This is a genomic window from Paenalcaligenes sp. GW821-LYS-B07-1 (assembly GCF_058803365.1).
Window position 1 is genome coordinate 1,654,770 of record NZ_CM179516.1, and the last position, 115,343, is coordinate 1,770,112.

Annotated in this window: 105 protein-coding genes, 1 tRNA gene, 1 pseudogene and 2 riboswitches (2 of these 109 cut by a window edge); of the genes and pseudogenes, 53 read left to right on the top strand and 54 right to left on the bottom strand. The window is 47.3% G+C overall.

The window, feature by feature from the left end; genetic code table 11:
- On the top strand, positions 1-128 hold the end of the coding sequence (locus AC3QL0_RS07835) for a PepSY domain-containing protein (RefSeq protein WP_493010838.1). 1,399 nt of this gene lie to the left of the window's left edge; only the last 128 of its 1,527 coding nucleotides appear in the window; the start codon falls outside the window, past its left edge; its stop codon occupies positions 126-128.
- 296 nt (positions 129-424) lie between these two features.
- Here AC3QL0_RS07835 and AC3QL0_RS07840 read toward each other — a convergent pair whose 3' ends face one another.
- Positions 425-844, bottom strand: coding sequence for a glycosyltransferase family 2 protein (locus AC3QL0_RS07840; protein WP_493010839.1), 420 nt, complete (start codon positions 842-844; stop codon positions 425-427).
- Between the two features lie 406 nt (positions 845-1,250).
- On the opposite strand from AC3QL0_RS07840, the gene AC3QL0_RS07845 reads away from it, so the two are divergent.
- Positions 1,251-1,664: a hypothetical protein gene (locus tag AC3QL0_RS07845; RefSeq protein WP_493010840.1), complete on the top strand. Its 414-nt coding sequence runs from the start codon at positions 1,251-1,253 to the stop codon at positions 1,662-1,664.
- 184 nt (positions 1,665-1,848) lie between these two features.
- Here AC3QL0_RS07845 and AC3QL0_RS07850 read toward each other — a convergent pair whose 3' ends face one another.
- Together AC3QL0_RS07850 and AC3QL0_RS07855 are read right to left on the bottom strand one after the other, a co-directional pair.
- Positions 1,849-2,067 (bottom strand): hypothetical protein, encoded by a 219-nt coding sequence (locus AC3QL0_RS07850; RefSeq protein ID WP_493010841.1) that lies wholly within the window; start codon positions 2,065-2,067, stop codon positions 1,849-1,851.
- Positions 2,068-2,505: 438 nt separating this feature from the next.
- Positions 2,506-3,321, bottom strand: a complete 816-nt coding sequence (locus AC3QL0_RS07855; RefSeq protein WP_493010842.1) for an AraC family ligand binding domain-containing protein — start codon at positions 3,319-3,321, stop codon at positions 2,506-2,508.
- Positions 3,322-3,403: 82 nt separating this feature from the next.
- Here AC3QL0_RS07855 and AC3QL0_RS07860 point away from each other — a divergent pair, with 82 nt between their 5' ends.
- Complete coding sequence (locus AC3QL0_RS07860; RefSeq protein WP_493010843.1) at positions 3,404-4,612, top strand: MFS transporter; 1,209 nt, start codon at positions 3,404-3,406, stop codon at positions 4,610-4,612.
- 295 nt (positions 4,613-4,907) lie between these two features.
- Here AC3QL0_RS07860 and mdlC read toward each other — a convergent pair whose 3' ends face one another.
- Both mdlC and AC3QL0_RS07870 read right to left on the bottom strand, forming a co-directional pair.
- Complete coding sequence (gene mdlC / locus AC3QL0_RS07865; RefSeq protein ID WP_493010844.1) at positions 4,908-6,539, bottom strand: benzoylformate decarboxylase; 1,632 nt, start codon at positions 6,537-6,539, stop codon at positions 4,908-4,910.
- 431 nt (positions 6,540-6,970) lie between these two features.
- Positions 6,971-7,423 carry a MarR family winged helix-turn-helix transcriptional regulator gene (locus AC3QL0_RS07870; protein WP_493010845.1) on the bottom strand — a complete coding sequence of 151 codons (453 nt, stop codon included), beginning with the start codon at positions 7,421-7,423 and terminating at the stop codon, positions 6,971-6,973.
- A gap of 71 nt (positions 7,424-7,494) precedes the next feature.
- On the opposite strand from AC3QL0_RS07870, the gene AC3QL0_RS07875 reads away from it, so the two are divergent.
- The gene (locus AC3QL0_RS07875) at positions 7,495-7,785 is read left to right on the top strand and encodes a DUF1330 domain-containing protein (RefSeq protein WP_493010846.1); all 291 of its coding nucleotides are present in this window, start codon (positions 7,495-7,497) and stop codon (positions 7,783-7,785) included.
- Positions 7,786-7,870: 85 nt separating this feature from the next.
- On the top strand, positions 7,871-9,310 hold the full coding sequence (locus tag AC3QL0_RS07880) for a DUF6985 domain-containing protein (protein WP_493010847.1): 1,440 nt from the start codon (positions 7,871-7,873) through the stop codon (positions 9,308-9,310).
- A gap of 150 nt (positions 9,311-9,460) precedes the next feature.
- Here AC3QL0_RS07880 and AC3QL0_RS07885 read toward each other — a convergent pair whose 3' ends face one another.
- The gene (locus AC3QL0_RS07885) at positions 9,461-10,354 is read right to left on the bottom strand and encodes a LysR family transcriptional regulator (RefSeq protein ID WP_493010848.1); all 894 of its coding nucleotides are present in this window, start codon (positions 10,352-10,354) and stop codon (positions 9,461-9,463) included.
- Between the two features lie 97 nt (positions 10,355-10,451).
- On the opposite strand from AC3QL0_RS07885, the gene AC3QL0_RS07890 reads away from it, so the two are divergent.
- The 4 genes from AC3QL0_RS07890 (at position 10,452) to AC3QL0_RS07905 (ending at position 12,802) form a co-directional block, all read left to right on the top strand.
- On the top strand, positions 10,452-11,435 hold the full coding sequence (locus tag AC3QL0_RS07890) for an aldo/keto reductase (RefSeq protein WP_493010849.1): 984 nt from the start codon (positions 10,452-10,454) through the stop codon (positions 11,433-11,435).
- Entirely contained in the window at positions 11,432-11,821 is a 390-nt protein-coding gene (locus AC3QL0_RS07895; RefSeq protein WP_493010850.1) for a carboxymuconolactone decarboxylase family protein, read from the top strand. The genes AC3QL0_RS07890 and AC3QL0_RS07895 overlap by 4 nt, the downstream gene beginning before the upstream one ends.
- A 50-nt stretch (positions 11,822-11,871) precedes the next feature.
- Positions 11,872-12,006 (top strand): hypothetical protein, encoded by a 135-nt coding sequence (locus AC3QL0_RS07900; RefSeq protein WP_493010851.1) that lies wholly within the window; start codon positions 11,872-11,874, stop codon positions 12,004-12,006.
- Between the two features lie 481 nt (positions 12,007-12,487).
- Positions 12,488-12,802: a DUF5713 family protein gene (locus tag AC3QL0_RS07905; RefSeq protein ID WP_493010852.1), complete on the top strand. Its 315-nt coding sequence runs from the start codon at positions 12,488-12,490 to the stop codon at positions 12,800-12,802.
- A 385-nt stretch (positions 12,803-13,187) separates the two neighbouring features.
- Here the strand turns inward: AC3QL0_RS07905 and AC3QL0_RS07910 are convergent, their stop codons facing one another.
- The 7 genes and pseudogenes from AC3QL0_RS07910 to AC3QL0_RS07940 all read right to left on the bottom strand — a co-directional run bounded on the left by AC3QL0_RS07910 (position 13,188) and on the right by AC3QL0_RS07940 (position 23,022).
- On the bottom strand, positions 13,188-13,460 hold the full coding sequence (locus tag AC3QL0_RS07910) for an FHA domain-containing protein (protein WP_493010853.1): 273 nt from the start codon (positions 13,458-13,460) through the stop codon (positions 13,188-13,190).
- Complete coding sequence (locus AC3QL0_RS07915; protein WP_493010957.1) at positions 13,444-13,656, bottom strand: helix-turn-helix domain-containing protein; 213 nt, start codon at positions 13,654-13,656, stop codon at positions 13,444-13,446. Before AC3QL0_RS07915 ends, AC3QL0_RS07910 begins: the two co-directional genes overlap by 17 nt.
- Positions 13,645-13,944, bottom strand: a pseudogene (locus AC3QL0_RS07920) (recombinase family protein); the annotation flags it as partial. The gene AC3QL0_RS07915 and the pseudogene AC3QL0_RS07920, both read right to left, overlap by 12 nt.
- A 130-nt stretch (positions 13,945-14,074) precedes the next feature.
- Positions 14,075-21,553, bottom strand: a complete 7,479-nt coding sequence (locus AC3QL0_RS07925) for a CHC2 zinc finger domain-containing protein (protein ID WP_493010854.1) — start codon at positions 21,551-21,553, stop codon at positions 14,075-14,077.
- A 215-nt stretch (positions 21,554-21,768) separates the two neighbouring features.
- Positions 21,769-21,999 carry a transcriptional regulator gene (locus tag AC3QL0_RS07930; RefSeq protein WP_493010855.1) on the bottom strand — a complete coding sequence of 77 codons (231 nt, stop codon included), beginning with the start codon at positions 21,997-21,999 and terminating at the stop codon, positions 21,769-21,771.
- A gap of 635 nt (positions 22,000-22,634) precedes the next feature.
- Positions 22,635-22,711 (bottom strand) — tRNA-Pro (locus tag AC3QL0_RS07935).
- A 68-nt stretch (positions 22,712-22,779) separates the two neighbouring features.
- On the bottom strand, positions 22,780-23,022 hold the full coding sequence (locus tag AC3QL0_RS07940) for a hypothetical protein (RefSeq protein ID WP_135867088.1): 243 nt from the start codon (positions 23,020-23,022) through the stop codon (positions 22,780-22,782).
- Between the two features lie 210 nt (positions 23,023-23,232).
- Here AC3QL0_RS07940 and AC3QL0_RS07945 point away from each other — a divergent pair, with 210 nt between their 5' ends.
- A complete protein-coding gene (locus AC3QL0_RS07945) occupies positions 23,233-23,427 on the top strand; it encodes a YqaE/Pmp3 family membrane protein (protein WP_430219779.1) in 195 nt (64 codons plus the stop codon).
- The gene (locus tag AC3QL0_RS07950; RefSeq protein ID WP_493010856.1) at positions 23,424-23,624 is read left to right on the top strand and encodes a YodC family protein; all 201 of its coding nucleotides are present in this window, start codon (positions 23,424-23,426) and stop codon (positions 23,622-23,624) included. The genes AC3QL0_RS07945 and AC3QL0_RS07950 overlap by 4 nt, the downstream gene beginning before the upstream one ends.
- 39 nt (positions 23,625-23,663) lie before the next feature.
- Here the strand turns inward: AC3QL0_RS07950 and AC3QL0_RS07955 are convergent, their stop codons facing one another.
- The 3 genes from AC3QL0_RS07955 to AC3QL0_RS07965 all read right to left on the bottom strand — a co-directional run bounded on the left by AC3QL0_RS07955 (position 23,664) and on the right by AC3QL0_RS07965 (position 26,448).
- The gene (locus tag AC3QL0_RS07955) at positions 23,664-24,329 is read right to left on the bottom strand and encodes a putative quorum-sensing-regulated virulence factor (RefSeq protein ID WP_493010857.1); all 666 of its coding nucleotides are present in this window, start codon (positions 24,327-24,329) and stop codon (positions 23,664-23,666) included.
- A 104-nt stretch (positions 24,330-24,433) separates the two neighbouring features.
- Positions 24,434-25,798, bottom strand: a complete 1,365-nt coding sequence (locus tag AC3QL0_RS07960) for a TrkH family potassium uptake protein (RefSeq protein ID WP_493010858.1) — start codon at positions 25,796-25,798, stop codon at positions 24,434-24,436.
- Positions 25,798-26,448, bottom strand: coding sequence for a potassium channel family protein (locus AC3QL0_RS07965; RefSeq protein ID WP_135863139.1), 651 nt, complete (start codon positions 26,446-26,448; stop codon positions 25,798-25,800). The genes AC3QL0_RS07960 and AC3QL0_RS07965 overlap by 1 nt, the downstream gene beginning before the upstream one ends.
- A gap of 148 nt (positions 26,449-26,596) precedes the next feature.
- Between AC3QL0_RS07965 and AC3QL0_RS07970 the strand changes: the two genes are divergently transcribed.
- Positions 26,597-27,652 carry an alkene reductase gene (locus tag AC3QL0_RS07970; protein WP_493010859.1) on the top strand — a complete coding sequence of 352 codons (1,056 nt, stop codon included), beginning with the start codon at positions 26,597-26,599 and terminating at the stop codon, positions 27,650-27,652.
- 43 nt (positions 27,653-27,695) lie between these two features.
- Here AC3QL0_RS07970 and AC3QL0_RS07975 read toward each other — a convergent pair whose 3' ends face one another.
- The 4 genes from AC3QL0_RS07975 to pbpG all read right to left on the bottom strand — a co-directional run bounded on the left by AC3QL0_RS07975 (position 27,696) and on the right by pbpG (position 30,111).
- Positions 27,696-28,127: a PaaI family thioesterase gene (locus AC3QL0_RS07975; RefSeq protein WP_493010860.1), complete on the bottom strand. Its 432-nt coding sequence runs from the start codon at positions 28,125-28,127 to the stop codon at positions 27,696-27,698.
- A complete protein-coding gene (locus AC3QL0_RS07980; protein WP_493010861.1) occupies positions 28,124-28,585 on the bottom strand; it encodes a GatB/YqeY domain-containing protein in 462 nt (153 codons plus the stop codon). The genes AC3QL0_RS07975 and AC3QL0_RS07980 overlap by 4 nt, the downstream gene beginning before the upstream one ends.
- Before the next feature lie 37 nt (positions 28,586-28,622).
- Positions 28,623-29,066, bottom strand: a complete 444-nt coding sequence (locus AC3QL0_RS07985) for a carboxypeptidase-like regulatory domain-containing protein (protein WP_493010862.1) — start codon at positions 29,064-29,066, stop codon at positions 28,623-28,625.
- Positions 29,067-29,130: 64 nt separating this feature from the next.
- Positions 29,131-30,111: a D-alanyl-D-alanine endopeptidase gene (gene pbpG / locus AC3QL0_RS07990; protein WP_493010863.1), complete on the bottom strand. Its 981-nt coding sequence runs from the start codon at positions 30,109-30,111 to the stop codon at positions 29,131-29,133.
- A 190-nt stretch (positions 30,112-30,301) separates the two neighbouring features.
- Here pbpG and AC3QL0_RS07995 point away from each other — a divergent pair, with 190 nt between their 5' ends.
- The 3 genes from AC3QL0_RS07995 (at position 30,302) to AC3QL0_RS08005 (ending at position 32,477) form a co-directional block, all read left to right on the top strand.
- Positions 30,302-30,676, top strand: a complete 375-nt coding sequence (locus AC3QL0_RS07995; protein ID WP_493010864.1) for a hypothetical protein — start codon at positions 30,302-30,304, stop codon at positions 30,674-30,676.
- Between the two features lie 127 nt (positions 30,677-30,803).
- Positions 30,804-31,601 carry a motility protein A gene (locus tag AC3QL0_RS08000; protein WP_493010865.1) on the top strand — a complete coding sequence of 266 codons (798 nt, stop codon included), beginning with the start codon at positions 30,804-30,806 and terminating at the stop codon, positions 31,599-31,601.
- A gap of 36 nt (positions 31,602-31,637) precedes the next feature.
- Complete coding sequence (locus AC3QL0_RS08005; protein ID WP_493010866.1) at positions 31,638-32,477, top strand: OmpA/MotB family protein; 840 nt, start codon at positions 31,638-31,640, stop codon at positions 32,475-32,477.
- A 123-nt stretch (positions 32,478-32,600) separates the two neighbouring features.
- Here AC3QL0_RS08005 and AC3QL0_RS08010 read toward each other — a convergent pair whose 3' ends face one another.
- Entirely contained in the window at positions 32,601-34,058 is a 1,458-nt protein-coding gene (locus tag AC3QL0_RS08010) for a sodium:solute symporter family transporter (protein ID WP_493010958.1), read from the bottom strand.
- A gap of 82 nt (positions 34,059-34,140) precedes the next feature.
- Positions 34,141-34,245, bottom strand: a riboswitch (TPP riboswitch).
- A gap of 80 nt (positions 34,246-34,325) precedes the next feature.
- Positions 34,326-34,424: riboswitch (TPP riboswitch) on the top strand.
- A 42-nt stretch (positions 34,425-34,466) separates the two neighbouring features.
- On the opposite strand from AC3QL0_RS08010, the gene AC3QL0_RS08015 reads away from it, so the two are divergent.
- From AC3QL0_RS08015 to AC3QL0_RS08025, 3 genes are all read left to right on the top strand, one after another.
- On the top strand, positions 34,467-35,246 hold the full coding sequence (locus AC3QL0_RS08015; protein WP_493010867.1) for a 3-oxoacyl-ACP reductase: 780 nt from the start codon (positions 34,467-34,469) through the stop codon (positions 35,244-35,246).
- Entirely contained in the window at positions 35,246-36,541 is a 1,296-nt protein-coding gene (locus AC3QL0_RS08020; RefSeq protein WP_493010868.1) for an LLM class flavin-dependent oxidoreductase, read from the top strand. The genes AC3QL0_RS08015 and AC3QL0_RS08020 overlap by 1 nt, the downstream gene beginning before the upstream one ends.
- A gap of 417 nt (positions 36,542-36,958) precedes the next feature.
- Positions 36,959-38,206: an aromatic amino acid transport family protein gene (locus AC3QL0_RS08025; protein ID WP_493010869.1), complete on the top strand. Its 1,248-nt coding sequence runs from the start codon at positions 36,959-36,961 to the stop codon at positions 38,204-38,206.
- A gap of 64 nt (positions 38,207-38,270) precedes the next feature.
- Here AC3QL0_RS08025 and AC3QL0_RS08030 read toward each other — a convergent pair whose 3' ends face one another.
- From AC3QL0_RS08030 to speB, 4 genes are read right to left on the bottom strand one after another with little or no spacing between them, the layout of a single operon-like run.
- Positions 38,271-39,719 carry an aldehyde dehydrogenase family protein gene (locus AC3QL0_RS08030; protein WP_493010870.1) on the bottom strand — a complete coding sequence of 483 codons (1,449 nt, stop codon included), beginning with the start codon at positions 39,717-39,719 and terminating at the stop codon, positions 38,271-38,273.
- A 9-nt stretch (positions 39,720-39,728) separates the two neighbouring features.
- Positions 39,729-41,336 carry a 5-guanidino-2-oxopentanoate decarboxylase gene (locus tag AC3QL0_RS08035; RefSeq protein WP_493010871.1) on the bottom strand — a complete coding sequence of 536 codons (1,608 nt, stop codon included), beginning with the start codon at positions 41,334-41,336 and terminating at the stop codon, positions 39,729-39,731.
- Between the two features lie 5 nt (positions 41,337-41,341).
- On the bottom strand, positions 41,342-42,760 hold the full coding sequence (locus AC3QL0_RS08040) for a sodium:solute symporter family protein (protein WP_493010872.1): 1,419 nt from the start codon (positions 42,758-42,760) through the stop codon (positions 41,342-41,344).
- 42 nt (positions 42,761-42,802) lie between these two features.
- Positions 42,803-43,756, bottom strand: a complete 954-nt coding sequence (gene speB / locus AC3QL0_RS08045; RefSeq protein WP_493010873.1) for an agmatinase — start codon at positions 43,754-43,756, stop codon at positions 42,803-42,805.
- A 137-nt stretch (positions 43,757-43,893) separates the two neighbouring features.
- On the opposite strand from speB, the gene AC3QL0_RS08050 reads away from it, so the two are divergent.
- Complete coding sequence (locus tag AC3QL0_RS08050) at positions 43,894-44,820, top strand: LysR family transcriptional regulator (protein ID WP_493010874.1); 927 nt, start codon at positions 43,894-43,896, stop codon at positions 44,818-44,820.
- 46 nt (positions 44,821-44,866) lie between these two features.
- Here AC3QL0_RS08050 and cynS read toward each other — a convergent pair whose 3' ends face one another.
- From cynS to AC3QL0_RS08065, 3 genes are all read right to left on the bottom strand, one after another.
- Complete coding sequence (gene cynS, locus AC3QL0_RS08055) at positions 44,867-45,310, bottom strand: cyanase (protein ID WP_493010875.1); 444 nt, start codon at positions 45,308-45,310, stop codon at positions 44,867-44,869.
- Between the two features lie 123 nt (positions 45,311-45,433).
- The gene (locus tag AC3QL0_RS08060; protein WP_493010876.1) at positions 45,434-49,117 is read right to left on the bottom strand and encodes an AAA family ATPase; all 3,684 of its coding nucleotides are present in this window, start codon (positions 49,115-49,117) and stop codon (positions 45,434-45,436) included.
- A gap of 9 nt (positions 49,118-49,126) precedes the next feature.
- A complete protein-coding gene (locus AC3QL0_RS08065) occupies positions 49,127-50,371 on the bottom strand; it encodes an exonuclease SbcCD subunit D C-terminal domain-containing protein (protein WP_493010877.1) in 1,245 nt (414 codons plus the stop codon).
- A 139-nt stretch (positions 50,372-50,510) separates the two neighbouring features.
- On the opposite strand from AC3QL0_RS08065, the gene AC3QL0_RS08070 reads away from it, so the two are divergent.
- Both AC3QL0_RS08070 and AC3QL0_RS08075 read left to right on the top strand, forming a co-directional pair.
- Positions 50,511-51,203, top strand: coding sequence for an aspartate/glutamate racemase family protein (locus tag AC3QL0_RS08070; protein WP_493010878.1), 693 nt, complete (start codon positions 50,511-50,513; stop codon positions 51,201-51,203).
- A gap of 65 nt (positions 51,204-51,268) precedes the next feature.
- The gene (locus AC3QL0_RS08075) at positions 51,269-51,505 is read left to right on the top strand and encodes a putative signal transducing protein (RefSeq protein WP_135861916.1); all 237 of its coding nucleotides are present in this window, start codon (positions 51,269-51,271) and stop codon (positions 51,503-51,505) included.
- Positions 51,506-51,953: 448 nt separating this feature from the next.
- On the opposite strand, the gene AC3QL0_RS08080 is transcribed toward AC3QL0_RS08075, so the two are convergent.
- The 4 genes from AC3QL0_RS08080 to AC3QL0_RS08095 all read right to left on the bottom strand — a co-directional run bounded on the left by AC3QL0_RS08080 (position 51,954) and on the right by AC3QL0_RS08095 (position 57,877).
- On the bottom strand, positions 51,954-53,246 hold the full coding sequence (locus tag AC3QL0_RS08080; RefSeq protein ID WP_493010879.1) for a cytochrome c: 1,293 nt from the start codon (positions 53,244-53,246) through the stop codon (positions 51,954-51,956).
- 9 nt (positions 53,247-53,255) lie between these two features.
- Positions 53,256-53,801, bottom strand: coding sequence for a (2Fe-2S)-binding protein (locus AC3QL0_RS08085; RefSeq protein WP_493010880.1), 546 nt, complete (start codon positions 53,799-53,801; stop codon positions 53,256-53,258).
- On the bottom strand, positions 53,798-56,719 hold the full coding sequence (locus tag AC3QL0_RS08090) for a xanthine dehydrogenase family protein molybdopterin-binding subunit (RefSeq protein WP_493010881.1): 2,922 nt from the start codon (positions 56,717-56,719) through the stop codon (positions 53,798-53,800). The genes AC3QL0_RS08085 and AC3QL0_RS08090 overlap by 4 nt, the downstream gene beginning before the upstream one ends.
- Before the next feature lie 75 nt (positions 56,720-56,794).
- Positions 56,795-57,877 (bottom strand): porin, encoded by a 1,083-nt coding sequence (locus AC3QL0_RS08095; protein WP_493010882.1) that lies wholly within the window; start codon positions 57,875-57,877, stop codon positions 56,795-56,797.
- A 482-nt stretch (positions 57,878-58,359) separates the two neighbouring features.
- Here AC3QL0_RS08095 and AC3QL0_RS08100 point away from each other — a divergent pair, with 482 nt between their 5' ends.
- On the top strand, positions 58,360-59,418 hold the full coding sequence (locus tag AC3QL0_RS08100; protein WP_493010883.1) for a DUF1176 domain-containing protein: 1,059 nt from the start codon (positions 58,360-58,362) through the stop codon (positions 59,416-59,418).
- Between the two features lie 159 nt (positions 59,419-59,577).
- Here AC3QL0_RS08100 and AC3QL0_RS08105 read toward each other — a convergent pair whose 3' ends face one another.
- From AC3QL0_RS08105 to AC3QL0_RS08135, 7 genes are all read right to left on the bottom strand, one after another.
- Complete coding sequence (locus tag AC3QL0_RS08105; RefSeq protein WP_493010884.1) at positions 59,578-60,018, bottom strand: nuclear transport factor 2 family protein; 441 nt, start codon at positions 60,016-60,018, stop codon at positions 59,578-59,580.
- A 394-nt stretch (positions 60,019-60,412) separates the two neighbouring features.
- Positions 60,413-61,300, bottom strand: coding sequence for a YDG/SRA domain-containing protein (locus AC3QL0_RS08110; RefSeq protein WP_493010885.1), 888 nt, complete (start codon positions 61,298-61,300; stop codon positions 60,413-60,415).
- A 259-nt stretch (positions 61,301-61,559) separates the two neighbouring features.
- Positions 61,560-62,729, bottom strand: a complete 1,170-nt coding sequence (locus AC3QL0_RS08115; RefSeq protein ID WP_493010886.1) for a hypothetical protein — start codon at positions 62,727-62,729, stop codon at positions 61,560-61,562.
- A 388-nt stretch (positions 62,730-63,117) separates the two neighbouring features.
- Positions 63,118-63,609: a hypothetical protein gene (locus AC3QL0_RS08120; protein WP_493010887.1), complete on the bottom strand. Its 492-nt coding sequence runs from the start codon at positions 63,607-63,609 to the stop codon at positions 63,118-63,120.
- A gap of 888 nt (positions 63,610-64,497) precedes the next feature.
- Positions 64,498-64,767, bottom strand: coding sequence for a hypothetical protein (locus AC3QL0_RS08125; protein WP_493010888.1), 270 nt, complete (start codon positions 64,765-64,767; stop codon positions 64,498-64,500).
- Between the two features lie 141 nt (positions 64,768-64,908).
- Positions 64,909-66,138 (bottom strand): hypothetical protein, encoded by a 1,230-nt coding sequence (locus AC3QL0_RS08130; RefSeq protein WP_493010889.1) that lies wholly within the window; start codon positions 66,136-66,138, stop codon positions 64,909-64,911.
- A 610-nt stretch (positions 66,139-66,748) separates the two neighbouring features.
- On the bottom strand, positions 66,749-67,048 hold the full coding sequence (locus AC3QL0_RS08135) for a helix-turn-helix domain-containing protein (RefSeq protein ID WP_493010890.1): 300 nt from the start codon (positions 67,046-67,048) through the stop codon (positions 66,749-66,751).
- A gap of 279 nt (positions 67,049-67,327) precedes the next feature.
- Here AC3QL0_RS08135 and AC3QL0_RS08140 point away from each other — a divergent pair, with 279 nt between their 5' ends.
- From AC3QL0_RS08140 to radC, 5 genes are all read left to right on the top strand, one after another.
- The gene (locus AC3QL0_RS08140) at positions 67,328-68,080 is read left to right on the top strand and encodes a factor H binding protein domain-containing protein (protein WP_493010891.1); all 753 of its coding nucleotides are present in this window, start codon (positions 67,328-67,330) and stop codon (positions 68,078-68,080) included.
- Between the two features lie 122 nt (positions 68,081-68,202).
- A complete protein-coding gene (locus AC3QL0_RS08145; protein ID WP_493010892.1) occupies positions 68,203-69,627 on the top strand; it encodes a surface lipoprotein assembly modifier in 1,425 nt (474 codons plus the stop codon).
- A 331-nt stretch (positions 69,628-69,958) separates the two neighbouring features.
- Positions 69,959-70,165, top strand: a complete 207-nt coding sequence (locus tag AC3QL0_RS08150) for a hypothetical protein (RefSeq protein WP_493010893.1) — start codon at positions 69,959-69,961, stop codon at positions 70,163-70,165.
- Between the two features lie 60 nt (positions 70,166-70,225).
- A complete protein-coding gene (locus AC3QL0_RS08155; protein WP_493010894.1) occupies positions 70,226-70,663 on the top strand; it encodes a JAB domain-containing protein in 438 nt (145 codons plus the stop codon).
- Positions 70,664-70,800: 137 nt separating this feature from the next.
- Entirely contained in the window at positions 70,801-71,256 is a 456-nt protein-coding gene (gene radC / locus AC3QL0_RS08160) for a RadC family protein (RefSeq protein WP_493010959.1), read from the top strand.
- A gap of 22 nt (positions 71,257-71,278) precedes the next feature.
- Here the strand turns inward: radC and AC3QL0_RS08165 are convergent, their stop codons facing one another.
- Entirely contained in the window at positions 71,279-71,545 is a 267-nt protein-coding gene (locus tag AC3QL0_RS08165) for a helix-turn-helix transcriptional regulator (protein ID WP_493010895.1), read from the bottom strand.
- A gap of 93 nt (positions 71,546-71,638) precedes the next feature.
- Positions 71,639-72,238, bottom strand: a complete 600-nt coding sequence (locus AC3QL0_RS08170; RefSeq protein ID WP_493010896.1) for an inovirus Gp2 family protein — start codon at positions 72,236-72,238, stop codon at positions 71,639-71,641.
- Positions 72,239-72,739: 501 nt separating this feature from the next.
- Here AC3QL0_RS08170 and AC3QL0_RS08175 point away from each other — a divergent pair.
- Positions 72,740-73,735, top strand: coding sequence for a hypothetical protein (locus tag AC3QL0_RS08175; protein WP_493010897.1), 996 nt, complete (start codon positions 72,740-72,742; stop codon positions 73,733-73,735).
- A gap of 103 nt (positions 73,736-73,838) precedes the next feature.
- On the opposite strand, the gene AC3QL0_RS08180 is transcribed toward AC3QL0_RS08175, so the two are convergent.
- The 5 genes from AC3QL0_RS08180 to AC3QL0_RS08200 all read right to left on the bottom strand — a co-directional run bounded on the left by AC3QL0_RS08180 (position 73,839) and on the right by AC3QL0_RS08200 (position 82,812).
- Positions 73,839-75,743: a DUF4365 domain-containing protein gene (locus AC3QL0_RS08180; RefSeq protein ID WP_493010898.1), complete on the bottom strand. Its 1,905-nt coding sequence runs from the start codon at positions 75,741-75,743 to the stop codon at positions 73,839-73,841.
- A 1,034-nt stretch (positions 75,744-76,777) separates the two neighbouring features.
- Positions 76,778-77,716, bottom strand: coding sequence for a DUF4435 domain-containing protein (locus tag AC3QL0_RS08185; RefSeq protein ID WP_493010899.1), 939 nt, complete (start codon positions 77,714-77,716; stop codon positions 76,778-76,780).
- Positions 77,713-79,158, bottom strand: coding sequence for an AAA family ATPase (locus AC3QL0_RS08190; RefSeq protein ID WP_493010900.1), 1,446 nt, complete (start codon positions 79,156-79,158; stop codon positions 77,713-77,715). The genes AC3QL0_RS08185 and AC3QL0_RS08190 overlap by 4 nt, the downstream gene beginning before the upstream one ends.
- A 1,345-nt stretch (positions 79,159-80,503) precedes the next feature.
- Positions 80,504-81,712 carry a tyrosine-type recombinase/integrase gene (locus AC3QL0_RS08195; protein WP_493010901.1) on the bottom strand — a complete coding sequence of 403 codons (1,209 nt, stop codon included), beginning with the start codon at positions 81,710-81,712 and terminating at the stop codon, positions 80,504-80,506.
- Positions 81,713-81,888: 176 nt separating this feature from the next.
- Positions 81,889-82,812 carry a YicC/YloC family endoribonuclease gene (locus AC3QL0_RS08200; RefSeq protein ID WP_493010902.1) on the bottom strand — a complete coding sequence of 308 codons (924 nt, stop codon included), beginning with the start codon at positions 82,810-82,812 and terminating at the stop codon, positions 81,889-81,891.
- Positions 82,813-82,908: 96 nt separating this feature from the next.
- On the opposite strand from AC3QL0_RS08200, the gene rph reads away from it, so the two are divergent.
- The 5 genes from rph (at position 82,909) to AC3QL0_RS08225 (ending at position 87,993) form a co-directional block, all read left to right on the top strand.
- On the top strand, positions 82,909-83,634 hold the full coding sequence (rph, locus tag AC3QL0_RS08205) for a ribonuclease PH (protein ID WP_493010903.1): 726 nt from the start codon (positions 82,909-82,911) through the stop codon (positions 83,632-83,634).
- A gap of 15 nt (positions 83,635-83,649) precedes the next feature.
- Entirely contained in the window at positions 83,650-84,264 is a 615-nt protein-coding gene (gene rdgB, locus AC3QL0_RS08210; RefSeq protein WP_493010904.1) for an RdgB/HAM1 family non-canonical purine NTP pyrophosphatase, read from the top strand.
- Positions 84,264-85,472 carry a radical SAM family heme chaperone HemW gene (hemW, locus tag AC3QL0_RS08215; RefSeq protein ID WP_493010960.1) on the top strand — a complete coding sequence of 403 codons (1,209 nt, stop codon included), beginning with the start codon at positions 84,264-84,266 and terminating at the stop codon, positions 85,470-85,472. Before rdgB ends, hemW begins: the two co-directional genes overlap by 1 nt.
- A gap of 137 nt (positions 85,473-85,609) precedes the next feature.
- Positions 85,610-87,022 carry a type I glutamate--ammonia ligase gene (gene glnA, locus AC3QL0_RS08220; RefSeq protein WP_493010905.1) on the top strand — a complete coding sequence of 471 codons (1,413 nt, stop codon included), beginning with the start codon at positions 85,610-85,612 and terminating at the stop codon, positions 87,020-87,022.
- Between the two features lie 71 nt (positions 87,023-87,093).
- Entirely contained in the window at positions 87,094-87,993 is a 900-nt protein-coding gene (locus tag AC3QL0_RS08225; RefSeq protein WP_493010906.1) for a dihydrodipicolinate synthase family protein, read from the top strand.
- Between the two features lie 13 nt (positions 87,994-88,006).
- Here AC3QL0_RS08225 and AC3QL0_RS08230 read toward each other — a convergent pair whose 3' ends face one another.
- From AC3QL0_RS08230 to AC3QL0_RS08240, 3 genes are all read right to left on the bottom strand, one after another.
- A complete protein-coding gene (locus tag AC3QL0_RS08230) occupies positions 88,007-88,795 on the bottom strand; it encodes an ABC transporter ATP-binding protein (protein ID WP_493010907.1) in 789 nt (262 codons plus the stop codon).
- 6 nt (positions 88,796-88,801) lie between these two features.
- The gene (locus tag AC3QL0_RS08235; protein WP_493010961.1) at positions 88,802-90,448 is read right to left on the bottom strand and encodes an ABC transporter permease; all 1,647 of its coding nucleotides are present in this window, start codon (positions 90,446-90,448) and stop codon (positions 88,802-88,804) included.
- A gap of 73 nt (positions 90,449-90,521) precedes the next feature.
- Positions 90,522-91,559 (bottom strand): Fe(3+) ABC transporter substrate-binding protein, encoded by a 1,038-nt coding sequence (locus AC3QL0_RS08240; RefSeq protein ID WP_493010908.1) that lies wholly within the window; start codon positions 91,557-91,559, stop codon positions 90,522-90,524.
- 341 nt (positions 91,560-91,900) lie between these two features.
- Between AC3QL0_RS08240 and AC3QL0_RS08245 the strand changes: the two genes are divergently transcribed.
- The 14 genes from AC3QL0_RS08245 (at position 91,901) to AC3QL0_RS08310 (ending at position 105,816) form a co-directional block, all read left to right on the top strand.
- Positions 91,901-92,677 carry a ferredoxin--NADP reductase gene (locus AC3QL0_RS08245; RefSeq protein ID WP_493010909.1) on the top strand — a complete coding sequence of 259 codons (777 nt, stop codon included), beginning with the start codon at positions 91,901-91,903 and terminating at the stop codon, positions 92,675-92,677.
- A gap of 87 nt (positions 92,678-92,764) precedes the next feature.
- Entirely contained in the window at positions 92,765-93,151 is a 387-nt protein-coding gene (locus AC3QL0_RS08250; protein WP_493010910.1) for a Rid family detoxifying hydrolase, read from the top strand.
- Positions 93,152-93,156: 5 nt separating this feature from the next.
- Positions 93,157-95,235, top strand: a complete 2,079-nt coding sequence (gene recG, locus AC3QL0_RS08255; RefSeq protein WP_493010911.1) for an ATP-dependent DNA helicase RecG — start codon at positions 93,157-93,159, stop codon at positions 95,233-95,235.
- Positions 95,236-95,270: 35 nt separating this feature from the next.
- Positions 95,271-96,236, top strand: coding sequence for a LysR substrate-binding domain-containing protein (locus tag AC3QL0_RS08260; protein ID WP_493010912.1), 966 nt, complete (start codon positions 95,271-95,273; stop codon positions 96,234-96,236).
- Between the two features lie 62 nt (positions 96,237-96,298).
- Positions 96,299-96,877, top strand: a complete 579-nt coding sequence (locus AC3QL0_RS08265) for a Dps family protein (protein WP_493010913.1) — start codon at positions 96,299-96,301, stop codon at positions 96,875-96,877.
- A 103-nt stretch (positions 96,878-96,980) separates the two neighbouring features.
- Complete coding sequence (locus AC3QL0_RS08270; protein WP_493010914.1) at positions 96,981-98,105, top strand: high-affinity branched-chain amino acid ABC transporter substrate-binding protein; 1,125 nt, start codon at positions 96,981-96,983, stop codon at positions 98,103-98,105.
- A 136-nt stretch (positions 98,106-98,241) separates the two neighbouring features.
- Positions 98,242-99,078 carry a pyrroline-5-carboxylate reductase gene (gene proC / locus AC3QL0_RS08275; RefSeq protein WP_493010915.1) on the top strand — a complete coding sequence of 279 codons (837 nt, stop codon included), beginning with the start codon at positions 98,242-98,244 and terminating at the stop codon, positions 99,076-99,078.
- 68 nt (positions 99,079-99,146) lie between these two features.
- Entirely contained in the window at positions 99,147-99,635 is a 489-nt protein-coding gene (locus AC3QL0_RS08280; RefSeq protein WP_493010962.1) for a VUT family protein, read from the top strand.
- 161 nt (positions 99,636-99,796) lie between these two features.
- Positions 99,797-100,912 (top strand): high-affinity branched-chain amino acid ABC transporter substrate-binding protein, encoded by a 1,116-nt coding sequence (locus tag AC3QL0_RS08285; protein ID WP_493010916.1) that lies wholly within the window; start codon positions 99,797-99,799, stop codon positions 100,910-100,912.
- A 106-nt stretch (positions 100,913-101,018) separates the two neighbouring features.
- Positions 101,019-101,945, top strand: coding sequence for a high-affinity branched-chain amino acid ABC transporter permease LivH (livH, locus tag AC3QL0_RS08290; RefSeq protein WP_135861610.1), 927 nt, complete (start codon positions 101,019-101,021; stop codon positions 101,943-101,945).
- Positions 101,945-103,171: a high-affinity branched-chain amino acid ABC transporter permease LivM gene (gene livM, locus AC3QL0_RS08295; RefSeq protein WP_493010917.1), complete on the top strand. Its 1,227-nt coding sequence runs from the start codon at positions 101,945-101,947 to the stop codon at positions 103,169-103,171. The genes livH and livM overlap by 1 nt, the downstream gene beginning before the upstream one ends.
- The gene (livG, locus tag AC3QL0_RS08300; protein ID WP_493010918.1) at positions 103,168-103,941 is read left to right on the top strand and encodes a high-affinity branched-chain amino acid ABC transporter ATP-binding protein LivG; all 774 of its coding nucleotides are present in this window, start codon (positions 103,168-103,170) and stop codon (positions 103,939-103,941) included. Before livM ends, livG begins: the two co-directional genes overlap by 4 nt.
- 1 nt (position 103,942) lies before the next feature.
- The gene (locus AC3QL0_RS08305) at positions 103,943-104,644 is read left to right on the top strand and encodes an ABC transporter ATP-binding protein (protein ID WP_493010919.1); all 702 of its coding nucleotides are present in this window, start codon (positions 103,943-103,945) and stop codon (positions 104,642-104,644) included.
- Between the two features lie 113 nt (positions 104,645-104,757).
- Entirely contained in the window at positions 104,758-105,816 is a 1,059-nt protein-coding gene (locus AC3QL0_RS08310; RefSeq protein WP_493010920.1) for a tyrosine-type recombinase/integrase, read from the top strand.
- A 1-nt stretch (position 105,817) separates the two neighbouring features.
- On the opposite strand, the gene AC3QL0_RS08315 is transcribed toward AC3QL0_RS08310, so the two are convergent.
- Complete coding sequence (locus AC3QL0_RS08315; RefSeq protein ID WP_493010921.1) at positions 105,818-106,426, bottom strand: glutathione S-transferase family protein; 609 nt, start codon at positions 106,424-106,426, stop codon at positions 105,818-105,820.
- 171 nt (positions 106,427-106,597) lie between these two features.
- On the opposite strand from AC3QL0_RS08315, the gene AC3QL0_RS08320 reads away from it, so the two are divergent.
- From AC3QL0_RS08320 to fumC, 4 genes are read left to right on the top strand one after another with little or no spacing between them, the layout of a single operon-like run.
- Positions 106,598-107,566, top strand: coding sequence for a D-2-hydroxyacid dehydrogenase (locus tag AC3QL0_RS08320; RefSeq protein WP_493010922.1), 969 nt, complete (start codon positions 106,598-106,600; stop codon positions 107,564-107,566).
- Between the two features lie 13 nt (positions 107,567-107,579).
- Complete coding sequence (locus AC3QL0_RS08325) at positions 107,580-108,353, top strand: SDR family oxidoreductase (RefSeq protein WP_493010923.1); 774 nt, start codon at positions 107,580-107,582, stop codon at positions 108,351-108,353.
- Between the two features lie 24 nt (positions 108,354-108,377).
- Positions 108,378-109,427 (top strand): type I glyceraldehyde-3-phosphate dehydrogenase, encoded by a 1,050-nt coding sequence (locus tag AC3QL0_RS08330; RefSeq protein WP_493010924.1) that lies wholly within the window; start codon positions 108,378-108,380, stop codon positions 109,425-109,427.
- A 22-nt stretch (positions 109,428-109,449) separates the two neighbouring features.
- Positions 109,450-110,850: a class II fumarate hydratase gene (gene fumC, locus AC3QL0_RS08335; protein ID WP_430219861.1), complete on the top strand. Its 1,401-nt coding sequence runs from the start codon at positions 109,450-109,452 to the stop codon at positions 110,848-110,850.
- A 47-nt stretch (positions 110,851-110,897) separates the two neighbouring features.
- Here fumC and AC3QL0_RS08340 read toward each other — a convergent pair whose 3' ends face one another.
- Positions 110,898-111,323 carry a universal stress protein gene (locus AC3QL0_RS08340; protein ID WP_493010925.1) on the bottom strand — a complete coding sequence of 142 codons (426 nt, stop codon included), beginning with the start codon at positions 111,321-111,323 and terminating at the stop codon, positions 110,898-110,900.
- Between the two features lie 59 nt (positions 111,324-111,382).
- On the opposite strand from AC3QL0_RS08340, the gene AC3QL0_RS08345 reads away from it, so the two are divergent.
- A complete protein-coding gene (locus tag AC3QL0_RS08345) occupies positions 111,383-111,721 on the top strand; it encodes a c-type cytochrome (protein WP_493010926.1) in 339 nt (112 codons plus the stop codon).
- A gap of 2 nt (positions 111,722-111,723) precedes the next feature.
- Here the strand turns inward: AC3QL0_RS08345 and nadA are convergent, their stop codons facing one another.
- On the bottom strand, positions 111,724-112,827 hold the full coding sequence (gene nadA / locus AC3QL0_RS08350) for a quinolinate synthase NadA (protein ID WP_493010927.1): 1,104 nt from the start codon (positions 112,825-112,827) through the stop codon (positions 111,724-111,726).
- 222 nt (positions 112,828-113,049) lie between these two features.
- Between nadA and purT the strand changes: the two genes are divergently transcribed.
- The gene (gene purT / locus AC3QL0_RS08355) at positions 113,050-114,255 is read left to right on the top strand and encodes a formate-dependent phosphoribosylglycinamide formyltransferase (protein ID WP_493010928.1); all 1,206 of its coding nucleotides are present in this window, start codon (positions 113,050-113,052) and stop codon (positions 114,253-114,255) included.
- Between the two features lie 71 nt (positions 114,256-114,326).
- Here the strand turns inward: purT and AC3QL0_RS08360 are convergent, their stop codons facing one another.
- Positions 114,327-115,238: a c-type cytochrome gene (locus AC3QL0_RS08360; protein WP_493010929.1), complete on the bottom strand. Its 912-nt coding sequence runs from the start codon at positions 115,236-115,238 to the stop codon at positions 114,327-114,329.
- Positions 115,231-115,343 carry the final stretch of a c-type cytochrome gene (locus AC3QL0_RS08365; protein WP_493010930.1) on the bottom strand. It continues 1,246 nt past the right edge of the window, so 113 of the gene's 1,359 nt are visible here — the last part of the coding sequence; the start codon falls outside the window, past its right edge; the stop codon is at positions 115,231-115,233. Before AC3QL0_RS08365 ends, AC3QL0_RS08360 begins: the two co-directional genes overlap by 8 nt.

Here is a 115,343-nt window from a genome sequence, read left to right on the forward strand (position 1 = left end):
ATGTGGTGCTGATCGTGCTGAGCGTGGGTGGATTGCTAGCCAGTGCAACGGGGGTGTTGATTGGGTATAGGCGCGTGCGTAACACGATGGTTGCTAGGCGTGCGCGGAGGAGAAGGGGTAGGCTGTAAAGTGAACGCCAGTCACCGAGGCAAGCTACTGGATTATCACTATGAATGTGATTAATGTCAGTATAAGGAGTAAAAGCAGCAGGCAAAAAAACAGCGAAATGTTAACCAGAATGCACCGAGCCCTGAGCCTTCTTTCAGTATTTTTGAAGGAAGGCCTAAAGCGATAAATTTTTTAGCCAGCTCTTTTCTTATCTTTAGGTCTGGCATTTTTTTTTCGTATCAGAGCAAAAAGATGGCCGCATTCACGATAAGATCGCGTTTGATGAGTTGCAGCCAGGCAAAGTGTGGCCACTCCTTCAGATCAACGGATCTAATAATCCATTGCTTACCATCGAGGACTTCTCCCACGGTTGTTTGTTGAGTAGTGGTTTTCTTTCTGCTTGCTCTTCTGCTTGGGACAACAGTTTCTGCAATGAGTCAGGTGCGATCCAGTCATCAGAGTCTATAAAACAAATCCATGTACCTATGGCATTTTTTATGCCAGTGTTTCTAGCGCTTGATAAACCACCATTTTCTTTATTAATAATTCTAAATCTTGGATCATTACGACATGCTTCTTTTATAATGGATGGGCTTGAGTCTGTTGAGCCATCATTGATAAATAGAAATTCAAAATTTGGATTGGATTGTTTTTTTATTGAATCTATTAAATCAGGAAGATATTTTTCCACATTATAAACAGGTATTATAACGCTGACTTCAATATTGTTTTTCATATAATAAATCTCAATGTGTATAATTTTTTTTAAGGTGAGAAATGATGTGGTTTTGTTTGGGTGGTTAATTTTTGGTGTTTATAATTTTTTTCTGGAGAAATATTAAACTATAGATTCTGAATTTCAACTAAAGGTAAGCAGGTGAGGGTAATTGCTATGATTGTAGTTGAACATGATGCGGTAGAAAAATAAAAGGTGGGTAGAGGAGTGGTTGTCGTAATGGTGCTGCCAGTGGTGTGCTGGATGCGGGATTGTTCTGAAGGTACAGTCATGGCTGGCAAACTCCCTGGGATGATGCCAGTCATGATCTACGTGCGCGTACTTTAGTGCAAAAAACTAAGGATTAGGAGATTAGGGCATAAAGGCTGTCTACCAAATAGTTGCGGATGAAACCCCCATTGCTAGAATGATTACATCCACAGTAGGAAAATTAAAAAACTCGCTTGTGATTCCTACTGGATACAATCTGGCTGTTGCTGAAATTGAGTATGTAGAGGGGAGAAAAAGTAGTAGAGATATAAATGGAATTTTTTCCCCATTTACTAAAAAATCTTATGTATACAAATCGGAGGAGGAGTTAAGGTTTTTGCTGTATAGGCCCAATTCAGATCTTGAGTCAGACAGAGCAGATAATGGTACTAATATAGGACTAAACCTAAAAGAAATGATTACTGATGTTGTGGCACATTACCAAACACCCAGTTGGATGATGCAGTCTATAAATGACGTTACGCAAAAAGCATTAGGCAAGGAGGCGCGTGAGTCAGATATAAAGAAAGAGATCGAGTCATCAGCCATGGCTCGATCTATGTTTCAGTGAAGGTACTGCAAGCTTAATTCCCAAAAGCCCTCCCAAGATTAGGCGCTCTCAGCCTGCGGCCATCTGGTGATGCAAAGTAATTCTGCTTGATCTTATTGGTGACGACTTGAGCGACCTTCCTAAAGGCAATGATTGAGTCAAGTTAGAAGCAGCTCTACCAAGAGCGTAGCGACAGTCTCTCTGCTTAGGAAACCTGTCCTTTTTTGGGTATGTCGCCCGTATTTTTAAATCGTTGAGCATCCACTTGGGCTGATTCGGAAGAATTATACGGACCAAACCTAACCTGTCCGGTAAGGTCACGAACAACAATTCGTCCCGAAACTATAGTGGTTCTTTCTAGTTCGCTTATTGATACAAAATATTGACCATCTTGCTCATCTACTGTGGCGCGTCGCACTTTCATGATCTTCCTCGTATTTTCATATCGTTCTAAAGCATATTCCTAAAAAGGTAACTTTATGCAATCAAAACTTGGGTCAAATCGTCAAAAAATTGAGGTAGATCAACAAAGCGCAAAACTCTCTCGTATCAACACATGCGATGAAAAATATGGCGGTGAGTAGGAGGTTGGCGATGATATGCAGCGTATGTGAGGGCTTGTACCGCTACTAACTCACGAGGAAGCGGACAGCCTATTTTGCTGGTGCAGATTAAGAGTTAGATGAAGTGTTGAGATGAGAAAATTGCCCTAATCGATGCACACTTAATTGTGAGAGAGTCAATGACTTCGACCAACAGTTTTGATGAAATGTAGGCGCCATGAGTTGAAGATGAGGAGGTAACATCACTTGCTTTATGCTTCTTAAGTAGCTGATCAATTCTTTTTCCGTGATGTTCTAGCTCATCTATAAGCTCTTGTATCTTGAATTTCAGTATTGTTTTGAATATCGAAATACCGTGCAGGTGTGGTTCCAAACGTGCTACGAAATGCAGCAATGAAACTGGATGGTGATTCGTAACCAACAGCATAAGCGATGTTGGAGATGCTTTCCTCTTGAGCTACCAGTTCTAGTGCTGTCATCATTCGCAATCTGTGTCTCCAGTTGCCAAAAGACATTCCAGTTTCTGAGATGAACAAACGTTCAATTGTTTTGATACTACCTCCAAATTGTGGTGCCAGACTTGCTAGAGGTGTACGGTCTGAGGGGTGTTGCTGAAGCCACTTTGCTAAACGGACAGCACGATTATCGCTAGGAGCCGGTAAATTAAGAGGTGCTTGTGGTAACGCACTCAGTTGTTCCAGAAGAACGCGAGCTAAACGACTTTCATTAGAGTTATGTGGATAGTCCCAAGGTAAGCGAGCACACGCCAAAATTAGTTCTCGGACTAATGCCGATACGTTGACGACTACGCAAGCATCCCATCTGGGTGATCCTAGGGCTCTGGGTTCAATATATAGGATGGTTAAGTCAACGGGGTGTTTTGCTTCAAACCCATGTTCTGTACCGCCGCTAATCCAGATTGCCCGCGTCGGGGGAAGTATCCACCTGCCATGTTTAGTAATAACGTGCATAACCCCTCTAGTTGAGTACATGAATTGGTCACGTTTGTGTGTGTGCATGTCTACTTGACTAGCTGGTGGCCAGTGTTCTTCCATGCTCACGACATGAGAAATAGCAGAATCAGGGCCAAAATCGGTTTGACGTTTTATCGACATATTTAGTCATTGTATCGTTATTGGTTATTTATGGAAGAGCTATAACATAGTACCTATTGAGTTCACTGAGATTGGAAATTGTATGCAAACACACATGCATTTCGATAATGTACAAGGTAGGTCTTCCAAAAAAAAATCCCCCAGTATTTCACAAGCAAAACTCGCAACTAAACTGGCCTTTTTTATTGCTGGGTTTGGTTTGTCTTGTTGGGCTCCAATGGTTCCATACGCTAAGGCACGACTAGGTGCTAGTCATGCAGAGCTGGGGACTATTTTGTTATTTCTGGGTCTTGGTAGTGTATTAGGAATGCCAGGTGCCGGTGCGTTAGCTGGTAGGTTTGGGAGTAAAACGTTGATCCTTTACGGTAGCGTAGGGTTGATGTTGGCATTACCAATAATGGCTATAGCCCCTACAAGTTTGATGTTGGGAGGGGCGCTCTTTTTATTCGGTTTATCGCTCGGTGCTGTTGATGTTGCAGCAAATATTCATGGTACAGAAGTTCAGACGCAGGCTGGAAAAACATTAATGTCCGGCTTCCACGGTTTATACAGCGTAGGTGGCCTACTTGGTGCTGCTGTAATGACAGCAGCTTTGTCTTTGGGCGTAGGGTTAGTTGTGAGTGCTCTTCTTGTTAGCACAATTGTTTTGGTGTGCATCTCTATTGCTGCACCGAGATTTTTGGCGACACGCTCGTCAGATAAGCGCAAAGAGAAGTCGTTTGTAATACCTCATAGTGTTGTGGTGCTATTGGGCGTCATAGCACTACTTATTTTCTTAGTTGAAGGTGCTGTGCTTGATTGGGGTGCGGTTTTACTTAGTGAGTATAGAAATATCTCGGTAGGAAATGCGGGGGCAGGGTATGTGGTTTTTGCATTGGCTATGACTATTGCACGCTTGGTTGGTGATCGTTTCGTGATGACTGTTGGGAATAGGGCCACGCTTTTGATTGGTGCAGTATTGACAATGATAGGTGTAGGAGTAGCCTCACAGGCGGAGGTTTTTCCTATAATCTTAGTGGGTTTAGGAATTGCAGGTTTTGGTGCAGCAAATATAGTACCTGTTGTATTTAGCCTTGCTGGTTCCCAAAGGTTTATGCCTGCTAGTTATGCGATAGCAGTGACTGGTACGTTGGGCTACCTTGGCGTTTTTCTTGGGCCAGCTGTTATTGGTTACGTGGCCGGAGTCACTGGTCTTCCAATAGCTTTTGGTGCTTTGGCTGCGTTAATGATAATTGTTATAGTGCTTTCAGGTATCGTGGTTCGTCATGCTCTCAAAGAGCATCATGAATAAGCATATCTTAGAGAATTTCAGTGAGTGTGCAGTGTAAGCCTTGTGGTGGATTTAGGGGGGGGCTTTACAAGCTAACACTCGCAGTCATTATTGCTTTTTGGTAAGAGTTTTTAAGTATCATCCTTACTCCTTCAGATCTAGGGTGATTAGTGGTGTACGTTCCTGGTGGGTGGCTGCTCACCAGGAACAATTAAATAATGGTTGTACTGATATAAAAATAGCCCCTGAGAAGGGGCTAAATTATTCTAATCTCACTTAGCCTCTAGCAATAGCTAGAAGCTAGAGTTAACGCGGATTAGAGTAGTGGTGGCACAGTGTGAGAGATAGGTACAGACAACACTGTAGGCCCACTTCTGCTTAGTGCTTTTTGGCATTCTGCTTTGATTTCTTCAATAGTCTCAGCATGAGCACCGGTAGCGCCGTAGCCTTTAGCAAGAGACACAAAATCCAAGCCAGGAATATCTAAGCCCGGTACATTAGGGGTCTCTTCCAATACGGCAAAGGCTTTCAGGATGCTGTATTGCGAGTTGCATGGAACAACGAAAAGAATAGGCAGCTTCTGTTGCACCGCTGTCCATAGAGCTTGGATTGCATATTGGAATGATCCATCACCAATAGCAACTACCACAGGGCGCGGATGTGCTTTCTCTTTTTCTGCAAGCGCAATACCGACACTAGCAGGTAGATTCCAGCCCAGACTGCCACTTGCTGCGGTGTAAAAAGAATCAGGCTTATCAATTGGCCATGCAGTGTGAAGTTCGGCAATATTGGAAGGGGACTCTTCCATAATGATCGTATCTTCTGGGCAAGCTGCACGTAGCGCTTGGAACAATTCCAGAGCGGTCAATTTACCATCTTGAGCAGCGGCAGCTTTAGGTGCTGGATGTGGAGCCATGCCATGGGCTTGCTTCACCGGTGCAGCAGCTGTTTGAGCACGTTTCGTGACTAAACTTTCTAGAATCTCTAATGAGAGAACGGCATCGCCAAGAAGACTATCACCAACTGGGGCGCGACCACTTTCGTTAGGGTCATCAGTGATGTGTAAGAGTTGCAGATTATCCGGTAAGTAGGAGCCTTCTACCCATGGGTAGTAACGGAAGACAGGTGCACCAATTACGATAGCAACGTCATAACCCTCAAGGCGTTCAGAGAGCGGGCCTTTCGCAAAGGGTAAACCACCGCAGTAAAGTGGGTGAGTTTCAGGGAAAGGAGGGCGCTCAGATGATGGTGCCGCGAAAACATGGGCCTGTAATTTTTCTGCCAGTTTAATAGCTTGGTTCCAGCCATCACCACGAGCAATAGAAGAACCGTAAATCAGGGCAGGGTTTTTGGCCTTAGACAGTTTCTCTGCAAACTCTTTAATTAAGCTTGGGTCTGGGGCAATGCGGGTGGATATTTTTCTAACTACTGCAGCTTCTGTCGCGGGTTGATCCCAGTCATCTAAAGGTATGGATAAAAATACTGGGCCTGCTGGTGCTTGCATAGCCATAGCATAGGCACGCATAAACGCTGCGGGTACGTCTTCAGCGCGTACAGGCTCGTAGCTCCATTTCACCCAAGGTTGCGGTAGAACAGTGGGTTGTACGTTCGTTAACCAAGGCTCCATGAGCAACATGTCGCGGGTCTGGTTTCCAGCCGTGATAATCAATGGGGTTTTATTCATATAGGCAGTCATGATGTTGCTCATGGCATTGCACAGACCGGCTGAAGTATGGACGTTTACGATTGCTGGTTTGCGGGTTGCCTGAGCATAGCCATCTGCAGCACCTACTGCGGAAGCTTCTTGTAGTACCTGTACGTATTTGAAGTCTTCAGGAAAATTCTTGAGAAAAGTCTCTTCTGTGGATCCTGGGTTTCCGAATACGGTAGTGAGCTCTAGCTCACGCAGTAGATCCATCGTAACGTCGCGTATGGTTTTTTGTTCCATATGATCTTTCTCCAAGTTTCTGATTTGGTAAAGGTACTGTTTGCGATTCTAAAAATGTGAGTATATGCGATGGTTCTTGTTTATCAGATTACAGATATAAAGCAATGAATAAAAACAATTTAAACTTTTGATTATTAATATTATTGTATGAATTTTATTGTGTTACTTAATATTTCTCGGGTTGATGATTTTTAATTCAAAATAGTATTGAAATGCATTCTTGTTTTTGGATTAATCATTTGTAGACGTGGAAAAATCGAACAACAAAGAGCGTAACGCTGCATTCACCTACAGTCAGCTTTTTTCTGTCTATAAAGCACTTAGGCTAGTGAACTCCATACTTGTACTAGTCCAAGCACATCGTCGAGCTGATCACATCAATCGCAGACAGGGCATAGGCAGCCTATGGTGGTAGGTTTGAGGGGATCTAATTAGTTAGGGGTACTCGCTTTAGCTAGTTCTGCCATTGCTTCTATGACGGATGGAAGTTTCTGTGCACCAATTTTTTGAGATAGTTCAGCTTTGGCTGATTCCCATATGGGTAAGGCTTTGAGCAGTGTGCTCTTGCCCAAATTGGTTAGCAGTAAATGTTTGCCAGAGCGACCGCGCCCACCCTCGGCGCAGACCAAGCCGCTTGCTTCCAGAGTGCGTACACTCCGGCTTAGTGTTGTCGGATCAACCCCAGAGCTAGCAGCCAGCTTAACAAGCGTAGTTCCCTTCGCTGCACCTATTCCGACTAGCAGGCTGAATTGTTCAGCTGTGAGATCTAGAGTCTTGAAATGGTTGTTGTAATAACGAGTGATAGCTCGTGCGGTAGCTCGTGCTTGGAATCCTGGGCATGTAACCGCAATGCAGTTCAACATCTCTTGATTAAGTTCGCTCATCCATGTATCTCGACAAAGTAATGAGAATATAATACTGTATATACACTATTTTGCAATTTTCGGAGAGAAAAATGCCAGCGTATGTGCATATAAACTTGCGAATTATTGACCCAGCTAAGCAGGCGAAGTTAGCCCCTCGTTTTATGGATGCTCTAGAGGATGCGGGTGGAAAAATTCTGCATTTCGGCCCTGTGATGCAAGCCTTGGAGGGAGACATAGAGCCTTTTCCGTTGGCAGGGGTCTTCGAGTTTCCGACGTTAGATAAGGCTCTAGCCTTTTATAATTCTGAGAAGTATGCACCAATTAAGTTAGAGCGCAATGAAGCTCAGCAAGCGCGAATGTTTGTCGTTGAAATAGCCTAAACTCGGCAAGCGAAATGGCTTGTGAGCTGACAGCTATTCAGTCAGCGATCTGGCAATAAAAATCAAGCTGCGAAGGAGTTATCCGTTGAGAATTAGATCTGTCACTGCGGCAATGCCATACGAAAAAGATCCATGCTCTCCGTTTCAATACTCAAAGGGGATAATCGATGAGCTAGGACTCAGGGTTGGAAAGTCATTCCCGGATGACTTTCTTTGGTATCTGGCAAATATTGGCTGGCGAAAAATTGATTACGACCATCAGACAATCCTGGTGAGGGCCGGAGACTATCTTCACGATTTGCAATTTGAAGCGGTCGAGAATGAGGTGTTCTCTGTCAGCAACTACAAAGATTTTACGGAGAGCAATGAGGGCCATTTGTTGCCCCATGACACCAAGCTCTATTTCCCATTCGGGCAGATCAAGGGGGGCAATCCTCAAGTCTCGTTTCGCCTGCTGATAAGCCTGAACGACGAAAACCGGGGTTCGATCTGGGCGGTTCGGAGGGTTGGATACTCTGGTGATCAGGGTCCATCGCAACCGATTCGAATTGCAGATGATATGGCCGCTTTTCTTGAACAGATCGGTCCAGACAAGAAGCTACGTCCTGTGGCTGAAAGGAGCAATGAAGAGCTGTTCGAACGCCTGATGGCGGACTATCTAGCCTCGACCGATATTACGCCGACAACGGCGGCTGACCCTCAGGCGCTTATCATGTCATTTCTCGAGCGACCCAGCGAAATGATTTTCGATGGCGTACGTAACGTGGAGTACCAACACCGCGTTAACGGGCAGCGTTTCGAGAGCAGGGAGGAATTCACAGAGAAGGCCAACTGGTTTGCAACGAAACTGCCCAGCAATCCCTATCATGCGCCGCCTCCATTATTGCGGCGTGAGATCAAGATCGGTGCAGCGCAGACTTTCGATCGTACCTATGTTTTCAATCAGAAAAAACACAATTATAAACTGGTGCCTGTCGAGAGCCTAGTTGGGGACAACAATCGCTTGAATGAGGAGTATCTACTCCATCATGGTAAGGGCGGATGGACCATGCTGCGCAGATACAGAGCGACGATCCAAGATGTTCGTATCAAGGGTGTGGGCACGTTCACGTTCGATTCGACCTATCAATGGCAACTAAAGAAAAAGGTAACGCCGGCGTGGAGTGAACTACCTTTTGAAGTGAATGTGGACGGCGAGGAGGACGCGCTCACCGCGTCACGTGTCGCCTTCGTTAAGGAAATCATCAATAACACCGCATTCAAGCCGGTTTTCGAGGCCTATGTGTTCAGTCTCTATAGCGAAACGATGTATTCTGAGTTTGAGGCAATGTCGGATGACGAGAGGGCTGAATGGGCTGATTGTTATCCCAAAATCAGCAGTCCTGGCGAAATCTGGAAGCTGCTTGGCAAAACGTGTAGCCTTTATGTCGATAACGACGATGGGTTTAATCTTGCTGCTGATGCTTGCTGGGACCCCGAGCATGGTCTGACAGTGACGGTCAAGCAGTGGTGCATCGAGCGGTAATGCAATTTGAAGTCGGTTTTCTACGATGATGAGTTGAGTTACTTAAGTCAGAACGAAAGGGTTTGAACCTTCTAACCCTTGCACCCCATGTATGAACCTAAACTGTTTAGATTGATTCTGCAATCGCTAAATGCGGTCTTAGGCAAACTTTTATATGTCGGCGTACGCTAATTCATTAGCCTTGCTTTCAAATAAATCGAGCATAAAATCAGCAACTGCCCTAACTCGGCGAGAATGAGTCAGGTCTGAATGAATCACCAGCCATATTGCTTGGTCTATGCCTAGCTCTGAAATGACACATTCCAAACCTGCATTACGCGCTAAAAAATGAGGCAGAACAGCAAGTCCAACTCCCGCGTTTGCGGCTGCAAGTTGACTCGCTAGACTGTTAGTTAAGAGTCTAGCGGGTCTGTCTGATAATACGCGATTAATCCACTGTGCTGATGGTAAATGGCTATATGTTTCAAGCCAACCAATGAGGTGGTCTGACTCTAATGAAGAGGTACTCTTATCTATTGAGTGATTAGCTAGATATGTAGAAGAGCCGTAGAGTCCGAAACCTAGAGTACCTATGCGCCTGAGAGTAACATTTCCATTGTTTGGTTTGACCAGTCTGATTGCTAGATCGGCATCTCTGCGGTGCAAGTTGATAGTGTTTGCGCTAGTAACGATCTCAAGAGTCAGGTTTGGATGTGTATCTAAAAAATGGCTGAGTGACGGTATGATCAGTGGATTTGCTAAGTTCTCAGCAGTAGCAAGTCGTACATGCCCAACGACTTGGTTTACCTCAGTAGCTTCAAAAGCCTGGCCTGCCAACTCTAATGTTTCAGCACGATCGAGTAAAGCAGTGCCCTCATCGGTCAAAAAGTAGCCGCTTTGATGTCGCGAAAAAAGCTTAACTCCGAGAGATCTTTCTAATCTATCCAAGCGTCGCGTAACAGTAGCTATTCCAAGTTTTAATAACTTTGATGCCTGAGTTAATGTTCCTGTGCGGGCAATAGCTAGAAATATCCGAACATCGTCCCAATTTAAGTTCTTTTTCATGTGTTTTCCGTTTTTGGAAAATTGAATTCCATAATGTTCTATTGATACCGTATTTTTGAAAGATGATACTACATGCATCTTTATAGGAGAAATCAATATGAATAACCGGAATCTAGGTAATGGACTAAGCGTCTCCCCAATAGGATTGGGTTGCATGGGAATGAGTGAGTTTTACAGTCCTCGTGATGAAGTTGCTTCCATGCAAGTGCTCCACAAAGCAGTGGAATTAGGAGTGACTATGTTCGATACGGCTGATATGTACGGCCCGAATCATAATGAGGAGCTCATTGGTAAGTTTCTGAGGTTGCACCGAAAAAATATAAAAATTGCAACTAAGTTTGGAATCATACGAAATGGGGGAGAGCAGCGTAGAGCTATTGATAATAGTCCTGAGTACGCTAAGCAGGCATGCGAAGCATCATTGAAACGGCTTGGTGTTGAGCAGATTGACCTGTACTACGTTCACCGTATTGAGCCAGGAAGACCAATTGAAGAGACGATGCAAGGCCTTGTAGATCTAAAACAAGCAGGAAAAATTGCACATATTGGTTTAAGTGAGGTCAGTGCGGATACTTTAAGACGCGCACATGCTGTTCACCCTATCACCGCAGTGCAAAGTGAGTTCTCACTTTGGAGCAGGGATGTGGAGTCTGAGATTCTTCCTGTTTGCCGAGAGCTTGGTATCGGGTTTGTGGCTTACTCACCTTTGGGACGTGGGTTTTTAACAGGTCGTTTCCAGGATAGCAGCCAGATAGATGCTACTGATTTTCGAGCTACTTTACCTCGTTTTCAACCAGAGAATGCTAAGAAGAACGAATCGTTTGTATCAGTAATCTCTGAACTAGCCATTAAAAAAGGGGTTACTCCTGCGCAAATTGCCATTGCATGGCTACTAGCTCAGGGGGATGATATTGTGCCTATTCCTGGCACGAACTCGTTGCGAAATCTTACTGACAATATCGCTGCCGCAAATATCCAACTTACAGAAGAAGAGCTTCATGCATTGTCAAACAAAATTTCTGACATACGTGCTGTAGGTGAGCGCTATACTAAAGAAGGTATGAAGGGAGTGGGCTTATGACTGCTATGAATGGAAATCGACGGGAAATAGCTTTGTCGCTTTTGAAGGGGCTTGACCCAGAAGCACCTGCGAAGGTAGCTAAGAGGCTTGACAGGTTGTCACCGGATTTTGCCGAATTGATTCTAGGATTTTCTTTCGCTGACATCGTTTCTCGCCCAGGTATAGATCTGAAAACTAGGGAGATGTTGACTGTTGCTGCATTAATGGCAATGGGAACAGCAGCACCACAGTTGGAGTTTCATATACGTGCCTCATTAAATGTTGGTGTCAGTCGTGAAGAGATTATTGAAATTATTTTACAAATTGCAGTATATGCAGGTGTTCCGGCATGTATGAACGGCATTACAGCGGCGGAAGCAGCCTTCTCTGCACATACAGAAAGGTAAATGAATACCTTTTCTTCCTCATTAACTATACCTGTTAATTAGTAAATTTTATGTCTGCTTCAAATGAAACTGTTTCATGGCGTGTATGGGCTGCCGTGATTGCATTGGGCATTAGCACCTTCACTATTGTGACAACAGAGTTGGCTCCCATTGGATTGCTTTCGCAACTTGCAGAAAGTTTTTAGAAAAGTGAGGCTACGACAGGATTGGTTGTATCTGTCTACGCGTGGCTTGCCGCTTTTTCACCAGTATTTTCCGCAATGATGGGCGCTAGAGTTGTTGGTGCAATTGCTCATGGCGCATTTTGGGCTGTTATTGGAACCATTGGGGCGCAGTTGGTATAGATCGGCCTAATAAATATCTAATGATTCGTTCTGTGCTTTTGATTCATTGTTAGAAGATACATGTAGAAATGTTTATTTAAAATTCAATTTTTTAAATAAAAGTGATCTATATTAATGGCTATATTGCAAAAAAATAAAGAGTAAATTTTTAGTTTTGGTTATTAAAAAAATTTTTATTTTCAATTTTTGGTTTTTACAATAGTAGAGCAGTTAGGGTGGATTTTTATAAAGAGTAATAAAATATAAATATATGATTTTATTTTGAAAGTTGTGATAGTTAATGATTTTTTTGTTTATTGTATTTAATTAAAAAGGTAGTTCTATGAGTGAGATATTTTATTTAACAGATATGTATGAAGATCAGTATTTTCCTGATTTTCTTGTCGATAAGGTCAAGGTTGTTTTGGAAAATATTTTTCTATTACTAGAAAAAAATAGTAATAATAAAGAAGTTGTACAGTCTATTTTTGATGAGGCAATGAATGAAATTAATGGGTTAGCTGGAGAGTTTGAAGAAAATGGTAGTGAGATAGAAACAATGGCAAGAGATGATATTGCGAAAACAGTTGAACAAATATTGCAAAATTTTAAGATTGATATTGAGTTAGAAGAGGCAATGAGGAATCGGAATTGGTGAGATCGGAGTCCTTGTTGTTAAAATTAACAATTTAAAAATTATATCTATCTCGGACTTGTTGAGTATTCATAATTTTAACCAAAAGCTCTCTCCAAAGATGGTTAGGGCGGTATTGCCCGTTCTTTGGGGGCACGTCGCAGCGCAGCTATCAAGGGTCAAAGATGGCCATTGGCCACCAGCACAACGTGCGTAGCCTTTGAAAGCGAGAACGATGTGACACAATGACGGATAGCAAGACAGCCCACGGTGGTGGGCTTGAGGTGAAGTAAGTTGATGAGGAAACGCTACTCTAGCGATGCTGCAATAGAACACCCTTATTCCCTTGCCTACTTCAACGATGTGGTTTCTGTTATCGGTAGGTAATAAATGAGGGAATTTCTATGCTTTAGGGGTCGTCGTTATCCAAAAACACTGGGCCTTCATCTACTGGCTGTTCTGTCCTAGTTGTGGCCACTAAATCTGCTGCGAGTCTAGTTTGAGCTGTGACTGTATCTCCATAGGCCAAGTTATATAAATGTAGTAACTGCTTGGCTTCTGCTTGGAGTCTATCCTGTAACTCTACTTTTGATTCTGCGTCGCCATCATTAATAAACTCGACTAACTGGTGTATGTCAGCATGCTTTCTGCTGTAAAAGCTAGGTTCAGTTTTTGTACTCATGTGTTGCCTCTTGAAGAATTAGTGGTGGACGTGGTGGTGCTATTTTGTAGACAGTGGCGCGTGATACTCCATATGTCTTGGCTATCTGTGTGACAGGTATAGATGGATCTGTCATGAGCCGTTGGATTTCGTGTATTTTCTTGTCGTTCAGTTTTGGTGGTCTTCCACCCTTACGGCCACGAGCTCGTGCGGCGATAAGACCGGACTGTGTACGTTCACGGATTAGGTTGCGCTCAAACTCGGCCACAATGGCAATTAAGCTCGATACGCTGCGAGCCAGTCGGTCCAATCACCAAACAACTAGAACATCGCCAGTGCGTAAGGCTTTCAGACAGTGTTCAAGTTCTGGTCTTACTTTGACGGAGCTGGCCTTTTCTTCATAAATGAGATCACAGTTAGCTTGGGATAATGCGTCTAACTGTAGGTCGAGGTTTTGCTCAGTGGTCGAAACTCGTGCATAGCCTATACACCTTGTTGTCGCCATTGTTGTACACCCTTTTTTAGACGTTGATTTATAGACGAGTTTGCGACATTAATAGATGAAAAAATAGCCCCTAAAAAGGGGCTGAAAAAGTTGTCTCATAAACTAACGTTTTTTAGACACCAAAGGTATTTTATGAGGTTTTGGTATCACTTTTCTGGGGCCTCCAGGCTGGAACTGCAATCGTTGGTAGTTTCTGTTGATCGCCTAGTGTGAGGTTGACGTCAATCCAATCATACATAGTTGGAGAGCAAAAAAAGCCTTTTGTATCGGGGGGGGCTGTAGGTTGTATATTTCCATTCTGATGGTACGCTGCTGTGCGTGCTATTAACACCTCCTTGTCTGGAAACATCGACCATAAGTCAGATATCTTGGAAGTGTCGAATCTATTTTGCATATCTAGGACTTTATTCCAAAAGCTATTTACATCTTGAGGGCGCTTTGTCACTCGAGTTTTTGGAGGGGAGGGGAGGTGGGTAGCTTTTAAAGCAGTCAGTAGATTTTTCTCGGTTGTGCCCCAGTCTGCTAATTCAATGAGAGGAAGGTATGCCACAAGTTGTAATGGCGAGGGCATAGTTTGTGCGCGAGGTTTGCCTTCGAGCATGTTATGGGGATCTATATCTACAATAACTACAGCCTGGTCACGTTTGCTTAGGGCATCACTTTTATCATTGTAGAAAATACCTTTCGACCAGCCATGATATGGTGTAAGTTTTGAAATATATCCCGTTTCAGTTTCATCAGATTTCCAGCTACCACTTCCTATAAAGCAACTGCCGCCGACAAGGCTTTTTCCGTCGATACTATTACAGAAAACAGTTGCGGTGCCTGCGGCAAGGAAAACAGATTGTCCAGCAATCCAATAATCTGCTGAGCGTGATGTGGCCGCTGGTACAGCAAGTAGTGAGCGACGTACATTAACTCCATTTCCTGTAATGGAAAGATGCTGTGATAGCTTTTCAATATCTTCCATAACTATTCTTTTTTCAGTCATCTGCCCAAATCTACGGTTCATTGCAACTATGTCGTTGTACATCTGGACATAATTTGCAGGACTAGATAAAAGAAAGATTTCTGAACAAATTAATTCGAGCAAATATTGGAGTGGCAACTCAGTAGTTGTTAAGAGGTCATTCAGAACCTCTGTTGGAAGCTCAAGGCCAAACTCGTTCTCTATTTTTTTCGCTAAATGATATCGATTAAATAAAGGTTCTAGAGGAGCTTTGGATGGCTTGAAAAACTCGCTCAGAGCGATTGAGCGATATTTCTTATGTCGTGAAAAATCAAAAACAAGTCCTCGGGCTAATGCATCGTGGTGGTAGTCGTGCCCTAAGTCTCTCTTTTTTAGTGATGCAGAAAAAGACAGTGATATTTTTTTTGGCATAGGCCAAATCAAGGTAAGAGGAGCAGTTAGGTGCTCAACTGATGAAGCATCATTTTGCAAATCTATATAAGTGCCTGCTAAGACGGACACAGTTTTATGGGCAAGATACTCTTTTAGCCAACTAATTGTCTCTCGCCTTACTGAGTATTCAGGCAGCACTAGTAGGTCAACTCCCAACTCTTGACAACTGTCGATAACGCGTTTCAGGATGCTTTGCCTTCTGTGCTCCGACCAGCTAGGTAGTGTCTGTAAGGCGCAGTCTGTCTCTCCCCAAAGGTGCATGCTGTTGACGTTATTCGTCGATTTCAATACTTTGCGATAGATGTCATTGTTTGCTTCAGGAGATGCTAGGAACTCTGACAGCATATCTTTTCTACTTGCGCAGAAAGGCCAGTTGGTAGGGCATACTTCGACAAGCGGGTGCTTATACGTAATATCAAAGTCTGCTTGTAATAAAGCTACTCGAATGTGTCCACTCAGTTTGCTATCTTTACGCAGGGACCATTCTGTATGCTGGTTTTTTCGAAAGGCATTTATTGTGCTTTGCAAAGGTATTGTCGATGAATCACCTGACTCAAGCCCTGGTATAGTGGGCTCGTCATTTGAGGAGGGTGATGAGTTTGGTGATGTGGCCTTCTCAGCGTGTTTTTGAGATGTTGTGTCTTGAGCCGTTAGGAGTGGGCTGACTTCCCCTTGAGTGGGTAGAGTATTTTCTTCGTAAGCCTCTGGTTTTTTTTCCAAGTTTGGTTTGGCTATAGAGATAGATGCAAATGGCTCACCGAGCGCTGAAATTGATAATAATGCCCCACTTTTTCTATCAAAAACCTCAGACCAAACACGATGAAAACTGCCGTTAATCGGTATTTCTTCAATATGTTTAGCATTTCTTGGAAAGTGAGAGATCATCCAAGGTGCCATATCTCGTACACCACTTCGAGAGTCAGTAAATCTTCCTGTCTGGGCGTTATAACCAAATGCTTTTTCAATAACTAGAACGACTTCGAATTTTAATTCTTTGTCGATTGTTTTGGTTAAATCAACGACAGATTCTAATAGGTCAATGCTTAGTAGATCTAGGCTTTCACTGTTAAGTACGCCAAAGGGCCAGTCAAGCGTATTCGTGTCATCAGTACTATAGGAGTCGATTTGATACAGAGTCTGAGTGATATTTTTGAGTTTCGAATATAAGTCATCGGATATGTGGTCGTCAGCAGTATCAATTCTTGATAAACGATGGCCAAGTCGTTGTATTAGTTGAAATAGGCTATCTGTAAATGACTGTCGCTCAGCTTTACCGTTTGCATGTTCCTTATTCGTTGCATTTAATGGAGACGAAATCTCCCATTCGCTAGGAAAATCTAACTCTGGATAGCGCTCGAAAGCACCATGGCTCCGCATAGAGGCTATTACGCCATCAATAGCCACGAGTATTGCCGAGCTAATAACTCCCGCGCGCAGGGCTTTCCAAGCAAGATCTCCTGCGAGCTCGATACTTACTGGGGCCTTAAATAGGGCTCTAGAAAAACATAGAAGTCCGGCTAGATCACGCCGAAGAGTCGGATCTACTTTATCAGCCGATAGGAGCGTGCTGCTAATGGCAAGAGGTAGCCTAGAGAGAACTCTAGTGGTAAGGCTTGTCAGAAATTTCACTGCTTCGGTGGATTGCCAGATTTCTTGAAATGACAAGTACATACCTGCAGATTCGGCCTCTGTAGCAAGCACGTGAAGAAGAGGTGCTAAAGGTGATTCAGCTGATTCCTCTGGAAAGCTCTCTAGTAAATTGAGGGCACGTTCTACTGCGGCTGGTAAATGGCTGTGGGTTGCCTGTCGCTTGCTAATCTGTGAGTTTGCATATGCACCACGTAGTTTACGAAGTTGAGTTCGTAAAACGTAACGAACGGGATTTGATAGTGCATTTGCATCAAGAGTAACGTCACATTGCGGAGTGCTAAATTTGGTGATGTCGTCATGTAGACCTAGGTAGTCTGATATAGCTACGCCAACTCGCCATAGGTGGGCCTCATATATAGGTACTTCAATTGTTCTCAGCGCACGTCCACCATCCCGAACAAATGCTTGATTTGCTATGTCTTCGCGTGATACGCCATCGCCAACCAAGTAATATGTTTCCTTATTTTCGACAGTGGCAATGTAAGGCCATGTAGGAACTAACTCCTTACCTTCGTTATTCTTTGAGTAAGTGGTGACAATTTGGGCTATAGCGCGAAATAATTTAGCAGTTTGTTTGAGATGCGAGGGAGATAGTTCATTGCTAGTAAATGGCGGTTGTTCTCGAAAATAGAGGTAGTTAGTTTTAGTAAGTTCCGCAGAGTATCGAGATAGTGCGCCATTGCTTCCATGAACTGCATGGGTTTTCCATTCTAGATTTAGTTGTGAGAGAGAGACTCCCGCGTTCGATCCAAGAATTTCTGGAGAATTAGTTGACTCGTTGCTGGATACAAAGTCGATAGCCTCAAGAGTATGCGCCTCTGTAAATTCACTGGTATTGGTCGTAGTGCCTAAAAACGAGTAAAGTCGTGGGCTGGAGCCCCCAGGAAGAGGCGGAAGCATTATTCGATTGGAGTTATTCTCTAGAGATTTACCCCATATGAGATGTGGTCGTCGGCTTAAGTAGGTAGACAAAAAGTGCTTTGGAACAATGCTTACTAGCGTTTGCAACGCAATGGCAAGTACCTGGTCGTACTCATCTGTTGAGAATTCACTCTGATCAGAGTTACTTGGTAATAAGGCTTGGAGTATGCTTGCCGACATCCCATGCATGGGCTTTGAGCGTTGATGAACTAGGGTTGGATCAACAAATGGAGTGAGGGGGTCTTCTGCCGTAGGATTTGAATCGGATAGTAGAGAGATTATTTCATGCATCCACTCGAAAGGCTGCCAAGTTCGGACGAGTTTTGAGCGCTCGACGTTTAGGTGAGATATCGGGGGAATTTTTTTGCCCAAGGTGCGTAAAGCTTTCCAATGTACCAAGGCGAATCGCACTGTTAGCTGATGCTCAGGAGCTGTTGTGTTTTTTAAAAACTCAGAATAGTCTTCTTTTTCTAAAATTTTTCTGGCTAACCATACAGTTCGTTGTCGTCGAACAGAGTTTTCTTCTGCTGAAAGTTCTGCTACGTCCCTATCTTCCTTGTCAATAAGATGTTCAAGCCCTTCTAATGCGAATAAGATCGGGGATTCCCATGCGTTTTTTTCAGGATCCAAACTCCAAGCAGCACCCTGAATACAAGCATTCCATATGTTTAAATAACGAGACCACAAAGCATCTAAATTAATTGGTTCTGGGCTTGATTGATGTTCTACAGCTAGGGAGTACCAGATTAATCTCGCTGCCTTTGAAAGTTCAGAAGCTCGTAAGTCTGGTGCCTGAAAGGCAGTTTTAACAGTCTTCAATAACGTGGTTTGAGATGCTTTATAGAGTTCTACATTGTGCAGTAAGTGCAGGGCTGATTGTCGATCGGTAGACGGTGCTACGGACCAAAACTCCCAACCAGGTTCACCATCGCCAATTAAAGGTGGCTCCCAAGCAGGACCAGAAGCAGAGAGGGATCGGCCTTTATTCACATAAGCTAAGAACTCGTCTGAACTCATAGCAGGAATCTCATCTGCTTTTGCTAAGAGGCTTAGTTTAAGATTGTTCGCACACTGATCAATTTCTTGTCTTATTTTTGCCAGTGTCTCAGGATCATCTGCCAAGAGGACAATATCGTCAACATAGCGAGCGTATCCGATGCGTGTATTTTCAGCATTGAAGCGATCCATAAGGCGGGAAGCGGTTTCATCAATGGGGAAAAGTGCTATTGAGCCTATCCATGCTGAAAGTACAGGTCCTTGAGGAATACCTATTAGGGCTTCAGTTTCCTCTGCGTAACCTGTATCGGGTCTTGCATATGTCACTCCAAAAAGGTGTTCGTCTAGCCGATCTAAAACTGTTGAAGCTTTGATAGCAGCGCTAGTCTGCTGATCTCCAAAGCCTAAAAGCTCTGCAAACTCAGGAGTGTCATTTGTGACCGAGGATATTGCCGCCTGAAGCTTTGGCAAAAGACGATCTCTAACTACATATTTACGGAGCCTGTCATAATATCGTTTGACATCTAGACGTATGCAGTAGACATAGCCAATTTCAGAAGCTTGCCTAGTCAAAGAGGTCATGAAATCACGCCAGCACTCGTGGTATGGTCGAAACATCCCTTGATCTGTAGCAGGTTGTCGACCCTCAAGGACATCCATGTCGATCTGATATGCGAAGCTCAGCGTACGTGATGTTAGTTCGCCGTATGTACCATCACCTGTTGCATCAAAACCTGTCGTGATGGTTCGGTGGCTTTCTCGATAATACCTAACGGCAGGTATATGCTGACTAAAAGAAGTTGGTGCGAATGTCTCGTCATCCCAACGTTCCGTAAGAATCTCATTTAATAAATATTGCTGGATGGTTAGGTCTTCCGCACGTGGCATGATTTTCAATCTGTATTCAGCGCCGCCGAATGACCTAGGAACCCAAACAGCATCATATGGGCCTATGGGAGCTGTCTCGCGATTACTTGATAACCGTTCAGAGATGAGGGTGTTAAAAGCTGTAGCTGCAATGTCTAATCGCTCCCAGCGCGGTTCATCGCAAGGTAGCTCACCGCGTCTTGAGCCCATATATGCAAGAATGCGAGAGTGATTGAGTTTCGCTACAGTGCTACTCAGAAACTCATCGGAGTATGCTAGACGTTTTTGGCTCCTTGGGTCTTGCGTAAAGGAGATCCATTCTGAATATGCAGGAAGGTTCTGCAGTGTCTCAGGGGTGAGGTGTGTAGGCCTGTAGAGCTGTGATGTGGCGTTGTTACCAAGTGCCTTACGTAATTGACTCAGAGTACGGTTAAATGCTCTAAATCGTCTAGAGCGTGATGCTGCTTCCCAGTCCTCTTTTGTAAGTATGTCATCTGCGGAGATACTAAATGCGTTAGCTAGAACTGCCAGTTCAGGTGGGAGACTTGCATCGGCAATCAGCTTAGGGGCTGATTGAGGCGGTATGCATTGTAGATAATCGTTTGGGTCTTTAAGCTTGTTGGCTTCACAACCAGCCGTTTCAAGCTGTTTAGCTGTTGGCCACAAAAATGAGCACTCAACAGCTTCTCGCATAAGTTTTAAACATGCATCTTCGGCACCGCGTAAACCAGCCTCATCGCGATCAAAGCTCACAACTACAGTGAGAGTAATATCGTTTGGAAGTTCGTCATTTAAGGCGCGCAGAAGACTAAGTTGTTGCTCACTCAGCTTGCTGCCCATGACTGCTACGGCAGCCATGCCCATTGACTCGAATCTTAGCGCATCAAGGAAACCTTCGCATAAATACAAAGAGATGTTTTTATGGCCTGATTTTGCATGTTGTCTAACAAAATCGAATGCATAGTCTTCACGGTAAAGAAGAGAGGACTTTGGAAAGCCGCGAGTAAATTGATATTTTGGTACTTTAGAGCTACTTGCCGTCTGGACGGCACGCCCAGCAAGGCCAAGTAGCTCTTTTTTTTGATTCCTGATTGGAAATATTATCCGATCACCAATAAAAAAATCGGTATATCGGTTTATTGCTCCTCTATCGAAATGGAGTGGAAGATGCATGTTTGGGGTGATGCCTGGTATCACCTTGTTTATTAGGAATGCATCCTCTAGCTCTCCGGCATTCTCGCGTCTGATAGATATATCCGTTTCCAGCTCTAGGGAACTAGAGAGAGTGTTACGCGTAGCATAAAGATACTCTGCTTTGGATAAGATTCTTGAATCTAAGCCTCGTTCATGTATCCAGTTTTCAAGTTTGGAGTTTTGTTTATTAGCCTTATATAAGCTTAAGCCAAGTTGAAGTCCTGATGAGTTTATGGATAAAGGCTGATTGCTTATTGATTTGTTGGCGTGGCGTGTCCGTAGTTGTTGGGATGGAGAGTTTGGATCAAGCCATTTCACAGCCTCCATGAATCCAATGTTAAGCTTTGTTTTAACAAGGTCAATAACGTCACCGTGAGCACCACATGCAAAGCAATAATAATGTTGCCGACCATGATCTCTACTTGAGTCAATGAGTAGAGATGGGGTTTTGTCATCGTGAAATGGGCATAATGCCTTGGCTTGAGTTGGTGATGTCTTTTTTAAGACCATACCCAGTCGTTCAGCTATGTTTTCAATGGAAACGTTTTTAAGCAAACGATCATAATCAATACGAGGCATATACCTTTCCTAAAAATTAATTTTTTATATTTTAACTTGCTAGTGTATGAGGTTAATGATTTTCAGAATACACAGACAACTACACATTCATTTCAATTTCGAAATTTTTCTTATATGAATGTTTTTTGTGCTTATGCAATCACAATGATTCTAGGGGTTCATTTATTGAGTAGAAATTGTGCAGTGGGAACTATGGAGATAGATATAAGTGGCTGCTAAGCAATTAGTTCTGGCCAAATCTGATCCCAATCGTTAGGTCGTAGCATTTGGCGCGTCACAACGCCTTTAGTCATCTTCTCAATTTCCACGCACCGAATGATAGGGACTTCCTGAGCGCCAGTGGCCCAACGGTGAACGATAGAAGGGGATACGTTGAGGTGCTTGGCTAGATAAACAAGCCCCCCAGCAAGCTCACACGCTAATCGTACAGGTAGAAAATCGCTCATAGAGTTCAACTATAGTTGTTGGTTATAAGTGTAGGAGTTGCATATTTTTCACTCACAGTGAATAATAGCATCGAACACTGACCACCAGTGGATGCTCATTAACAACCTGGACGATGAATACCGGCTCATGCATAGAGTTATTGATTTGTGCAGAGTAGGCCGGCTGCCCGATTACATAGGGGCAGGAGTAAATCCTATGAAAAACCAGTCAATCTTCAGGCATGTAGAGTATGCGTTAAGAGAAGATGCGGCTGGCGACCCTACGAAGGGCTGTCTCATTTCGATGTGACACCTAGAGGGCGCCCATTGTCGTGAGACAACCATCGCGGGGATGGCGGGTAATTCCCGACAAACAGCAGTAGCTTGATCAGTGTTTTATGAGCTTCATTGTTGACGCAATGGATCTCTTGCTGAGTCAAGGTTGATATAGCCACTTAACAGGTACGCTATATCTTAAAGCGGGATGTGTTTGCATCCTGCTTTGGCTAGTCATCTCTAGGGTAGAGGAGGCTAACCAAAGCATTTGATTTTCTGTCGCCAAAAACGGAAAAAGCCATGGTATTGCTACCATAGCTTTTTGCCTTAAAGGCGTGTTCTGAATCGTTAAAGAACCAGTACAACCTTGGGGAATTCTTTGGTCGGAACGGAAGGATTTGAACCTTCGACCCCTTGCACCCCATGCAAGTGCGCTACCAGGCTGCGCTACGCCCCGAGAGAATTAAACTATAGCCTATGTAACAGACTTTTGTCAACTAATCAGGGAGTGATATACGCTGTTTGCTAGAGGCGATTTTCGTGTGATGCCTCAATGGTGAGATCTTTAATTAGGACGGCAAAACGGTCAGACGCGGGCAGGTTACAACTGCCTATACGCACATTAACGGTTTCACCGTAAAGCTCTGATAGCGCTTGAGCGATGACTTGTTCGGTTTCAGCGATGGATTTGGATTTAAACAGTTTTCCTACTGCTGGCAATTCAACCAACTGATCCAAGATACTTTGATTAGGCCTGTTTTCATACATAATTGTCTCCCGATAGCACAATAGGTTATGTAGCCTCATGGTAGGGGCTTATATAACGCGGTGATTTGTGTCACATCAACAAATTCGTTTATTTCACGGACAATCTGTAGGGGTTTATAAAAATTCTGTACAGGTTGTTAGCGTAGAGCTATTGCGATAGTGATTCGCACAGTAGAATAACGGCTGAGCTATTACAGGAGGTGGATTGCTATGAGGTTGGTGATTGCGCTGTTGTTGCCTTGGTTGGTGTTTTTTACAATCAAGCGCCCTGTTTCTGGCATTATTTGCCTGATTTTACAGATCACGATTATTGGCTGGGTTCCGGCTGCTATTTGGGCGGTATATGCGCTAAGCCAATATGATACGGATAAGAAAATCGCTGAGGCGTTTGGACGTAAGTTGTGAGTACAAAAGTTATGACAGAAGTGAAATGGAATATTGGTGACGTGGTGCAGCTTAGAAGTGGCGGCCCACGCATGACAGTGACTCAACTTGGGCTGACGCACGGTAGAGTTGAGTGTTCGTGGTTTGTGGCGGATACAGAATTACGTTCTGCGTTTATCCACTCGCAAGCAGTTGTACGAGTTAGCGACGTTCAGTAGTAATAAAAATAGCCAGCAATTTGCTGGCTATTTTTTTGTCTAGAAGTTGGCTTGCACAGCCATTTTGACATAAGGGTCTAAGCCGTCTTGGCGCAGCAGCCATGCTTTGTAGTCGGGAGGTAGGTCGGCGATAGGCATACCGCGATGTTTACCAAAAGGCATGATGGTCGGTACGCGGGCTTGGTCAGAGTAGCGCCAGAGTTCTTCCCAACTGTTTACGGGGGTAGGCATTGCTTTTAGCAAGGCGCGCAGCAGGTCTAGGCAGTTGCGTACATCGGCCAATGCAGAGTGTGCATTTTTTAAGCGCTCACGTGCGTTGGCTCTGTCTATGTAATAGATCAGCGCGGATTGGCTATGGCTGTCCAACTGTGGGAACAGCTGTTTGCTCAATGCCAAGGTACAGATACGTTTAACGTCAGGCTTGCCGGCGACTTCCCAGTCGTAGTCTACGTTGTGCCCAATAATGTATTGGGTATCAGCAGGCAATTGGAATGTGGTGTGGGGCGGGCAAGAGGCCAGCTCTTCATCGTAGATATGGTGCACAGCGAGTGCGCCCAAGGTGATGGCTTCGCTGGGTTTGTAGCGCTGCTCAAATTCTTCCAAGATGGTGAGGTTAGCTGGTGTGTCCAGTTTGAGCCAGGCGGCTTCAATGACTTGCGGGGCGCGAGTGCCCGTGGTTTCTGTATCAAATAATAGCGCGCTCATCAGCCTTTTCCTGTGTGGTGATTCATTCAAAAGCACCGCCCCCGTAAGAGGCGGCCTGATCAGGAATTGTAGACTGCTTATAGGTGCTTTTGCTAGGGCAGTGCTTAACCCACTTGGAAGGGGGTTTCTGGATAACGGATGCGGCTACGTGTACGTCTAGCAATGGTATAGACCAGTGTGAGAGGGCCTAACCTACCAACAAACATCAGCACGGCCAGCATGGCTTGGCTAGGTCTGGTGAGTTCGGGGGTAATGCCGTGACCCATACCGGTAGTGGTAATGGCGGACATGACCTCAAACAGTACGCTGCGGAAAGGTTGATGACCATCAAAAATGGTGACAAACATCACACCAAATACAAACCAAACGCTGGTAATAAAGGCTAGTGCTAAGGCTTTTTGTGTGATGGCAGGTGAAATAGTACGTCCACCGATAACCACTTCTTCGCGGTGACGTATGTATGAAAATACGGCTGCCACTAAAACGATAAAGGTCCCTAACTTAATACCGCTGGCGGTACTAAGCGAACCGCCACCAATGAACATATACATCATCATCAGCATCGTAGAGCTGTCATGCATATCCACGACGCTCATGGTGCTAAAACCAGCGGTTCGTGTGGCAATGGCTTGGAACCAGGCCGCAGTAGCTTGTTCGCCTATAGGCAGGGGTTCAAGGGTGGCGGGGTTATTAGCTTCAAAGGCCCAGATTGCCAAGAAACCGACGATGTTCAGCGTCAAGGTGCCCAGCAGGATCAAACGAGTGTACAGCTGCAGTTTGGTCCAACGACGTTTTTGCAGTATATCCAGTAGTACAGGGAAGCCTAAACCGCCCAGAATAATCATCAACGATAGGGTCAGAATGCTGAAGGTGTCGGGCACCATGCTGCGCAAGCTTTGATCGTAGAGCGAGATACCGGCATTGTTAAAGGCCATGCTGACGTGAAAGTAGGCTTGGTAGAAAGCTTCTTTCCACGGGTCGTGGCGTGTCCACCATAGACCTAGAATCAAAATAGTGACGATCTGTATGGCAGCCGATATCTTTATTACCGCCAACGCAGTTTGGTGAATTTTCCCTACGTTGGTTTGGTTGAAGGCTTCTAAAGCTAACGCTTGCTGATTGAGGCTGATACGTTTTTGTATGCTTTGTGCGGCAAGTACCGCAAAGGTGATAATCCCTAAGCCGCCTAACTGCACCAAGATAGTCAGAATCACCTGACCAGTGGTGGTGAAGGTGGTGGCAGGCTCAACTACCGCGAGCCCGCTTACTGTTACCGCTGATGTTGCCATGAATAGGGCATCAAACCAGCCTATAGGGCGTTGGGTGGAAACTGGCAGAGACAGTAATACAGAGCCAAGTAAGATCAGCAATAAAAAACCTAATGCCAGTACTGCTGGAGGACTGGCATTCAGGGTGGTACGACGATCTACCTGAAAGGGAAACCGGTCGCGAGAGGGACGTATTTTCATTAGATCAGTTTAGGCGCAATCGTACGCAAGGCCGTTAATGGGCCAAACAATACAATCACGTCTTTGGCTTCTAGTAGAAACTCGTGTTCTGGCCGTATGGTGACTTGGCCACGTCGTTTAATCAGTAATACCTCTACATTCGGCTTGTTTTGCAGAATGGATTTGATGGCCACATCTTCCAAATTATCGCTGGCAATAATTTCAACGATAAATTCTCCATTTCCTAGAGAGATATAATCGTTTACCATTGGGTAGCTGAGCATTTGTGCGACGCGTATACCCATTTCTTCTTCTGGGTGCACAATGCGTTGAACACCTAGCTTGCCCAGGATAAGGTGCTGGGCATGAGAAACGGCTTTCACCCAGATGTTTTGCAGCCCCATGGACTTTAAGTGCACCACGCACACCAGACAGGCTTGCACGTCATCGCCAATAGCAATGAGCACGGCATCGTAGTTTTCTAAGCCCAACTCTTCCAGCGCTGCTTTGTCGGTTACATCTACGATAACGGCGCGGGAAATGTCGTCGGCGTAGCGCTCTACCAATTTGGGGTCATTATCTACGCCAAGGACGGCGTGCCCCATTTTTGTTAGCTCCAGTGATGCGGCGGAGCCAAAACGTCCCAGGCCGATGACGGCGAACTGTGCCATTTTTTGTCCTGAATGTTGCGGTTCTAGAAAAGATTTAGAATAAGAGATTGGTAGTCTACTCCAATTTCTGGTAAAAAAACCTTATACGGGAAACTACGGATATCATGTCTGCAGCTGATATTTTTACTCTGTGGGTGGCAGTGTTGTAATGGTAAGTTTGTTTGATGCTTGTAAAGCAGGGGATCTAACGATGTCAAATCGCATCGTTATGGCTCCCATGACGCGTACGCGTGCTACCGATGCTCGCGTACCTAGCGATCTAATGCGCAATTATTATTGCCAACGATCCAGTGCGGGTTTGATTATTTCAGAAGCTACTTCTGTGTCACCTCAAGGCGTGGGCTATTTGCGCACGCCAGGCATCTGGAGCTCCGCTCAAGTAGAAGCGTGGAAAAACATTGTGCAAGCAGTGCATGCGCGCGAGGGCAAGATCTTCTTGCAGCTATGGCATGTGGGGCGTGTCTCTGACCCTGAACTACTAAACGGGCAAATGCCGGTGGCACCTAGTGCTATAGCGTGCCAAGGTAACGTCAGCTTGCTGCGCCCACCTCGTGAATATGTAGTACCTCGAGCTCTAAGCGTAGAAGAAATTGCTGGTATCGTTAAGGATTTCAAAAATGCAGCGCAAAATGCCATGGTGGCAGGTTTTGATGGTGTAGAAATCCATGCGGCAAATGGTTATCTGATTGACCAATTCCTTAACGATAGCAGTAATCACAGACAAGACGACTACGGCGGCAGCATCGCAAACCGTAGTCGTTTTCTTTTTGAGGTCATAGACGCGTGTGCCGAAGTATGGGGGCACGGTAGAGTGGGTGTGCACTTATCGCCGCGCGGTACAGTGCATTCTATGCACGACTCTGCACCAGCGAGTTTGTATACGCATGTGGCTGCAGAATTAGAGCGTCGTAAAGTAGCGTTTGTGTGTTGTCGTGAAGCGAATGGCAGCCAAGACATCACGGCTGTGGTGCGCCAAGCGTACAGCGGTCTGCTGATCGTGAATGAAAGCTATGATTTAGAACGTGCTGAACGTACGGTGAGTTCTGGGCGTGCTGATGCGGTTGCTTTTGGTCGCCTGTTTATCGCTAACCCCGATTTGGTTGAGCGTTTTAGACAGCGTGCTAGCCTGTCTGAGGCAGACAGCAGTTCATTTTATTCGGATGGCCCCAGAGGCTATACCGACTACTCCAGTTTGGAGCAGTAGCAGTGACACAGCAGCCCTGATTTCTCAGGGCTGCTGCTGCGTTTTAGACGCGGGTGTTACGATCTCGCTTACGTACTACTTTGAAGCTGGCAGAGGCAGTGGCGACCAAACGCTGTTTGGTATCACGTGCTTCTGCGGTGCAATACGCAATCTCATCAATAATCTGCAAGCAGGTGGCAGTGAAATCTATGTCGCCTCTGGCTGGGTTCAGAAACTGCGTAGACATTTCGATGGTTGCCATGCCTGATTCAGGAATATGCGCACGAGCGGCAGCGCTTAAGGTGTAGTCCAACGCACTCATTAACGCACCACCGTGTACGTCGCCACGGCTATTGGTATTGTCTTCACGCCAAGGCAGTCTAGTGACGGCGCTTTGGTGGTCAGAGGTCAGCGAGAGCAAGCCAATGGCTTCCATAAATGGAATGTGCAAGCCAAAGTGCTCACCTGTTAGTGGAGCAACTGCTACTTGGGTCATGCTTGCAATGACTGTTTTACCTGTGTGGCAACGGCAGCCATGTCTGCACGACCAGCTAGTTTAGTGCGTACGCCCGTCATTACAGCCCCCATCAGTGCGGGGCCTTGAATACCTTTGGCAGTCGCTTCGTCCAATACGGCTTTGATAACAGCTTGGATTTCTTGCTCGTCTGCTTGGGCTGGCAGGTATTCTTGCAGAATCAGCAGCTCAGCTTGCTCTTTCTCGGCGTGCTCAGTGCGGCCAGCTTGTTCAAACGCCACGATGGATTCGCGGCGTTGTTTCACTTGCTTTTCGATAATGCTCTGAACTTCGCTGTCATTCAATTCGCTTTGACTATCAATTTCACGACTTTTGATCGCGGCCTGCAAAAAGCGCAGGGTGCTTAGGCGCACTTGTTCGCGGGCGCGCATAGCGGATTTGATGTCATCGTTGATTCGTGTTTTAAGCGTTTGGCTCATGATAGTTTTGCTATAGAGGTGTGAAATCGGAATGGCGTTAGGATTTTGCCGGCCAGTTTAGATCAAGTGCAGTGTTTTTGTTTTCTTGAATCGTGATCTTGCGGGTTTGAGTAACGCCTTCATAAGTACTGTGCAGTGTGTAGCTGCCAGCAGGAAGTTGGATCAGGCAGAATGGGCCATCACTGGTGATATTCAACACAGTGTTGCTGTCATTTTGATCACGTACTACGACTTGTACATCGCTGACAAAGGCAGCACGGCCATCGTTAGTGTGGGCAGAAAAATTCAAGCTTAACGAGTACTTGGAGCGCACGCGTCGAAATGCCGCTGTTTCATCACTACCAATACCGCCGGTCACATACACGATAGAGCCGTGGTATTGAGGTGGAGGCAGTGCTGTAGGTGTTTCTTGTGCCTGAATAGCTGTGCTGGACAGTGCTGCAGAAAAGAACCAAGCAAATAACAGGGAGAATTTTTTCATGGTCGCAATAACACAGGAGTACAGGCAGGGGATCTGCCTGTGATGCGACTATTGTAGCGTCATCTTAGAGCATCGCTAGTTGTGAGCTGCCTTCAACTAGATTGCGTAGTCGTACAGCATCACCAATACGAGAGTAGCGGCCCTGAGCATTCAACAAGACGATGGCTACATCGCGGCCATCAATTTTGGTGAGCATCACCAAGCATTCGCCGGCTTCATTGATAAAACCAGTTTTAGAGATTTGGATGTCCCATTTCTCGTTTTGCACCAATCTATTGGTGTTATTAAACTGCAATTCGCGGCCACGGCTAGGCTGCACAGAGTAGTGCTCGCTAGTGGTGTAGCGATGAATAATAGGGTGCTGGGACGTTGCTTGCAGCAGCTTAACCAAATCTTGTGGGCTAGATACGTTTTGGCTATTTAAGCCTGTAGGCTCAACAAAATGTGTTTGACGCATACCCAGGGCGCGAGCTTTGTCGTTCATTGCACGCGTAAATGCAGGCAAACCACCGGGGTAATGACGGCCTAAGGAGTTAGCAGCACGGTTCTCGGATGACATGAGAGCCAAGTGCAGCATATCAGTGCGACTCAGTTTGCTACCAATAGCCAAGCGAGAGCTTGAGTTCTTGAGGGTATCTACGTCTTCGCGAGAAATTTCCAGCATTTCTTCCATATCTTGGCCAGACTCCGCCACGATCAATGCAGTCATGAGTTTGGTAATGGAAGCGATAGGGCGAATTTCTTCGCTGTTTTTCTCGTACAGAATCGTAGAGCTTTCTAGGTCTTGTACCAGTGCAATTTCAGAATGCAATGCTGCTGATTTGCTTTGGCTCAAGGGTAAAATAGTTGGGCGCTCAGCAGGGGCCATCCCTACTGGGCGTAAATTTTGCTGAAAACTCAGGTAGGGCTGGTTGTAAACCAGGCTGTTCGCTGGGTTAATGGCTGTTTCTGCCAAGACCGCAACAGAGCTTAGGCTTAACCCAATGCATGTAACCAGAGAGGCTGGAAATTTGGTGAGAAAGCGGGCAGATGTTTTTAGTGTCATGGCCAGTCTGTGCGTAGAGCGTATGGTGCAGCAATAATAGCAGAGTTTTTTGATTTAAATTAGGGGCTTACGAGCTAAACTTGAAAAAAACTTCAAGTAGCGTAACAAGGTGTTTTATATAATGAAAAAAGCTGATTTTTCATACAGTGGTTTTGCTATAAAAAATACTGTAGTAAGAAAAGTTCTGACGATGAGTGTTTTAGCGCTGCTTGTTCAGCCTGCAATCAGCTGGGCAAAAGATACGCGTGCGTATTCAGCCGTAAGCCCTGGCATAGAACGATTGGATTCTGTGATGGCATACCCCGTTGCAAATGACAACGAGGCCGGTCAAATCGCCAAGATTTATATAGATTTGTCATATGTGGGGAGTGCCACGGTGTACAGCGAGTTATGCCACGCCAGTGGTAGCCCATGTATACAGGTAGGCACCGTAGGCAGACAAAGCACTGCATTTGAAGGGTTGGATGCCGCTGTGGGTTTTGTCTTAAAGCACAACGTACAAAGTTGGGGCAACAGCCCACGCCCGTTATTCATCCAAAGTAACCTTGGGGTGTGGACGCAGTAACTCGTTGTTTTTGTAGGGTTCATTGATACAAATCAGACGGCAAACCTAAACTAAACGTAACAAATGCCGATACCAGAGGGTTGTCTTGTTGTCTGAACATTCTGTTTGGGCTGCTTTGGTGAGTATTATGAATCCCTCCACACTGATAGGAATTGTGGCCAGCGTGTTGTTGCTGGCCGTTGTGTTGTTCTTTTCGGCAGAAGATGCATCACTATTTCTGGATTGGCCCAGCTTGGGCATTGTGATGATAGGTACGTTGGCCGCAACCTTTATTAGCTATCCATTGAGTGAAGTGGTACGAATTTTTGGGTTGATTGGCACCGTTTTGCGTAACGAAAAGCTCTACACCCAACACGATATTGATGAGCTGGTGAATATTTCTCGTCTTTGGATTGCGGGTGATATACGCGCTGTAGAAAATGCCTTAGAGAACGTCTCCAACCCATTTCTCAAAACAGGCGTGCAGTTGGTCATTGATATGACCCCTGAAGAGGAAATCATTGAGTTACTGCAGTGGCGTATTTCTCGTATGCGTGCGCGTGAGCATGCCGAGGCACAGCTATTTAGAGTGATGGCAAGCTATGCGCCAGCCTTCGGCATGGTGGGCACCTTAATCGGCTTAGTGAACTTGATGTTCTTACTAGGCGATGGGGATATGACTGCCATTGGTCAGCAAATGGCATTGGCCTTGATGACCACGTTTTATGGTGTGTTGTTTGCCAACCTGCTATTTAAGCCTGTGGCGGTGAAGCTAGAGCGCCGTACCGAGCAACGCGTGGTGCTGATGAACATGGTGCTGCAAGGTATTTCGTTGATGAGCCAGAAACGAGGCCCTGCTGTGATGCGCGAAACGCTGAATTCATTTATGGCGCAATACCAAGATGAAATTAACGATTCAGATATACGCCATGAGTACGCGGAGTAACCATGAAGCGCATAACGAATAGTCAGGAGCGTATACATGAGTCAAAGTGATTCGATGGGCGTTAATCAACTGGCGGCGCGTGCTAAGGCGCTAGAAGCCGAGCTGCAACAGGCCAGACGCCTGCAAGGCCGTCATAAAGGCCCACGCAGTACTAAAGAGTGGTTGAATGAAACTGCTAACCCCATCAAAGAAGATGAGGATGCATGGTTTGTGACCTATTTAGACATGATGACCTTGCTGCTAGTGCTGATGCTGGTGATGTTGGCGTTTGCCGGCAATTCCAGCGGTTCTGACGGCAAAGGATCCGGGGCGGGGGGCAATGCCTCGGTGCAGGCGCATGGAACGGCTGCAGGCGGCGGTGCAGCGGGTGAGGGTGATACTGGTGCAGCAGGAAGCGGTAGTTTATTAGCAGCAGATGGCGAACATTCCGGTAAGCCGGGGCGTAGTTTGGCTGATCTGGGTTTGGATGGCCTAGGGGACGACATTGATGTGCTGTTGAATGACCAGTCTGTGAGCTTTAGGATCAACAGCGAAATTCTATTCCCATCGGGTCAGGCAGATTTAAGTTTGGCGGGTATGGGCGTGCTACGTAAGCTGAGTCACGTGCTAAACCAGAATGTTTATCCTATTGCTGTAGAAGGGCATACGGACTCTATTCCTATGCGCAGCCCTCGCTATCCGTCTAACTGGGAGCTATCAGGGGCACGTGCCGGTAGTGTTGTACGTTATTTTGAGGCCAATGGCGTGGCGAAGGATCGTTTGCGTGCGGTAGGCTATGCCGATACACGACCTATAGCCGATAACGCGTCTGCTACAGGGCGTGCAAGCAATAGGCGGGTGGAGTTGGTGATGGATATACCGGCGGCTAAGCCCTAAAGGCTGCAGAGTGAAAAAAAGACGTAGGGCGGAGAAGCCCTACGTCTAAAAAGGTGGTGTACTAAAATTCGCATTCGCGCTCTTGAGCAACCACCTTGCCACAACTGGTCAGGTGCAGATCGGTTATGTTAGATCCGCACTGCGATCAATACCTCTGATTTTAAACTTTAAACTGTCTAGATCAAATTGATGGTTGCTACTTATAGACTTTAGTATAAGCCACGTTACCCCAACGGGGACCATAGCAGCAAGCAAAAATGATTCTAAAAGGTAGTCCATGGCAGCGCCTGGAGCCGGAAAAACGGCGAGTCCAGCAACCAATCCGCATAGCGTACTGATGGTCGCTGTCTTACCCGATATTTTCCGACTATAAAGCCCGTAAAACACTGGAAAAGCAGCCGCAGAGCATAACAGATCAGCTAAAAGGAAAAGGTATAAAACGCTATATCCTTGCGCTGACGCAATAAAAACCGGAACCATCAACACGATGACCAACCAACGTGATAGTTGTCTCAAAGTTTGAGCTTGCGTGTTAGGACGTAACCGTTGCAAATCTACAGCAATGATGCTCGCGATGGCACTAATTGCGGTGTCGGCACTGCTCATTACCAAGGATAAACCTAAGGGAATAAGCACAATAACGAACCACGTAGGTAACACGGGTGTAATCACATTGAATAAAGCTACAGAGCTGTCACCAGTGGGTGTGAAAGCCATGAAAGCCAAGCCAAATAAGCCCATGACGAAAATAAAGGGAGCTACCAATAAGCCACCCAAAAGAAAACCTCGTCGCATGGAGCGTGTGTCTTTAGCGGAATAAACCCGTTGCCAATTACCTTGATGGAAGAGTCCCGTCAGTAAAATAGCCACAAAAAAGGTTAAACCTGCTTTAACCCCCATTGGGTCAGTGAATGACAGTAATTGTGGGGCGCTTTGTTGCAATGCATTGACGGTAGGCGTGATGCCGCCAATAGCTTGCCAGCCAAAGGCCACCAAAATGACTAACGCTGGAACAATGATCAGCATTTGCACCTTGTCAGTGAAAATGCTGGCACGTAAGCCGCCGTATGAGGTGTAGATCAGCGTAGAGATCAGTACGATCCCTGCTGTGACCCACAGCGGTATGGGGGCGATGAGTTGTACTAGCTTTGCCATAGCAGTGAGCTCCGCTGTCAGGGCAATGAAAATGTAGAACAACATAATAAGTAAGGTCAGTGCATACATGGGCTTGCCATAGCGGCTCAGTACGAACTCGCTGAGTGTATGGCCCTCAGGAATCAGCTCACGCATACGTTGACCTAGTGGGATCATCGCTAAACGCGGTGACATGGAACCAATGGCATAGCCAGTGACTGCAGCCAAACCGCCCCAGGTTGCCGCCTGAGCGGGGGAAAATAAAATCCATGCGCCTAAGGACGATGCTAGTAAGGTCAGAATGGTGGCTGTTGAGCTTTGGCTATTTCGTGCGACCACGAAATCTTCCAAGCTTTCACGGGCATGGCGCGCATAGAGCACACCGGCTAATGCAAAAACTGCTGCAAAAGCGATAAGCCACAAGAGGGTGGCAGTAGAGGGTAACAACACGAAAACAGCTTCCTGTAACAGTGACTCCAACATCTGGAGGGACCGGCAGGCAAGCGAATAGGAGAGGGCACAGAGAGAGTGCGAGATGATTATCCTTCCCTTCGCCGGCATTACCCGGATCAGGTTCAAAGGGTTACGGCATAACCGAATCTCAGCCCGCTAAAAGGCCCCCCTAGGAACAGCAGCTAGCTTAGTAGATGGTGCTTTATCCGTCAAATAATGCGGGGGTGTATTGTGTAAATACTAGAGTGTGCTAATCTTTCTAGTCTTGACGCGGGGTGCTTCGCTAACAGCGATGCTGAGATCATACCCGTATAACCTGAACCAGATAATGCTGGCGTAGGGATGTCTCTAGCTTTAGTGATAAAGCCTATAGCCTCCTCGCGCCGTAGTGGAGGCTTTTTCATGTCTGCAGTTGTTTCTCTTCCCTTGAATCAACAAGTTGTGCTGGTAACTGGCGGTGCACGCGGTTTGGGCGCTGAGTTGTCTAGAGCCTTCTTGGAGCAGGGTGCCAAGGTTGTGGTGAACTACTTCCAAAGCGCAGACGCAGCGCGAGCTTTGGTGCAGGAGTATCCCGATACTGCGTTGGCATGGCAAGCAGATGTGTGTGATCCCAAGCAAGTAAAAGCCATGGTAGCGGCTGCTGCGCTGCATTTTGGTCAGCCTGTCACCACTATTGTGAATAACGCGTTGCCTCAGTTTTCATTTAATGGAGATGCTCGCCCTCATGCGGACACCATTAGCTGGGCGCATATGCAGCAACAGTTGGAAGGCATTGTGGCTGGTGCTTTACATACGGTACAAGCGTGCTTGCCAGGCATGGAAAAACTGCGTTTTGGTCGTGTGGTGAATATTGGCACTAACTTGTTCCAAAACCCTGTGGTGCCGTACCACGATTACACTGCAGCAAAAGCGGCGTTGCTGTCCTTAACGCGTACGCTAGCAAACGATTTAGGCCCTAAAGGCGTTACGGTTAACATGATCTCTGGTGGTTTGCTACGTACTACCGATGCATCGGCTGCTACCCCTGAAGCGGTGTTCGATTTGATTGCGGCTAATACTCCTTTACGCCGTGTTACCACACCACGTGAGTTTGCTGAAACAGCTTTGTTCTTTGCCTCGCCGTGGTCTAGCGCGGTAAGTGGCCAGAATCTGATTGTTGATGGCGGGATGGTAAAGAACTAATGAAGCGCCAATTGCACTTAAATCTGTTTATCTATGGTTGCGGGCACCATCGCGCAGCTTGGCGTCACCCTAATTCAAGTGTCGATCAGTTAGGGGATATCGGTTATTACCAGTCGTTAGCACAATTAGCTGAGCGCGGTAAGTTTGATGCGATTTTCTTTGCTGATGGACAATATACCGATAGCGTTTCCGATGGCCCTCGTTGGTTCGTAGAACCGCTGACCACCTTGTCGGCGTTGGCGGTTGCGACGGAACGCGTCGGGTTGATTACGACCGTGTCCAGCACCTTTTACACACCATTTCATGCAGCTCGTATGTTGTCGTCGTTGGATCATATCTCCAATGGACGCATAGGTTGGAACGTGGTGACCTCTATGTACGATGCCGAGGCACGTAATCATGGTCATGAATCTATGCCCGACCACGCATGGCGTTATGCACGAGCGGCAGAGTTCATCGAAGTTACTAAACGGTTATGGGATTCTTGGTCGGATGCTGCGTTGAAAATAGACAAAGCAGGTGTGTATGCCGATGAAAGCCTAGTGCACCAGATTAACCATCATGGCGATCATTTCTTAGTCGATGGCCCGCTAACGTTGCCACGATCCCCGCAAGGGCATCCAGTGCTATTCCAAGCCGGGGCATCCGAACAAGGGCGTAATTTGGCGGCACTGGAAGCAGAAGCTATCTATGCCGTTGCGTACGACTTAGCCGCCTCGCAAGCTTATTACCGTGACATTAAAAAGCGTGTGAAAGCGGCGGGTAGGACTGTGGATGTGCCCATCATGCCGGGTTTAGTGACGTACGTTGCGTCTACCCAAGCGGAAGTGTTGGCCAAGCAGCGAGAGTTGGATGTATTGCTGCCTGCTGATGCGTCATTACGCCAATTAAGCATGTTCGTAGGGCAAGACTGCATGGACTGGGAGCTGGATGCTCCAGTGCCTGATCTACCACCCCTAGAAAGCTTTACAGGCCCTAAAGGGCGATACGGCACGATTCTGCGCATTATCGAGAAAGAGCAGCCCACGGTGCGACAATTGTTAGGTCGTTTAGCGGCTGGGGGCGGGCACTGCACCATGGTAGGTACACCGGATGTGATTGCTGATCAAATGGAGCAATGGTTCTTAAATGAAGGGGCGGACGGCTTTAACTTGATGCCGCCAGCGTTGCCTAGCAGTATTGAGGATTTCATCGAGCATGTAGTACCGATTCTGCAGAAGCGAGGATTATTCCGTAAAGACTACAGCGGTTTCACTTTACGCGATCATTTATGTCTAAATAGACCTGCTGCATAAGCTGTTTGGTCATCTCTAGGGGAAAACCCCTAGAGGTGGTCTGTCTGTAAACATGATGGAATCTATTTTCTTATTGTTTTCATGTGGTTAGTTTAGTATATAACGCTATGATTCGTGTCTGGAAAATGGCGTTATACGAGTTCCATGTGCCTCGTTAACGTTGATTTGCCTGCCAAACGCGGCAATAATTTCTGCTCGCGAAGTTTCAGTTAGGCTTTTTGCGCAAGCTGCTACTGATGATTTTCGCCTATCGCGTGGGACACTTTGCGCGTGTTTACCCACCGATTTATGTTTGTTTACCTACCGCAGACTGGCATCTGGGTAGTGTGAGCACTTTCTCCTAGTGATACACGGACAACCTCCGTGCTTGATAGCGATCGGTCTTGATTGGGCTCAATCTGATCGTGAGGGTATGTTATGCAGTCTACAAATGTAGCAACTGCTGCCGAGTCGTCGGCGGTAGAGGCAGCTCCTACACGTAAATCCCTAACCTTCTTGGAAGGGGTGGCAATGATCGTAGGTACCAATATTGGTGCTGGCGTTTTGTCTATCGCGTATGCATCGCGTAAATCTGGTTTTATGCCATTGTTGTTTTGGCTGATTCTGGCAGGGTGCTTAACCACCATTACCATGCTGTATGTCGCCGAAACTACCTTGCGCACCAAGGCGCATTTGCAGTTAAGTGGCTTGGCTAAACGTTACGTGGGTAACTTCGGCTCGTGGCTGATTTTTGCATCCGTATGCGTGAACTCAGTGGGTGCCTTGATTGCCTACATGGATGGTAGCGGTAAATTGCTGGCCTCTTTGTTGGGTATTTCTCCCATGTTGGGCAGCGTGCTCTTCTTCATTCCTGCTGCAGGGGTGTTGTACCTGGGCTTGAAAGCCATTGGTAGAGGTGAAAAATACATCAGTATTGGTATGGTGACCATGCTGACAGTACTGATCGTAGCAACAGCCTTGCACGAGTACACCGACATTGCACGTGCGATGGATGGTGAGTGGAAATATATGATCCCCGTGTTTAACGTAGCGGTATTTTGTTTTTCTGCTCAGTACATCGTGCCGGAAATGGCCAGAGGGTTTACGGACAAACCAGAAAAACTGCCTAAAGCGGTAATGACGGGTATGTTGATTACCTTCATTCTGCTGGCATTGGTACCGTTTTCGGTCATCACTCTGAACGGTTTGGACAACATCTCTGACGTAGCCACCATCAACTGGGGTCAAGCCTTGGGTGAGTGGGCATTCTTCTCAGCTAACATTTTTGCGTTGTGTGCAATGTTGACCTCGTACTGGGGGTTAGGTGGTAGTTTCTTCACTAACATTTTCGACAAGTTCAACTTGGGTGAAGAAGACAGAGCCCCTGCTAAGCATCGTTTTATCGTACTGATGATTGTGACCTTGCCACCATTCATCATGGCGTACAGTGGTCTGGTATCGTTTGTGAACGCACTGTACATCGCAGGTACGTTCAGTGGCGTCGTGCTGTCCATCATGCCTATTTTGATGTTGCGCGGTGCTCGTAAACGAGGTGACATTACACCAGCATGGCAATGTGGTTGGATTACTCATCCTATTTTGCAAGTTAGCATTGTGGTGTTGTACCTGTGTAGTGCGGCCTATGCGATTGCGTCGCTGTTTGGGTATTTGCCTGCAGGTTGGTAAGTAGTAGCTTGCGCAGATAACAAAAAACCGCCTCATAACGAGGCGGTTTTTTATGGGAAAAAGCTTATTGCACCGGGCTGTAAATATGGCTGATGCTTTGGTATGCAGCTAGTCCCCATGGACCTAGCTCTCTACCTATGCCGCTACGTTTGTAGCCGCCCCAAGAGCCTGCTGCGGGTACAAACTGATGGCTATTGATCCATGTCACGCCACTGACCAATTGCTGGGCAATGTTGTGTGCGTTTTCTTGATCAGCGGAAATCACCGTTGCAGCTAAACCGAAGTGCTGTTGGTTTGCCAGATCAATAGCCTGATCGACTTCATCAAACTCTTGTACGCACAGAACCGGCCCAAACACTTCTTTTTGCCATAGGTCGTGCTCACTAGGTACGTTCAGAAAGATACTAGGGCGTACATAGAAGCCTTCTTCAGGCACCGTAATAGGTACTGAAGCCAACAAGTCTACGAGGCCATCTTGTAAGCCTTGGGTCTGAAATGCCTGTACCTGTTTTTGCTGTGTAGCGCTGATGAGTGGGGCTAAGGTGCTAGTTGGCAGTGCAGGATCGCCCAGTACAACGTCATTGGCACGCTGTTTCAGCGCGGCATACAGAGCCGGTGCAATGCTGCTATGTACCAGTAGGCGCGAGGTAGCAGAACACATTTGCCCGCTATTGCTGAAGATACCGCTACATACCCAGTCACAGGCGTTTTCAATATCGCTATCTGCCATCACGATAATAGGGGACTTACCGCCCAGCTCTAACGATACGGGGCGTGTGCCTTGTGCTGCAGCACGCATCACATCCTCGCCCACTTTATTGCTGCCTGTGAATGAAATTTTATTGACCAGAGGGTGTGAGCAGAGTGGGGCGCCTACGTGTAGGCCATCGCCCTGTACAAGGTTCAAAACACCGGCCGGCAAACCGCTCGCCAAGGCGCAGGAAGCAATGTGTTGTTCAGGCAAGGGAATCAGCTCTGAAGGCTTCCAAACAACCGTACAACCGGCTGCCAAGGCGGGTGCTAGTTTCCACGCTGCTGTAACCAGAGGGAAATTCCATGGCGTAATCAGCGCAACCACACCCAAGGGCTGGTGATAACAGTGAGCTTGAAAACCAGGCGTCTGAATGTCACGCAATTGGCCTTGTTGAGCATCTAACTGCGTAGCTAAGTCGGCGTAGTACCTAAAGCAAGCTACAGCGTCTTCCACGTCTAGCTGGGCTTCGTTTAGTAGCTTGCCAGAGAAACGTACGCTATCGGCGGCAAGAATGTCAGCTCGCTCTTCCAATTGGTCGGCGATTGCCAGCAAGTACTGAGCACGCTTGGCGCCGCTTAAGGCTTTCCACGAGTTAAAAGCGGTAGCGGCAGCTTGAACGGCCTTATCTACATCGCTGGCATCACCACGGGTGAGTACCGCATGCAGTTGCCCCGTTGCAGGGTGGTAGAGGTTTAGCGTTTCAGAGGACGCGCTATCCACCCATTGGTTTTGAATAAAGTGCTTTTGTAGTGTCAGCATAGTTAAGGTTTACAACGTTTCAATCCACGTGTGAGCGTCGATTTCTATGATGAGCGGAGCGGTTTGCTGCCAGCGTTGTAGTTGTTCAGACAACTGGGCAGGGGTTTGTACATGCTCGTAGGCAGCGCCGATGCTTTGGCTAAGCGCTTGGAAGTTCGGTGGTGGAATGTTCACGCCTATTCTGGCGACGGAAGCTTTATCCATGGCGCGACGAATTTCGTCGTAGCCTGTGTTGTTCCAGATCAATACCAGAACATTGAGCTGCTCATCCACCATCGTAGCTAACTCGGCGACGGTGAACATGATGCCGCCGTCACCCATCAAGGCAACCACAGGGCTATGAGGACGCCCAAGCTTAGCGCCTAAGGCAGCCGGCAGTGCATAGCCCAACGTGCCATACCCCGTGGAGGCATTAAAGTAATGACGCGCCGCAGGCAAGTTGCAGATATGGTTGCCTGCATAAACAGTAGCCGTTGAGTCGCCTACTAACGTAGCGTTAGGCAAGTGCTGTTCTAGCGTTTTATACAGCGGATAGAAAGGCGTGAAAGCGGGGGTAGATTCTAGTGCTAGTGCTGCCCGTACCTCTGCCACGACGTTAGCGCCGGAGTGCGGTAATGGCCGAGGGAAGTGCGCGAGCAGAGCGCGGGCAAACTCCCCTGAATCGGATACCAAAGCAATATGAGGGCGTTGGTTACCCACTAATTGTGAAGCATCTATATCAACGCGTATCAGCTTGCCTTGTAGAATAAAACCGTCATCAAACACTACGTCATAGTCGGTTTCGCCCAACTCCGTGCCCAGTGCCAAAATAACGTCGGCCTGTGCTGCCAGTTTGCGCACGGCAGGGAAGGCAGCATTGGCACCTATATCTAAAGGATGTGGCTGATTCAGGCTACCTGGTAATACCCCTTTGGCATTGATGGTAGTGACCGTAGGGACGTTCAGCGTTTCTGCCAACCGTTGAATAGTGTCAGCACTATCCACGCAGCCGCCACCAACTAACAGTAAGGGGTGTTTGGCCGTTTGCAGCAGTTGTGCGCATTGGGCTACTGCGTCGGGGTGAGGGCCTGCTTTATAAAAAGTAGGCAAGGCCTGCAGAGGTGTGTTGAGAGGCGCGGTGAGCAAATCTATGGGAATCTCTATGTGCACGGGGCCAGGTTTTCCTGAGCTAAAGATAGCCATCGCGCGCTCCAACGCATGAGGCAGTTGCTGTGGGTCCAGAATAGTTTGGCTAAAGCGTGCTACTTGACTTACCAAGGCTTGCTGCGAACTGAGTTCGTGAAGCCTGCCTTGTTGACTACCCAAGGTATCGCGTCGCCCCACGCTGGAAATTACCAGCATGGGGATAGAGTCTGCCAAAGCTTGCCCCATGGCAGTCAAGATGTTGCTCATGCCTGGGCCAGTGATAATAAAGCATACGCCAGGTTTGCCAGTAGCTCGGGCATAGCCGTCTGCCATGAACCCTGCGCCTTGTTCATGGCGCGGGGTGACGTGGCGAACACGGCTATTCTCTAACCCTCTATACAACTCAATGGTATGCACGCCGGGGATGCCAAATACCTGTTCAACTCCCCAATGCTCCAATTGTCGAACCAGATATTCACTACAGCTTTGCATAATCATTATTCTCCAGAAACAGGGCTAGGGGTTGGCACGGCGTTGGTACGGCGTGGGTTAGGGTCTGTAAGGCTAAACACAATAAAGGTAATTAGCCCAATGCTCAAACTGAAATAGATAGGGGTATTAGCAAGCAGACCATCTTTAAACATAAATATTGAGGCCGTAATCGCACCCGTTGCCATGCTCACAATGGCACCACGTGTCGTGGCACGCTTCCAGAATATCCCACCAATCAGAGGGATCAACATACCGCCAACCAGTAGGTTGTAGGCCATGGTCAGAGCACTAATCACATCACCAATGGTAGGAGCGATTGCCAGCATCAGTAAACCGAAGAGTAGGGTGAATACACGGTTTAAAGTCACAGAGTCACTTTCACGGTGATGTTTGCCGCGTAGTAGTGGCCATAAGTCTTGGGCGACTGTTGTAGAGGCGGCAAGTAAACCTGCACTTGCGGTAGACATCAACGCAGCTAAGCTGGCAGCAATCACTAGACCACGCAAACCTACAGGCAATACTTCGTTAATCATGGCTGCAAAGGCGGTGTCAGGGGCATCTAGTTCAGGCAGTACCAGTCTGGCAGCCATACCAATCACGGCCATGGCGATACCATACAAAATGCAGTACAACCCGCTAAGCATGCCTGCACGTTTGGCGACGTTTTCACTGCGTGCGGTAAATACACGCTGCCAAATATCTTGACCAATAAACACACCTAAAAAGTAGATGAGGAAATAGGTCAGAATAGTGTCGTAACCGATGTTGCTGAACGAGAAGAAGGCGTCTGGCAATTGCTGTGTCATGGCAGACCAGCCACCAGCGTTGTACACCGACGCAGGGAGCAAAATAAATACCAAGCCTACCGTCATGATGATGAACTGAATCATGTCCGTCAGCGTGAGTGACCACATACCGCCGATGGTAGCGTACAGCACAACCAAACCACCGCCCAGAATAATGCCAGTGATAAAAGGCAAATCAAAGATCACTGCCAAAATGGTGCCAGTAGCAATGGTAGACGTGACGCCAATCATCAAGGCATAAACCAGCATGATCACGGCGCTGGCATTACGAGTAGCGGGGCTGTAGTAGCGCTCTAGCACTTGGGTCACGGTGTACACGCGCAAACGCAGTAATGGTTTAGCCAACAACCAGCTCAAGCCCATAATGCCTAAGCCTAGCGTGGCACAGAGCCAAAGCCCTGAAATACCGTACAGGTAGCCTAAACGTACTGAGCCTATGGTGGCAGCCCCGCCTAATACGGTGGCCGCCATGGTGCCGGTATAGAATCCTGAACCCAAGTTTCTACCCGCCACTAAAAAGTCGTCTTTATTTTGTATGCGGCGCATGCCTATCCAGCCAAAGGACAGGATAAGTAGCGCATACAGAATGACGACACCAAGATCTATACTGACTTCCATAGTTGTCTCCTTGTTATAGCTCTATTGATGCAGGAGTAAAGATTATTTGGTGGCGTAATGCACACCGGGGAACACGCACAGCATTTCGTAGGCCAAGTTAGCACCCAGCAAAGCTGTAGTACCGCTTTGGTCGTAAGGTGGGCTAACTTCTACGACGTCTGCTCCGATTAGATTGACGCCACGCAGACCACGCACGATTTCTAGAGCTTGAGGAACCGTTAAGCCACCAATTTCTGGTGTTCCAGTGCCTGGAGCGTAAGCAGGGTCAATGCCGTCAATATCAAAGGAGAAGTACACGGGGCCATCACCTAAGCGAGCACGTACTTCAGCCATGATGGGTTCCATGGTGCGGTGCCAGCATTCGTGAGCTTGGTAGATGGTAAAGCCTTGTTTGGTGCACCAGTCGAAGTCTTCTGCGGCATAGCCTGTACCGCGCAAACCAATTTGCACCACTCGATCGCAATCCAACAGGTCTTCTTCAGCAGCACGTCTAAACGGCGTGCCGTGAGCAATTTTTTCACCATTCATGGTGTCGTTTACATCGGCGTGAGCATCGATGTGTACCAAACCTACTTTGCCGTATTTCTTTTTAATGGCGCGCAAAATAGGCAATGTCATTGTGTGATCGCCACCTAAGGCGATCAGCTTACAGCCAGAAGCAATAAGCTTGCTGTAGCCTTCTTCAATCAAACGTACAGAATCTTTTAGGTCGTAAGGGTTGATTGCGATATCGCCTACGTCAGCCACTTGCAAGCTATCAAAGGGGGCGGCACGCGTCGCCATGTTATAGGGGCGCAGCAATGAGGATTCAAAGCGAATGGCTTTGGCACCAAAGCGTGTGCCAGAACGGTTGGACGTACCAATATCTAGCGGGATACCTGTGAAGGCCACATCTAGACCTTCTGTGCTTTGCACATAGGGCAGACGCATCATGGTGGCGATGCCGCCAGAGCGTGGCATATCGTTACCGCTAAGAGGTTGATTGAAGGTAGTCATAACCGAGTGCTCCTAAAAATTAAAACAAATGTGATGGCTACCAGAGTAAATCGTAGAGCAGGGGGCTACCATGAGAAGCTGTGAATTGGTACATTGATGTTTATCAATGTAATGGTTTCAATATTAGGGTTTTTACTATGTTGGTCAATGTAAGAGATTTGGATTTACGACTGATACGGGTGTTCTTGGCTATTGTTGATGCCAATGGTATTTCAGCGGCGCAGGAGCGTTTGGGTATTAGTCAGTCCACCATTAGCACGCAGTTAGCGACCTTAGAGGTGCGATTGGGTTTTAAGCTTTGTGAGCGTGGTCGCACCGGCTTTAGGCTCACCGCTAAAGGGGAGCGGTTTACCAATTTGGCGCGTCGTTTGCTGACAAACCTGAGCGAGTTTGCGGTAGAAACCCAGCACTTAGAGAAAAAACTCATTGGCCAATTAAACGTAGGATTGATTGGCCACCTATCTCGTAGTGATAGTTGGCGTTTAAGCCAAGTAGTGGCCAAATTTAGAAAGCGCGACGAAGCCGTACGGTTGAATTTCTGCATACATTCGCCTGACCAACAAGAAGAGATGCTGCTGTATGGCAGGCTGCACTTGGCGATTGGGTATTTTTTACGCCGTACGCAAAACTTGCGTTACACCACCTTGCTAAGCGAAAAACAGGTAGCTTATTGCGGTCGTGGTCATGCACTGTTTGAGCATGCGGGAAAGGTGGATGTAAATGACGCGATTAACTATTCATGGGTGAGCCGGGGCTACACGCCACCTAAGGCGCACTTGCAAGTGCCACAGCAAAACATTAGAGCGACGGCTAATAACATGGAGGCTGTCGCCATTCTGGTGATGTCAGGCGAGCATTTAGGTTATTTGCCGCAAGAGGTAGGGGAAGAGTATGTGCAGCAGGGGTTAATGCGTGCCTTAAATCCGGCGCAAATGCATTACGACGTGACTTTACACACGGTGGTCAATAGAGTGACCGAACGTGATGATGAGGCGTTGCAGGCGTTTCAACAAGATCTCAAGGCAGTGTTTAGCCAGCCGCAGTCTGAACCCTACTTGCTCTAAAGCAGAAAGAAAAAGCGCCACGCCTGTGACGCTTAGCGTTGCGGTCTTAGTAGGTTTTATAGGGCAAAAATTTGCCGCTCATGGTGATTTTCACGCGGTCGCCATTCGGGTCGGGCTGGCGTGATAAATCCATGTTGAAGTCGATGGCGCTCATGATGCCATCACCAAACTCTTCGTGGATTAGCTCTTTAAAGGTGGTGCCGTACACGTTGATTAGCTCGTAAAAGCGGTAAATCAGCGGGTCTGTAGGGACAGAGGTAGGTAAAGAACCTTTGTAAGGCACGATTTGCAGCAGTTCTACCGCTTCATCGGGTAGTTCTAGCGCCGCCACTACCGCCTGAGCTTGTTTTTCATTGAGCGTCATTTGCCCAAGTAGGGCGGCTGTAGACCATTCTTTGCTGTGGCCAATAATGTCAGCCAGCTGTTGCCAACTTAGCTTATGGCGACGTTTGGCGAGCAAAATTTCTTGGGTTAGCTCTTGGCGATTCATGGTGAAGCTCCTCTAGTAAAAGCAGTTCAGACAGTACTGTTGAGTATAGGCAAAAAGCCCTAGAGAAAGAAGTCGCCATCCTGACTAGATAGAAAGAACTAGTATGGCGATTTCTATGAGGTACTAGCGCGTAACGGCCTCACAACCTGGGCCTACCAAACGGCTGCGGCCACCCGATTGGGGCAGCACTTGAATCTGTGTGCTAATGCGTTCTTTAAGCACGGTTACGTGCGAAATGATACCAATGAGCTTACCGTGTTGTTGCAGCTCAGACAGGGTTTCCAAAGCCACATCCAAAGCGTCTTCATCTAAGGTACCAAAGCCTTCATCCAAGAACAGTGAGTCCACACGTATACGGTGACTGGCCATGTTAGACAGCCCCAGAGCTAAGGCCAAACTCACGATAAAGCTTTCTCCACCGGATAGGTTTTTGGTGGACCGTACTTCGCCTGCTTGATCGTTATCGATCACGTTTAATTCCAAGGGTTGCTGCACATCGCGTATCAGCACATAACGACTGCTCATCTTTTGTAGCTGCTCGTTAGCATGTGCCACCATAATCTCAAAGGTTAAGCCTTGGGCAAAGTTACGGTATTTTTTACCGTCTGAAGAACCTATAAGATCGTGCAGCATAGACCAGTGTTCGCAACGTTGCTGCTGTGTACGTATTTGTTCCAATTGCTGTGCTTGTTGCAGTAGATTCTTTTGATGGCTCTCTAATCTATTGTTCAGCGCCCCCAAGCGTTGTTGCAGTTGTTGTAACTGCGACTGAGTATCGTGTTCTTGGGCTTGTAAGGTTTGTATAGACTCAGTGCTGAGTGCACGAATTTTCTCACGTTCTAGCTGTTGCTGCTTATTGCGTATCAGGCTGTGCAGGGCTGTGGTTTCCTCGTACAGTGCTTGTGCCTGCTGCTCTAGACGTTGACGTTCGTGTTCAGGCAACAGCACCGCTAAGAAGCTGGCTTCATCTTCAAAGCCTTGTGCTTGGCAGCGTCTTATAAACTCTTGGGTAGCGAGCTCAAGGGCAGGAGCCAGTTGTTGCGTTTTTTGACTCAGTTCCTCAATACGCTGCTGCTGTGTGTGCAGGTTGTGCTGTGCGGTACGCCAATGCTGTTGTTGGACTTCTTGCTCGTATTGTGCACTGTTTAACGCTGCCAGTAGAGCTGTCTCTACCTGATCAGGCTGCTGCTCGCCAAACAGTGCCTGACGTTTCTCGCGCAAGGCTTGCAGGGCATCAGCCAATGTTTTGACATGAGCTTGTTGCTGTTCCTGCGTGCGCCACACTGTGTTTAGCTGTGAGGATAGCTCTTGCAATTGTATGTCGGTTGCTTGAATGGATTGGCTAAGCGTTTGTACGGCATGATTGCGCTCCATCCGTTGTGTGCGGCGTTGGTGTAGTTGCAGGTACAGGCTTTCTAAGGCGGTTGGGTCGCTATCCAACTCGTGAATGCCATAAGGCTGCAATTCTGTAAGCAAGTGGTGTTGAATCTGCTGTTGCTCTGCCTGTAGTGCCGCAGCGTTGGTATTGGCTTCAGTCAGGCGCGTTTGTGCGTAGGTATATTCTTTTTCTGCTAGATCTTTGGCGTGGCTGTGTTGGGTGCGTTCCTGACTAGCCAGATCATGGTGTTTTTGCTGTTCCATAAGCTGGGCCTGCAACTGTTCCAGATGAGTAACTTTATGAGAAAGCTCAGCCAAGTTCTGCGTGTGAGCCAGTTGCAAGGTTTGGAATGCGGCTATTGTGAATTCAGGCAACTCCTGTAAGGCCAAACTGTGTGCTAGCTCAGTAATCTGAGCCATGATTTCCTGTTGCTGTTCAGTAATCTGCGCCAGCAACTGGGTAGCATGATGTGTTTTTTCTTGTAGCTGGCTGGCGAGTATACGTTGATCAGTATGTTGTTGACGTAAATCGCGCATGCGCTGCTCAGTAGCAGCAATGGCCGAGCCTAGGCTGTCATCTATCGTGGGCGACTGGACTGCATAGGGGTGTTCGGTCGCGCCACATAAGGGGCAGGGCTCACCATCGTGTAGTTGAGTACGTGCAGTCTCTAGGGAAAGCAATTGTTGTTGCAGCTGCTGCTGTTTGAGCTGCAAAGCATGGTGCTCTTCCTGCTCCGTGACTTGTTGAGCAAGCTGTTGCGAGAGTATGTGTGACTGACTTAAGGCCTGCTGCTGCAAAGCGTGTTCATTTTGCAGGCTGTGTTGGCGTTGCGCCAAGTTGTTTTGTTTGCTTAGCCATTGCAAAATGGTGACGTAACTTTGTTGATGTGCTTTGCTGGTGGCCAATTGCTGTTGCCAGTCAGCCAGAGTGTGGCCAGCTAAAGCGATTTGCCACTGCTGTTCTTGAGTAGCAAGGAGCTTAGCGCTGTGTTCAACTCGTTCTTGCGAGCGAAAGTAGGCTTCGTGTTGTGCTGCTACCGTCGTTTTGTGTTGCTGTACTTCGGTGTGGGCAGACTCCACCTGTTGCTTGGCCTGTTGATGTAAGCGTAGCTGTGTAGTCAGTGCATCCAAGCGGCTTTTTAAACCAGCGAGCTCGCCAATTAAGGCCTCATCACACTGACTTTGTTCTTGTTGTGTGGCGAGCGTTTGCTGTTGCTCACGTTGTTGTGTTTGTGTGTTGGTGAGTGCCTGCTGTTTATCCAGCAAGTTTTTATGCTGCTGCTGTTGCTCAGTGAGCGTTGCTTGTTCACGCGCTAGGGTAGTCTGGCGTTCACGGAGTTGAGTATCCATCTCACGTACCTGATGTAATTCAGGCAAGGCTTTATGCTGTGCCGCACTGGCTTCCGTGTATTGTTTTTTAGCAGCTTCTAGCGTAGCAGTAGCCTGTGCTAATTGAGCATTGAGGTCAGGCAGTTGTTGTTGTCGTTGCGTTAGCTCTTGGGTAATAGCCTGTTGTTGCTCGCGTTGGCTGCTCAGTGCGGTATAGCCTGCGTGTAGTGCCAGCGCGCGTTGCGCTTGCTGCAGTGTTTGCTGTTGGGGGGCGAAGGCAGTAGTGCGTTGCTCTAGCTGTAGTTTTGACTCAGCCAATTGAGTCAGTTCAGTTTCTAGGGTTTCTAGCCCTACACGCCATTGCAACTGCTGCCGTGTGTGTAGCAACTGTTGTTCAAGAATTCCAGCTTGTTGCTGAGCGTTTTTGTGTTCTTGCTTAAGTTCAACCTCTTCATCGGCACTTAAAATTTGTAGGCCAGATACGCTGCTTTGTAATTGCTCTAACTCACGCTGTGCTTGGCCACGTGCCTCGTGCACACGAATAGATATTTGGCTGTAAATTTCGGTGCCAGTGATTTGCTCCAAAATAGGGGCACGTTCATCTGGGGGGGCTTGTAAGAACGCGGCAAACTGGCCTTGTGCCAGCATCATAGAACGCGTAAAACGTTCAAAGTCCATACCGGACAGCGTTTCTACCTGCTCAGCCACACCGCGTAAGTTAGACGCCAAAATAGCACCGGTTTGGGCATTGGCAATCTCATGCTTGGGTGTCTGTAATTCTCCATCGGCTTTACGACGAGAGCGGTGCTGGCTCCAATGGCATCTAAATACCCCTTGTGAGCACTCAAAGGTGACTTCGGCAAAGCATTCACCTGTTTGGCGTGACAGTATTTCATTACTGCTTTTGCTTAGCTTTCCTAGCCTAGGGGTTTGGCCATATAAGGCTAAACAAATAGCGTCTAATAGCGTGGTTTTGCCAGCGCCAGTAGGCCCGGTAATGGCAAAAATACCGCTGCTTTCATAGGCAGGATCGGTAAGGTCTATACGCCACTCACCCACCAGCGAGTTCAGGTTCTGAAAATGTATATGTAGAATTCGCATGACTAGGCCTTACGCGCTGTGGTTATCGTTTTCTTCTAGCGCTTGCACTATATGCTGGTAGTGTTCCCGCAGCAGGGGGCGCTGTTCCTCAGGGATTTCATGCGCTGTTAAACAGCGCTCAAAAACTTCCGTCACGCTCATTTCTTCTAAGGTTTCAGTTTGATGGGTGCGTTGTAATAAGCGCTCAATCACACGCTGGTTTTGAACGCGTAATACATCAACGGCTGATCCTTCAATGGCTTGGTCTATGCGTTCACGCAAATTACCAATCAGCTCTTCACCGTCATAGATAATTTCCACCCATACCGCTTCTGGTTCCGTTGAAAGCTGTTGTAGGGTGTACTGTATATGCGGCCAGCCCCCGCGTATAGACACTAGCTTTTGAAACACCGGAATGGGTAGTAAAGATAGTTCTACGTGATGATCTTGTAAGCGTACCAAGCACAACGACTTTTGTTGACTGGCTTCGCCAAAGCCCATAGGCAATGGCGAGCCGCTATAGCGAATGCGGGGGTCTTGCGCCACCATCTGCGGCACATGTAAGTGGCCTAGTGCTACATACAAAAACACCGGCGAAAAGGCCGAGGCCGGAACACGGTTTAACGAGCCCACATACAACTCACGTACACCATCACCATCTACCGTTTGCCCACCCGTTGCAAAGAGGTGTCCGGTAGCAATAATGGGGGGACGTGAGGCATATTGAGCTTGAGTTTGCTCGGCCTGTGCAGCGATAGCCTGATAATGCGCATGAATATTTTGTAATAGCTGCTGGTTTTTCTCGTCAGGGCTTTCACCGGCTTGTGTGGAGCGAATATCTTTGTCGCGCAAATACGGTACGGCGCACACAATCAGTTCAGCCTGCTTATGCTCATCAAAGAGCACCAATACATCGTCTTCTAGCGTAGCGCTAGGGCTACCTACTACATGAATGTTCAGCGCTTTCAGCAGCGATTTGGGCGCTTCTAGAAAAGATGGTGAGTCGTGGTTGCCCGCAATAATCACCACATGACGGCAAGGTGACTGAGCTACCTGCTGTAGAAAATGGTAGTACAGCTCTTGGGCTTTGTTACTGGGGGTAGTGGTATCAAAAATATCCCCAGCAATCAGCAATACATCTACCTGTTGCTCATGTAACTGCGTCAACATCCAGTTTAGAAAATCCTCAAACTCCTGATAGCGTTTCTTGCCATACAGTGACCGTCCCAAGTGCCAGTCAGAGGTATGCAAAATAGTTAGTGGGGTAGAGGACATAAGCAGAGCACCAACGAGGTTTGGCTAGGAAAGTAGCTATGGTAACAAGCGGCAGAGAAAAGTGAAGCTTTGCTAAAAAGTACACTACTATTTCAGCTCTACGTCACGACGATTAAGCACAGACTTTAAGGAAGCATGTATGAAAACTATTGGGTTGATTGGGGGGATGAGTTGGGAGTCAACTATTCCTTACTATAGACAGATTAACGAAACCATTAAGCAGCGTTTGGGTGGCCTGCATTCTGCAAAAATCGTGCTCTACAGCGTGGATTTTCAGGAAGTGGAAGCATTGCAGCATGCAGGGCAATGGGAACAAGCTGGACGATTATTGGCTGATGTTGCTCAACGACTGGAAACAGCTGGCGCTGAGGGTTTGGTGCTTTGTACGAACACGATGCATAAGGTGGCGTTGGCCATAGAAAGCGCAACCCGTGTTCCGTTGCTGCATATTGCTGATCCTACTGCTGAAGCGATCAAACGCGCTGGTATATCAACCGTTGGTTTACTCGGTACTCGCTTTACGATGGAACAGGACTTCTACCGTGCTAGGCTGGAAGATAAGCATGGCCTTACAGTGCTAACACCGGATACGGAAGACCGCGATACCGTGCATCGCATCATCTATGATGAGCTGTGTTTGGGGCGTATTGATGCCGACTCACGAGCTGCCTACATTGAGATTATCAATAGGTTGGTTGAAAATGGGGCCGAGGCTGTCATTCTTGGATGCACAGAAATATCGCTGCTGATAGAGCCTCAACACGTAGATATTCCGTTGTTTGATACGACGCAATTACATGCGGTGCATGTAGCTGACTGGATGTTGCGCTAAGCGCAAAAAGTAACCACGCTTTGGACTGTACAGAGCCTAAGGAGCGCTTACTCTCAGGAGGTTTTATGTTAGTGACTATTTGCCGATACAGTTTTCCCTACGAAGCGCATGTGGCACGTGCGTTGTTAGAGTCCGAAGGTATTCCGGTTTTTTTAGCCGACGAACATACCATTAACATGCAATGGCTTTACTCAGATGCGTTGGGTGGAGTGCGTTTGCAGGTGCCTGAAGCCTTTGTAGAGAAAGCGGTGGCACTGCTATCAGAGCAGACTGATGATAAGGGCTCAAGCGACGAGCAGTAACGCTTGGTGGGGCAGAAGGCAGAGACCTTAGGCCCGTTCATCTAATGAGGCACGGTAAAAATCAGCGTGCAGAGCCATTTCCAGCTATATGCTAATTTTCAAACTGGTTATATAGCCATCAACTTTAAATGGTTTGGTTGTAGGTGGTCTCTACCTAGAATGCATTCAACAATGTTTGTTTTCGGGCTGTGAAATAAGTCATCTACTGACTTATTTCGTAGTCATTGCACGAGACGCGTAGCGGTCTGGTGGCAGTAGAAAACAGCGCCAAGTACTAACGAGCGTGGTGTGTTGAATGCGACTATTTCTACAAAGCAAAGCGGTATGGCGACGTAAGTTGATTGCCTTTCTGAAGTGGGCGAAAAGCGTGAACCTACCGCATTATTAAGAAGAAAAGGCCACCCAAACTGGGCGGCCTTTTCTTTAGTCTTGCTCGTTGCTGAGGACGTTAACGAACTGAACCAGCGATACTACTTACTTGGCTGGGCGTGACAGCGGTAGCTTGACCACCCCACTGAGCACGCATCCACGTAGACAAATCGGCGATTTCTTCGTCGCTGAGTTCGTGAGCAAACGGAGGCATAGCGTACATGCGCTGATTACCCGTGAATGTCTGGGTAGGAATACCGTTTAGCACCACACGTATCAGGTTCTGAGCACTGTCCATCGCCAATGTGGCATTGCCGTACATGGCAGGCGCTACATTAGGGATGCCTTCCCCCTTACTGCCGTGACAACCCGCACAAGCAGCTAAGTAGGTGCGTCTGCCGATGGCCATATTGCTGTCAGCAGCGGGGTTTTCAGCCTCAGGTAAGGGCGTTGGAGCCGATGCTGCAGGAGGAATTGAACCGTTAGCATCCGTGAGCAAGTAGGTAGCAACTGCTTCTACGTCGTCTACTTTCATCGCGCTAGTCGAGAAGTGCGTGACTGTATGCATGTCCGCAAAAGAGGTGCCTTGCGGTGCCATACCTGTGCTTAAGTACTGTGTGAGCGTGGCTACATCAAAGCCATGCTTAGCTAAGGAGCTAGCCGTGATGTTAGGAATAGCCCAGCCATTGATCTCACCACCTTGTAAGTCACGTGAGAAATCCACGCCCATCATAAAGTTTTGAGGGGTGTGACAGCTTGCACAGTGGCCTACACCTTGTACCAAGTACGCACCACGTAACCATTGTGCTGAACGCTCTGGGTTCTCGGGGACACTACGATCAGGGAAGTTCAACAGATTCCAGAAGTTCATGAACGGGCGCACTGGCAACGAGAAAGCACCACTATTGCTTTTGTTGGGTACAGCAATAGGCGGAATGCTCATCAAGTAGGCATACAGTGCATCAATATCTTCGGGCGTTGTAATGTGCGTGAAGATGTACGGCATAGCAGGGTACAAGTTGCCTTTGGGGGCAACGCCATCCTTCAGTGCGCGGTGGAAATCCGCACGTGTGTACTTGCCTATACCGTAGGTGGGGTCAGGGGTGATGTTGGTGGAGTACAGGGTACCAAAGGGCGTGCCAATGGCCACACCGCCTGCGGCTTTAGGGCCTTGCGGTTGGGAGTGACAGCCAAAACAGTCACCCGCCATAGCTAGCTCGCGCCCACGAGGGATTAACTGCTGCATCTCGTCAGCGCTGAGTGGTTTATCGACGCCGGGGGCAACGCTGGTGCTGCGAAAAGCACCTAGCAAGATGGCGATACAGACCACCACAGCCACCAGAATCACGGTAATGATTACTTTACGTAGCATGTTGCCTCCTTAGTCGATCACACAGCCAGGCGTTGCTAGGGCAACTTCCTTGACGGCTTCGTAGTAACGTACATAGCCTGTGCAACGACAGATGTGGTCGTTTAAGGCTTCTTCGATGGCACTTTCCAGATTGACGCGTTGTACGGGTTTGCGTTTGAGACCATCTAAAAACACCGTGGCCCCAGCCACAAAACCGGGTGTGCAGTAGCCACACTGGAACGAAAAGTGATCAATAAAGGCTTGCTGTATGGGTGTTAAGGCTTCTACCTTACCCAGTTTGTCGTACTTGGCTTGGCCTTCAATAGTCGTGATGGACTTGTTATTGAAGTAGTGGGCACTAAACACACAGGTACGGCTCTCGGTGGTAGAGCCATCTGGGTGGTTTTCTACGATGGTACAGGCATGACAAATGCCTTGGCCGCAACCAAAGCGGGTGCCAGTGAGGTTTAAGTGCTCATGCAGAAAGTCGATCATGGGCATATCCAGTGGAACATCCACTGGACCAATGGTTTTGCCGTTGATCGTGAGCGTGAGAGGTTGTTTTTCTAAGCTCATGCTAAGGCTTCCTTGATTTTTTTAGGAGTAATAGGGAATTCGTAAAAACGTTTGTCTACCGCATGTGTAATGGCATTGCTGATCGCTGCAACCACAGGGATCATGCCCAGTTCAGCCATCCCTTTAGGTGGAGACGTTTCAGACAAGGGGGGGAGGTAATCGGCCGTTTGCTTCCATACGGCTACATCTTTAGCGCGAGGAAGTGTGTAGCGATTGAAGTTCCATGTACCGTTACCGGGGCCATCTTCATACAGTGGCAACTCTTCCATCAGCGCATGACCTATACCCATGGCAGCACCACCTTGAAGCTGGCCAGAAACCAGCTCTGGAACAATCATCGTGCCGGGATCCATCAGAGAGTGGTGATTCATGACTTCAACCTGTCCGGTGAAGGTGTTCACATTTAGTTCTACGATGTAAGCGGCAGGTGTGTAGGTGGTTGGGCCAGCGCTACTGCGTTGGGTAGGAGGGTAGGTGGCGCTATTACGTTTGATGAAGTCGTAGCCAGCGGTTGTCATCCGCTGTTTCAGTGATTCAGGGGCACCGTCACCATAACGTATCGCCAAAGCATCTATAGGCAACGTGCGTACACCCACACCAGGAATATCGAACTCGGCACGCGCCCATTCCCAACGACTGAAAGTATGTAGCGCTACGCCTGTGATCAATCCCATTTCGTGCGCCTTGCTAGCAAGCTGCTCGAAGGGAATAGGTTTCATACCAGCGCCGCCTAAGCCGTCAGGCCCAATGCGTAAGTCGGAAAACTGCACATTGAAACTGGAAATGGCACCGCCACCCGCACCTTGGCTCCAGATAGCTTGTGCGGCTGGCCAGAGGGTGAATTCCAACAAGAAACGTGCCGCTTGGCGTGTCGCAAAGCCAATGTAATACACGCTGGACGACGAGCTCATGTCAGGGATGATGGAGGGCACCCAGTAAGGATCTTTTTTAGAGTACTCATCTTGCAGTTTCTGGTCGGCCCATTCACTAGTAAGGGGCAACTCTGGGAATTCGGTGACGCCAAATTCAACGTGGTCAGGCGCTTTACCCAAGGCCTGCCACACCATGACCTGTTGTGCAGTGGTTGCGCCAGTACCAATTTCTTGGGCGCAATGTCGCATGTTTAATTTGCCGTCGCTGTCGAACTCCAGCACCAATAAACTCGGGTCGCCACTGGAACCGTAGACCTGCTGCACTTGCGCAAAACCTACGCCATAACGCTTACCAGGGTTAGCGGCTTCAAACTCGGTCTTGGCTGTATCACGATTGGCCCATAAAGGGTGTTTGGCAGCTAGATCCAACATTTCTTCGATACGAGGGTCACCAGCTTGTACACCACCTTGTGTATTCTGTGCGCCTTCACGCAACGCATTACGACGGCGCAGCTCGATGGGATCTATGCCCAGTTCGTTAGCAAGTTCATCCACCATGACTTCAGTGATGGACATGGATTGCAACGAACCAAAGCCACGCATAGAGCCAGCCTCTACTGCCTGCGTAGCCATCGCCACGGTTGCCAAGTCAGACTTGGGGAAGTAATAGACGGATTGTGCGCCACGAGCAGCAACGTGCGAAACGGCTACTGACAGGTTTTCTCTACCGCCGCCGTTGCAGTTATAGAAACCTTTTAGAATTTCAAACTGACCAGTTTTGCGATCGGCCGTAATAGTAACGTCCATCGCAATAGAGTGGCGCTTCATGCCCAACTGGAACTGCTCGTAGCGGTCATTGGCAACTCGAACGGGGATACCGCCGCTGTATAAACAGGCTGCAATGGCGTAGTAGGGGAATACGGAATAATCCTTGGAGCCATAACCTACTGTGGAACCAGTCAGCAGGATGATGCGTTCTACCGGAACTTGAGTATTGTCTTTCACCATCGCTGCTGCTGCACTGGCCACCCCTGCTGGCGATTGCGTGGCAGTCATAATATGCAGGCTGCGAGTGTCTGCGTCGTACCAAGCAGTACAGTTATCGGGCTCCATGGCACAGGGGTCTATAGACTGTGAAAAGCCATGACGCTCTAGCACGATTTTGTCAGGGTTATGACGCGCTTGTTCTATATCTTCGGCAATGATCATGGCCGCATCCATCGCTTGCTCTGGCACCGTAGGATCTAAGCTGGACGCATGCAAGGAGTCTTCAAAGCCACTGCCACGTTTGCGTTTAATGACTTCCGGAACAAAAAGCGCATTATCAGGTTTGAACGGCGGCCAGACTACGTCATTGCCATGGAAGCCACCTTTTAGCGAACCATTCTGGAATGGCGCAAATTTCGGCGGATCATAGGGGGTTTCCCCGCCTATACGCACAAAGCGGCCAGCACCGTAATTAGCCGGTGGTTTGGGGCCAGTAAACTCGCCGTATTTGACGACGGTAGTGTCAAAACGCAGCTTACGTTTGGCTGCTTGGAAACGGTCGTAGTCTTTGTAGAAGAGAATCGCAACAGGGTGGCCTAAAAGCGGCGCTGTTTCGCCTACGGGCAATAGGATATGTTCACCATAGAAGCCTTTACCCATGCTTTTAGGGGCTTCTAGACCATGTTCAGCCAAATCTTTTTGAAGCAGTAGCCTATCAGGTTGTAAGTCATCGCCCAAGATAGAAATGTCCACGCCTTCAAAGCGATGTTCGGCATCGTTGGCTTTCAACATAAAGGCATAACCTTGCTGTTGAGGCCAACCTGGTAAATCACCAGAGCGGAAGTCAAAAGAAAAGTTCTTTTGGCCTGTTACTTTACGTATGGCGTCCCAGCGAAATTTAGCTTTACCGTCGCGGCCAATCCAGTCGGTAGAGCTAGCGCCAGAGTTAACCTCCAGTGCATGGGCGGTAGGTAAACGACCCAGCAGTAGGGTTATGCCACCTACCGTACCTAGCTTGATGAAATCCCTACGGGAAAATCCAGTTTGATGTGTACTCATTACAGCCAACTCCTGAACGTGAGGTGGGGCTAATTTGTTGTTATGTCAGACCCGAAACACATGAAGCAATGACGGTCAGAAGCTATGATCCAACCCTACAATGGCTTGCTGGCCTCTAACGTTTTGGAAGGCAAAGCCTGTGGCATAACCCGCTAAAGCGTAAAGCGTTGTGCGCTTGGACAGATTGTAGGAATAGCCGGCGCTAAAAATATTCTGCTGGCGTTTGTCTAGATTGTGAGTGTCGTTAAAGGTGCTGCTTGCACGCGAAATACTCCAACCCAACATTGCACTAGAAGCCGGAGTGATAGGTACTGTTGCGTTGATTGTGAAGCTGGTGGTTTTGAAATCTTTGGTGTAGCCAGAGTTCCAAAACCTGAACGAGGAAGAGGGTGCATAAGAGCCAAACCCTGATTGTCGGCCATTAATATCCTGACCCACCGCCACACCAAGTTGCAACGCACTGAAATCGTAACCGCCGATCAGTACCCAAGAGTGTACTTTTTTAGCCCAATCTTTTGACTGCAAACGGTCGTATCCCAAAGACAGATTCAGAGGGCCATTGGAATAGCCGATGGCAGAGGTGATGAGTTTAGTATTCTCGCTACTATTCCAACTTTGTTGGCCTTTTGTATTAAAAGAATAACCAATAGAGAAATCTAAGCCATTGAATGTAGGCGATTTATAAACCATCGTGTTGTCAGCTTTATTGGAGCCGGCAGCACTAAATGTATTGGTAATATCAGACAGATTTTCTTCATCGTCTGGGCCAGCAATATAACTGGCATAGTCTTGAATGGCATTGCCAACGCGACCGAAACTCAGGCTACCCCAGTCATCACTGCTTAGACCTAGTGTGGTGGTTTTAAATAAGCGATCACTAGACGATGTGCCAGTTAGCACATTAAAGCCGCTTTCCAGTTTAAAGATGGCTCGTAAACCATCGCCTAGGTCTTCACTGCCTTTCAGGCCCCAGGCACTACTGGACCATACACCATTAAACAGGCCGGTCTGAGAGGCTTTGACACCGTCATCTCTGTTTTTGAAAGACTGGAAACCAATACCGGTGTCTATAGTGCCGTATAGGGTTACGGAGGTTTCTGCATGTGCAATAGAAGAAGCGCCCATGAGCATGCTCACGGCAAATAATGTTTTCTTCACGAGACTGTCCCCTTGTGCTTGTGCTGAGTGTTATTTGTGGTTGTTTGCTAAGTGCCGCGATATAAACGTAGGTTCTCTGTAGTCTATGTAAGCATGGTCCTTAGTGATTAATAGTGCTATTGGCTTTCTCATTTGATGGCGTATGCAGTGACTTGTGTGCTGTCCTTAATGTGCTGGTGCATACAACAATAAAATACTCATGAAAATCGCAAATAAGATATAAAACCCTTGTTTTCTGAAATTAAGGTGTAACAACATCTTTTAAGAAAATGAGGAGTTATATGAGTCTGCCATTAGTAAAATACTTTAGGATTTATTTTTACATATTTTAAGTATTGTGTTGATATTTGGCGACGAGCAGGTAAGCCATTAATATGTATGTTTTCAAATGTTTAGTATGTAGAGTTATCGGGTGATCGGTAACCCGAATAACATAGGGTTGGATAGCCATGGTTAAGAATAACGGCAGGAGCTAGAGTAATATGGATCAACAAAAAAAATCGTATGCTGCATTTTTTGCAGCGCCAGCAGCCTTGATGGCGCTGTTCTTCTGTGTAGGAAGTGCTGTGGCAGATAGCACAGCAGTGAACTTCTCTCATAAAGATTGGGATTTGACCTGTGATAACACGCTAACCTGCCGCGCGGCAGGTTATGCAGAATACGATGATGAGTACGGGGCAACAGTGTTACTGACTCGACAGGCGGGTAGGGGAACGTCAGTTACGAATAGAGTCATGCTGGCGCATTTCTACGATGAACCTTGGCAGGCAACTCCACCAGTTGAGCTCATCATTGCCGGTCGTGCGGTGGGAGCTTTAAGCGTGGCCGAGGACGAGTCCTGGCAAATGAGTGATGCTCAGTTAGCATTATTTCTTGATGCACTGAAAAAAGATAAGCCTATTACTTTTCGTGAGCAGGGCAACGATTATGTGCTGTCAGGGGCTGGCTCAAGTGCGGTGCTGCTCAAAATGGATGATGCTCAAGGGCGTGTGAATACAGCTAGCGCCATTCTTCGCAAGGGAAAAGCAAGTGAGGCATCGGTTAAGCAGCCCGTTGCAGCACCTGTTATTGTTCGTGCGCCTGTGATGGATCAACGCTTGCGCCCTCTGACTGCACAAGAAGAAGCAAGAATAAAACCAGAGCTATTGCGAATATTAGCTGCAGACCCAGACCAGTTTTGCAGTGATGAGCGATTAGACGAGCCGTGGACTATCGCACAGCTTAATCAGCACTCATCATTAGTCAGTGCACCGTGTTGGATGGCAGCGTACAACGGAGGGGAAGCTTACTTTGTTATCAGTAACGACATGCAGTCAGCGCCAGAACTGGTGAGCGAAAGCGGAAATTACTACGAAAATGGTGTAATTTCATCGAGTATGAAAGGGCGGGGCGTAGGAGATTGTTGGAGCTATCAGGAATGGATGTGGGATGGCAAAGAGTTTGTGGAAAGCTCACGTGGCGACACGGGGCGTTGCAGGGCCATCCGGGTAGGTGGTGCGTGGGATATTCCAGAGGTTGTTAGCCAAGTTGTAGAGGAGTAGATTGCAAAAAACAAGCCGTCTTTGACGGCCTGTTTTTTGAGCAGAATGATGAGAGTGTAGCTAGAGCGGTAATACTATCTTTCAGAAGTGATGTACATAACGAGGAGGCATTATTTGGTGCCGTCAACGTTTCCGCTCACACCCTATCTAGCGCTTTAATTACTGCTGAGGAGCATAGAGAGGTGCAATATCCATATAGATATACGTACCTGTCAGTTTATTGTCTTTTATTCTAAAGACATCAGTTACAGGCAAAGTTACCGTGCTGCCGTCTTTGCGAGTATAGGTAACAGTCATTTCCGCAACAATGGCTGAGTTATCCTGCCACGACTGAACAACTTCATGCTTAAGATCTTTAATACTGCCATAAAAATCGGTCTGAGCCTTGTGAATAGCTTCTTTGCCTTCAGCTTCAGGGAAATTTCCGAATTTAAACTTGGAATCATCACTCAGCAACTTAGCAAACTGCGCCGGATCCATGCTATCAATTGCCTGCAATATTGTATCAAGCTGGATGTCTTGTGATGTCGTTGCCTGAGCGCTGTGTGACATTGCAATGCCAGACATTAGGATCATGCAGGAAAAAAGTGTTTTCTTCATTTTGTTTCTCACGTGAATAGATCAACATTGATGCTTTTAGAGCACTGCTCTTGCCTACATCGAAAAAAGCTCTCCTTAATCAGGTGCGGTAGATAACGAGTATACAGTTTATATTGATCCTACAAAATGGACTGTAAAAGTCAACTCGGCATAGGGTCAGCAAGGGGACGCTTTGGAGCTTTATGGGTGCTGATTGAGGTCGCTCAAGATTCTGCGCCTGAATGATTGGTGTGGTGTTTATATTATTAATAATCAAATGGTTATGGTTTTAAGAGTGGGTGATTTTTAACTTTACCCACCAATATACCCACCGTTTGGTTATATTGCTGCTTTTTTGCTATCAAGTGCAATTTTTGCAATCAATAACTTCTAGGCATGCTTCTAGTGTGCTGCGTTAAGGTGCTTTGATACGATCTAGATAGTGATCTCGATGATATTTTAAATGCGTTATGGCTATCTCGTGCCCTTTCTTAATGAGTAGCTCCCCATCAATGCCAATCAGCTTTAAATCATCCTGGATAGAGAAGGCTCCAAGATCGAACATAACATGGTGATTTGGGCACAAGCACAGGATATTATCCGAAGTGTCAGGACCATTGTGTGGTGCACCAAGCGGTCTAATATGCGCCGCTTCTGCATAAGGGCCAGATGCCGTCGTGATTCTAATATTGCAGACTTGGCATTGGTAGTCGTAGTGTTTCTTGAGCTCTTTTGAGCATTTTGTATCACGAACGATTCTTTGTGTTGTGATCGACTTGCGCTCTGGGTGTGGATTCCCCTCTGATGGAGATATGGTAGAGAAATTATTCTCTAGAAGCGCAGAGCTATCTTCGATTTTCTCCAGACGATAACGCCATACCCTAAATCCACTTTTACCAATCTCGTGCCAGTGACTCTCGACGCGATACAAGCCGTCGTACCTGTAGCCCTGAGCAGGAGCAAACGGGTTTTTTGGATCTTTCCCTCGGATAACGCGAAGAGGTAGGCCTTCTTTTTGGCTAATTGCTAAAGCTAAGTTACCGCGAGTTAGCTCTTGGTCACGAACATGCTTTCCAGAGTCATTGCGTCCCCCTTGGCCTGTGTAAATAATCACATCTCCCATGTCTTTATCGTCCTCGTAGCCACCGGAGATAACGATTGAGTCTGCACCAATCTTACCTGAGCCTGATATTCCACCCATGGTTGAGCGATGAAGGCCAACCTTGTTCATTTCTTTGTAGAGGTTAAAGGCAGAACCAACTGGAACGCTGGGGATGTGCCCGAAAATTAATTTGGATGACATGTTTCCTAGTACAGTATTTATGGTGGGAACTAACAGCGTAATTTGAGGGATTTGGCTTGTGAACCCAATAGAATTAATTCATCATGGTTTTCTATGTATTCTGCTTGGTTTTAAATGATGTAACAATTACGTATGCCAATCTTTATGCATTCAAAGGACTAGGATGGCTATCAATTAGAGGGGGGCTGTCTATGTCGGCAGTCTGCTTACGAACCAAAGCGGTTGGTCTGCGCATAGGCCAATTGCCCGCAGCAGACGTTCAGCTATTGGAGCGAACACTGAAAGATTGAGCAAGAGGGTACTCCCGCAAGTCGAAAGCGCGACGAGCCTGTAAGGAGGCTTCCAGGCGACTGCCCGCGAGCGGATGTAAAGCGTTGTGGTTCCAGAGGAAACTCGCTTTAACGTTCACATTCTTAGGGGTCTTGGCCAGAATCGAGTCGTCCTCGAGAAAGATGACGCCCGAAAGATGTTTAGTTACCTCTCCAGACAAAATCAGCGATTTGATTTTGCCATTGAAGTTCTTCGCGGGAACTTTTGAGGAAAGATAGTCGGAGAAAAAATGGTCACCAAACAGCCTGAAGAACAGTTTTTTTGAGTCATCGAAATGGAACACACTCTCCCCCGCCCACGGGAAGATAACGAAGACGATCACTGTGGACTCCACTCTCGAGAACTTCTTCGCATGCCCAAAGAGCAGCCTATGGTGCCTCATGGCGTGTTCTGCAGGCGAATAGCAGCTTTCGCCTATCACCACGCCGGGATTCCAGGCGAACTTATACGACAATTCGGGGATGACTTTACTGACAAGACTTGAGGGGCGGGCCTCTATGTCGACGCCGTGATTCAGCTCATCCAGTAATTGTCGGCGATTGGTCTGATAAGTGACGAAATCATCGCTGAGGTTGTAGGAAGGGAGAATCGTCAAATTATTGATCCTCTTTGCCTTACGAAAGTCGTTAAGAACTCCTTCGAGGATCCTGCCAATCTTATCGGAAAGTAGCTTCGTGTCCATCGAAACGCCAAGTTTGGGAAATCGCATGTCGTGATTGGCGTCTTGCATTTCCATTTCCGACGCCAGTGTCTGGGATGCAGGTACTGTATGGTCCAATACAATATTCCCAGGCCCGGTGCTGGCATCAGCCAAGAAATAGTCGAGCGCACAAAGCTCAGCGTAAGCTCCATCCCATCCGGAAGTGGCTATCTTGTTGACCGCAGCGACGATCTCTTTGCGAAGGCTCTCGTCCGCGTTGATTGAGGCAGCGAGTCGGCGAAGACGTTGCTTGAAGTTGGCGCAAAATTCAGAAAATTTCGCCGGTTTACCGAGTGCACCGATCACATGGTTGTAATTTGTATCAGCCACGTCAAAGTTGGCGGTCCCTGTGCCGAAAATATCATCGACAATTACTGCGTAAGTTTCCCGATCAGTCATGCTTTTCGCCTCATATTAATTTGTGAAGCGGGCATGCTAGGCGAATGGCCGCTTCAAGTAAACCGTTGCGGATGTTTGTTCTTGGCCGAACCGCGACAGTCGCAAATCGACCCAAAGCGCGCCCGCGTCGACGAACTCAGAGACCGATCACAATTGTGGAAGAAAGTGTCCAGGTGGCACACCTCGTACGTTTACGAACGACTGCAAATGGCCGATAGCAGCCATTATAAGGTTACCTAAAGATGATTGTGCAGCTTACAAAAGATCCGCCTAGAGAGGAGCCCTGCTGGGCTGATTACTGGTTTGTGTTATAGCGAGGTAGGTTTTTTGCTTACTATTAAAACGTGGGTAAGTAAAGAAATGCCACATAGACAGATCGCTAGCACGATCACTTATTGGCTAGTCCAATAAAAGTATTAAGCCATAGTAGATCTGTAGCATTGCGTTCGCAGATGTCCTGCAGCTGTTGTACCTCTCTAGCTAACGAGTCAGGCAGCGCTTTAATATCTATCTTTGGACATGATGGGCGCGCTTCCATCGCTCGCTGTAGAAGAGGGCTGTGATCCAATAAGCTATATACCGATTGATTTAACTGATCTGCCTCTTTCGACGAAAAAGGAATGGGGGAGTATTTCGCCATAATCTGAGTAGCCCAGCTCCTGATTGCGGAATCCTCAGTCTGTGCTGGAGCGCGAAGAACCTGAATTGCCGTTTTGACTAAGTCTTGTTGGATGCCAGACTCTATGGCTGCTTTTTGTATGTTTGCTCCATAATTCTGTGCTAGCAGTCCAATGCAGGCCACAATAATAGGTGTTGCAACCCAGGCGAAGATTTGTGCTCCCTTGTAGATGGATGCGAAAGAGTGATTTGCTTCTTTCATACTCAGATTGTCCCACGCTTATTTAGGAGTCATTAGCTGGGCTAAATAGCGTTTGTTGATAGGCCTCTAATTAAAGATAGAGAGACTATAACCGATGAGGCATGAGGTGCAGGCGCAAAAAATCCCTCGGAGGAGGGCTTTGTGGGTACGAGAGCGTTTGAGCTGCTAGTCTGGCTGATTAGCTTAAAGAACTTCTGGGATGACATAATGTGGTTTTATCAGCGAGCAATGATTAGGAGGCAGAATGGAAATTTATTGCCAAGGGGTGGCAGAGGTTAGGCACATCACAACTAATGAAATTTATGAAATCAGTTGTGATTAGCTTGACTGGGGTGTTGTTAGTGCAGATGAACGTAATATGGGGGAGAAACTCACTTTGAAGCAGCAATAGAGCATCCTGAGCTGGGTCTATTGATATGGGGGCTCTCGGAATATCCAGCAGGCGCGAGAGCCGCTACAGAGCTACTGGCAATGGAATCGTATATGAAAAATGCCTTAGGGGCGTGAAAGTACAGCTATGTTTCTGCTAGAGACCGCTTATCGATTCCAGATATTTCCAAAAATAGATCCTTGACGTTCTTGCTGCACTGCAGCATAACATCAATGCTCTCTGCTCTTACCCGATCAATATGGGAAACGCTAGATATCCACTGATTGATCTTTTGAGTTATCTGAGTGAGATAGGTGTTCTTCCCAGGCTCTATCTTCTCGCCGACCTTTCTCTCAATTGATGCGGCGGTAGCCCCTACCGATAATCCAGACCGTACCTGTGATTACAAAAAGATTTCTATGCTTAGGTTCCTCCTGACGCATCCTATAAGGAATCTCATTTTTCTAATCAAATGCGGCCGTCATAACACTCTCTTCTTAGCGCATTAACGAAAGAACTCAGTCACTATCAGAGGCGCTCGGCTGGAGTGATTGGTTAGATTCACTGTCAGTTGGTTTTGTATCGATAACTGCTACGACTTCCGTCATATTTAGAAACTGTTCAATTTCTTTCACGGAGTAGCCTTCCAAATGAACAATTTGCTTATCTTTTAAAGTAAGAATGACTTTACGACTTGCTCGAGCCTTAAGCCATGCAATCAGCACTGCTGAGACCGCAGTGACAACTGCGGTGGTTTGTGCAATGGTTATATAAGTTGCCGATGCCATGATGACTCCGGGCATCGGCTTTAACTCTTCGAAACTAATTTCTGATTCAATGAGGTCTTGGAGAAATGAGGTTCGGCTGTCTTTGAAGAGGTATATGAGCAATTGTTTTACCTTATAGCTAATGTTTGAATTCACCGTGGACTAAGCTGGAACATCGAATGCCATAATGGTAAGTAGCAGCTCGCGATTGGAGTCATCCTTGTGCGCAAACACATAACGGAACATGGTTTCTGAAGTAACCGCAATTTGGCGTTTGAAACTGCTGTGCCCCTTACTTGTTTCTTGAATGGACTCCAATACGTTTGAAAAATTTTTGTTTCGATTAAAAACGATCACAGCGACCTTGGTGTCTCGCCATGAGCTATAGCCGAGAAGTTGGTCGATCGTTTCAATTAACTTTTTTGGTCCAGCCCAAAACTTGCATTCGGCGATGAAGATGTTCTTTCCTTCGGATCGAATAAGAATATCGGTCTTGCCTTGATAGTTGAACGTTTCGCCTGTCGCTTGTCCATCGTAGTGGCCGTTAAGCTGTACAAGGAAGTGGGAGCGAATTGACTCCTCATCCATGGACGTAAATGCCGAAGGACTTCTTTCCATAACATGAACCATATTCTGAATGACACTCAGAATGTGTTCATAGTCGGCATTCGCGAGTGCGGGTTCGGGTTTGTAAGGTGTTGAGCTTGCAGGAGGTAGCGCGGGAGTAAGTCTTCGGCGTACCTCTGGTGCTGCATACGTACGAGATTCACCTTCTCTCTCCTTTATTTTGAAACCAAGGTCGCCAAGCAGACTCCGATCCTTCAGTAGTTTTTCACGCCGTTGTTCAATTGCCGAACGAGCAAGAGACCGTATTTGGGAGTTCAAGCCTTGTGCGTTGAGGCGCAATGTAGCAAGGTAACCATCAATTTCAGAGATGGTTCTGCTTACCTCGCTTCGCACCCGTTCGGCTGTCAGGGCTGTGCCCTCAATCTTTATGATGAGGTTGCTGTGCTTAATATCCGCTTGAGGAGGGGTCATCGTATAGCTGGTAGGTTGCACCTTGAATACTTCCCCATCACCATCGAATGGTAGTGATATTTCAACAGTCGTCCCGTTCACATAGAACGGCTGCCCAGGATTGCTGAAATAGCGCCTCGTGTCACCGCTTACATCAATCTTTGTTTCGTGTTGATCTGCGATGATGTTCTCTGGCCTTAATGTAGGAACCTCGATTTTGTACTTCTCCTCAAAGTAGTCGCATAGATCGTCAACAGAAGTGTTTAGCAACCTATCGCCATTGATGCTGTCTATTTCCTTCGCCAGCTCCTCGCGCTGCTGCCTATCTACCGAGTACCAATCAACATTATTGAAAAGATAGTTGCGTTTACTCATGTCGTCCCTCGATAGCTATTGGTGATGTACAACTAAATTTAAAAGGTATGTGATGTAGATGTCTAGTTCATCTAATACTGTAAGAGTACGCAACTCGATAGGCAACCTCGTTGTCGTCATGTTTATACAAATCTGAAATTTTGATCTCAGTCTTCGATAGATACTGAAGGCTAATAATCGAATGACTGCTGATGTCTGATCAGACTTTTGCTTGTTGTGTGTTGGCTAGTGAGCAAGCTAATGGACTATGGTCTGACGTTTATTGAGGACTTCATGAAAGCGACGGAAGGTTTTATCCATCTGCTGGATCTTGTCAAGTTGCTGCGTGCTGTCCAAGCCGCCGAAATGATCTCCAGAAACAGCGAGAAAATCACGCCGCTAATGGCATTGGACTATTACTTGAGGGAGCGAGCGAGGCAAACGCTCGATACGGGAACGTTGTGCATCCAAGTTCTACTGCGAATGTAGGAATGAGCCCGCGCCAGAGTCATCCAGTCTAACTTCCCGGTGGATACAGATGCATTGCAGCATCTGCTCCCTCCTGCAAGTCTCCATTCCCTTTACGTTGAGTGCCTGATTTTTTTGTTTCTTATAAAGTAGGTTATGTTTTTCAGGATGTCGTCTCTTGTTGTTTTCTTTGAACGATAGGTTTAGAAACCACCACATCAAGCACCATCATCAGCTCAGACGGCAAAACGCCTAAAGCCTTACTGATGGCGATAATATTCATCAGCGAGATATTCTTCTCACCCCTTTCTACTGTCCCTAAATAGCCCGGATGCAGCTCTGCTGCAGCGGCGAGCTCTTCTTGCGTCATGCCTGCGGCAATGCGGTAGGCCTTAACTGCCTGGCCAAAAGAGGTGAGTGATCTGTCGGTGTGTTTAGGGCGCATGATTTCTTGTGTATGCAAAATCCCATCCCACCAAAACCACATCTATAGGTAAAGAGCTTATAAGTTAGGTTATTATTGTTTTTGGGAATCGAATAACTAAGCTAAACCAAAGGGAAGCCAACGTTTTCGATGGCAGTGAAGAGAGAGCTTCACTGCTCTAAAAGCGATAAAACTACTTTATAGAGGTGGTAAGTGGGTTACTCAATTAACAAGATTGCGATTTATACAGGTCTGGCGCTATTGGCAGGGTGTAGTAGTAGCGGTGGAGGAGGTAAAGGTTCTGAGCCTATACCGCCCGTGACAGACTCTTCGCTGAGCAGTGTTCCTGCGGAATACCGTGATGCTGTTAAAAAGGCCAAGACCTTTGATCCGTTGGCTATTCTTAGAGAGGATCTGGCTGATGAGGGAGCAACGGTAAAGAGCGTTACCCTGAACGGACAAACATTGAGCGGGACAGACTATAACTTTTCAGAGCTCAAGAATGGGCTTCAGGATTTGTCTTTCACGCTTGAGGTGGAAGACAGTCAGCAGGCTAAGCACCAAGTGGAAGGTAAGGCCTTTCTCTATCAGCAGCCGTACTCGCTTGCTATGGGAAGTTTGATCAGCAAAATGCAAGGCGCACAGGCATCTGATCTTAATGTGTTTTACGTAGACAGCATTAAAGGCTTGCAGACAACAAGTGCTGCTATAGCAGGGCTAGATGGGCAGTTTACCTATCAAGGCGTTGCTTTTAATGGTAGTGACGAGGGCAAGCTAAGCTATGTTGTTGATTTCGGTGCACGCGAGGGCTCAGGGCAGATTAGCGGCCTAACTGAAACAGGCAACATTGATCTCTTAAAAGCGAGCATTGCTAACCTCAATCAGGAAATGATCCAGGGGATGGGGGTTGTTGGTAAAGCGACGTTTGAAAAAGATCCTGCAGCGGACATTAGTTATGAGTTAGGTTTTTTTGGTCCAAATGCTGAAGAGATAGCAGGGCGTGTGAACTACGTACGAGATGGCGATAACGTTCACAACATCAGTGAAGTAGGTTTTGGCGGTAAACGCTAGTTTCATAGACCTTGTTACTGCCTAGTCTCACACACTAGGCAGTATTTTTTTGATCGTTACTTGCGCTTTCTCTAGTGAAATACTCTTTAGTCCACTGCTTTGCGATAGTTGGTTTTCTATGCATGAGCACAGTAATGCAAGCGCAGACGCTTGATGTACATCGTTTTGATCCAGGTGCAGTACCAGCTGTGTTACCGCAGGTCCTACAAAATGAATCCGACATTCAGTCTTCTTCTGAGCAGCAAAATCAGAGTATTCAGAATGAGGCCCTTACGCAGATTTCAGGCACAGAGTTGAGTCAGCATCCTGTTGTGATGGCTCAACTGCTTAGTCAGGCAATACAGCAACAACAATGGCCGTTAGTGGAGTTGCTGATACCGGCGTATGAGGAGCATACAGATGCAGATCCTTATTTGGTGTTGTATGCGAAGGGGGCGTTGTACCGGCATAACCAAAACTACTACATGGCGATAGGTGCGTTTAAAGCATTGTTGTATCTTGATCCAGCGTTGAGTTATGTACAGCTAGACCTGGCTGTAATGCAGATAGAAGACAAACGCTATGCAGAGGCTATGCGTACATTAGAGGCCTTGTTGAAACAGCCAGAAACGCCTACTGCTGTTAGAGAAATAGCCTCACGCTATATTGATAGCCTGCAAAAACTCTATAGCCCTAATGTTGAGTTTTCTCTTAGTTATACGCATAACGATAACGTTAACCAGGCTTCTGCGGAGCGCACATTAGAGCTATGGGGAGCTACTTTTGAAAAGAATCCAGATAGTCTGCCTAAATCAGGCCACGGTGTGAGCTATGGACTCAATGTGGCGAAGCTAACGGCTCTCCACGGTAACCATTCTTTGTGGTTGGAGTTGCAGTATAGGGGTACGTACTACTGGGACCAGAAAGACTATAACGAACGTGTTTTGCGTTTAGCACCAGCGTATCTATATCAAAATCATCACCAATGGCTACGCATTGGCCCAGTGTATGAAAAAACCTGGTTAGGTAGTCAGCAATATGGTGATAGGTTCGGCGTGCAGGCAGAGTACGGTCTACAGGTCAGTCCACAGCTCTATGTAATTCCTACCCTAGAGTATGCCTATAAAAACTATGATGACAGTAGGTTACGTCCCTATGAGGGGAATGCGTATAGTGCAGGCTTGAGTTGGGTTTTTCAGCCTAAGGCAGGTGTTTCATTGTCAGCAGGTGCGTACTATCAACAAGACCACCTACGCGATAAAGCTGAGTCATCACGAACTGTCTCCGCCAGATTTGGCGGTAGTTATCGCTGGGCCAATGGTTTGAATGCTCAGGCAAACCTACAAGTAGGCAAGCGGCATTTTGATGCACCTCATTTTCTGTTTAATGACGTACGTAAAGATAGAGAGGTGGGTGTTAGCTTCGGCTTATGGCATAGCAAATTTAGCGTCATGGGGGTTACTCCAAAATTGGTATATCGCTACAACCGGGTTAATAGCAATATGCCGGCCTTATACAGTAGAGCCAGCAAAGGATTTATGTTGGAGATTGTAGATATGGAGTTTTAGCCAGTGATTGAGTAAACGGGTATTTCTCAAGAGCATCATCCTAGATTATTTCAGACCTATATCACCTTGATGAGAGCAAGCAATCGCTTGTTCATTTATGCCGTTTTTACGTCAAGGAGTTTTTATGTCTGAACCATTAGGTCCGTCTTTCTCAGATGACGGACATAACACGCGTCAGGCGACTGGTCCTGTGAGTTGTCCAGCGTGTGGTTCGTCTCATCTACAAACTAAAAACTACGCTCAAAAGTTCGCCGGCATTGTAGGTGCTGGGGTTGGCGTTTTGCGCGCGTTATCGGGAGGTGTTCAAGGCGTTGGAGGAGGAGCTCTCCAATTGGTTGTATCGACCTCATCCCTTACACGCATTTCGACAGCAGTGCTGGGCGCCTTTGTGGAAGGTGCTTTGGGTTGTGCGGCCGGTGCAGCGTTTGGGAAAGCGCTAGATGAGGCTGTTTTGAGCAACTACCAATGTCTGCGTTGCCATCATCCATTTCAAGTCAGTTCTCGCTTGCAGGAGGGAAGTGATGTTGCATCGCGCTGATATGGATTGGATGGCTAACGGGGTACCGTTGATAGGCTTTTTGATCAAGGCGCCTTACTCATGAGCTCTAAAGTAACAGAGGGCAAGCGACACAGAAGAGACTGGCGTAATGCTCTTGGGCAGCAGCTAGAGGATCACGCAGTGATTCAAGCGTTTCTTTTTGAGCAGCTCCACAATGCTAAGCAGGAGGTGTTAGCAGTTCTGTTGCTGGATAAGGCGTATCGAGTGCTTCATTTTTATCAAATACGCAAAGCGGATCTGACAACTATAACGGCATATCCTAGTGAGGTTATTAAACGCGCCTTGGATCACAAGGCGTATGCGATAGTGCTAGCACGCAGTTGTTCCTCTCACAATCCTCGGTTTGACCAAATGGAGATGAAACTCACCCAGGCTCTTAAAAACCTCCTAGCACTTGTTGATGTACATGTGATTGACCATGTCTTGGTTACCCAAGATGCTTGCGTGTCGTTAGCGGAAGGAGGGAGGCTTAAATAGTAGCCAACGATGTACAGCACCTAGTCATACAGCAAAACGCCACCCTAACCGGTGGCGTTTTTTTATGTGTTGAGGAAATTATGAAGTACCACAAAATGAAATCGTGCCCAGAGACTGGACTCTACCTGATGGAGTCTATGTGCTTGTCAGAAGCTGATATTTTAACTATGGCCAATCAGCTCTCACGTAAACGACTGAGTAAAGGCAAAGTCATTGATAGCCCTAGTACCGTCAAAACGTATATTCAAACGTATATTCAAACGTTATTGCAAGGTTATGAGCATGAGGTTTTTGCAGTATTGTTTTTGGATACTAAACACAAGATCATTGGCTTCGAGGAGGTGTTTAGGGGCACTTTATCTCAAGCGGCTGTGTACCCAAGAGAAATTGTGAAGCTTGCTTTGGCACATAATGCTGCAGCGATGATTTTTACTCATAACCACCCATCAGGCGATCCAATCCCTAGCAGTACTGATATCTCACTTACTAAGCAATTGCAGGATGCCTTAGCGCTAGTCGATGTGAGGGTGTTGGACCATATCGTCGTAGGAGCAAAGGGGTGCGTTTCTCTGGCTGATTTGGGCCATCTTTGAGAGGCTAAGGCTACTAAAGGATCTAGTAGCCATCCTCTGTTTTTCTTGAGTCATAAATTTTTTGTCTTATCCATGACTCAACTTCACTTTTAAGCCATCTAGAACTCCGTCCAAACTTTATAGGTTGGGGGAATTTGCCATCCTGTATGAGTTTGTAGAACCATTTGTCTGTCAGTCCGGTGAGCTGAGTAATAAAGGCCATGCTAAGGAACTGATCTTCCAGCACAGGTACGAGTGTGCTGGGAGCCAGTGGGATTGAGTTTGAGTGGTTGGTTTGTGTTGCATCCATGTAGATCTCCTGTCTCGTTAAGGGCAGAAGAGGGCGTCAAGTTAACGATTTGAGCGTTTCTTCTACTGGATGGAGCAACACAATAAAAACGTATCAAGAACGGCTACAACCAAAGGAGCGTTCACCGTCTCCATATTGTTTTGTGGCCTTCTTTGCCAAGTAGTTGGCTCTAGCTAAAACCAGACGACGTTGTTGCTCAAAGGTTGAGTGATTGGCATCTACATATATAAGACCTTCAAAGGGGAAGTGTGTGAGTGTCTTATGCTCAGGGTAGGGGACTGCAAGTGCACTACACCAAGCTTGAGAGATCATGGATGCCAAGGTATTCCTGTCCTGACGAAAATCTCCTAGAGCGTGATAAACGTCTTTGTTGAGTAATAGCAGAACGTGGAAGTGTTTTTTCTTGTTGATGGGGCCAACCTCACGTACCCACGCATATTTCAAGTGGCAGGTTAATTGCCTGTTCCACTGAATACTTTTTCTTCCGAGATCAACAACCAGTTTTGCTTTTAGTGACTCGATAAAACGGGTCATTAGGGCAGAGGGATGTGGTTGGTTTGAGTGGTCATCGGTGATTCTTAGATCAACGCGAACTGCAGTGATTCGCTTGTGCGCTTTTAGCGCTGAGCGAAGAGTACGAGCGATTTGCCTCTGGTAGCTCTCATTGTAGGAATGAGCAGGGTGAGTGTTCATGTGTTACCTCGTATGGTTAAAGTCATACGAGGTACTACCTCTATATTTTTTTGTCTTTTGAGTGTGTCTAGTTGTTGATGAGTCAGTGACTCATCATGACTAGTTCTTAGAGCTGTCTACTTCAGTCTCTTACCTAGTTAAGAGTACAGGCAATACAGATGACTACCCACCTCTCTTATTTATATTACTAAACCGACAAGTTGGCTGCGTTGAGGCAGTTGTGCTCTTGGGGTTTGGCCCGTAGGAATTGCCTTAATAGGGATGTTTTATGTGGACGTTGTGCTCTGATATTAAATGAGTAAGCCATAATGTAGTGCGGTGATTAATTGCTATCTGTTTGTTTTATCGGAGAAAATATTGATTATTTCTATTGATTGTATTAATTAAGATATTTTTTAACCTATTATTAGCGCTGTATTCTCTATAGAATTACTTGGTATTTACTTCTAATTTGTGGTTGTTTTTCGTATGAATAACACTGAGTGTCAATGAGGGTTGATCGTGCATGAGACTGATTGTGAGTTGAAGAGGGTGCTCTTGGTAAGCGACAGACGGATGCTGAGTTTTTTGTGTCGTTATATTAATCGCTATAGAGCCTCTGACGATGTCAGCTTGGGGGAGACGTTGCTGGATTTGCAAGGGCTGCTTGCTCAAAAGCCACACAGGACATTATCTGAGGAAGGCACTGAGTCAGAGCTAAGGAATGAGCTCTTAGAGTATTTTTCAGGATACTCGCAAGAGCGTGCAGCTAAGGCTATCTTGGCCTTGAAGGATTTAAGTGATCAACATCATTTTGTATCACTTAATAAGGTTGAGTGGTTAAAGACAGACGAAAAGGCTTGTTTGTTCTTTTTCCTGTCCGTGGCTTCTGTGCGTACGATGTTTGAGCTGCGTAATGGTTTGTCTACTGCCCGTAGGGAGTTTAAGGGGGCTATCCCTCAGAGCCATAAGTCTCGCTATGAGTTATTTTTAACAATGTTGGATGATATCGAATGCGTTGATAAGAGTCCTTATATTGATCAGTTGGAAAGAGATTATGCTGAGTCTCAAATAAGAGTAAAACCCTTTCCATGGCTTAGGCCTGGAAATGACGATTCATGCAGATGGGCTTGGGACTACATACTCAACTTTCACGAGATGAAGATTGATGTACTTAATAAGGCGGGAGGATATAAGGCAAATCTTGGTTATGACATTGCAGCTCTTCCACAGCTATTTTGGCTAGAACCGCATAGTGAGGTAGATCAGAGTATGGCTTTTTATACTGCTTTGCAAACATGGAAGTGTAGTCCTGCGGAGCTTACTCTTTTTAGAACGAATATCTCTAAAGTATGGAGACAGAGGCAATTACGTAGGTCTGATAAGGTTAAGGCCGTAAACACTCATATTCGGGTTGAGTCTAAAGAGCAGCTAGATGCTTTGTCTAGGCGTGCTGGGCTTAGTCTGCAAAAGATGCTGGAAGCAATAATAGAAAAAGCATACCGAGATATGAAGTGAAAGATGTTTTAGTGTTAAGTAAGCATAAACCTAGGGGCTGGTACTACTGCACTGCTTCGTTTGTGGCCCCTACGTTACTACTACCTTCGGAGTGATGCCCTGGTTATACCTCAAAAGTGTGGATCTGGTGCGGGCCCAAAAACCTAACAGTCACTGGCTTTGAGGATTCGGCATTCTGACTGGCATGCACTATGTCCGCGAACATTCTTTGTAGTTTTTCCTGTTCTGCTGGATTTCTGTTTGAATGCGACGTTACTCGAAAAAAATCAACAAGCAATTCTTCTTGAACAAAAAAGTAGCCAGCAGTTATTGCTAACGCCATTAAATTCGTATCCTCTGCTTTCATTGCACTAGCAACAGCTAATGCCCAAGCTTCTGAATCACCACGTTGACGCGAAGCACAATTCAAGAACCTATAAGCAGCCAAAATGCATTGATCATTTTTTAATGCTAGATGTCCTGCATTGAAATTGAATAGTGCATCTGAGCCAAATTTTCGCATTAGCGGCAAGAGCGCTTTCTGATAATCCTTCAACTCGTCCTTAGAAAGATTCTGCAAAACATCAATGCCGCCATCTTCCGAAGAGGTATGCTCCAAATGTTGGATTCCCCATCCCTCTACTAACTCACGACAAAGCTCTCTAAGCAAAAGAGTTATTGCAGCTGACTCCCCATCTAATGGACTATTAAGAGCAATATTCAACTCCTCTATCCCCTTGGAAAACTCTCCTGCACAAAAAAGTACGTCTCCTAGCAAACTATGCAGCCTTGCTGATGGCTCCATTACAAGAGCAGCACGATACTGTTCTGCAGCTTCTAAAAAAAATCCGTTTTCAAAAAGGGCTGCCCCAAACTCATGGCGAAAGTAGGCGCGATTGAGATAATCAGGAGACGCCTCCGCAGCAAGCTTGAACATCGGCAGTGCTTCTGACCACCGGTTTTTGTTTGATAACGCATTACCAAGGTTATATGCCGTCGTAGCACGGTGAACGTCGTCTTTGGGTGAGGTCAAGATATTGCGAAGCAATAAAATGTATTCGTCGGACTCGCCATAGCGTTGTGATGCCACATATACAACTCCAGAAAATAAAACGTTACTTAATTCCATGCTGTCGTTTGCGTTTGTTTGATGAAACAAGTTTGTTGCATCCCTTAACCCAACAGCATAGACAACCGAATCAATCAGAGGAAAGAGGAGTTTTTCTCCTGCTGCCTTGAGCAATAGAGCAAAGCAGTTCTTTGCGAGCGGACGGGCAACAAGAATTTTGTCGTACCGACAAGCAGTCAAAAAGACAAGAAGGATGATTGTATTAGCGATGCTGGTAGGCGTTGCCTCGCCAAATTCTTCAACTTTCATCCCCGGGAGTCCTAAATACGAACAAGCGATGCCGTCTTGCAGAAGGAGCACCTCAAAAGCCACCGAATTTAAACTTTCTGTTTCGAATCGGAGTACGCTCAAACTCTCTAGTTCATTTAAGGCATTAGTAACATCGAGCAGTTCTGCCAAAGGTGCAGAGTTACCACGTACTGCAACACAAAACGGTGGCAATTGGCGATCAGAAAATATCCGATTTCTCTGCCTCATAAAGTCTTGTATAGTTTTCGGAGATTTAGCTTTATCCCATGGCTTCAGAAATTTCGTTACGCTCAAAGACTGCGCATCTGCCTTTAACGACCATGCAACATCATGAAGCCAACACCAAGCATATTGTCTTGTGTCAGCATAGTAGCGCAACAGAAGCACTGGATCAGCGTGCGCGCTCCAATACTCAAAATGATTTCGATCCAAAGCAAGGAGATCATCTGCAACAGAGTTGTCTGTGGCCTTAAGTTGACCGTAACAACGTAGCCCTGTCGCAGAACCATCGGCCTCAAAAATTTCCAGCTGAACATCAATACCATAGTCTTTGCGAAAATCGTGTATCACCCACTTTGGCGGCAACTCGAATCTAAGTGCTGCAAGTGATAGTTCTTCTAGCTCGTGGTTCCGTACACGCTTTGTTGTCATATCGAAGTTTCCCCTAATATATGTATAGCAAGCTTAACCCCGTTTAATGATGATTGAGAACGGACTTAAGAGGAGCCTGCCAGCTCAACGTTCAGTATTGCGCAGACCCTGCCAAAGCAATCTTTCTGGGCCACTCCTACAGCGCGCTGCTTGGTGTAGGTGCTTTTCTTCAATGATCCATGCTTGTTCAACGACTATATCCCCGGCAATCCTTCTCCCTAGTACGACAAACGGTATGCCTTAAGCTAGAGCAGAGCTACGATGGTACGTTGAATGTTGCCTCCTTGCATGGTGCTAACTTGCTTTGATGCACGCAAGGTAAATCGGATATCTACGGTTGAGGTCTATCGTTGAGACATCTATATGCACGCATCTGCCAGCAGCGTGTGGCTCGATATGCAGAGGGATGTCTATGATAGGCTGCTTATCTTGATTTACATCGAGCTTGTCGACGGTTAGAAGGATATAGTAGCGTTTGAGGAGGCGTTCTTCACCTTGTTGCCATAGAGGGGGGATATCCCTTTCTGTCGTGATTTTCCATGTCTATTCCTGTCGTGGTGTTAGAGATCCACATGAGTGCCAAACTCCAGTAGCGCTTGAGGGCTGTCGCTATTGTCATATGCTTAGCAAGGGGCGAACGCTGACGGTACACGCCACGGAGCATTTCATCCTCAGTACGGCGAGATCAATCTTCGGAACCATGCTTGCTATGAAGGTTTTTGGCTGTTGGTGGCCAACTTGTCTTACGAATGAGTGCTTTCCAAGTGCTAGAGGGGGGGGCTTAGTAATCATTGCCATACATGCTCCTACAGTGTACTGAGTCTAAGCAAACCTTGAGGAGTCCTGCCAGCACACTGGCGCTAGGGTTTGGATTGTGCTAGGTGCTGGCGAATTAGGTTGGTGTGTTTTTTGAATTGATGAAAACAGCTCACAGGACAGGTACATTTTCAAGAAAAATGGACTGCAGTGGAAGTTCACGATTTTTTTGGGATCGCCTACTTTGCCTACGGATGTCTGTCTAGGCTAGGCAGCTGTTAAGCTTGAGAATTCATGAACCTTCGTAAACAGTCGGGAATTTCACAAAGAGACGCAAGTGTACCAATGAATGAGTTAGGCGATGTATCTAGTGTTATTTTTCCGCTACCTTTTGAGAAGAAAGAGGGGGTCTTTGAATTGCGATCTTCAACTAGCGCTGCGACGAAGCGGCGGAACAAATAATAGAGAAATTTTCCGCGCCATTGAGTGTGTGGGTTAAGGGTCTGAAATTCATTCAACAGCTTATCGAACTCCAACAAGTCAATTTCTCTGCATATGGATAGTAGGGCCAATAGGTCGTTGCCAGTCGCAATTTTTTTGACTGTTAAGTCAAGAGACTTTAACTCTGCAAATTTGGGCAGGCTGCTGTTTATTGAACCGGATGTGTATTTTTCTCCAGAAAGGGATTTTTTTCTCACAAAGTGTATTAATCGATTTGCTTCAGCGAGTGCTTCCTGATGTTGTTTGAGTAAAATATCAAATTTTCTCAGAATAGAGTCGATATCGTTAAATGTCTCCTCTTCTGCCAACTTAAATCGTGTTAGTAACAGATTTTTCAGTCCAGATTTACATACCACGATATTCTCTATTGAGTAGGTCGGTGTGACATATAAGTCATCACCAGGCGGCCTGCCCTTAAGGCCGTCAAAATCCCTGTCGACAAAATAAATATTTTTTCCGGATTTTGGGGCTTCCTTACTTTGATAAATGTAGTCTCTGAGTTTGAGCACGTTGTCCTTGCCGTTCGCGATAAAAAATATATGCTGAAGGTCAAATGCTAGTCGGCCGAAGATTGCAGAGTAGAAAACGGGATCTTCATCTCCCTCGACAATAATAAAGGTTTCATTCGGCAGCTTTCCACGGAGCTTATTAAACTTCATTATTGATACAGCTGCGGCATCTTTTTTCTTAGAAAGTTGTTCAGGTGTGGTATTCATTCGTTATTCTCCCGCATCTCTTTGTATGTCGTTTCTAGGCTTCCCGCGGCTAGTGAAAGATCATTATCAAAGATAAATGGGGAGTGAGTAATTGCGACTAGCTGTTTGAAGTTTGGCGCTAAACATACATCCGGCAACAGCATTTGTTGCCACTCTAACGACAGTGAGAGCTCGGGTTCGTCGACCAGTATGAGATAATTTTTCCGGGGGTCGAGCATAAGGCGAGCGAAAATACTTACTACTTGCTTTTCGCCAGAGGAAAGATTGCCGAACTTTATCTCCCTTTTTGTTATTAAGTTCTTTACTTTTGTCTCTAACTTAACCTTGTCAAATGTAAGCCGCTTTTCACTCCTTACTGCGCATGAAGGATTTTCCCCCTCTGGGTAAAGATAGCGATTTACAATATTCGTAAAACGTTCAATAGCCTCCTCGTCCTCTCTCCGCAATGCATATACTTTCAGGAGTTGACTAAGAAATCTCCTTAGCTCTCCCCGGTTTTCGTTGTAGATTTCGCCACTTTTGATCAATGCAGAAAGCCCTGCCCGTAACTCGGACGTGTTCTTCCCAACGCGAGCTAGCACTACTTCGATTGAGGAAATATCGAAAGTTTCTTGGAGAGTGGTATCACCGTCTGGGTCGGCATCTATAAGCTGCTCAAGTGTCTGCCCATTGCTACGGGTGGATGCCTCAAGAGTCTCTTTTCGTATCTGCGACAGAATCGAGTTTAGCTGCAGTTCCACATCTCTCATTCCAAAAAAAATCAACCGACTAGAGTTCCAGAGATCTCTTCCCACTCGGCCTTTATTTCGGAAATTAATCGGCGGGGAGGCGAGGTTACGATACTCGGCAATATCAGCTTCAATTCTTCTATAGGTAGGTAAATAGAGAACAGAACATCCTCCAAGATGCTCTTTTGCTGTTGCGAAGAGGTCTGGAAATTTCCCTGTTGCGAGGACAGGTTCACAGATCGACGATAGACGTTCTAAAATTTCCTCTCTATCGAATGGTGAATGACGGTATATTTCCTTGTAGGCTTCGGTTTGAATCACCTCCTCGACGTCACCAAAAATATATTTTGTGAGAAGATCCACGGCATCACGTTTGCTGACTTCCCACTGAGAAAAAATCAGTTCCTCGGCCATCGACTCCAGATCTTCTGGACGTAACTCGCCAAAAAGTTCGATTTTCTTATAAGAAGAAATAGTATCGTTTGCCCAGATAATCTCCACCGATTCGAATTCTAAAGTGTAAAGTAGTGATGCTCGACCTTCGAAAATTGCATACAAAGCATTTAATAATGATGTTTTTCCTGAGCCATTATCAGCGCTTACGATTTTTACTGGAGAGTGGCAGGTAAGGGTTAGATTTTTGTAGCCGTTTAGCCCGGTTATGGTGAACCTTTTGAAGATGGGAGCTGATTGGCTAAGTATTTCATTGATCATGATGCCTCAGGATGAAAATTGTTGAGTTTTGTACTAAGCAACTGGTTTATTTGCGCATTTGAATACTAGTGACTTTCTGCATCAATGCATCCGTAGTTCAGCTTTAAAGCTGCGATATTGTCGTATAAAATTCGGCTATAGCCTATCCTGCACTAGCTTTAATCACTTATACTTTTTCGTCATGTCTAAGCTTTTGGGCTTCCCAAGGAACTTTGTGGTTGCACAAAGTCTTCGAGATCAATGTCCCCTTTGATGAACCGCTGGGCATGCTTTTCATGTGCCGCATTGAGAGAGCATTCCTGCAGGCCGACTTGATGGGCGTGCGTAACTAGCGACCGTTTCACGTCGGTCGCGCTCGGCACCGGATATCGTTTTAGTTCTGTTTCGTGTGAACCAATCTCAGACATGGTTGTATCTTTTGCTTTATATAGTACTATTTTACAAGGTGTGGATTTTTTTTGGGATCTTTCGAGAAAACCGGCAAAAGAGTTTTACGTAGAAATTATCTTCTTTTCCTACTAGCAATAGGTTTTATAAATTGACAGCGATATCTTCAGCTATCTTAATGAGAGAACATTTCCCAAGGATGTAATACCTCCCGCCAATTAATTACGTGTTTAATCCACTCGTTTGTCTCAGAACGAAGAAAACGATGATGGAGAGAGCAATGATTACGGCTAAGGAATTGATCGGATTATCAGTGTTCGTCTTATCGCCTTGTCAAACAGTGATTTAAAGAGTCCAACACGGAAGGATACAAACAACTACTATTGTGATTTCAATTTTAAGGATATATACGAACAACGACTGGAAGCGCTTATTGAACCATTTTACGATGACTGGAACCCTTAAAAAAAGGTCGAATGTCAAAAGAACTCCTAACCCGAGCTTAGCAAGGATGATGGTCGCGGATGCAGGAAGGTGGGGCATGTACTCTGAAGTAGCCATTAGAAACGCATTGGCGTAATCCTAAAATATGGCTGATCTCGTAAACGTGAGCTTGGAGGTGGCCGTCAGCGGGACGGTGCGGTGCACCCAGTCTGCGGTATTCTGCTTGGTGTGGAATGACTTGACAATATGTCAACCAGTCTTGTGGATAGGGGCTGTTCAAGTGTTGGGGGTGTCTTAACAATCGTAGCTAGCTCTACGCCAGTATGAGGCTAGCGCCGCACCTCTCTACCGAAACGGTATCTGACTAAAACTTTAAGGGAATCCACGATGTGGGACTTGTGCTGTGAAGTATTCTAAATGGTAAAATTTTAGAGGGTTTTTGAGTGGTTTCCGAGGCCGGAGCCGAACCGGAACACCTTGCCTCAGGGAGCTTGGTATAGGTTGGAAAATGCTATCACACTAGGTGTAGAAGTCTCCTTGCAAGTTGTTCTAAAGCTCCACATCGCTCATCAAAATAATCATGCCGATTATAAATCCCCTCTACGCCTTTAAGCTTATGGTTCAGGCACCGTTCAGCCACATGGCTGGGCACACCTATAGCAGCCAATAAACTCCTGCAAGTGCGTCGTAAGTCGTGCACGGTAAAGTACTCGAGATCGCCCATTTTGTTTTCAGGCTGTACAGCCTTACCTGACTCTTTGCCAAACAATTTAGCTATTGCTCGGTTTAGGGTGTCTTTACCCATATGGGGTACTTTGCTTGGTCTTCTGTTGGGAAAGACATAAGGAGAGCCAAAGGCACGAACTTTGAGTTCGTGTAGCCATTCAAGTGCCAGGTCGGGTAAGGGAATATCAATGGCTACACCTGATTTGCTACGTTCGCTAGGCAAGTACCAAACTTTTGCATCTAGATCGAATTCGCTCCATGGTGCTTCAGTTAACTCGCCTTTGCGCACGCCGAGCAGCACCAAAAGAGCGCAAGCTAAATAGTTGTCTCGTGTGAAGCTGTCTATTTCTTCTCTGAATTTTTTAAACACAAAAGAGAGCTCATCTAAGGTAAGGGCTCTGTCTCTACTGTTTTCTACACCTCCCGCATCCACTACATCAAAAGCGCTAGCTGGGTTGTGAGTGATGATATCCAGTTTGATAGCATGGTTAAACAGTTGCTTGCAATAGAGTAGAGCATCGTTAGCAATAGTGGGTCTATTGCTTTCAGCTATGTTTCGCAGGATTTGTCTAATGTCTCGCCCTGTGACTGTTGTCGGCTGCATTTGGCCGATCACGGGGGCGATGTCTTTGGTGTACACCCTAAAAGGGGTGTGGTGGTGCTTAAGGCGTTTTATGTTGCCTTCATGCCAGTCAGTAAAGAGATCATCTACTGTATCCATTGGGCCGTATATGGCTCTTTTTTTCTCTATGAGCGGATCAAGGCCTTCACGGTGCTGCTTCATCTTTAGAGCAGCTTCTGTTCTGGCATCGGCAAGGGACAGGTCATCCACTTTGCCAAGCGTCATTTCTTTACGCTTCCCGTTGGATGTGAAGCGCAGCATCCAGTACGAGCGTCCTGCTTTAGGGACTACGAGATAAAGGCCCCCACCATCGGCATAGCGACCAGGCGCCCCCTTGATCTTTGCACTAACTGTTTTGCTGGTAAGGCTGGCCATAAAGCACTCCAAAAGTACCCACCACTACTACATGGAAAAATCCTAGTATACCCACCAATTTACCCACCAGGGTAGAGTTGATAGTGGTGGGTAACTGTTGAGTTGTGTGGAGTGGGTGAAATCTTGAAGTGCTTGTGTTTACTGGGTTTGTTGAGCTTTATGGGTGCTGATTGAGGTTATTCAATATTCTGCGCCTGTTCACGCATCTGCTCAATCAGCAGCTTCAAATCAATCGCCGCTTCAGTCACCGTCAGCGAACCAGCCTTAGAGCCCAGTGTATTAGCCTCACGGTTCATTTCTTGGAACAGGAAGTCCAAGCGTTTGCCGCTACTACCTTTACGCTGGCGTTTGTTTCCTGTGTCTTTACCTTGCAGAATGTGTTGCAGTTCTTTTAAATGAGAACGCAGGCGAGTCAATTCTTCAGCAACGTCAGAACGCAAGGAGAATAGTGAAGCTTCTTGAGCAATACGGGCTGACAGTTCTTCGCCAGAAATATGACTAAAGCCATCTGGGTTGGCAAGGTTCAAGCTTTCGCGCAGGCGGTCGCTGATTTTGTTTTGTTGGTCTTGCAGCATTTGTGGAACATGCTGCTCGACGTCAGTCACGATTCGCTGAATGTCTTCTGCCATGGTGAGCATGTCAGCGGCCAAACGTTGGCCTTCACGCAAACGCGCTGCTTGGAAGTCTTGAAGGGCTTGCCCTAAGGCCTCTAAACAAGTTGCTTGCCAATGTTCAGCTTTGTCTTGAGTTTGTTCTTGCTGTTGCGATTGCATTAGCTCATTTAGCTTAGGTGCGGGTGTGTCCGGAATAAAAGTACGTACCACCGCCAGTTCAGTTGCTAAACGCTCTAAATACACAGTGTCTAGGCGACTTTTCTGCACCAGCAGGTTTTTATGGAAAGTCAGGCGTAGCTCGATTTTTCCACGCTGCAACGACTCGCTTAAGCGCTCACGAACTGGGGCCTCAAGAAAACGTAATTCTTCAGGAATGCGTAGATTCAGGTCTAGGTAGCGATTGTTGACGCTGCGCAGATCAATGGTGATACTGCCTAGTTCTGACTCGGCGCGCGCGCTACCGAAAGCGGTCATACTGCTGATCATAGGATAAGGTACCGTGTGTATGCTTGAATTAGAGTATTGTAGCCTGTTCTAATAACGACTTCGGGCGAAGTCGTCTAAATCAGTAGGAGAAACAAGTTGTCAGGTTTGCAGAATTACGAACGTCATGCCGCGCGTGCGCATGATGCATTGCGTAGCATAGAGTTTGAAGTGAATTTCAGCAAACACGCTGAGGGTTCAGTACTGATTAAAGCGGGCGATACCCATGTGCTGTGTACAGCCAGTGTAGTGGATAAAGTGCCTGGTTTCTTGAAAGGCAAAGAGCAGGGCTGGGTAACGGCCGAATACGGTATGTTGCCACGTTCTACGCATACACGCATGGATAGAGAAGCAGCACGAGGCAAACAAAGTGGCCGTACTCAAGAAATTCAACGTTTGATTGGCCGCAGCTTGCGTGCTGTGGTGGATTTGAAAGCGTTAGGTGAGCGTTCCGTACATTTGGATTGCGACGTACTGCAGGCTGATGGCGGTACACGTTGTGCGAGCATCACAGGCGCTTGGGTAGCGTTGGCGATTGCATTAAAGCGTGTGGGCCTAGAGCAAGCGTTAACAGGTCAAGTAGCGGCTGTCTCTGTAGGCAAATTAGGCGATAGCTTACTTCTGGATTTAGATTACGACGAAGATTCTGGCTGCGATGCTGATGTGAACGTCGTGATGACGGATACTGACCAACTGGTAGAGATTCAAGGTACGGCGGAAGGTAACACGTTTAGCCGTCAGGAATTGAATGCGCTATTAGACAGCGCGCAAGCTGGTATTCAACAATTGCACCGCGCACAACGTGCTGCGGTAGAGCGTGCTTAAGCAGGTGAGATAACTATGGCACTACATAAAGTCGTACTGGCATCAAACAACGCCGGTAAGTTGCGTGAGTTTTCTGCGATGCTGGAGCCCGTTGGGCTGCAGATGATTGCGCAGGGCGAGTTAGGTGTCCCAGAAGCGGATGAGCCGTTTTATACCTTTGTGGAAAATGCTTTGGCTAAAGCCAGGCACGCCAGTGCGATCACGGGTTTGCCTGCGTTGGCGGATGATTCAGGCTTGTCAGTGCGTGCTTTGGATGGCGCCCCGGGCGTGTATTCGGCTCGTTTTGCCAGTATGGCGGGCGGTGAGAAGTCCGATGCAGCGAACAACGCGCATTTGGTTTCTAAGCTACAGGGCGTAAGCCAGCGCGAAGCTCGTTATGTGGCCTTGTTGGTGTTTGTGCGTCATGCGGAAGACCCCTGTCCCATTATTTGTGAAGGTTTTTGGGAAGGGGAGATTGTGGATCAGCCTCAGGGTGAAAACGGCTTTGGCTATGACCCACATTTCTTCTTGCCTGATCTGGGTAAAACTGCGGCGCAACTAAGCTCTGCAGAAAAGAATAGCTTGAGTCACCGTGCTATTGCCTTGAAGCAATTGCTACAGCGCTTGCAGCATGAAGGATGGACCAACTGATGATCTCCATTCAGCCTTTGCAACGCGTACAACCACGCAAAGCGGATGAGTTCAGATTTAGTACATTGCCACCACTCGCACTGTATATACATGTGCCGTGGTGCGTGCGTAAATGCCCGTACTGTGATTTTAATTCCCACAAGGCACCGCAAAAACTGCCCGAAGAGCAGTATTTGTCAGCACTGAGAGCAGATTTAGAACAGTCTTTGCCCTTGATCTGGGGGCGTCAGCTGATTTCCGTGTTTATTGGTGGTGGTACACCCAGTTTGCTGTCAGAGCAAACGGTGGATGCCATGTTGTCTATGATCCGGGCATATTTACCTCTGCTGCCGGATGCGGAAATTACGCTTGAAGCTAACCCTGGCACTGCCGAGGCTTCTCGCTTTAAATCGTATGCACAAAGTGGTGTGAATCGTATCTCACTAGGTATTCAAAGCTTTGATGACCATGCCCTGAAGGCGTTGGGTCGTATACACGATGGTCAGCAAGCGCGATTAGCCATTGAGATGGCGCAGCAAGCCGTAGAGCGTGTGAACTTGGATGTGATGTTTGCCTTACCAGGCCAAACACCAGAGCTAGCGATTAAGGATGTACAGCAAGCGATTAGTTTCGGTACCGAACACTTGTCGCTGTACCACCTGACGTTGGAGCCCAATACGGTATTTGCGAAGTACCCGCCGGTGCTGCCAGATGAAGATCAAAGCGCTGTGATGCAAGATGCGATGATACAAACGGTGCAAGAGCACGGTTTTGAGCAATACGAAATCTCCGCCTACAGCAAGCCAGGTCGACGCAGTAGACACAATATGAACTACTGGGAGTTCGGCGACTACTTGGGTATAGGCCCAGGGGCACACAGCAAATTATCGTTTCCCGATAGAATCGTACGCCGCGCGGTATTGCGAAACCCACAATCGTGGATGGAAGCCGCTGAAAAACGCGATGGTAGTCATTTGGCTGAAGACGTAAGCGTTGCGTTTCACGACGTGCCGTTTGAGTTTATGTTGAATGCGTTGCGTTTGAAGCAGGGGGTGCCTGTGGGGCTCTACGAAGAGCATACAGGGCAGCCCTTAAGCTATGTACTGTCAACATTGCGCCGTTGTCGTGATAAGGGCTTATTGGCTGACGATCCACTACGTATTCGTGCCTCGGAAATGGGCTGGCGTTTCTTAAACGATCTGCAAGCGGAGTTTTTACACGATCAGTAGTTGTTTTCCTGTTGTTGTTGCAGGTTTTTTTAACGGCTGCCTAGCCCTTGAATTACAATAAAACAGGCCCTTTGCAGCACGGGCGTGCTGTAAGGTGGTCTTTATCTCTGCTTTTTTAGCCTTATTCTGGAGTCATAATGTCTACCCCCGAAGAGCTGGTCAAACTCATTGCGGAACGTAATGTTGCCTTCGTCGACTGCCGTTTCACGGATACGCTGGGTCGTGAACATCACCTGACTGTGCCAGCGCACAGCTTTGATGAAGAGCGCATAGAAGGGGGGGTAGCGTTCGATGCATCGTCTTTACCTGGATGGAAAGGAGTGGAATGCTCCGACATGCTGTTGCTGCCAGACGCTAGTTCTGCCCGCTTAGATCCATTCCGCGAAGAAAGCACGCTTATTGTGACGTGCGATGTAGCAGAACCTACCGATTTGAATGGTTACGATCGTGATCCACGTTCGTTAGCCAAACGTGCTGAAATTTACCTGCAAGCCAGTGGCTTGGGCGACACTGCCTATTTTGGTCCTGAGCCTGAGTTTTTCGTTTTCGACAATATCCGTTGGAACGACCAAATGAATGGCTGTATGGTTGAAATTGGTGCTGAGCATGCCCCTTGGTCTACCGCAACTGAGTTGAATGGTCATAACTTAGGCCATCGTCTGCGTGTTAAAGGAGGCTACGCACCCGTACCACCCGTTGATAGCTTCCACGATCTGCGCTCAGAAATGTGCGTACTGATGGAGCAGCAGGGCGTGCCTGTTGAAGTGCACCACCACGAAGTGGGCGGCGGCGGTCAGTTGGAAATTGGTACACGTTTCTCCACGTTGGTGCAGCGCGCCGACTGGAACCAGATCATGAAATACACTATCATGAACGTGGCTCACGTGTACGGTAAAACAGCGACCTTTATGCCTAAACCCATCTTGGGTGATAACGGCTCTGGTATGCACGTACACCAATCTATCTGGAAAGATGGCCAGAACTTGTTCGCAGGTAATGGTTACGGCGGTTTGTCCGATATGGCCTTGTTCTACATTGGCGGTATCATCAAGCACGCTCGTGCACTGAACGCAATTACTAACCCAACCACTAACTCCTACAAACGCTTGGTACCTCACTACGAAGCGCCTGTGAAGTTGGCGTACTCGGCTCGTAACCGTTCAGCATCTATCCGTATTCCTTACGTGAGCAGCCCTAAAGCACGCCGTGTAGAGGTACGTTTCCCAGATCCAATGGCTAACCCATACTTGGCATTCTCTGCCATGTTGATGGCTGGTCTTGATGGTATTCAAAACCGCATTCACCCTGGTGATGCTGCTGACAAAAACTTGTACGACTTGCCACCGGAAGAGGATGCAAAAATCCCAACCGTGTGTAGCTCGCTGGAACAAGCGTTGGAAGCCCTGGATAACGACCGAGAATTCTTGACTCGTGGCGGTGTATTCAGCAACGACATGCTGGATGCCTACATTGAGTTGAAACAAGCCGAAGTGAATAGGCTGCGTATGACGCCACACCCGGTTGAGTTCGACATGTATTACAGCCTATAAGCGTAGCTAAGGTTGTACGGCCCCTGTCTGCATGACAGGGGTTTTTTTCTTTGTTGGTAGGAGTGAGATCTATGTTTTCTGGGCTAGTTTCATTTCCCTTAACTCCGTTGCTCAATGACAGTGCTATTGATGTTCATGCCTTTGAGCGCCTGATTCTGCGTCAAGTGCAGGCTCAGGTGAATATGATTACGGTATTGGGTTCTACAGGAAGTTACGCCTACCTGAACCGCGAAGAACGGGCAATGGTTGTTAAGCTAGCTGTGGCTCAAGCATCGTCTGTACCTGTCATGGCGGGTATTGGTTCGGTACGCACTCGTGATGTGTTGAAGCTTGCAGAAGATGCCCAACGTGCGGGAGCAAAAGCTGTACTGATGGCTCCAGTGTCGTATCAGAAGCTTCAGCCTGATGAAGTGTATGGCTTGTTTGAGATGGTGACCCGTGAGTTGTCGGTACCATTGTGCGTGTACGATAACCCGGCCACAACACAGTTTTATTTCAGTGATGAGTTGTTGGTAGCATTAGCAGCGTTGCCGCACGTGGCATCCATCAAAATTCCTGCGCTGACTGGTAGTCTGGATGAGGCCACTGTACGTGTGCGGGCGCTGAAGGCGCGTTTGCCTGCACAGTGCAGTTTGGGTGTGAGTGGTGACCATGCGGCAAGCTTGGGGCTGCAAGCGGGCTGTGATGGCTGGTATTCTGTATTAGGTGGTTTGCTGCCGCAGTTGTGTATGCGTTTGCTGGCAGAAGCTAAGCAGCCTAGCGCGGATGCAGACTCATTGTCTGCGGTGATGCAGCCATTGTGGGCGCTGTTTAAGCAGCATGGTAGTGTGCGTGTGGTAGCTGCCGTTGCAGAATTACTAGGCCTTGTGCAAACACCATGTTTACCGTTACCGTTGCACAGCTTGCAAGGTGAAGAACGTGCCAAAGTGACAGCATGGTTAGCGTCGCTACCAGAAGGCTTTGCTTGCTGATAGTAGTTGCTAGTTAGTCATCCGAAGGACTGCCACGTAAAAATGCTTGGGCGCGTTGATGTAGCAGTGCTTCGCGGCGAATGAATTCCGACACAAAGTTATTGGCAGGATTGTGATGCAGGTTATAGGCTGTATCCCATTGGGCAATGCGGCCTTCATGCATGACACCGATGCGATCAGCAATCGCAAAGGCTTCAGCTTGGTTGTGTGTGACCAATAAGGCCGTTAAGCCTGCAGTTTTTAGAATATCGCGTACTTCAAAGGCTAGGCGTTCACGCGTATCTATGTCTAGGTTGGAAAAGGGTTCGTCCAACAACAGCAGAGCAGGTTCAGGAGCCAGCGCGCGTGCTAAGGCTACACGTTGTTGTTGACCACCAGAAAGCTCATGCGGGTAACGCTTGGCATGACCCGCTAAATCCACCAGTTCCAACATTTCCTCTACGCGTTGGCGTCTGTGGTTTTTTTCAGATTTGCGCAGACCAAAGGCAATGTTCTGAGCGGCAGTGAGATGGGGAAATAGGGCGTAGTCCTGAAACATCATGCCTACGTTACGGTTTTCAGGCAGCACCACATGCTCAGGGGTAGATAAGGTGACGGGGCCCAACTGTATGCTGCCTGACTGCAAGGGTTCAAAGCCAGCGATACTACGTAAAACGGTGGTTTTCCCGCAGCCAGAGGAACCCAATAAGCAGCCAATATGACCCTGACTTAGTGAGAGGCTTAAATCGTCTACTACTGTTTTTCTACCCTCTGGTGCGGGGTAACTAATGGACAGATGTTCTAAACGCAGAAAAGCAGTCATGTTAATTTAATGGTTTTTGAATTGTGTACGAGCAAGCAAAATGACGGGTAGCAGACCTGCTACCACAATGGCCAGTGCTGCAATCGCACCTTCTTCATAAGTACCACGAGCCGCTTCGGCATAAAGCCATGTGGCCAGCGTGTCAAAATTCATGGGGCGTAGCAATAGGGTGGCGGGCAGCTCTTTCATGGCATCTACAAAAACCAGCAACGCTGCTGCTCCTATGGCAGGGCGTAATAATGGTAAATGCACGCGTCGTAATGTACCGCTTGCACTTTCACCCAGCAGTCTAGAGGCTTGTTCTAGTGAGGGAGGTATACGCGATAAACCGGCTTGCAAACTGCCCGACGAAATCGCTAAAAACCGTATGCTGTACGCAATGATAAGGGCGCCCATGGAACCCATCAAAATTAATTGCTGCGGCGCACCCCATAACTGACTAATACGATTCAGTAAGCCATCTACAAAGACCAGTGGGCCAAGTAAACCGATGGCTAGCACGGTGCCGGGGATGGCATACCCTATAGAGGCTATGCCCGCTAGCATATTAGGCAATGCACGACTGCCATGCTGATGGTGATTGCCGCGAGCGGACCATGCCAACACTAGTCCAGCCACTAAGGTGACGATGGTGGCAGTCAGCGCTAAGCTCAACGTATTCCACGCGCTGCTAAGTAGTTGAGCAGACACAGTGCCATTTAAATTCAAATACTTAACGCTGGCATTGATCAAATATAATGCTGGCGCTACAAAGCCAATCACAATAGGTGCCCAACCTAGAGCACTCGCAATCAGTGCAGGCATGCCTTTAAGGGCTTGGCGTCGTACAAGGTGTGAGCGTTGATTGCTACTATAACGTTGATGGCGACGGCCTAGGCGCTCAATCCAAATCAGACTTACCACCATAACCAGCATAGTCAGGGCAATTTGGGCAGCACCAGCCAAGTTAGAACGCGTGACCCACGTGGAGTAAATAGAAACCGTCAGTGTTTGTATGCCTAGGAATTCAGATGCGCCTATGTCGTTTAAGGTTTCCAGCAGTGTTAGGCTCAGGCCTACTGCAATAGCTGGCCTGGCCATAGGCAGTGCAACACGGAAAAATACAGAGCGACGGCTTTCGCCCAAAATGCGGGCTGCTTCAATCAAACTAGCAGCTTGGGTGGCAAACATGGCACGGGTGCTCAAATACACGTAAGGGTAGAGCACAAAGCCTAGCAGGAAGATGGCACCTGGCAGAGAGCGCAAATCGGGCAGACGGAATTGTCTGGGGCTGGTATAGCCAAGAATGTCGCGAATAAAGCCTTGGACGGGCCCTATAGGATGCAGCAAGTCCAGATACGCAAAGGCCACTATATAGGTGGGGACGGCTAAAGGCAGCAACAGCGCCCACGACACAATGCGCCGTCCGGGAAATTCATAGGCGGTAATCAGCCATGCGGCCCCTACACCTAAACAACCTGCTAGCACGGCCACGCCAGCTAACAGCAATACAGTATTCAGAAACGCACCAGGCAACACATAGTCAATTAAGTGTACCCAGTGATCAACGGCGCCAAAGGATTCCCAGAACAGCATGCCTACGGGGGCAAGCACGATCAGAGCGATCACAAAGGAAACCAGCAACCAGCCGTTCTGTTGAAAAAATACACGCAGTGGGGAGCGAGACGCGACAACAGGCCATTGCCCTACAGCAATGGCCTGTTGTGTGTGCTTGCGGTTTGTTGTTTTAGTTGTTGAATCCAACTTTATCTACCAGTTCACTTGCCTCTTTACGGTGCTTAGCGATTTCGGTCAGTGGCAGAGGATCAATCACCAATTCACCAAAACTGGCGACTACTGGATCAAGTTCTACACCCGCTTTAACTGGGTATTCGTAATTCGCTTTCGCATATAGACTTTGCGCGGAATCAGACACCAAGTATTCCAACAATTTGATAGCGTTATCTTTGTTAGGAGCATGCTTGGCTACTGCTGCGCCAGAGATATTAACATGAGTGCCACTGCTATCAGAGTTTGCAAAGGTGGGACGAATTACCTTGATGGCTTCGCCCCATGCGTAATCGTCTGTGCCAGGAGCAGCATTTTTCATGCGGCCTACGTAGTACGCATTAGCAATACCCACATCGCAAATGCCGCCCAAGATGTCGCGCGCTACGTCACGGTCTCCACCGGCAGCTTTACGTGCCAGATTGTCTTTCACGCCTTTCAGCCATGTTTCAGTGGCTTCCAAGCCATCGTGTGCAATTTTTGCAGCGATCAAGGCGGTGTTGTAAGGGTGTTGGCCAGAGCGAATGCATACTTTGCCTTTGAACTCTGGGTTAGCAAAGTCTTCATAGGTTAGTGTGGTGATCTCTTCCATGTCTTTGGCTACATACGCCACGCGATCACGCAAAGACAGCGTAAACCACTGGTTATCTGTACCACGCAGGTTGGCAGGAATAGCTGTTTGCAGGGTGGAGGACTCTACGGGTTGAGTCACGCCGGCTTCTACCAGATCCAGCAAGTTGCCTATATCAACAGTCATCAGCAAATCAGCAGGGGATTTGTCGCCTTCTGTACGTACACGTTCAATCAGTCCATCTTTCACAAATACTGTATTGACCTTGATGTTGCTTTCATTGGTGAAGGCTTCAAGGATGGGCAGTATTAATTGTGGTTCACGCGTAGTGTAAAGATTAACTTCTTCAGCAGCGTAGGCGTTGACCGCCATGGTGCCAAAAACTAGACCAGCCAAAATGGAGAGACGATTACGTGCAAAACGCATAGTGAGGCTCCTACTAGTTAGGAATTTTCATCAGAATAACAATCATTATTGATCGTCGCGAAAGCACCTTAGCAGAGTACAGCTAGCCTAACAATAGAGAGGACGAGATGGATTACTGAATTGACGAAAACTTGATGAACTAGACAGGTATTGAAGGGCAAATGTCATCATCTTGATACAGATCAGGGGGGGATAAGCTTATTTCTGCGATGATGGGTAAACCCAGTTTTGCATAAGGATATCAGGATTTACACTATAAAACGCGCTAAACTGGTGCGGTAAATCACTTTTTCCTGTCCTGCTGAGGCTGGCAGATTCCTTACATACTCTGAAACTGATACATGGCTGCTTTTAATACTGAAAAAGTCCTGAGCGTGCATCACTGGAATGACACGCTTTTTTCATTCACTACAACGCGCGATCAGGCTCTACGTTTTACCAACGGACATTTTGTCATGATTGGTTTGGAAGTAGAAGGTAAGCCACTGATGCGTGCTTACAGTATCGCTAGCGCGAATTACGAAGAAAACCTCGAGTTTCTGAGCATTAAAGTGCAAGATGGTCCGTTGACCTCTAGGTTGCAACATTTGCAAGTGGGTGATTCTATTTTGGTCAGCCGCAAACCAGTGGGTACATTGGTGGTAGATGACTTGCGTGATGGGCGCAACTTGTACCTGTTGGGCACAGGCACAGGTTTGGCTCCGTTCATGAGCATCATCAAAGATCCAGAAACATACGAACGTTTCGAGAAAGTGATCTTGGTGCACGGTGTGCGTTTCGTCAGTGAATTGGCGTATGCTGATTTCATCGAGAAAGAACTACCAGATAACGAGTTCTTTGGTGATATCGTGCGCGAAAAACTGTTGTACTACCCAACTGTTACCCGCGAAACTTACCGTAACGAAGGCCGTATTACATCAGTGATTGAATCCGGCAAGATCTTTGCTGATTTAGGTATAGACGCCTTAGATCCCGAGAAAGACCGTGTCATGTTGTGCGGTAGCCCAGCCATGCTGGAAGACCTGAGCAATATGTTGGATGCCCGTGGTTTCAAAGTTTCCCCAGGGGTAGGTCAACCTGGCGATTACGTGATTGAACGTGCGTTTGTTGAGAAATAACAGACTACGTTTGTGCGCAAAGGGCTTGTGTAGCCTTTTGCGGCACGATTAGAATGGTGCGGTTTTCAGCATTTATATAACGTACCCATGATTAAAGATATTATCCAGACAAACGCAGCTCCTGCAGCTGTAGGCCCTTATTCTCAAGCCGTAGCGGTACAAGGCAGCAAGACAGTCTATCTGTCTGGCCAAATTGGTCTGAGCCCAACGACTGGCGAATTGGTTTCTGATAACTTCGAAGCGCAAGCACGTCAGTGTTTTGCCAACATGGAGGCTGTGATCACAGAAGCGGGCGGTACGCTGGAAAATATTGCAAAACTAACGCTATATCTGACAGACCTGAGTAAGTTCGCTACGGTGAACGCCATTATGGCTGATGTAATTCCTCAGCCGTTTCCTGCGCGTTCTACACTGGGCGTGGCAAGTCTGCCTAAAGGTGCTCAGGTTGAAGTAGAGGCCATTCTGGTTCTCTAATCGCTATGGCATCTGCATCATCCTCACGGCCCAGCAAGGGCCGCGCAGATGCCGCGGCAACCACACTGGCACGAAAATTCAGCCAATTAGGCTTGGAAACTGATGCCGATTTCGTAGTGCACTTACCTTTACGCTACGAGGATGAAACCGCTGTTCATGCCATTGCTGATGCCCGATCTGGTTTACCTCAGCAATTCGAAGGCGAAGTGGTTGAGCAAATTATTACTCAACGGCCGCGTAAGCAGTTGCAAGTTATTTTGCAGGATGAGAGCGGCAGAATCACACTGCGCTGGCTGCATTTCTATCCCTCACAACTCAAGCAATTGGCAGAAGGCCAACGTGTACGCGTACGCGGTGAAGTGCGCCGTGGTTTTCATGGTTTAGAGCTGGTGCACCCTAAGGTGACGCGTCCAGATCAAGGTTTATCGGATACGTTAACACCGGTGTATCCGGCGAGTGACGGGTTGCGTCAACAGCAAATACTGAATCGTATTAATCAAGCCTTAGAACGCTTGCCATTAAACGATACGTTGCCAGAAGCTTTGCGCGAACAGTTTGAGCTACCGGATTTTGCGCAGTCCTTACGCTTACTGCATCACCCTCCGAGAGATGTAGATGCCTATGCATTGATGCAGAAAACGCACCCGGCGTGGCAACGCATTAAATTTGATGAGCTTCTGGCCCAGCAGTTGAGTTTGGCTGCTGCTAGGGCAGCGCGACGCAAACAGAAATCATGGCCGTTGAAAAAGAAAAAGGGTCAGCTAGAGCAACGTTTGCGTGAACGTTTGGGCTTTAGCTTAACCAACGCCCAAGAGCGTGTGGTAGCTGAAATCGCCGAAGACATGACTTTCTCACACCCAATGCATCGCCTATTACAGGGGGATGTGGGGAGCGGTAAAACCGTGGTGGCGGCTATGGCGGCCGCACAGGCCATAGAAAGTGGTTACCAAGTAGCTCTGATGGCGCCTACAGAGTTATTGGCCGAGCAGCATTACCAGAAAATGCAGTTGTGGTTTGAACCCCTAGGCATAGCGGTGGGGTGGTTAAGTGGCAGCCAGACGGCGAAGCAACGAGCACCAGTTCTAGATGGGGTACAGAACGGTAGTTGTGCATTAGTGGTGGGTACACAAGCATTAATCCAAGAGGGTGTAGAGTTTCATAAGTTGGGGCTGGTGATCTTAGATGAGCAGCATAGGTTCGGTGTGGGGCAGCGTTTAAGCCTAAGCCGTAAAGGCGAGCAAGGTGAAAAGCAGGCCCGTACTATTCCCCACCAATTGAATATGAGTGCCACGCCTATTCCTCGTACATTAGCCATGAGTTTTCTTGCTGATCTGGATGTATCAGTGATTGATGAGTTACCGGCAGGGCGTACACCAGTGATCACGAAGCTGCTGTCTGAACATAGACGCGAAGAAGTGATTGCTCATATTTATGCGCAAATCCAAGAAGGTAGACAGGTGTATTGGGTATGCCCCTTAGTGGAGGAAAGCGAAGCCCTGCAATTGCAAACTGCCGTAGACACGTATCAGCATTTGGCTGAACAATTGCCAGGCGTCAAAGTAGGCTTGTTGCACGGCAAGTTGCCTACGCAAGAAAAAGCCCACATTATGGAAGCGTTCCGCGCAGGTGAGGTGCAAGTGTTGGTAGCCACCACGGTGATTGAAGTAGGGGTAGATGTGCCCAACGCCAACTTGATGGTCATCGAGCACGCCGAGCGCTTTGGGTTAGCGCAATTACACCAGTTGCGTGGTCGAGTGGGGCGTGGTTCGCATCAAGCGGTATGTGTGCTGCTGTATCAGCAACCATTGTCAGCCATTGCGCGTGAGCGCTTAAAGGCTATGTACGAAACAACTGACGGTTTTGAGATTGCACGCCGGGACTTGTCACTGCGAGGCCCAGGCGAGTTTTTGGGTGTACGGCAATCTGGGCAGGCATTATTGCGTTTTGCCAGTTTGGATAGCGATGAGTATATGATTGAGAAAGCACAAGAATGTGCTGTCTTGTTACGAGAACACTATCCTGAGCATGCCCATGCGCATGTACAGCGCTGGCTCAAAGGACGTGAAGAATTTTTGCGTACCTGATATAACTGTCAGGACACGCTATCTAAGGGCTGAACATGACACTGACTGAGTTGAAATACATTGTGGCGGTTGCGCGAGAACGCCACTTTGGCCGGGCTGCAGAAGCTTGTTTTGTAAGCCAGCCCACCTTATCGGTAGCCATTAAAAAGCTGGAAGAAGAGCTGGGCGTAGTGATCTTCGAGCGTGGTGGTCCTGAAATAGGCATCACCCCCATTGGGCTGCGTATTATTGAGCAGGCTCAGCGCGTATTGGAAGAGGGCGCCAAGGTGCAAGAAATTGCGCGCCAAGGTAATGATCCGTTAGCGGGGCCATTGCGCGTGGGGATTATCTATACGGTAGCACCGTACCTATTGCCCAAACTGGTGCCTGAACAAATACGCCAAACCCCACAAATGCCGTTGTTGTTGCAAGAAAATTTCACTGTGAAATTAATTGAGTTGCTTAAACAAGGCGAAGTGGATTGCGCTATTGTGGCTTTACCCATTCCAGACACCGGCTTCATGGTGCGTGAGCTGTACGACGAACCCTTCGTGGTGGCTGTACCCAGTTCGCATGCTTGGGCGGGTAAAGAAGCCATTGACCCCGAGGCGTTAAAGAGTGAAACCATGCTGCTTTTGGGGGCGGGTCATTGCTTTAGAGATCAGGTTTTGGGCGTATGCCCTGAGTTATCCCGCTTTTCAGCAAGTAGCGAAGGTATACAGCGCACCTTTGAAGGTTCATCGTTAGAGACTATCCGCCATATGGTGGCCACAGGTATAGGCGTAACGGTAATGCCATCTAGCGCGCTCGCCGCCCCTGGTCAAGAAGGTGCTTTGCTGCGCTATATCCCTTTTACTAAACCGGCACCGGATAGACGCATTGCCTTAATCTGGCGCAAAAGTTTTCCCCGTATTGAAGCCATTAATGCATTAACCAAAGCCATCATGAATTGCGGCTTGGAAAATGTTAATTTTTTGTTAGATAAAAGCGTTATTTACAGTAATCTTGACGGATTACAGTAAACTGTTTGACTTGAAATACAAGGTTCGTAGGTTCTATTTAGTCCAACCTCAAGGAGCGATGTATGGCTAAAGCGGTAAAAGCTGTGAAAAAAGTGGCAAGTAAAAAAGTTGCAACTAAGAAGGCTGCACCTAAAACAGTAGCCCCAAAAACAGTCAAGGCGGCGCCAGGTATTCTGGCAGTAAACATCGGTATTAGTGATGCTGACCGTGCCCGTATTGCCGAAGAGCTATCTAAGGTATTGGCTGATTCCTACACGGTGTACCTGATGACGCATAATTTCCATTGGAACGTTACAGGTCCTATGTTCAATACATTGCATGACATGTTCATGGGGCAATACACCGAAACATGGCAAGCGCTAGACGCTATTGCTGAACGTATGCGCGCATTGGGGCACTATGCTCCAGGCACCTATGCCCAGTTTGAAGCGTTGAGCTCTATCCAAGAACCTAAAGGCGTGCCAGATGCACAGCAAATGATTGCTATGCTATTGTCTGCCAATGAGGCCTTGTGTCGCACAGCTAGACAAGCATTTGATTGTGCCGATGCGGCAGACGATCAGCCTACCGCTGATTTGTTAACGCAGCGTTTGGATGTACATGAGAAAAATGCGTGGATGCTGCGCAGCCTCTTACAATAAGTACTATGAGGTAAGGGCTTGAGTGAAGCATCAAGCTCTTAGTGGGTGACTGCCTGCGCCGGGTAGGGCAGGCAGTCACGTCATTTATCAGGAGATCACATTTATGAAAATCCGTTTTACCCCTGTTGCCAGTGCTCTGGCCTTGGCTACTAGCATGATGATGGCTACAGCCGCTCATGCGGATACCATCAAAATTGCCGTGGCAGGCCCAACCACAGGTCCCGTAACACAGTATGGCGATATGGTTCGTGAAGGGGTGTATACCGCTATCGAACAAATCAATGCTGGCGGTGGCGTATTGGGTAAGCAACTGGAACTGGTAGTCATCGATGATGGCTGTGAACCTAAACAAGGCCCAGTTGTCGCGAACCGTGTGATCAATGATGGTATTAACTACGTTGTTGGTCACGTATGTTCCGGTGCAACGATTGCAGCTACCGACGTCTATAACAGCGAAGGTATCGTGATGGTTACCCCATCCGCTACAGCTCCTGCTGTAACCGATGGCAAAGGCTACGACAGCATTTTCCGTACTATTGGTCGTGATGACCAGCAAGGTCCTGCTGCCGCCGCATTTATCGCTGCTAACATCAAGCCAACTAAAGTGGCTGTGCTGCACGACAAACAATCCTACGGCCAAGGTATTGCAACAGCCGTTCGCGACGGTTTGAAAGATGCTGGCTATGAAATCGTAATGTTTGAAGGTATTAATGCCGGCGACACCGATTACTCGGCTGTGATTACCAAACTGAAGTCCACTGGTGCTGATTTTATTTACTACGGTGGTTACCATCCAGAAATGGGCTTGTTGTTGCGTCAAGGTGCTGAACAAGGTTTGAAAGTCACTATGATGGGGCCAGAGGGTTCCGGTAACCCAGACATCAACGCTATCGCAGGAGATGCAGTGGAAGGCATGCTGCTGACACTGCCAGCTGACTTTACGCAAGATGCAGAAAACGCTGAAATCGTTAAAGCTTTCCAAGCTAAAGGCCGTGATGCCGCTGGTGCATTCCAGATGACATCGTACGCAGCGACTAAGGCGATTGCTGATGGTATCGCAGGTGCTGGTGTAGATGATCCAGTCAAAGTAGCCGAGTACTTGCATGCTAACGAAGTGAAAACACCTATTGGTGTGATCTCTTGGAACGAGCAAGGCGATTTGAACGAGTTCAAGTTCGATGTATACGTATGGCACAAAGATGGTTCCAAAACACTGTACGGTAAATAATTAACGTATAGATAGTTCTTACTAAAAGAGGGCGGCGATAGAGCCGCCTTCTTTTATGTGGGCTAGGGCTCTGCTACAGTGTTGAGTGCGCGTCTTGGAGCGCAGTAATAAGAAAGAAATTCTAGGAGTTAAATAGATGGTGAACGAGGCTTACCAAATGACGTTGGCATTTATCGGTGGGGGTAATATGGCTTCTGCCTTGTCAGCAGGTTTAATCGGTAAACGATGTGCTGCATCGGATGTGCTGGTAGTAGAACCTCATGCAGAATTGCGTGACAAATGGGCAGAACAAGGCGTATTGACGCAACCTCATGCACAAGAGCAACTGCGCCACCATCGTGTGTGGGTGTTTGCTGTGAAGCCTCAAGTAATGAAAGAGGTAGTGCAGCAGTGCAAGCCTTTCTTGCAAGCTGATACATTAATCATCAGTGTGGCAGCAGGGATTGCGGCCACTGATATTGCTCGTTGGTTGGGTGACGATACCCCTTACGACTGTGTGATCCGCTGTATGCCTAATACACCCGCTTTTATCGGTTGTGGTGCTACTGGCTTGCTGGCATTGCCCGCTGTGCCTGAGCGCGATAAAAATATCGCTAATCAGCTATTGGGTACGGTAGGTGAGGTGGTATGGGTAGATAGTGATGATCAGTTAGATGCAGTAACGGCATTGTCTGGTAGCGGCCCCGCGTATGTGTTCTTGTTCTTAGAGGCGTTGATTGCCGGTGGTACAGAGTTGGGGCTGTCGCCAGAACAAGCAAGAAAACTTGCCTTGGCAACCTTGAACGGCGCTACTCAGTTGGCTAGTTTGTCACCAGAAACACCTGAAACTCTGCGTAAACGCGTAACCTCTCAAGGTGGTACAACGGCTGCAGCATTGGACGTGCTGTTTGCTGAAAATTTTGAAAAAACGGTTAAAACGGCAATGGCTGCAGCCAAACGCCGAGCGGCTGAGCTGTCTGTGGAATTTGCATGAAAGCAGTAGGTGAAACGGGCCGCCTTGAGGCGGTCCGACCTATACATTATGGCGTGGCCATTGTTGCGATGATCATCATCGTCGTGGCCTCTAATGTATTGGTGCAGTACCCCATTAACCCATGGCTAACATGGGGGGCGCTCACGTACCCAGCATCCTTTTTGGTGTCTGACCTGTTGAATAGACGGTTTGGGCCGCTCACCGCACGTAAAGTAGCTCTGTGGGGCTTTATTGCTGCTCTAATAGTGTCAGCATGGCTAGCAACTCCACGTATTGCAATTGCTTCAGGCTTGGCGTTTCTTATTGCACAACTCGCCGATATACATGTATTTGATAGATTGCGCGATGGTAAATGGTGGCAAGCACCTTTTATAGGCGGTATTGCAGGAGCAGCTGTTGATACATTTGTTTTCTTTGGTATAGCATTCGCTGGTACAGATATGCCCTGGCACACATTAATGCTGGGCGATTTCGCCATTAAGATTCTATTGAATACTTTTATGCTTGCACCATTTAGAGCATTAATGTGGAACTTGGCTAGACCAAAGGATAAGTAAAAAAACGCTAGTTTCACTCCCTCGCTAGGGCTTTTACGTAGTGACAGAGTCAGGCCATCTATAGAAAATACATGAACTTTGTTCACTTTATTTCTACAAATTATGTCCGTAGCAATTAAGCGTATTTTCTGAAAGCAACGGCTTCACAGGGGGTGGTAGCAATGAAATTAACAGCTTTAGGGTTTAGCCTAGCAGTGGCAATGGGGGCAGGATGGGGGGTGTCTTACGCCGCTGGTGACACCATCAAAATTGGTATTGTGCAGCCCATGACTGGGCCTTCTACACAATACGGTGATCAAATTCAAGCGGGCGCATTAACGGCGATTGATGCGATCAATGCCAAAGGTGGTGTGAACAACCGCCAATTAGAAGCTGTACTGATTGATGATGCTTGCGAACCCAAGCAGGCAGTTGCTTCCGCGAACCGAGTGATGACTGCGGGCGCAAACTTCGCTGTTGCACACGCATGCTCGGGCACAGCAGTTCCTGCCGTGAACATTTATGAGCAAGAAGGGATTGTAGCGATCACTCCAGGGGCTACATCGCCTGCTGTGACCGACACGATCAAGCCGCATTACTTCTTCCGCACCATTGGCAGAGATGACCAGCAAGGGCCATTTGCTGCCACCTATATCCTAGAGCACCTAAAACCCGCTAGCATTGCCATTCTGCACGACAAGCAGACCTATGGTTCGGGCGTGGCGAATCAGGTGCGTGATGCGCTGACAAAAGGCGGTGCCAATATCATCTTTTACGAGGGTATTAACGTAGGGGATACCGACTACTCAGCTGTGATCACTAAACTGCGTAGCATGAACCCAGATCTGATCTATTTCGGCGGTTATCACGCTGAGTTAGGGCTGTTGCTGCGTCAGGCGCGTGAACAGGGCGTTACCACGCAGTTCATGGGGCCTGAAGGCGTAGCAAACCAAGATTTGGTGGCTATTGCAGGTGACGCGGTAGACGGTTTGCTGGTAACCTTGCCGGCTGACTTTGCCAAGATGGACAGCAACAAGCAGGTCATGGAAGAGTTTAAAACCTATGGACGCAGTCCTGATGGCGCCTTTACTTTCCCTGCCTATGCTGCTGTGCAGATCATTGCTGATACCTTAACAGCGGTAGGGGACGATGCCGCTAAAGGTGCAGATTACATGCATGGGAACAACTTCGAAACCGCCATTGGCAATGTTGCTTATGACGATAAGGGGGATCTCAAACATTTTGAGTTTTCAGTTTACAAATGGGACAAAGAGAACGGTTTCTCTGAAGTCAATTAAACGTTAATTAGGTCTGGCGTCACGAAATTTACTGACGCCAGACAGAATAAGCATCTAGCTACGGGTTACAATCCCTGCCAAAGCTTTATTCGGAATCCCAAATTCAATGTCTGATTTATTACCACAATTAATTCAGCAGCTGTTTAACGGGCTGTCGCTGGGTGCTATTTATGCGTTGATTGCCATTGGCTATACCATGGTTTACGGCATCATCGGAATGATCAACTTTGCTCATGGCGAGATCTATATGATCGGTGCTTATGCAGGGTTGGTAACGTTATCTATTATTGGCATGAACTCTGGCTTACCAGTGCTCTTGATCGTACTGATCATGATCTTGGTTGCTGTGGCCATTACAGCCGCTTATGGCTTCGCCGTAGAGAAGGTGGCTTACGCGCCATTACGAGGTAGTCCACGCTTGGTACCGTTGATTTCTGCGATTGGTATGTCCATTTTCTTGCAGAACTGGGTAGCGTTGGGCCAAGGTGCACGCGATATGGCTGTGCCTGCGCTGGTCACTGGCGCTGTACAGATCCCTATGGGGGACGACTTCACGGTGACAGCTGCGTATTCGCGTATTTTAATCATCGTTGTTACGGTGGTCTTGATGGTTGCGCTGAGCTTCTACATCAAATATTCCCGTATGGGCCGTGCTTCGCGAGCTTGTTCTCAAGACTTACGCATGGCAAATTTGCTAGGTATTGATACCAACAAGGTGATCTCTTTCACTTTTGTGATTGGCGCCATGCTTGCCGCCGTAGGTGGGGTATTGATTGCATTGGCTATTGGTAAATTGAATCCCTACATTGGGTTTATCGCCGGTATTAAGGCATTTACCGCTGCTGTGTTGGGTGGTATTGGTAGCATTCCTGGCGCTATGCTGGGTGGTGTTCTGCTAGGGCTAGCAGAAACTTTTGCCGCTGCTTATATCTCATCGCAGTACAAGGACATCGTTGCGTTCAGCTTGCTAGTGCTGATTCTGCTGTTCCGTCCTACAGGCCTGCTTGGTAAACCAGAAGTGGAAAAAGTTTAATGGCAAGTCGAATTAAACAAGCATTGTTCGCCGCATTTATTGCAGGCGTGATTGTCGCCCCTGTCTTTGGTTTTCAGATTCTACGCTCAGGGATGAACACAACGGTTCAGCCAGAGTGGCCATTGATTTTTTATGGCATGGCGGCTGTTTTTATTGTGCAACTGCTGCGTCCTGCCTTGGCAGGAAAGCTCTCCAAAGGTGGCGTATCGTTCAAGATTCCCCCAATGGGCGATCGCTTGCGCCAAGTCCTCATTGGTGCCCTAATCATTCTGGCATTGGTATGGCCTTTCTTCTCCGGGCGTTCGCAGATTGATATTGCTACTTTAGTGCTGATTTATGTGATGTTGGCATTGGGGTTGAATATCGTGGTGGGCTACGCTGGTCTGCTGGATTTAGGCTTTGTGGGCTTTTATGCTGTGGGTGCTTATACCTACGCATTGATGTATCACTGGCTAGGCCTAGGTTTTTGGTGGGCACTGCCATTTTCGGGTGTGATGGCCGGTATCTTTGGCTATTTGCTGGGCTTCCCCGTTTTGCGTTTGCGCGGAGACTACCTGGCTATTGTGACCTTAGGTTTTGGTGAGATCATTCGCTTGCTGTTGATCAATCTGTACGATTTCACAGGCGGTCCAGATGGTATTTCCGGTATTCCTAAACCTACCGTATTTGGTTACCCCATGGTGCGCCGTGCGCCAGAAGGTGAGACCAGCTTCCACGAACTGATGGGCTGGGCCTTTAATAACCAAGACATGACCACGTATTTGTATATATTGGCGTTGGTGTTGGCGTTGATTACTTTCTTCGTTTCTAACCGCCTGTTGCGTATGCCTATAGGTCGTGCCTGGGAAGCGCTGCGAGAAGATGAAATTGCGTGCCGTTCATTGGGCCTGAACCCTACTGGTATCAAACTTTCAGCCTTTACAATTGGTGCGACCTTTGCAGGTTTCGGCGGCGCGTTCTTTGCAGCACGACAAGGGATTGTTAACCCCGAGTCCTTTACCTTTATCGAATCCGCGCTGATTCTAGCAATTGTTGTGTTGGGGGGTATGGGCTCACAGGTGGGGGTGATTTTGGCGGCAATATTGTTAACGGTATTGCCTGAGTTTGCCCGTCAGTTTGCAGAATACAGAATGCTGGTATTTGGTTTGGTGATGGTGTTGATGATGATTTGGCGTCCACAAGGATTGTTGCCAGCTAAACGTCCACATGTGGAGCTAAAACCATGACACAAGCTAAGAAGATATTAGAAGTAGACGGCTTGCGCATGCGTTTTGGCGGTCTGTTGGCCGTAGACGGTGTTAAGTTCGACTTAGAGCCTCAAGAAGTATTCGCTATTATTGGGCCTAATGGTGCAGGTAAAACGACTGTATTTAACTGCATCAGTGGTTTCTATAAGCCTAGCGAAGGAAATATTCGTCTCGATGGTGAGTCCATACAGGGCTTGCCTAGCCATATGGTGGCGCGCAAAGGTATTGTGCGCACCTTCCAAAACGTACGGCTGTTTAAAAACCTAACGGTATTGGAAAACCTGATGGTGGCGCAGCATACCCGTATTTACACAGGGTTGTTGGGCGGTTTGCTCAAGTTGCCTAAGCATAGGCACTCTGAGGAAAAAGCCCTAGAGCGTGCTGCACATTGGTTAGATTACTTAGGTCTGCGCGAGTTTGCGAACCGTGAGGCAGGTAACTTGGCGTATGGTTTGCAACGACGCTTAGAAATTGCGCGTTGTATGATCACGGACCCACGTATTTTATTGTTGGATGAGCCCGCTGCGGGTCTTAACCCGCAAGAGAAGCGTGATCTGCAAGTGCTGATTAACGATTTGCGTAGTAAGTATAACGTGGCTGTACTGTTAATTGAGCACGATATGAGCCTAGTGATGGGTATTTCAGATCGTGTAATGGTAATGGAGTACGGTAGACCTATTGCGTCAGGCTTACCGGCAGAAGTGCAGAATGATCCGCGCGTGATTAAAGCGTATCTGGGAGAAGAATAGCGTGCTTAAGCTTGAGAATGTCAGTACATATTACGGTGCTATTCAGGCTCTGGATGACGTAACGTTAGAGGTCAACAAGGGCGAAATCGTCACTCTGATCGGTGCGAACGGTGCAGGCAAAACCACGATGCTAATGACAGTATGTGGTTCGCCGCGCGCTAAGAGTGGCCGCATTACATTTGAAGGCGATGAAATCACCAACTTGCCTACGCATGACATTATGCAGCGAGGTATTGCGATTTCCCCTGAAGGACGCCGTGTATTTTCTGATTTAACAGTATCCGAAAATCTGAAAATGGGTGGTTTCTTTCTTAGTAAAAGCCAAATCGCAGAAGGGGAGGAGCACGTATACGAATTGTTCCCTAGATTGCGTGAAAGGGCCTCGCAACGAGCAGGAACAATGTCTGGTGGTGAGCAACAGATGTTGGCCATTGGACGAGCTTTGATGAGTAAGCCTAGGTTGTTGCTGCTGGATGAACCCACTCTAGGCTTGGCTCCACTCATCATTGCGCAGATATTCGATATTATCCGCACAATCAGAGACGAGGGCGTTACTGTATTTCTGGTTGAGCAGAATGCGAATAAGGCGCTGCAAGTCGCCGATAGAGGTTATGTAATCGAGACTGGTAAGGTTGTTATGCAAGACACAGGCGCTAATCTTTTAGCTAATCCTGATGTTCGTAAAGCTTATCTAGGTGCGTAAACGAAAGAAAACAAAGACAAGCCGGTGAAATACCGGCTTCTTTAGGTATAATTAATGCAACTAACGGAAGATATAAATTTAACTCAAACAAAAAGTTAACAAATGGTGGGGAAGTGGTTGAATCTAAAACTTTACGTCGCAAAGAAGCCATCAGTCTTTTTGAACGTTGGATGGATAGTCAGCATCCGCCTTTTAGGTTATCCAGTAAACGGATTTACCAAGTATTGTGGCGACGCTTTCTAGATTGGCTGCCTACACAACGGCTGAATATCAATACGGTTAATGAAACCCATATCAGCAGCTTCCTACGCAGTTTAGAAGATACTAATAGGCAGCAGCGAGAGCGTTATCAATTAGTGATTTTGCGTGCTTACGACGCGTTGCAAGCTCAAGTACCAGAACTGATTAATCCTACAGTATCACAACAACTACAAGATATGCATGCTACATCCTGGCGTGACTCTAGTAGCAATCAAAGTAAGCAATTCCTAACCCCTTGGCAATGTGATGAGATTGTAGAGATGCTCGAGGAGGATCAAAAACGTCTAGCACTAGAACATCATAGTCTGACTGCTGCTGCGCTTTGGAAAGCGCATAGAAATGCGGCAGTTATAGCACTACTGTTGGGATGTGGGCTAAAAGCCTTAGAAGTGCTGTCACTACGCATAGATGCTGTGCATCCAAATGACGATGGCGAGTATTGCATAGATACTGGCTGCTTTATTAGTTTTTCACTGCAAGAGCAATTGGCGTTAAATCGCAGTAATCCCGAAGACTCTACTATTCATGCCTATATACAAGACTACGGTGGCAAACACAGAGTATTAGCAATGCCTGAATGGGCAGTAGGAATTGTGTTGAGCTGGAAGCAGCGTTTAGAGCATGCGGTTGGACACCAACTTTTTTTCCCGTCCAATAGAGTGCCATCTGAATTTAGAGCCAAAGAAACCATGAACCCAGCTACGTTGGCCAGAATTGTGTCCGGTTGGGGGAGTGAACATGGAATTACTGGACTAACTGCACAAAAGCTACGTAATAGCTATGGAGGAATATTGCTAGAAGAGGGTGCCAGTTTGTCAGAGTTAGATAGACGTATGGGCTTCGTAGCGGCGGCTGCCGGAAGTTCCAGGCTAGCCGCCGAATGGCGTCATTTCAAAAGCTATAACTGCTAAATTACGCTAAACCTTCTGCTTTCAGAGCAGCTTGAACACCAGCGTCAGCTTCCATGTTTTTGAAGAAGCGCTGTAAGTTAGGCAAGTCGCTCAAGTCGATCTTCTGAATAGGTGCCCAACGCATGACCACGTACAAGTATGGGTCGGCGATAGAGCGTGTGCCTGTCAGCCAATCTTTGCCTTCTAATTGTTTATCCAGCAATTCAAAGTAGCCACGCAACCGCTTAGCAGTGTTTTCTTTGACTTCTTTCTGGGCTTCTTCGTTTTGTGTGTAGCCCTGGATACCAAACATCACGCCAAAGTTTTTGTGTACGTCGGAGTTCAAGAAAGCCAATGAACGACGAGTTTCAGCACGTTGCTGTGGTGTAGTGCCTAGCAAGTTTTGTTCTGGAGCACTTTCCGCCAAGTATTCCAAGATAGCCATGCTTTGTGTCAACAACATATCGTCATCTACAAACGCAGGCACAGAGCCCAATGGGTTTAGAGCCAGAAAAGCAGGTTCTTTAAGTTCTTTGCGGCTAACGGCTTGAGCTTGGTACGGTTTACCAATCCACTCCAGCACAATATGTGATACCAAAGCACAAGAACCAGCCATGTAATACAGTTTCATAAGAGCCCCTTCACGGAAAAAAACAAAAAACCTAGATGTTTATAGCATGCAATAACCCCGTTTTTCACACAGGGAACTGCAGTGTCACACATTACTACGGTAGACTAGATGACTATGATACGCGTACTCATACGCGTCATGTGCCATGTTTGATCCTACTATGAGTGTCATATGTTAAATCAGCCTCAACGCATTGTTTTTCTCGATAGCGAGACACTAGGCCCGCATACGCAATTGCAGGCATTTTCTTTTCCGCATGAATTGGTTTGCTACGAAAAAAGCACCGAAGCTCAAGCCATAGAGCGCTGTAAAACAGCCGACATCATTATTAGCAATAAAGCGCCTGTCAGTCCAGCAGTGGTAGAGGCTGCTACCTCACTGAAATTAGTGGCAATAGCCGCTACCGGCTATAACAACGTGGCTCTAGATGCCTGTAAGAACCGCAACATCGTGGTGTGCAACGTGCGTAATTACGCAGAACACACAGTACCAGAACATACATTAGCGCTGATTTTCGCATTACGACGCAGTTTGTTTGCTTATCACCAATCCGTTGCTCGTGGGCGCTGGCAAGAATCACAGCAATTTTGCTATTTTGACTACCCTATACGTGACTTAGCAGGTAGCACAATGGGCATTATTGGCTCAGGAGCGTTGGGGCAGTCAGTAGCAAAGTTAGCCCAAGGCTTAGGCATGACTGTGCAATTTGCTGCTCGCAAAGGCAGTAATGATGTCAGCGATGGCAAAGTATCGTTTGAACACATGCTGCGTAGCTCGGATATCATCAGTTTGCATTGTCCGTTAACGCCCGAAACCGCCAATTTGCTTACTGCCAAAGAATTTGCCATGATGGATAAGCATCCTTTGGTGATCAATACAGCCAGAGGCGGGCTAATTTGTGAAGAAGATTTGGCTGTTGCCTTACGTAGCGGGCAAATCAGTGGTGCAGGCATAGATGTGACCACACCTGAACCTCCGCGCGATGACAATATACTCTTTAGCTTGATGGATTTGCCTAACTTTATCTTCACGCCACACGTCGCGTGGGCAAGCCAAGAAGCGGTTCAAGCATTAGCCGATCAGTTGGTGGGCAATATAGAAGCTTTTATCGCTGGTACGCCGCGTAACGTGGTGATGTGAGCTAGGTAGTAGCATGCAAACTGTAGAGTCATTTATTCCTTCGTTTGATCTACATGGTCAAACGGCGTTGATTACAGGGTCAGCTCAAGGATTAGGCTGGGCGATTGCCGCTGCATATGCTGGTTTAGGCGCGCATGTGATCTTGAATGGTAGAAGCTTGGCGCCATTACAGGCTGCACAAAAGCGCTTGCTCGACGCAGGTTATAAGGCTTCTATATGGTGCCAAGACATTTCTGATCTCAATACACTAGAAGCCTCCTATGCAACCCTAACCGTACAGCCAGATATTTTAGTGAACACGGTAGGTGGTCGTTTGCGCCGCCCATTTAGTGAGCTAAGCGCGCTCGAAATTGCGCAACATATACAAGACAATCTGACGGCTACAGTAGTGTTATCTAAGCTTGCGGCGATGGGAATGGCAGCTAAAGGCTATGGCCGTATCATCACGTTTAGCTCTATCGCCGGTCGCATAGCCAGGGCAGGGGATGCGGTGTATCCTGTTGCTAAACAGGGCTTGGAAGCGCTGGTACGCTCCTTGGCAGTTGAGTTTGGCTCACAGGGCATTACTAGCAATGGTATTGCGCCAGGCACCTTTGCTACAGAATCCAACCAAGCATTGGCCAGCGATCCTGTTAAAGGCGCACATGTGATTGGCAGGAATCCGTTGGCTAGATGGGCTCAGCCAGCTGAAATTACACCTGCTGCCGTGTTTTTAGCCTCAAAGTCTGCCAGTTACGTCAACGGTCATATCGTGGTTGTGGACGGTGGTTTTTCTATTACTTTTTAAACAAGGATGGGCATGGGAACGCCTGTGACACGCATAGCAATCAATGGATACGGTCGCATAGGGCGATGTGTTTTACGTGCTATTTATGAACGCAAATTGCAGGATACGCTGCAAGTGGTTGCCATTAATGAGCCAGCGGATATGGAAAGCATGGCTTACTTAACACGTTTTGACTCTACGCACGGCCCGTTTCCGGCTGCCCAAATCAATCATAATGAACAATCTTTGGTGATTGATGGCCATACTATTGCTGTTACCCATGCCCAAAACCCAGAAGACGTAGACTGGAAAAGCCTAAATCTAGACTTGGTCATTGAGTGTTCCGGTGTCTATGGTAAACGTGAGCAGCTACAGCGCTTTATAGACAGCGGCTGCCCACGTGTATTGGTGTCTCATCCAGCCAATGGCGCTGCCGATGTAGATTACACAGCCGTTTTGGATATTAATGATGCTGGTTTATCAGCACATCACCGTATTGTGTCTAATGCATCGTGCACCACAAACGCCATTATTCCCGTACTGGCAGTGCTAGATAAAGCCTTTGGCATAGAACATTGCTTTCTGACTACCTTGCACTCGGTCATGAATGACCAACCTATGATTGATGGCTACCACCACAAAGATTTGCGCCGCACCCGTTCGGCAATGCAATCTATAGTGCCGGTGGCAACTGGGTTAGCTCAAGGGGTAGAGCGTTTATTGCCGCAACTGCAGGGTAAAGTTCAAGCCAAAGCTATTCGTGTTCCCATTTTGAACGTATCGGCCATCGATCTGATGGTGAATCTGCACACTGAAACGACGCCTGAAGCGATCAATCAGCTGTTTAAAGATGCCGCAGAAAAGTCCTGTACTACCATCGCCTTCACAAATCAGCCGCATGCTTCCGTGGACTTCAATCATGATCCGCATTCTGTGATTGTAGATGGCAGTCAAACACGTACCAATAACGATGGCTTTGCTAACCTTTTTGTCTGGTTTGACAACGAGTGGGGCTTTGCCAATAGATTAGTAGATATTGCACAAGTATGGGTGCAGCGCTTGGCAGAAGCCAAAGAGCTGGCCTGTACTAAATAATTTTTCTCTGTAGGAGCAAAGCATGTCTGATACACGTATAGAACAAGATTCAATGGGCGACATTGCTGTCCCAGCAAATCATTACTGGGGTGCGCAAACCCAGCGCTCTATCATTAACTTCCCTATTGGAAGAGAGCGTTTTGTGTGGCAAGCGCCCATGATTCAGGCATTGGGTTATCTGAAAAAAGCAGCAGCAATGGCCAACAAAGAGTTAGGCGAATTACCTGCTGAGATCGCAGACCCTATCGTGGCAGCCGCGCAGTTAGTGGTTGAAAACAAATTAGATGCAGAATTCCCGTTGGTTGTTTTCCAGACTGGTTCTGGTACACAAAGCAACATGAACACGAACGAGGTCATCTCCAACAAAGCTATTGAGTTGGTAGGTGGTGTGATTGGTAGCAAAAGCCCTATCCACCCCAATGATCACGTGAATCGTGGCCAGTCCTCAAACGACACCTTCCCAACAGCCATGCATATTGCTGTGGCTTTGCAGGTTAAAGAACGCTTATTGCCTAGCGTGGCACAACTGCGTGACACCTTTAAAACACTGGCAGCTCGTTACGAAACACTGGTCAAAACTGGCCGTACTCACTTGCAAGATGCAACGCCCATCACTTTGGGGCAAGAAATTGGCAGCTGGGCAGCACAGTTAGACTTCGCGTTGGAGCACGTTGAAGCGCAATTACCAGGCATTTACGACTTGGCTATTGGAGGTACCGCTGTTGGTACAGGTTTGAATGCTCACCCTAAATTTGGGGATACTGTTGCACGTCATTTGAAAGAATTAACTGGTTTGCCATTCCGCAGTGCTGAGAACAAATTCTTTGCCTTGTCTGCTCACGACGCCTTGGTAAATATGTCTGCCTCATTGCGTACGTTAGCCGGCGCATTGATGAAAATTGCAAACGACGTGCGTTGGTTAGCCAGCGGCCCTCGTTGTGGTATCGGTGAGATCCAAATCCCAGAAAATGAGCCAGGTTCTTCGATCATGCCAGGCAAAGTTAACCCTACACAATGTGAAGCCATGACGATGGTGTGCGTACAGGTGTTTGGTAACGATGCAGCGGTAGCGTTTGCCGGTTCACAAGGTAACTTTCAGTTGAACGTTTATAAGCCAGTGATGGTGCACAACGTGATGGAAAGTATTGCGTTGATCAGCGATGCGTGTTTGTCTTTTGACGAACATTGCGCCGTCGGTATCTTGCCTCATGAAGAGCGTATTCGTGAGAATCTAGAGAAAAACCTGATGTTGGTAACAGCGCTAAACAAGCATATTGGCTACGACAAAGCAGCCAAAATTGCGAAAACAGCTCATCTGAAAGGACAAAGCCTGAAAGAAGCAGCGCTTGAATCAGGCTTTTTAACCGAAGCGGAATACGATAGCTGGATCAACCCATTGGCTATGACACAACCATCGGTATAACGCGATGAAATCCGGTAGGTGGCATATCACTACCTGCCGGATTTTTTTTATTTGATTAGCGTTACCGGCACGCTTACCAAACTCAAGACTTTAGTGGTGACAGAACCCAGTACCAAACCAGGGATAGCGCCTAAACCACGGCTGCCCATGATAATGTGGTCGCAGTGGTGCAACTGTACATATTCTTCAATGCTTTCAGCAACCGAACCCATCAGCACGTTTTTCTGAAACTTTACTCCCGACTGAGTAGCCAGTTCTACTGCTGGTGCTAGTGCAGCATTGCCTTCGTCCTGATAATATTCGCTCAGTACTTCTGGGGCAAAAAAACGAGATACATTGCGCGACACGATAGGGGCCTGCACAGTCACAATGTGCAATTCGCCATCCGGAATGGATTTAAGCATCGTAATTGCCATTTGCACCGCACGGGTAGAGGCGTCGGAACCATCAACTGGTACTAAAATTTTACGCATAATATATCCTCAGTCTAGGGGGAACATAATGACTATTGTAATGTGAGAGTATCTACATAATGTTAAGACGATACAGCTTTATTGCTCTTTGTTTGATACTTGCCCCGCAGCAAGCTGTAGTAGCTCAAACCTCTGCACATGACGTACTAGAACTACTCAAGAAAAACACCTGCTTGGCCTGCCACCGCATCGACAAAAAATTGCTTGGACCTTCTTTCCAAAGTATTTCTGAAGCAGAGCCTGTCAGTGCAGAACGCGCCGAATTACTCAAAACACATATACGACGTGGTAGCCAAGGTGTATGGGGGCCTGTTGCCATGCCACCCAACACCAAAATAAGTGATGCTGATCTAGAGATTATCGTAGAGTGGATAGTATCTGGGGCCTCGGAACACTAATATCAAGCCGCTTGTAACACCTGCTGTAGTTGCTTGCGTAAGGCTGTATCTGCAGAGAAGTCCAACATGCGTTTTAAGCTTCTTTCTGCCGCTAGCCGTATAGATTCCTCTACCTGAATCTCGTTTTGATTGCCCGTTAGGCTTCCTAGTAATGAGGGCAAATTATTAAGGCTCATCCACGGGCAAAACGCGCAACTTTTACAGGTTGCCCCTACACCGCCTGTAGGTGCGGGCATGAACTTCTTATGTGGTAAGAGTTGCTTGAGCTTATGTTGTAGTCGCTGATCAGTGGCCACAATAAATACGGTGTTGGGAAACCTAGCTGCTGCTGCCAAGATCTGCGATGTGGAGCCAATAAAATCAGCATGCTCCAGTACATTGGCGGGTGCTTCTGGGTGTGCCAATACACAGGCTTCTGAATAGCGTTTCTTCATCATCCAAAGCTCATCGGCTTGGAATTCATCATGTACCAAACACGAACCTTGCCATAGCACCATATCAGAGCCGGTTGTGTGCTGTATGTAGGAGCCCAAGTGCCTATCTGGAGCCCACAGTATCTTTTTGCCTTGCTGGTGCAAGTGTAGGACTATTTCTTGACCTACTGCTGAGGTGACCACCCAATCTGCACGAGCTTTGACGGCTGCGCTGGTATTGGCATAGACCACCACTTCTCGGTCTGGGTGTTGATCACAAAAGGCCTCGAAAGCAGATATCTCACAACCTAAGTCTAGTGAGCAAGTCGCCTGCATATCAGCCATTAATACGCGTTTTTGCGGGCTTAGAATTTTGGCGCTTTCACCCATAAATCGCACACCAGCCACCAGAAGGGTAGAGCTGTCGCAATCACGGCCAAACCTCGCCATTTCTAAGGAATCAGCCACGCAGCCACCTGTTTCTTCTGCCAGATCTTGAATAACAGGATCTACATAGTAATGGGCCACTAACGTAGCATCTTGTGCTTTTAACTGCTCACGTATTTGGTTTTTATAGGCTTCTACGTCGGTGTCTGCAATAGGCTCTGGCACATTTGCCCAAGCCGTGGCTAAGCGCACTACACCAGACGTGGCGTCGGGCAGGTCAAAATAGATTTCTTTTAGGCTCTCCACCTGATGTTCTCCTTATATGCTCAAATTGAGCTTAATTAATGTAGAACATAGAACTGGAAAAAACAAGCCATAGTCTCAACATCGTCGCATTAACTGCTTTTACAGGCAGTTATGCGACGAAAATAGCTCCTAAACCGAATATTGCCTACAGCTAACAAGGTTGCGTTTACAATGTTTCTTTGTGAATTTATCGTATTTGAGCCTGTTATACCGGAGTCACTCATGAAGCCATTAGGTACACCGCTAAGTCCTGCTGCAACTCGCGTCATGCTTTTGGGCGCAGGAGAGTTGGGTAAGGAAGTCATTATTGCCTTGCAACGTTTAGGCGTAGAAACCATTGCGGTTGATCGCTATGAGAATGCTCCTGGTCACCAAGTAGCGCACCATGCTTTTGTCACGGATATGCGTGATGCCAACGCGCTAACGGCGCTGATTGAGCAGGTTAAACCGCACATTATTGTGCCTGAGATCGAAGCTATCGCTACCGATGCACTAGCCGCTGTAGAAGCTGCAGGTAAAGCGCGTGTCGTGCCTATGGCGCGAGCCACACAGCTCACGATGGACCGCGAGGGTATCCGTCGCTTAGCCGCTGAAACACTAGGCTTGCCAACCAGCCCCTACAAATTCTGCAACACCTTGGATGAGCTGAAAGCAGCTATTCAAGACCACATTGGCTACCCTTGCGTGATCAAGCCGCTAATGAGTAGCTCAGGTAAAGGACAAAGCAAGATCAGTGGTCCTGAAGACATTGAAAAAGCGTGGAATTACGCCATGGAAGGCGGTCGTGTTAGCCAACAGCGCGTGATCGTAGAAGGCTTTATTGATTTCGATTATGAAATCACTCTGTTGACGGTACGTAGCCTAGATGCTAAAGGCGCTGTGCAAACCAGTTTCTGCGCACCAATTGGCCACAAACAGGTGGATGGTGACTATGTAGAAAGCTGGCAACCACACCCTATGAGCAAGGTAGCTCTGGAATCTGCACAACATATTGCGGCGTCTATTACGCAAGATTTGGGTGGCCAAGGCATTTTTGGCGTTGAGTTGTTCGTAAAAGGTGATCAAGTGTGGTTTAGCGAAGTGAGCCCACGTCCACACGATACTGGCATGGTCACCATGGTGACACAGCGTCAAAACGAATTTGAACTGCATGCGCGTGCGATTCTGGGTCTTCCTGTGTCTACAGCCTTACTGGCTCCAGGTGCTAGCGCTGTGATTTATGGTGGTGTAGACAGTAAAAACGTAACGTTTGATGGGGTAGCCGAGGCCTTGAGTATTCCTCAATCTGATCTGCGTTTGTTTGGCAAACCAGAAAGCTTCACTAAGCGTCGTATGGGTGTCGCATTGGCGTACGACGAAACGGTAGAGGCAGCACGTGAACGTGCGAAGAAAATTGCGGAAACGGTACGCGTTAGTGCTGCAGAATAAGCCAGACGAAAAAAAAGGCTGCCGGGGAGGGCAGCCTTAAATCTGGCTTGAAGGGAGATTAATTTCTTATATTAGTAACGAGCATCCTTTGGTTTTTTACCATTAGGCCAATCGTTCACTTTGCCGGCAAAGTCAGGTCTAGGCATATGGGTGAAGTACTCGGCAATATCTACTGCATCCTGATCATCCAACACACCACCTTGACCCCATGCTCCATGATCTTCAACGCTCATGGGCATGTTGTATTTGATGAAAGCAGCAGCTTTGTAAGTACGTGCTAGACCTGCACCAATATTGAAAGATTCATCACCCCATAGTGGTGGGAACACAATATTGCCACGCTCATCTTTTAGGCCTTCGCCATTCGCACCATGACAGGTTGCACACTGTGCTGCGTATAAGTCACGGCCACGCTCAGTGTTAGGTACTAAGCTTTCATCCAAAGCACCGGCAATAGGCACCTGCGCTTTTTGCCCTGGCTCCATACCTTGTGACAACCATTTCATGTAGTCCAGCATACCTACCATTTCTGCGGAATCTACTGGTAATGGCTTACCGTTCATCGAGCGCATAAAACACCCGTTAATACGGCCAGCCAAATCAACCATCTTGCCAGAACGCGGCATGACTTTAGGATAGCTCACAAAACTGTTGATGTAGTGTGCGCCCAAAGGTGCTTTACCTTCAGCGATGTGGCAACTACTACAGTTCATCATTGCGCCCACATTGTCAGGTAATAAACGGCGTGTTTCATTCAACAAGCGCTTACCGTACAAAATGGATTCTGCATTAGGTTCGTTTGCAATCAGCAGATCGGACGGTATTTGGTACTGGCCAACCACCTGCTTGGTTTCAACGTCAATAATAGGGTAGCTAGTTTCTGTTGGGCCTGTCAGGGTAGGGCTTGCAAGGCTATACCAAGAAACACCTGCAATACCAGCAATCGCCAAGGCTACTACGGAAAGGGTTTTGGCTTTACTCATGGCTGGCTCCTTCAGGAAGGATGTTAGGCGATTTTTTAGCAACGAACTGACGAATATGAGCCACGTCTTCAGCGCTGACCGTAGGTGCTTCGTTAGTCCAGCTGG

Excerpts from the sequence above, each read along its gene's own strand:
- AC3QL0_RS07840 (WP_493010839.1), bottom strand. The coding sequence starts at position 844 with ATGAAAAACAATATTGAAGTCAGCGTTATAATACCTGTTTATAATGTG.
- AC3QL0_RS07845 (WP_493010840.1), top strand. The coding sequence starts at position 1,251 with ATGATTACATCCACAGTAGGAAAATTAAAAAACTCGCTTGTGATTCCT.
- AC3QL0_RS07850 (WP_493010841.1), bottom strand. The coding sequence starts at position 2,067 with ATGAAAGTGCGACGCGCCACAGTAGATGAGCAAGATGGTCAATATTTT.
- AC3QL0_RS07855 (WP_493010842.1), bottom strand. The coding sequence starts at position 3,321 with ATGTCGATAAAACGTCAAACCGATTTTGGCCCTGATTCTGCTATTTCT.
- AC3QL0_RS07860 (WP_493010843.1), top strand. The coding sequence starts at position 3,404 with ATGCAAACACACATGCATTTCGATAATGTACAAGGTAGGTCTTCCAAA.
- mdlC (WP_493010844.1), bottom strand. The coding sequence starts at position 6,539 with ATGGAACAAAAAACCATACGCGACGTTACGATGGATCTACTGCGTGAG.
- AC3QL0_RS07870 (WP_493010845.1), bottom strand. The coding sequence starts at position 7,423 with ATGAGCGAACTTAATCAAGAGATGTTGAACTGCATTGCGGTTACATGC.
- AC3QL0_RS07875 (WP_493010846.1), top strand. The coding sequence starts at position 7,495 with ATGCCAGCGTATGTGCATATAAACTTGCGAATTATTGACCCAGCTAAG.
- AC3QL0_RS07885 (WP_493010848.1), bottom strand. The coding sequence starts at position 10,354 with ATGAAAAAGAACTTAAATTGGGACGATGTTCGGATATTTCTAGCTATT.
- AC3QL0_RS07890 (WP_493010849.1), top strand. The coding sequence starts at position 10,452 with ATGAATAACCGGAATCTAGGTAATGGACTAAGCGTCTCCCCAATAGGA.
- AC3QL0_RS07895 (WP_493010850.1), top strand. The coding sequence starts at position 11,432 with ATGACTGCTATGAATGGAAATCGACGGGAAATAGCTTTGTCGCTTTTG.
- AC3QL0_RS07900 (WP_493010851.1), top strand. The coding sequence starts at position 11,872 with ATGTCTGCTTCAAATGAAACTGTTTCATGGCGTGTATGGGCTGCCGTG.
- AC3QL0_RS07905 (WP_493010852.1), top strand. The coding sequence starts at position 12,488 with ATGAGTGAGATATTTTATTTAACAGATATGTATGAAGATCAGTATTTT.
- AC3QL0_RS07910 (WP_493010853.1), bottom strand. The coding sequence starts at position 13,460 with ATGAGTACAAAAACTGAACCTAGCTTTTACAGCAGAAAGCATGCTGAC.
- AC3QL0_RS07925 (WP_493010854.1), bottom strand. The coding sequence starts at position 21,553 with ATGCCTCGTATTGATTATGATCGTTTGCTTAAAAACGTTTCCATTGAA.
- AC3QL0_RS07930 (WP_493010855.1), bottom strand. The coding sequence starts at position 21,999 with ATGAGCGATTTTCTACCTGTACGATTAGCGTGTGAGCTTGCTGGGGGG.
- AC3QL0_RS07940 (WP_135867088.1), bottom strand. The coding sequence starts at position 23,022 with ATGTATGAAAACAGGCCTAATCAAAGTATCTTGGATCAGTTGGTTGAA.
- AC3QL0_RS07945 (WP_430219779.1), top strand. The coding sequence starts at position 23,233 with ATGAGGTTGGTGATTGCGCTGTTGTTGCCTTGGTTGGTGTTTTTTACA.
- AC3QL0_RS07955 (WP_493010857.1), bottom strand. The coding sequence starts at position 24,329 with ATGAGCGCGCTATTATTTGATACAGAAACCACGGGCACTCGCGCCCCG.
- AC3QL0_RS07960 (WP_493010858.1), bottom strand. The coding sequence starts at position 25,798 with ATGAAAATACGTCCCTCTCGCGACCGGTTTCCCTTTCAGGTAGATCGT.
- AC3QL0_RS07965 (WP_135863139.1), bottom strand. The coding sequence starts at position 26,448 with ATGGCACAGTTCGCCGTCATCGGCCTGGGACGTTTTGGCTCCGCCGCA.
- AC3QL0_RS07970 (WP_493010859.1), top strand. The coding sequence starts at position 26,597 with ATGGTAAGTTTGTTTGATGCTTGTAAAGCAGGGGATCTAACGATGTCA.
- AC3QL0_RS07975 (WP_493010860.1), bottom strand. The coding sequence starts at position 28,127 with ATGACCCAAGTAGCAGTTGCTCCACTAACAGGTGAGCACTTTGGCTTG.
- AC3QL0_RS07980 (WP_493010861.1), bottom strand. The coding sequence starts at position 28,585 with ATGAGCCAAACGCTTAAAACACGAATCAACGATGACATCAAATCCGCT.
- AC3QL0_RS07985 (WP_493010862.1), bottom strand. The coding sequence starts at position 29,066 with ATGAAAAAATTCTCCCTGTTATTTGCTTGGTTCTTTTCTGCAGCACTG.
- pbpG (WP_493010863.1), bottom strand. The coding sequence starts at position 30,111 with ATGACACTAAAAACATCTGCCCGCTTTCTCACCAAATTTCCAGCCTCT.
- AC3QL0_RS07995 (WP_493010864.1), top strand. The coding sequence starts at position 30,302 with ATGAGTGTTTTAGCGCTGCTTGTTCAGCCTGCAATCAGCTGGGCAAAA.
- AC3QL0_RS08000 (WP_493010865.1), top strand. The coding sequence starts at position 30,804 with ATGAATCCCTCCACACTGATAGGAATTGTGGCCAGCGTGTTGTTGCTG.
- AC3QL0_RS08005 (WP_493010866.1), top strand. The coding sequence starts at position 31,638 with ATGAGTCAAAGTGATTCGATGGGCGTTAATCAACTGGCGGCGCGTGCT.
- AC3QL0_RS08015 (WP_493010867.1), top strand. The coding sequence starts at position 34,467 with ATGTCTGCAGTTGTTTCTCTTCCCTTGAATCAACAAGTTGTGCTGGTA.
- AC3QL0_RS08020 (WP_493010868.1), top strand. The coding sequence starts at position 35,246 with ATGAAGCGCCAATTGCACTTAAATCTGTTTATCTATGGTTGCGGGCAC.
- AC3QL0_RS08025 (WP_493010869.1), top strand. The coding sequence starts at position 36,959 with ATGCAGTCTACAAATGTAGCAACTGCTGCCGAGTCGTCGGCGGTAGAG.
- AC3QL0_RS08030 (WP_493010870.1), bottom strand. The coding sequence starts at position 39,719 with ATGCTGACACTACAAAAGCACTTTATTCAAAACCAATGGGTGGATAGC.
- AC3QL0_RS08035 (WP_493010871.1), bottom strand. The coding sequence starts at position 41,336 with ATGCAAAGCTGTAGTGAATATCTGGTTCGACAATTGGAGCATTGGGGA.
- AC3QL0_RS08040 (WP_493010872.1), bottom strand. The coding sequence starts at position 42,760 with ATGGAAGTCAGTATAGATCTTGGTGTCGTCATTCTGTATGCGCTACTT.
- speB (WP_493010873.1), bottom strand. The coding sequence starts at position 43,756 with ATGACTACCTTCAATCAACCTCTTAGCGGTAACGATATGCCACGCTCT.
- AC3QL0_RS08050 (WP_493010874.1), top strand. The coding sequence starts at position 43,894 with ATGTTGGTCAATGTAAGAGATTTGGATTTACGACTGATACGGGTGTTC.
- cynS (WP_493010875.1), bottom strand. The coding sequence starts at position 45,310 with ATGAATCGCCAAGAGCTAACCCAAGAAATTTTGCTCGCCAAACGTCGC.
- AC3QL0_RS08060 (WP_493010876.1), bottom strand. The coding sequence starts at position 49,117 with ATGCGAATTCTACATATACATTTTCAGAACCTGAACTCGCTGGTGGGT.
- AC3QL0_RS08065 (WP_493010877.1), bottom strand. The coding sequence starts at position 50,371 with ATGTCCTCTACCCCACTAACTATTTTGCATACCTCTGACTGGCACTTG.
- AC3QL0_RS08070 (WP_493010878.1), top strand. The coding sequence starts at position 50,511 with ATGAAAACTATTGGGTTGATTGGGGGGATGAGTTGGGAGTCAACTATT.
- AC3QL0_RS08075 (WP_135861916.1), top strand. The coding sequence starts at position 51,269 with ATGTTAGTGACTATTTGCCGATACAGTTTTCCCTACGAAGCGCATGTG.
- AC3QL0_RS08080 (WP_493010879.1), bottom strand. The coding sequence starts at position 53,246 with ATGCTACGTAAAGTAATCATTACCGTGATTCTGGTGGCTGTGGTGGTC.
- AC3QL0_RS08085 (WP_493010880.1), bottom strand. The coding sequence starts at position 53,801 with ATGAGCTTAGAAAAACAACCTCTCACGCTCACGATCAACGGCAAAACC.
- AC3QL0_RS08090 (WP_493010881.1), bottom strand. The coding sequence starts at position 56,719 with ATGAGTACACATCAAACTGGATTTTCCCGTAGGGATTTCATCAAGCTA.
- AC3QL0_RS08100 (WP_493010883.1), top strand. The coding sequence starts at position 58,360 with ATGGATCAACAAAAAAAATCGTATGCTGCATTTTTTGCAGCGCCAGCA.
- AC3QL0_RS08105 (WP_493010884.1), bottom strand. The coding sequence starts at position 60,018 with ATGAAGAAAACACTTTTTTCCTGCATGATCCTAATGTCTGGCATTGCA.
- AC3QL0_RS08110 (WP_493010885.1), bottom strand. The coding sequence starts at position 61,300 with ATGTCATCCAAATTAATTTTCGGGCACATCCCCAGCGTTCCAGTTGGT.
- AC3QL0_RS08115 (WP_493010886.1), bottom strand. The coding sequence starts at position 62,729 with ATGACTGATCGGGAAACTTACGCAGTAATTGTCGATGATATTTTCGGC.
- AC3QL0_RS08120 (WP_493010887.1), bottom strand. The coding sequence starts at position 63,609 with ATGAAAGAAGCAAATCACTCTTTCGCATCCATCTACAAGGGAGCACAA.
- AC3QL0_RS08125 (WP_493010888.1), bottom strand. The coding sequence starts at position 64,767 with ATGGCATCGGCAACTTATATAACCATTGCACAAACCACCGCAGTTGTC.
- AC3QL0_RS08130 (WP_493010889.1), bottom strand. The coding sequence starts at position 66,138 with ATGAGTAAACGCAACTATCTTTTCAATAATGTTGATTGGTACTCGGTA.
- AC3QL0_RS08145 (WP_493010892.1), top strand. The coding sequence starts at position 68,203 with ATGAGCACAGTAATGCAAGCGCAGACGCTTGATGTACATCGTTTTGAT.
- AC3QL0_RS08155 (WP_493010894.1), top strand. The coding sequence starts at position 70,226 with ATGAGCTCTAAAGTAACAGAGGGCAAGCGACACAGAAGAGACTGGCGT.
- radC (WP_493010959.1), top strand. The coding sequence starts at position 70,801 with ATGTGCTTGTCAGAAGCTGATATTTTAACTATGGCCAATCAGCTCTCA.
- AC3QL0_RS08165 (WP_493010895.1), bottom strand. The coding sequence starts at position 71,545 with ATGGATGCAACACAAACCAACCACTCAAACTCAATCCCACTGGCTCCC.
- AC3QL0_RS08170 (WP_493010896.1), bottom strand. The coding sequence starts at position 72,238 with ATGAACACTCACCCTGCTCATTCCTACAATGAGAGCTACCAGAGGCAA.
- AC3QL0_RS08180 (WP_493010898.1), bottom strand. The coding sequence starts at position 75,743 with ATGACAACAAAGCGTGTACGGAACCACGAGCTAGAAGAACTATCACTT.
- AC3QL0_RS08185 (WP_493010899.1), bottom strand. The coding sequence starts at position 77,716 with ATGAATACCACACCTGAACAACTTTCTAAGAAAAAAGATGCCGCAGCT.
- AC3QL0_RS08190 (WP_493010900.1), bottom strand. The coding sequence starts at position 79,158 with ATGATCAATGAAATACTTAGCCAATCAGCTCCCATCTTCAAAAGGTTC.
- AC3QL0_RS08195 (WP_493010901.1), bottom strand. The coding sequence starts at position 81,712 with ATGGCCAGCCTTACCAGCAAAACAGTTAGTGCAAAGATCAAGGGGGCG.
- AC3QL0_RS08200 (WP_493010902.1), bottom strand. The coding sequence starts at position 82,812 with ATGATCAGCAGTATGACCGCTTTCGGTAGCGCGCGCGCCGAGTCAGAA.
- rdgB (WP_493010904.1), top strand. The coding sequence starts at position 83,650 with ATGGCACTACATAAAGTCGTACTGGCATCAAACAACGCCGGTAAGTTG.
- hemW (WP_493010960.1), top strand. The coding sequence starts at position 84,264 with ATGATCTCCATTCAGCCTTTGCAACGCGTACAACCACGCAAAGCGGAT.
- glnA (WP_493010905.1), top strand. The coding sequence starts at position 85,610 with ATGTCTACCCCCGAAGAGCTGGTCAAACTCATTGCGGAACGTAATGTT.
- AC3QL0_RS08225 (WP_493010906.1), top strand. The coding sequence starts at position 87,094 with ATGTTTTCTGGGCTAGTTTCATTTCCCTTAACTCCGTTGCTCAATGAC.
- AC3QL0_RS08230 (WP_493010907.1), bottom strand. The coding sequence starts at position 88,795 with ATGACTGCTTTTCTGCGTTTAGAACATCTGTCCATTAGTTACCCCGCA.
- AC3QL0_RS08240 (WP_493010908.1), bottom strand. The coding sequence starts at position 91,559 with ATGCGTTTTGCACGTAATCGTCTCTCCATTTTGGCTGGTCTAGTTTTT.
- AC3QL0_RS08245 (WP_493010909.1), top strand. The coding sequence starts at position 91,901 with ATGGCTGCTTTTAATACTGAAAAAGTCCTGAGCGTGCATCACTGGAAT.
- AC3QL0_RS08250 (WP_493010910.1), top strand. The coding sequence starts at position 92,765 with ATGATTAAAGATATTATCCAGACAAACGCAGCTCCTGCAGCTGTAGGC.
- recG (WP_493010911.1), top strand. The coding sequence starts at position 93,157 with ATGGCATCTGCATCATCCTCACGGCCCAGCAAGGGCCGCGCAGATGCC.
- AC3QL0_RS08260 (WP_493010912.1), top strand. The coding sequence starts at position 95,271 with ATGACACTGACTGAGTTGAAATACATTGTGGCGGTTGCGCGAGAACGC.
- AC3QL0_RS08265 (WP_493010913.1), top strand. The coding sequence starts at position 96,299 with ATGGCTAAAGCGGTAAAAGCTGTGAAAAAAGTGGCAAGTAAAAAAGTT.
- AC3QL0_RS08270 (WP_493010914.1), top strand. The coding sequence starts at position 96,981 with ATGAAAATCCGTTTTACCCCTGTTGCCAGTGCTCTGGCCTTGGCTACT.
- proC (WP_493010915.1), top strand. The coding sequence starts at position 98,242 with ATGGTGAACGAGGCTTACCAAATGACGTTGGCATTTATCGGTGGGGGT.
- AC3QL0_RS08280 (WP_493010962.1), top strand. The coding sequence starts at position 99,147 with ATGATCATCATCGTCGTGGCCTCTAATGTATTGGTGCAGTACCCCATT.
- AC3QL0_RS08285 (WP_493010916.1), top strand. The coding sequence starts at position 99,797 with ATGAAATTAACAGCTTTAGGGTTTAGCCTAGCAGTGGCAATGGGGGCA.
- livH (WP_135861610.1), top strand. The coding sequence starts at position 101,019 with ATGTCTGATTTATTACCACAATTAATTCAGCAGCTGTTTAACGGGCTG.
- livM (WP_493010917.1), top strand. The coding sequence starts at position 101,945 with ATGGCAAGTCGAATTAAACAAGCATTGTTCGCCGCATTTATTGCAGGC.
- livG (WP_493010918.1), top strand. The coding sequence starts at position 103,168 with ATGACACAAGCTAAGAAGATATTAGAAGTAGACGGCTTGCGCATGCGT.
- AC3QL0_RS08315 (WP_493010921.1), bottom strand. The coding sequence starts at position 106,426 with ATGAAACTGTATTACATGGCTGGTTCTTGTGCTTTGGTATCACATATT.
- AC3QL0_RS08320 (WP_493010922.1), top strand. The coding sequence starts at position 106,598 with ATGTTAAATCAGCCTCAACGCATTGTTTTTCTCGATAGCGAGACACTA.
- AC3QL0_RS08325 (WP_493010923.1), top strand. The coding sequence starts at position 107,580 with ATGCAAACTGTAGAGTCATTTATTCCTTCGTTTGATCTACATGGTCAA.
- fumC (WP_430219861.1), top strand. The coding sequence starts at position 109,450 with ATGTCTGATACACGTATAGAACAAGATTCAATGGGCGACATTGCTGTC.
- AC3QL0_RS08340 (WP_493010925.1), bottom strand. The coding sequence starts at position 111,323 with ATGCGTAAAATTTTAGTACCAGTTGATGGTTCCGACGCCTCTACCCGT.
- AC3QL0_RS08345 (WP_493010926.1), top strand. The coding sequence starts at position 111,383 with ATGTTAAGACGATACAGCTTTATTGCTCTTTGTTTGATACTTGCCCCG.
- purT (WP_493010928.1), top strand. The coding sequence starts at position 113,050 with ATGAAGCCATTAGGTACACCGCTAAGTCCTGCTGCAACTCGCGTCATG.
- AC3QL0_RS08360 (WP_493010929.1), bottom strand. The coding sequence starts at position 115,238 with ATGAGTAAAGCCAAAACCCTTTCCGTAGTAGCCTTGGCGATTGCTGGT.